107 protein-coding genes and 1 tRNA gene (1 of these 108 only partly in view) are annotated in these 112,967 nt (G+C 66.0%); 40 read left to right on the top strand and 68 right to left on the bottom strand.

Going from position 1 to position 112,967, the window contains the following annotated elements:
* Nucleotides 1-204 precede the first annotated feature (204 nt).
* Nucleotides 205-657 carry a hypothetical protein gene (locus ACQR0W_RS05415; protein WP_315717983.1) on the top strand — a complete coding sequence of 151 codons (453 nt, stop codon included), beginning with the start codon at nt 205-207 and terminating at the stop codon, nt 655-657.
* Nucleotides 658-735: 78 nt separating this feature from the next.
* Complete coding sequence (locus tag ACQR0W_RS05410; RefSeq protein ID WP_316169185.1) at nt 736-1,038, top strand: hypothetical protein; 303 nt, start codon at nt 736-738, stop codon at nt 1,036-1,038.
* Here ACQR0W_RS05410 and ACQR0W_RS05405 read toward each other — a convergent pair.
* From ACQR0W_RS05405 to mobB, 3 genes are all read right to left on the bottom strand, one after another.
* Entirely contained in the window at nt 1,025-2,680 is a 1,656-nt protein-coding gene (locus ACQR0W_RS05405; RefSeq protein ID WP_315828329.1) for an OFA family MFS transporter, read from the bottom strand. The two genes, ACQR0W_RS05410 and ACQR0W_RS05405, sit on opposite strands and share 14 nt — an antisense overlap.
* Nucleotides 2,681-3,390: 710 nt before the next feature.
* Nucleotides 3,391-3,654 (bottom strand): sulfurtransferase TusA family protein, encoded by a 264-nt coding sequence (locus ACQR0W_RS05400; protein WP_410051262.1) that lies wholly within the window; start codon nt 3,652-3,654, stop codon nt 3,391-3,393.
* Between the two features lie 106 nt (nt 3,655-3,760).
* The gene (gene mobB, locus ACQR0W_RS05395; protein WP_316169186.1) at nt 3,761-4,294 is read right to left on the bottom strand and encodes a molybdopterin-guanine dinucleotide biosynthesis protein B; all 534 of its coding nucleotides are present in this window, start codon (nt 4,292-4,294) and stop codon (nt 3,761-3,763) included.
* A 241-nt stretch (nt 4,295-4,535) separates the two neighbouring features.
* Between mobB and mobA the strand changes: the two genes are divergently transcribed.
* From mobA to ACQR0W_RS05370, 5 genes are all read left to right on the top strand, one after another.
* Complete coding sequence (gene mobA, locus ACQR0W_RS05390) at nt 4,536-5,165, top strand: molybdenum cofactor guanylyltransferase MobA (RefSeq protein WP_316169187.1); 630 nt, start codon at nt 4,536-4,538, stop codon at nt 5,163-5,165.
* A 9-nt stretch (nt 5,166-5,174) separates the two neighbouring features.
* Nucleotides 5,175-5,765: a cation transporter gene (locus ACQR0W_RS05385; RefSeq protein ID WP_315717976.1), complete on the top strand. Its 591-nt coding sequence runs from the start codon at nt 5,175-5,177 to the stop codon at nt 5,763-5,765.
* Nucleotides 5,766-5,949: 184 nt separating this feature from the next.
* Nucleotides 5,950-7,161, top strand: coding sequence for an ABC transporter substrate-binding protein (locus ACQR0W_RS05380; RefSeq protein ID WP_315717975.1), 1,212 nt, complete (start codon nt 5,950-5,952; stop codon nt 7,159-7,161).
* 83 nt (nt 7,162-7,244) lie between these two features.
* A complete protein-coding gene (locus tag ACQR0W_RS05375; protein ID WP_315750189.1) occupies nt 7,245-8,216 on the top strand; it encodes a Bug family tripartite tricarboxylate transporter substrate binding protein in 972 nt (323 codons plus the stop codon).
* 175 nt (nt 8,217-8,391) lie between these two features.
* Nucleotides 8,392-8,467 (top strand) — tRNA-Ile (locus ACQR0W_RS05370).
* A 14-nt stretch (nt 8,468-8,481) separates the two neighbouring features.
* Here the strand turns inward: ACQR0W_RS05370 and ACQR0W_RS05365 are convergent.
* From ACQR0W_RS05365 to ACQR0W_RS05355, 3 genes are all read right to left on the bottom strand, one after another.
* Nucleotides 8,482-8,832 (bottom strand): hypothetical protein, encoded by a 351-nt coding sequence (locus ACQR0W_RS05365; protein ID WP_410051252.1) that lies wholly within the window; start codon nt 8,830-8,832, stop codon nt 8,482-8,484.
* Between the two features lie 279 nt (nt 8,833-9,111).
* The gene (locus tag ACQR0W_RS05360) at nt 9,112-10,200 is read right to left on the bottom strand and encodes a hypothetical protein (RefSeq protein ID WP_316169188.1); all 1,089 of its coding nucleotides are present in this window, start codon (nt 10,198-10,200) and stop codon (nt 9,112-9,114) included.
* 224 nt (nt 10,201-10,424) lie between these two features.
* Complete coding sequence (locus ACQR0W_RS05355) at nt 10,425-11,660, bottom strand: hypothetical protein (RefSeq protein WP_316169189.1); 1,236 nt, start codon at nt 11,658-11,660, stop codon at nt 10,425-10,427.
* 229 nt (nt 11,661-11,889) lie between these two features.
* Between ACQR0W_RS05355 and groL the strand changes: the two genes are divergently transcribed.
* From groL to ACQR0W_RS05340, 3 genes are all read left to right on the top strand, one after another.
* Nucleotides 11,890-13,512, top strand: a complete 1,623-nt coding sequence (gene groL / locus ACQR0W_RS05350; protein ID WP_315718645.1) for a chaperonin GroEL — start codon at nt 11,890-11,892, stop codon at nt 13,510-13,512.
* Nucleotides 13,513-13,667: 155 nt separating this feature from the next.
* On the top strand, nt 13,668-14,522 hold the full coding sequence (locus ACQR0W_RS05345) for a universal stress protein (protein ID WP_315827739.1): 855 nt from the start codon (nt 13,668-13,670) through the stop codon (nt 14,520-14,522).
* Between the two features lie 105 nt (nt 14,523-14,627).
* Nucleotides 14,628-15,053 carry a DUF2267 domain-containing protein gene (locus ACQR0W_RS05340; RefSeq protein WP_316169622.1) on the top strand — a complete coding sequence of 142 codons (426 nt, stop codon included), beginning with the start codon at nt 14,628-14,630 and terminating at the stop codon, nt 15,051-15,053.
* Between the two features lie 193 nt (nt 15,054-15,246).
* Here ACQR0W_RS05340 and ACQR0W_RS05335 read toward each other — a convergent pair whose 3' ends face one another.
* The 4 genes from ACQR0W_RS05335 to ACQR0W_RS05320 form a co-directional block, all read right to left on the bottom strand.
* On the bottom strand, nt 15,247-15,594 hold the full coding sequence (locus tag ACQR0W_RS05335) for a c-type cytochrome (protein WP_315718648.1): 348 nt from the start codon (nt 15,592-15,594) through the stop codon (nt 15,247-15,249).
* Between the two features lie 58 nt (nt 15,595-15,652).
* A complete protein-coding gene (locus ACQR0W_RS05330) occupies nt 15,653-15,982 on the bottom strand; it encodes a hypothetical protein (RefSeq protein WP_316169190.1) in 330 nt (109 codons plus the stop codon).
* 76 nt (nt 15,983-16,058) lie between these two features.
* The gene (gene polX / locus ACQR0W_RS05325; protein ID WP_316169191.1) at nt 16,059-17,774 is read right to left on the bottom strand and encodes a DNA polymerase/3'-5' exonuclease PolX; all 1,716 of its coding nucleotides are present in this window, start codon (nt 17,772-17,774) and stop codon (nt 16,059-16,061) included.
* Between the two features lie 67 nt (nt 17,775-17,841).
* Complete coding sequence (locus ACQR0W_RS05320) at nt 17,842-19,185, bottom strand: nicotinate phosphoribosyltransferase (RefSeq protein ID WP_316169192.1); 1,344 nt, start codon at nt 19,183-19,185, stop codon at nt 17,842-17,844.
* A 162-nt stretch (nt 19,186-19,347) separates the two neighbouring features.
* On the opposite strand from ACQR0W_RS05320, the gene ACQR0W_RS05315 reads away from it, so the two are divergent.
* The gene (locus tag ACQR0W_RS05315) at nt 19,348-19,566 is read left to right on the top strand and encodes a ChaB family protein (RefSeq protein WP_315714354.1); all 219 of its coding nucleotides are present in this window, start codon (nt 19,348-19,350) and stop codon (nt 19,564-19,566) included.
* 11 nt (nt 19,567-19,577) lie between these two features.
* Here the strand turns inward: ACQR0W_RS05315 and ACQR0W_RS05310 are convergent, their stop codons facing one another.
* Nucleotides 19,578-20,240 (bottom strand): phosphoribosyltransferase, encoded by a 663-nt coding sequence (locus ACQR0W_RS05310; protein ID WP_316169193.1) that lies wholly within the window; start codon nt 20,238-20,240, stop codon nt 19,578-19,580.
* Between the two features lie 241 nt (nt 20,241-20,481).
* Between ACQR0W_RS05310 and ACQR0W_RS05305 the strand changes: the two genes are divergently transcribed.
* Entirely contained in the window at nt 20,482-21,408 is a 927-nt protein-coding gene (locus tag ACQR0W_RS05305; RefSeq protein WP_316169194.1) for a hypothetical protein, read from the top strand.
* A 22-nt stretch (nt 21,409-21,430) separates the two neighbouring features.
* Here ACQR0W_RS05305 and ACQR0W_RS05300 read toward each other — a convergent pair whose 3' ends face one another.
* The 3 genes from ACQR0W_RS05300 to ACQR0W_RS05290 all read right to left on the bottom strand — a co-directional run bounded on the left by ACQR0W_RS05300 (nt 21,431) and on the right by ACQR0W_RS05290 (nt 23,646).
* On the bottom strand, nt 21,431-22,423 hold the full coding sequence (locus tag ACQR0W_RS05300) for a ribose-phosphate diphosphokinase (protein ID WP_315714351.1): 993 nt from the start codon (nt 22,421-22,423) through the stop codon (nt 21,431-21,433).
* A gap of 51 nt (nt 22,424-22,474) precedes the next feature.
* Nucleotides 22,475-23,041: an HPF/RaiA family ribosome-associated protein gene (locus tag ACQR0W_RS05295; protein WP_316169195.1), complete on the bottom strand. Its 567-nt coding sequence runs from the start codon at nt 23,039-23,041 to the stop codon at nt 22,475-22,477.
* Between the two features lie 182 nt (nt 23,042-23,223).
* Nucleotides 23,224-23,646, bottom strand: a complete 423-nt coding sequence (locus ACQR0W_RS05290) for a hypothetical protein (protein WP_315714349.1) — start codon at nt 23,644-23,646, stop codon at nt 23,224-23,226.
* 183 nt (nt 23,647-23,829) lie between these two features.
* Between ACQR0W_RS05290 and ACQR0W_RS05285 the strand changes: the two genes are divergently transcribed.
* A complete protein-coding gene (locus ACQR0W_RS05285) occupies nt 23,830-24,147 on the top strand; it encodes a hypothetical protein (RefSeq protein ID WP_316169196.1) in 318 nt (105 codons plus the stop codon).
* Nucleotides 24,148-24,187: 40 nt separating this feature from the next.
* On the opposite strand, the gene ACQR0W_RS05280 is transcribed toward ACQR0W_RS05285, so the two are convergent.
* The gene (locus ACQR0W_RS05280) at nt 24,188-25,117 is read right to left on the bottom strand and encodes a hydrogen peroxide-inducible genes activator (RefSeq protein WP_315714347.1); all 930 of its coding nucleotides are present in this window, start codon (nt 25,115-25,117) and stop codon (nt 24,188-24,190) included.
* Between the two features lie 229 nt (nt 25,118-25,346).
* Between ACQR0W_RS05280 and katG the strand changes: the two genes are divergently transcribed.
* A complete protein-coding gene (gene katG / locus ACQR0W_RS05275; RefSeq protein ID WP_434840586.1) occupies nt 25,347-27,527 on the top strand; it encodes a catalase/peroxidase HPI in 2,181 nt (726 codons plus the stop codon).
* 95 nt (nt 27,528-27,622) lie between these two features.
* Here the strand turns inward: katG and ACQR0W_RS05270 are convergent, their stop codons facing one another.
* On the bottom strand, nt 27,623-28,438 hold the full coding sequence (locus ACQR0W_RS05270) for a lytic murein transglycosylase (protein WP_409977953.1): 816 nt from the start codon (nt 28,436-28,438) through the stop codon (nt 27,623-27,625).
* Between the two features lie 614 nt (nt 28,439-29,052).
* On the opposite strand from ACQR0W_RS05270, the gene ACQR0W_RS05265 reads away from it, so the two are divergent.
* Complete coding sequence (locus ACQR0W_RS05265; RefSeq protein WP_315714344.1) at nt 29,053-29,640, top strand: PepSY domain-containing protein; 588 nt, start codon at nt 29,053-29,055, stop codon at nt 29,638-29,640.
* 9 nt (nt 29,641-29,649) lie between these two features.
* Here the strand turns inward: ACQR0W_RS05265 and ACQR0W_RS05260 are convergent, their stop codons facing one another.
* The 9 genes from ACQR0W_RS05260 to ACQR0W_RS05220 form a co-directional block, all read right to left on the bottom strand.
* Nucleotides 29,650-30,342: a TetR/AcrR family transcriptional regulator gene (locus tag ACQR0W_RS05260; protein ID WP_316186775.1), complete on the bottom strand. Its 693-nt coding sequence runs from the start codon at nt 30,340-30,342 to the stop codon at nt 29,650-29,652.
* 148 nt (nt 30,343-30,490) lie between these two features.
* Entirely contained in the window at nt 30,491-31,213 is a 723-nt protein-coding gene (locus tag ACQR0W_RS05255) for an HAD-IA family hydrolase (protein WP_316186774.1), read from the bottom strand.
* Nucleotides 31,210-32,154: a CbbX protein gene (gene cbbX / locus ACQR0W_RS05250; protein ID WP_316186807.1), complete on the bottom strand. Its 945-nt coding sequence runs from the start codon at nt 32,152-32,154 to the stop codon at nt 31,210-31,212. The genes ACQR0W_RS05255 and cbbX overlap by 4 nt, the downstream gene beginning before the upstream one ends.
* A gap of 170 nt (nt 32,155-32,324) precedes the next feature.
* On the bottom strand, nt 32,325-32,741 hold the full coding sequence (locus ACQR0W_RS05245) for a ribulose bisphosphate carboxylase small subunit (RefSeq protein WP_315714341.1): 417 nt from the start codon (nt 32,739-32,741) through the stop codon (nt 32,325-32,327).
* A gap of 75 nt (nt 32,742-32,816) precedes the next feature.
* Nucleotides 32,817-34,277 (bottom strand): form I ribulose bisphosphate carboxylase large subunit, encoded by a 1,461-nt coding sequence (locus tag ACQR0W_RS05240; protein WP_316186773.1) that lies wholly within the window; start codon nt 34,275-34,277, stop codon nt 32,817-32,819.
* A gap of 35 nt (nt 34,278-34,312) precedes the next feature.
* Complete coding sequence (fba, locus tag ACQR0W_RS05235; RefSeq protein ID WP_316186772.1) at nt 34,313-35,395, bottom strand: class II fructose-bisphosphate aldolase; 1,083 nt, start codon at nt 35,393-35,395, stop codon at nt 34,313-34,315.
* 39 nt (nt 35,396-35,434) lie between these two features.
* Complete coding sequence (gene tkt, locus ACQR0W_RS05230; protein ID WP_316186771.1) at nt 35,435-37,462, bottom strand: transketolase; 2,028 nt, start codon at nt 37,460-37,462, stop codon at nt 35,435-35,437.
* Nucleotides 37,459-38,334: a phosphoribulokinase gene (locus tag ACQR0W_RS05225; protein WP_315714337.1), complete on the bottom strand. Its 876-nt coding sequence runs from the start codon at nt 38,332-38,334 to the stop codon at nt 37,459-37,461. The genes tkt and ACQR0W_RS05225 overlap by 4 nt, the downstream gene beginning before the upstream one ends.
* A 35-nt stretch (nt 38,335-38,369) precedes the next feature.
* Nucleotides 38,370-39,425 (bottom strand): class 1 fructose-bisphosphatase, encoded by a 1,056-nt coding sequence (locus tag ACQR0W_RS05220; protein WP_316186770.1) that lies wholly within the window; start codon nt 39,423-39,425, stop codon nt 38,370-38,372.
* 146 nt (nt 39,426-39,571) lie between these two features.
* Here ACQR0W_RS05220 and ACQR0W_RS05215 point away from each other — a divergent pair, with 146 nt between their 5' ends.
* Nucleotides 39,572-40,492, top strand: a complete 921-nt coding sequence (locus tag ACQR0W_RS05215; RefSeq protein WP_316186769.1) for a LysR family transcriptional regulator — start codon at nt 39,572-39,574, stop codon at nt 40,490-40,492.
* A 48-nt stretch (nt 40,493-40,540) separates the two neighbouring features.
* Here ACQR0W_RS05215 and bchJ read toward each other — a convergent pair whose 3' ends face one another.
* From bchJ to bchF, 16 genes are all read right to left on the bottom strand, one after another.
* On the bottom strand, nt 40,541-41,206 hold the full coding sequence (bchJ, locus tag ACQR0W_RS05210; RefSeq protein ID WP_316186768.1) for a bacteriochlorophyll 4-vinyl reductase: 666 nt from the start codon (nt 41,204-41,206) through the stop codon (nt 40,541-40,543).
* A 1-nt stretch (nt 41,207) separates the two neighbouring features.
* Nucleotides 41,208-42,812 carry a magnesium-protoporphyrin IX monomethyl ester anaerobic oxidative cyclase gene (bchE, locus tag ACQR0W_RS05205; protein ID WP_316169202.1) on the bottom strand — a complete coding sequence of 535 codons (1,605 nt, stop codon included), beginning with the start codon at nt 42,810-42,812 and terminating at the stop codon, nt 41,208-41,210.
* A 94-nt stretch (nt 42,813-42,906) separates the two neighbouring features.
* The gene (hemA, locus tag ACQR0W_RS05200) at nt 42,907-44,118 is read right to left on the bottom strand and encodes a 5-aminolevulinate synthase (protein WP_316186766.1); all 1,212 of its coding nucleotides are present in this window, start codon (nt 44,116-44,118) and stop codon (nt 42,907-42,909) included.
* Complete coding sequence (puhE, locus tag ACQR0W_RS05195) at nt 44,115-45,158, bottom strand: putative photosynthetic complex assembly protein PuhE (protein WP_316169204.1); 1,044 nt, start codon at nt 45,156-45,158, stop codon at nt 44,115-44,117. The genes hemA and puhE overlap by 4 nt, the downstream gene beginning before the upstream one ends.
* 13 nt (nt 45,159-45,171) lie before the next feature.
* On the bottom strand, nt 45,172-46,233 hold the full coding sequence (acsF, locus tag ACQR0W_RS05190; RefSeq protein WP_316169205.1) for a magnesium-protoporphyrin IX monomethyl ester (oxidative) cyclase: 1,062 nt from the start codon (nt 46,231-46,233) through the stop codon (nt 45,172-45,174).
* Nucleotides 46,230-46,535 carry a hypothetical protein gene (locus tag ACQR0W_RS05185; RefSeq protein ID WP_315714327.1) on the bottom strand — a complete coding sequence of 102 codons (306 nt, stop codon included), beginning with the start codon at nt 46,533-46,535 and terminating at the stop codon, nt 46,230-46,232. The genes acsF and ACQR0W_RS05185 overlap by 4 nt, the downstream gene beginning before the upstream one ends.
* The gene (gene puhC / locus ACQR0W_RS05180; protein ID WP_316169206.1) at nt 46,532-46,999 is read right to left on the bottom strand and encodes a photosynthetic complex assembly protein PuhC; all 468 of its coding nucleotides are present in this window, start codon (nt 46,997-46,999) and stop codon (nt 46,532-46,534) included. Before puhC ends, ACQR0W_RS05185 begins: the two co-directional genes overlap by 4 nt.
* 16 nt (nt 47,000-47,015) lie before the next feature.
* Nucleotides 47,016-47,666 (bottom strand): photosynthetic complex putative assembly protein PuhB, encoded by a 651-nt coding sequence (gene puhB, locus ACQR0W_RS05175; protein WP_316169207.1) that lies wholly within the window; start codon nt 47,664-47,666, stop codon nt 47,016-47,018.
* Complete coding sequence (puhA, locus tag ACQR0W_RS05170) at nt 47,663-48,445, bottom strand: photosynthetic reaction center subunit H (RefSeq protein ID WP_316169208.1); 783 nt, start codon at nt 48,443-48,445, stop codon at nt 47,663-47,665. The genes puhB and puhA overlap by 4 nt, the downstream gene beginning before the upstream one ends.
* A gap of 19 nt (nt 48,446-48,464) precedes the next feature.
* Nucleotides 48,465-49,895: a BCD family MFS transporter gene (locus ACQR0W_RS05165; RefSeq protein ID WP_316169209.1), complete on the bottom strand. Its 1,431-nt coding sequence runs from the start codon at nt 49,893-49,895 to the stop codon at nt 48,465-48,467.
* Entirely contained in the window at nt 49,892-50,593 is a 702-nt protein-coding gene (bchM, locus tag ACQR0W_RS05160) for a magnesium protoporphyrin IX methyltransferase (protein ID WP_316169210.1), read from the bottom strand. Before bchM ends, ACQR0W_RS05165 begins: the two co-directional genes overlap by 4 nt.
* Before the next feature lie 13 nt (nt 50,594-50,606).
* The gene (gene bchL / locus ACQR0W_RS05155; RefSeq protein ID WP_315714321.1) at nt 50,607-51,512 is read right to left on the bottom strand and encodes a ferredoxin:protochlorophyllide reductase (ATP-dependent) iron-sulfur ATP-binding protein; all 906 of its coding nucleotides are present in this window, start codon (nt 51,510-51,512) and stop codon (nt 50,607-50,609) included.
* Nucleotides 51,509-55,099: a magnesium chelatase subunit H gene (locus ACQR0W_RS05150; protein WP_316169211.1), complete on the bottom strand. Its 3,591-nt coding sequence runs from the start codon at nt 55,097-55,099 to the stop codon at nt 51,509-51,511. Before ACQR0W_RS05150 ends, bchL begins: the two co-directional genes overlap by 4 nt.
* Nucleotides 55,074-56,630 carry a ferredoxin:protochlorophyllide reductase (ATP-dependent) subunit B gene (gene bchB / locus ACQR0W_RS05145; protein WP_316169212.1) on the bottom strand — a complete coding sequence of 519 codons (1,557 nt, stop codon included), beginning with the start codon at nt 56,628-56,630 and terminating at the stop codon, nt 55,074-55,076. The genes ACQR0W_RS05150 and bchB overlap by 26 nt, the downstream gene beginning before the upstream one ends.
* A gap of 1 nt (nt 56,631) precedes the next feature.
* On the bottom strand, nt 56,632-57,912 hold the full coding sequence (locus ACQR0W_RS05140) for a ferredoxin:protochlorophyllide reductase (ATP-dependent) subunit N (RefSeq protein ID WP_410051254.1): 1,281 nt from the start codon (nt 57,910-57,912) through the stop codon (nt 56,632-56,634).
* Between the two features lie 2 nt (nt 57,913-57,914).
* Entirely contained in the window at nt 57,915-58,514 is a 600-nt protein-coding gene (gene bchF, locus ACQR0W_RS05135) for a 2-vinyl bacteriochlorophyllide hydratase (protein ID WP_316169214.1), read from the bottom strand.
* Nucleotides 58,515-58,743: 229 nt separating this feature from the next.
* Between bchF and ACQR0W_RS05130 the strand changes: the two genes are divergently transcribed.
* From ACQR0W_RS05130 to ACQR0W_RS05105, 6 genes are all read left to right on the top strand, one after another.
* Complete coding sequence (locus ACQR0W_RS05130) at nt 58,744-59,640, top strand: cobalamin B12-binding domain-containing protein (RefSeq protein WP_315750179.1); 897 nt, start codon at nt 58,744-58,746, stop codon at nt 59,638-59,640.
* Between the two features lie 138 nt (nt 59,641-59,778).
* On the top strand, nt 59,779-61,146 hold the full coding sequence (gene ppsR / locus ACQR0W_RS05125; RefSeq protein ID WP_315768641.1) for a transcriptional regulator PpsR: 1,368 nt from the start codon (nt 59,779-59,781) through the stop codon (nt 61,144-61,146).
* A gap of 14 nt (nt 61,147-61,160) precedes the next feature.
* A complete protein-coding gene (gene chlG, locus ACQR0W_RS05120) occupies nt 61,161-62,063 on the top strand; it encodes a chlorophyll synthase ChlG (protein ID WP_316169215.1) in 903 nt (300 codons plus the stop codon).
* A complete protein-coding gene (locus tag ACQR0W_RS05115) occupies nt 62,060-63,394 on the top strand; it encodes a BCD family MFS transporter (RefSeq protein WP_316169216.1) in 1,335 nt (444 codons plus the stop codon). Before chlG ends, ACQR0W_RS05115 begins: the two co-directional genes overlap by 4 nt.
* Nucleotides 63,395-63,397: 3 nt before the next feature.
* Nucleotides 63,398-64,609: a geranylgeranyl diphosphate reductase gene (locus ACQR0W_RS05110; RefSeq protein WP_316169217.1), complete on the top strand. Its 1,212-nt coding sequence runs from the start codon at nt 63,398-63,400 to the stop codon at nt 64,607-64,609.
* 11 nt (nt 64,610-64,620) lie between these two features.
* A complete protein-coding gene (locus ACQR0W_RS05105; RefSeq protein ID WP_315714313.1) occupies nt 64,621-64,884 on the top strand; it encodes a hypothetical protein in 264 nt (87 codons plus the stop codon).
* 18 nt (nt 64,885-64,902) lie between these two features.
* On the opposite strand, the gene ACQR0W_RS05100 is transcribed toward ACQR0W_RS05105, so the two are convergent.
* Nucleotides 64,903-65,337, bottom strand: a complete 435-nt coding sequence (locus ACQR0W_RS05100) for a c-type cytochrome (protein ID WP_315714312.1) — start codon at nt 65,335-65,337, stop codon at nt 64,903-64,905.
* Nucleotides 65,338-65,654: 317 nt separating this feature from the next.
* Here ACQR0W_RS05100 and ppsR (ACQR0W_RS05095) point away from each other — a divergent pair, with 317 nt between their 5' ends.
* On the top strand, nt 65,655-67,025 hold the full coding sequence (gene ppsR, locus ACQR0W_RS05095) for a transcriptional regulator PpsR (protein WP_315714311.1): 1,371 nt from the start codon (nt 65,655-65,657) through the stop codon (nt 67,023-67,025).
* Complete coding sequence (locus ACQR0W_RS05090; RefSeq protein ID WP_315714310.1) at nt 67,026-69,200, top strand: GAF domain-containing protein; 2,175 nt, start codon at nt 67,026-67,028, stop codon at nt 69,198-69,200. It abuts the gene before it with no gap.
* A 246-nt stretch (nt 69,201-69,446) separates the two neighbouring features.
* Here ACQR0W_RS05090 and ACQR0W_RS05085 read toward each other — a convergent pair whose 3' ends face one another.
* The 12 genes from ACQR0W_RS05085 to ACQR0W_RS05030 all read right to left on the bottom strand — a co-directional run bounded on the left by ACQR0W_RS05085 (nt 69,447) and on the right by ACQR0W_RS05030 (nt 80,349).
* On the bottom strand, nt 69,447-70,130 hold the full coding sequence (locus ACQR0W_RS05085; protein WP_315714309.1) for a heme oxygenase (biliverdin-producing): 684 nt from the start codon (nt 70,128-70,130) through the stop codon (nt 69,447-69,449).
* A gap of 17 nt (nt 70,131-70,147) precedes the next feature.
* On the bottom strand, nt 70,148-71,074 hold the full coding sequence (pufM, locus tag ACQR0W_RS05080; RefSeq protein WP_315750173.1) for a photosynthetic reaction center subunit M: 927 nt from the start codon (nt 71,072-71,074) through the stop codon (nt 70,148-70,150).
* 18 nt (nt 71,075-71,092) lie between these two features.
* Nucleotides 71,093-71,938, bottom strand: a complete 846-nt coding sequence (pufL, locus tag ACQR0W_RS05075; RefSeq protein WP_315810497.1) for a photosynthetic reaction center subunit L — start codon at nt 71,936-71,938, stop codon at nt 71,093-71,095.
* A gap of 141 nt (nt 71,939-72,079) precedes the next feature.
* The gene (gene pufA, locus ACQR0W_RS05070; protein WP_315714306.1) at nt 72,080-72,268 is read right to left on the bottom strand and encodes a light-harvesting antenna LH1, alpha subunit; all 189 of its coding nucleotides are present in this window, start codon (nt 72,266-72,268) and stop codon (nt 72,080-72,082) included.
* A gap of 16 nt (nt 72,269-72,284) precedes the next feature.
* Entirely contained in the window at nt 72,285-72,518 is a 234-nt protein-coding gene (pufB, locus tag ACQR0W_RS05065; RefSeq protein WP_315714305.1) for a light-harvesting antenna LH1, beta subunit, read from the bottom strand.
* Between the two features lie 151 nt (nt 72,519-72,669).
* Nucleotides 72,670-72,897, bottom strand: coding sequence for a hypothetical protein (locus ACQR0W_RS05060; protein WP_315714304.1), 228 nt, complete (start codon nt 72,895-72,897; stop codon nt 72,670-72,672).
* A 29-nt stretch (nt 72,898-72,926) separates the two neighbouring features.
* Complete coding sequence (gene bchZ / locus ACQR0W_RS05055) at nt 72,927-74,378, bottom strand: chlorophyllide a reductase subunit Z (protein ID WP_316169218.1); 1,452 nt, start codon at nt 74,376-74,378, stop codon at nt 72,927-72,929.
* Nucleotides 74,378-75,928 (bottom strand): chlorophyllide a reductase subunit Y, encoded by a 1,551-nt coding sequence (bchY, locus tag ACQR0W_RS05050; protein WP_316166566.1) that lies wholly within the window; start codon nt 75,926-75,928, stop codon nt 74,378-74,380. The genes bchZ and bchY overlap by 1 nt, the downstream gene beginning before the upstream one ends.
* A 31-nt stretch (nt 75,929-75,959) precedes the next feature.
* Entirely contained in the window at nt 75,960-76,970 is a 1,011-nt protein-coding gene (locus ACQR0W_RS05045) for a chlorophyllide a reductase iron protein subunit X (RefSeq protein ID WP_316186765.1), read from the bottom strand.
* Entirely contained in the window at nt 76,967-77,908 is a 942-nt protein-coding gene (bchC, locus tag ACQR0W_RS05040) for a chlorophyll synthesis pathway protein BchC (protein WP_316186764.1), read from the bottom strand. The genes ACQR0W_RS05045 and bchC overlap by 4 nt, the downstream gene beginning before the upstream one ends.
* Before the next feature lie 89 nt (nt 77,909-77,997).
* A complete protein-coding gene (locus tag ACQR0W_RS05035) occupies nt 77,998-79,143 on the bottom strand; it encodes a methyltransferase (protein WP_316186763.1) in 1,146 nt (381 codons plus the stop codon).
* Between the two features lie 336 nt (nt 79,144-79,479).
* Nucleotides 79,480-80,349, bottom strand: a complete 870-nt coding sequence (locus ACQR0W_RS05030) for a polyprenyl synthetase family protein (protein ID WP_316169223.1) — start codon at nt 80,347-80,349, stop codon at nt 79,480-79,482.
* Between the two features lie 123 nt (nt 80,350-80,472).
* Between ACQR0W_RS05030 and crtD the strand changes: the two genes are divergently transcribed.
* Entirely contained in the window at nt 80,473-82,002 is a 1,530-nt protein-coding gene (crtD, locus tag ACQR0W_RS05025; protein WP_316186762.1) for a 1-hydroxycarotenoid 3,4-desaturase CrtD, read from the top strand.
* A 155-nt stretch (nt 82,003-82,157) separates the two neighbouring features.
* Nucleotides 82,158-82,862: a hydratase gene (locus tag ACQR0W_RS05020; RefSeq protein ID WP_316186761.1), complete on the top strand. Its 705-nt coding sequence runs from the start codon at nt 82,158-82,160 to the stop codon at nt 82,860-82,862.
* Between the two features lie 614 nt (nt 82,863-83,476).
* Here the strand turns inward: ACQR0W_RS05020 and ACQR0W_RS05015 are convergent.
* The 10 genes from ACQR0W_RS05015 to hutI form a co-directional block, all read right to left on the bottom strand.
* Nucleotides 83,477-83,620: a hypothetical protein gene (locus ACQR0W_RS05015; protein WP_315714295.1), complete on the bottom strand. Its 144-nt coding sequence runs from the start codon at nt 83,618-83,620 to the stop codon at nt 83,477-83,479.
* Nucleotides 83,621-83,766: 146 nt separating this feature from the next.
* Nucleotides 83,767-84,807 (bottom strand): phytoene/squalene synthase family protein, encoded by a 1,041-nt coding sequence (locus ACQR0W_RS05010; RefSeq protein ID WP_316186760.1) that lies wholly within the window; start codon nt 84,805-84,807, stop codon nt 83,767-83,769.
* A complete protein-coding gene (locus ACQR0W_RS05005) occupies nt 84,804-86,342 on the bottom strand; it encodes a phytoene desaturase (RefSeq protein ID WP_316186759.1) in 1,539 nt (512 codons plus the stop codon). The genes ACQR0W_RS05010 and ACQR0W_RS05005 overlap by 4 nt, the downstream gene beginning before the upstream one ends.
* 51 nt (nt 86,343-86,393) lie before the next feature.
* Nucleotides 86,394-87,299: an alpha/beta fold hydrolase BchO gene (gene bchO / locus ACQR0W_RS05000; RefSeq protein WP_316169228.1), complete on the bottom strand. Its 906-nt coding sequence runs from the start codon at nt 87,297-87,299 to the stop codon at nt 86,394-86,396.
* Between the two features lie 33 nt (nt 87,300-87,332).
* Nucleotides 87,333-88,301, bottom strand: a complete 969-nt coding sequence (locus ACQR0W_RS04995; RefSeq protein WP_316169229.1) for an alpha/beta hydrolase — start codon at nt 88,299-88,301, stop codon at nt 87,333-87,335.
* Nucleotides 88,302-88,434: 133 nt separating this feature from the next.
* Complete coding sequence (locus ACQR0W_RS04990) at nt 88,435-90,174, bottom strand: magnesium chelatase subunit D (protein ID WP_316169230.1); 1,740 nt, start codon at nt 90,172-90,174, stop codon at nt 88,435-88,437.
* Nucleotides 90,171-91,217, bottom strand: a complete 1,047-nt coding sequence (gene bchI / locus ACQR0W_RS04985) for a magnesium chelatase ATPase subunit I (RefSeq protein ID WP_316169231.1) — start codon at nt 91,215-91,217, stop codon at nt 90,171-90,173. The genes ACQR0W_RS04990 and bchI overlap by 4 nt, the downstream gene beginning before the upstream one ends.
* A gap of 84 nt (nt 91,218-91,301) precedes the next feature.
* Complete coding sequence (hutU, locus tag ACQR0W_RS04980) at nt 91,302-92,972, bottom strand: urocanate hydratase (RefSeq protein ID WP_316169232.1); 1,671 nt, start codon at nt 92,970-92,972, stop codon at nt 91,302-91,304.
* A 9-nt stretch (nt 92,973-92,981) separates the two neighbouring features.
* Nucleotides 92,982-94,529 carry a histidine ammonia-lyase gene (gene hutH, locus ACQR0W_RS04975; protein WP_316169233.1) on the bottom strand — a complete coding sequence of 516 codons (1,548 nt, stop codon included), beginning with the start codon at nt 94,527-94,529 and terminating at the stop codon, nt 92,982-92,984.
* Nucleotides 94,526-95,740 (bottom strand): imidazolonepropionase, encoded by a 1,215-nt coding sequence (gene hutI, locus ACQR0W_RS04970; protein WP_316169234.1) that lies wholly within the window; start codon nt 95,738-95,740, stop codon nt 94,526-94,528. Before hutI ends, hutH begins: the two co-directional genes overlap by 4 nt.
* Nucleotides 95,741-95,827: 87 nt before the next feature.
* On the opposite strand from hutI, the gene ACQR0W_RS04965 reads away from it, so the two are divergent.
* From ACQR0W_RS04965 to ACQR0W_RS04945, 5 genes are all read left to right on the top strand, one after another.
* Nucleotides 95,828-97,186, top strand: coding sequence for a formimidoylglutamate deiminase (locus ACQR0W_RS04965; RefSeq protein ID WP_315714285.1), 1,359 nt, complete (start codon nt 95,828-95,830; stop codon nt 97,184-97,186).
* Entirely contained in the window at nt 97,183-97,920 is a 738-nt protein-coding gene (hutC, locus tag ACQR0W_RS04960; protein ID WP_315714284.1) for a histidine utilization repressor, read from the top strand. The genes ACQR0W_RS04965 and hutC overlap by 4 nt, the downstream gene beginning before the upstream one ends.
* 128 nt (nt 97,921-98,048) lie before the next feature.
* Entirely contained in the window at nt 98,049-98,993 is a 945-nt protein-coding gene (locus ACQR0W_RS04955; protein ID WP_316169235.1) for an ABC transporter substrate-binding protein, read from the top strand.
* Between the two features lie 213 nt (nt 98,994-99,206).
* A complete protein-coding gene (locus ACQR0W_RS04950) occupies nt 99,207-99,980 on the top strand; it encodes an ABC transporter permease (RefSeq protein WP_315827750.1) in 774 nt (257 codons plus the stop codon).
* Nucleotides 99,977-100,762 carry an ABC transporter ATP-binding protein gene (locus tag ACQR0W_RS04945; protein ID WP_315827719.1) on the top strand — a complete coding sequence of 262 codons (786 nt, stop codon included), beginning with the start codon at nt 99,977-99,979 and terminating at the stop codon, nt 100,760-100,762. The genes ACQR0W_RS04950 and ACQR0W_RS04945 overlap by 4 nt, the downstream gene beginning before the upstream one ends.
* Nucleotides 100,763-101,069: 307 nt before the next feature.
* Here ACQR0W_RS04945 and ACQR0W_RS04940 read toward each other — a convergent pair whose 3' ends face one another.
* Nucleotides 101,070-101,357, bottom strand: a complete 288-nt coding sequence (locus tag ACQR0W_RS04940) for a hypothetical protein (protein ID WP_316169236.1) — start codon at nt 101,355-101,357, stop codon at nt 101,070-101,072.
* A 17-nt stretch (nt 101,358-101,374) separates the two neighbouring features.
* Nucleotides 101,375-102,136, bottom strand: a complete 762-nt coding sequence (locus ACQR0W_RS04935; RefSeq protein ID WP_316169237.1) for a DUF899 domain-containing protein — start codon at nt 102,134-102,136, stop codon at nt 101,375-101,377.
* A gap of 86 nt (nt 102,137-102,222) precedes the next feature.
* Here ACQR0W_RS04935 and ACQR0W_RS04930 point away from each other — a divergent pair, with 86 nt between their 5' ends.
* Nucleotides 102,223-103,443, top strand: coding sequence for a helix-turn-helix domain-containing protein (locus tag ACQR0W_RS04930; protein ID WP_316169238.1), 1,221 nt, complete (start codon nt 102,223-102,225; stop codon nt 103,441-103,443).
* 28 nt (nt 103,444-103,471) lie between these two features.
* Nucleotides 103,472-104,116 (top strand): Vgb family protein, encoded by a 645-nt coding sequence (locus ACQR0W_RS04925; protein ID WP_316169239.1) that lies wholly within the window; start codon nt 103,472-103,474, stop codon nt 104,114-104,116.
* Nucleotides 104,117-104,157: 41 nt separating this feature from the next.
* On the opposite strand, the gene ACQR0W_RS04920 is transcribed toward ACQR0W_RS04925, so the two are convergent.
* The gene (locus tag ACQR0W_RS04920) at nt 104,158-105,309 is read right to left on the bottom strand and encodes a hypothetical protein (protein ID WP_434840585.1); all 1,152 of its coding nucleotides are present in this window, start codon (nt 105,307-105,309) and stop codon (nt 104,158-104,160) included.
* Nucleotides 105,310-105,518: 209 nt separating this feature from the next.
* On the opposite strand from ACQR0W_RS04920, the gene ACQR0W_RS04915 reads away from it, so the two are divergent.
* From ACQR0W_RS04915 to ACQR0W_RS04890, 6 genes are read left to right on the top strand one after another with little or no spacing between them, the layout of a single operon-like run.
* The gene (locus tag ACQR0W_RS04915) at nt 105,519-106,340 is read left to right on the top strand and encodes a sugar phosphate isomerase/epimerase family protein (RefSeq protein WP_316169241.1); all 822 of its coding nucleotides are present in this window, start codon (nt 105,519-105,521) and stop codon (nt 106,338-106,340) included.
* Between the two features lie 48 nt (nt 106,341-106,388).
* Entirely contained in the window at nt 106,389-108,026 is a 1,638-nt protein-coding gene (locus ACQR0W_RS04910) for an ABC transporter substrate-binding protein (RefSeq protein ID WP_315714271.1), read from the top strand.
* A gap of 4 nt (nt 108,027-108,030) precedes the next feature.
* Nucleotides 108,031-109,014 carry an ABC transporter ATP-binding protein gene (locus ACQR0W_RS04905; RefSeq protein ID WP_316169624.1) on the top strand — a complete coding sequence of 328 codons (984 nt, stop codon included), beginning with the start codon at nt 108,031-108,033 and terminating at the stop codon, nt 109,012-109,014.
* The gene (locus tag ACQR0W_RS04900; protein ID WP_316169242.1) at nt 109,011-110,003 is read left to right on the top strand and encodes an ABC transporter ATP-binding protein; all 993 of its coding nucleotides are present in this window, start codon (nt 109,011-109,013) and stop codon (nt 110,001-110,003) included. The genes ACQR0W_RS04905 and ACQR0W_RS04900 overlap by 4 nt, the downstream gene beginning before the upstream one ends.
* Complete coding sequence (locus ACQR0W_RS04895) at nt 110,003-110,932, top strand: ABC transporter permease (RefSeq protein ID WP_316169243.1); 930 nt, start codon at nt 110,003-110,005, stop codon at nt 110,930-110,932. The genes ACQR0W_RS04900 and ACQR0W_RS04895 overlap by 1 nt, the downstream gene beginning before the upstream one ends.
* Nucleotides 110,929-111,786 (top strand): ABC transporter permease, encoded by an 858-nt coding sequence (locus ACQR0W_RS04890; RefSeq protein ID WP_316169244.1) that lies wholly within the window; start codon nt 110,929-110,931, stop codon nt 111,784-111,786. The genes ACQR0W_RS04895 and ACQR0W_RS04890 overlap by 4 nt, the downstream gene beginning before the upstream one ends.
* Nucleotides 111,787-112,068: 282 nt before the next feature.
* On the opposite strand, the gene ACQR0W_RS04885 is transcribed toward ACQR0W_RS04890, so the two are convergent.
* Nucleotides 112,069-112,962 carry an NAD(P)/FAD-dependent oxidoreductase gene (locus ACQR0W_RS04885; RefSeq protein WP_315714268.1) on the bottom strand — a complete coding sequence of 298 codons (894 nt, stop codon included), beginning with the start codon at nt 112,960-112,962 and terminating at the stop codon, nt 112,069-112,071.
* Here ACQR0W_RS04885 and ACQR0W_RS04880 point away from each other — a divergent pair.
* On the top strand, nt 112,955-112,967 hold the 5' portion of the coding sequence (locus tag ACQR0W_RS04880) for a hypothetical protein (protein WP_315714267.1). Its footprint extends 230 nt past the window's final position; the window shows 13 of its 243 coding nt (coding positions 1-13); its start codon is at nt 112,955-112,957; its stop codon lies off the right edge, out of view. The genes ACQR0W_RS04885 and ACQR0W_RS04880 overlap by 8 nt on opposite strands.

The raw sequence follows: 112,967 nt of genomic DNA, 5'->3' as shown, positions 1-112,967 counted from the left end.
ATCTCATAAAGACCGCGGCGTTCTCCCGCCCCCCGGCAGAACCGCGCGGCCGCAGCCGCATATGAACCGGCCATGCCGCTGAGGCGTCTTTATGCGCCGGCTATTTCTTCCCGCCTTCGCCCCTCTCGCATTCCTACGCCGCCGTCGACCACATTGCCGATCAAGGCCCATCGGGCCATCGCTCACTGACGACGGGAGGCCGGCATGGCTGCCTTGACGACACGACCGGATGTGCCCGAGCGGGTACAACTCGCGCAGACCACGACGGCGATGCTGACGGCCCTGCTTGGCGAAGACGAGGGCGTCTCACCGTTGTCGGCGCGAGGGCGACGCCGGCTGCGGATCGCACGATTGCTGGAGACCGACGCGCGGATCGATGCCGCGCTGGAGCTGGTCGCGCTGCAATTGCCACGATGGCAGCTCCGGCGCATCGCCTATGATGACGGCGAATGGCACTGCGCATTGTCGCAACAACGCGAATTGCCGGACTGGCTCGATCATTGCGTCGAAGCCCGCCACGCCGATCTCGCCCTCGCCATTCTCCACGCAGCCGCCGAGGCCCGCCGTCTCGAGCCCGGCGTCTCGCAGACTGACGCAAGGCGCGGCGTCCAGGCCGAACCGGGGCTTGCCGACCTGCTCTGCTGCGACAACTTCTGAGCCGGTGTTACCTGCGCGACGCTGATCTCCACCGACAAGCCCGCTGAGCGTCCGGCGGCCAGGGTCCTGCTGCGAGTTGTGCTGCGACTAGCAATCCTCATCCTGTTCGCCACGTTCGGCCGCCTCGGCTTCGGTCGCAGCCTCGCCACCCTGCTCTGGATGACCATGATCCTGTGTGCCATGCTTGCGGTGCTGCGCCGCAAGGGCGTGTTCGCCGTGGGCCTGAACCATTGGGACGAGATGATCGGCTACACCGCGCTCTTTTGCGCGACGATGGCGCTGATCCAGTCGTCCGGAAACCAAGCCTCTGCGCCGCAAAAAAAGGGGCGGCCGATCCGGCCGCCCCGCTTGTCTCATCGCCGATCGGTCAGAAGATCTTGACCGCGCTTTCCAACGTCTTCCAGACACCCCATGCCAGCGGCACGCCGACGAAGGCCCAGAACAGGGCGGCCTTGACGTCGAGACCGCCCTTGCCGATGCCGAACGACCCGTGCTGGATCGCCGACTCGTTCTTGGCGAGCTCTGCCTGGTACTTCGCGACTTCGTCCGCGCTCATGTTCCACTTGTCATCGACAGGCTTGATCAGGAAGTTGCAGATCAGGCCGGCGAGCAGCATGGCGCAGAGAATATACATCGTCGTGTTGTACAGCTGGTCGCGCGGCACGCCGGCGGCGAGCTGGAACTCGCGGATGTAGTTGACGACCACCGGACCGATGATGCCGGCCGTCGCCCAGGCCGTCAGCAGACGGCCGTGGATGGCGCCCACGAACTGGGTGCCGAACAGGTCGGCCAGATAGGCAGGCACCGTCGCGAAGCCGCCGCCATACATCGAGAGGATGATGGCGAAGGCCGCCACGAACAACAGCTTCGAACCCATCGCTGCGAAGGTCGGCGCCAGCGCATAGAGCACGATGCCGATCAGGAAGAAGCAGTAATAGGTGTTCTTGCGGCCGATGTGGTCCGACAGCGACGCCCAGAAGAAGCGGCCGCCGATGTTGAACAACGACAACAGGCCGGCAAAGCCGGCCGCGATGCCCGCGATCGCGGCCTTCTGGCCGGCGTCGAGCTGGTTGAAGCTGACGTCGGGCAGACCGATCAGCTTGCCGGCGAAGATCTCCTGCAGCATCGGCGAGGCCATGCCGATCACGCCGATACCGGCCGACACGTTCAAGCAGAGCACCCACCAGACCAGCCAGAACTGTGGAGTCTTGTGCGCGTTGTCGAGGTGCACATGGTGCTCCGAGATCATCGCCTTCTTGACCGCCGGCGGCGTCCAGCCTTCGGGCTGCCAGCCGACCGGCGCGACGCGATAGGCAAAGGCACCGATCATCATGAAGACGAAATAGATCACGCCCATCGTGACGAAGGTCTCCCAGACACCGACGGAGGTCGGCGTCTTGAAGTAGTTCATCAGCAGGTTGGCGAGCGGAGCACCGATCATCGCGCCGCCGCCGAAGCCCATGATGGCCATGCCGGTCGCCATGCCGCGCCGGTCCGGGAACCATTTCACCAGGGTCGACACCGGCGAGATGTAGCCGAGGCCGAGGCCGATGCCGCCGATGACGCCGGCACCGAGCCACATCATCCAGAGCTGGTGAACATAGATGCCGAGCGCCGCGATCAAGAGGCCACCGCCCCAGCAGCAGGCCGCGACGGCACCCGCCTTGCGCGGTCCGGCCCGCTCGAGCCAGCCGCCCCAGACGGCAGCGGAGCCGCCCAGCAGCACGAAGAACAGGGTGTACATCCAGCCGAGGCTTGCGACCTTCCAGTCGCAGCTCGTCGTGAACAGCTCCTGCACCAGGGTCATGTCCGGGCAGGCCTGGGTCTTGGTCACGCCGATCGCGCGCGACAACGGCAGCCAGAACACCGAGAAGCCATAGGCCATGCCGATGCAGAGATGGATGCACAGCGCAGCCGGAGGAACCAGCCAGCGGTTGAACCCCGCCTTGGCGACCGTGTGCTCACGATCGAAGATCCCCGCCTGCGCGCCCGGGAGCGTGCCCGCGCTTTCAATGGTAGCCATGCATCCCTCCCCTACGGACTCTCGTCCAACGCAACAACGTCATGTTCTGTCCCCTTGATCAGAATCAATACGCCCACTCACCCCGCCCGCTATCGCGTACCAGAGCAGTCTTGCAACGCACAAACGCTCATCACTGCCTCGATGCGCATAACACCCCACCCGAGACGTTATGCCCTCACCATTCTTGTGCCGCTGGTCTGCCTGGCCCGCTCCCCAGCGGGCATGACTCGTCTCCCGCAACCTCCGCGGAAAGCGCCCCAATTGGTGCAGAACCGAGGCAAATTGTCGATAGTAAAATGGTAATAATCGGTCAATCTTGGTGGATTGATCGCACTGCAGCGCGAATGTGTTGCTAACACACACACAAATTCACGTGCAACCAACGCGACCGCCACTCCCGGCTGTAGTCATGTTGCTCTCGATTACTTTCTCGACGCGTCACGACCATCCCTGATGAAATCAACTAATGAGATGTACCGACCGTCAGCGACGGACACGCTCATAGCCGCATGCGCGCGCTCGCGGAAACGTGAAGAAGGAACAACTTGTCCTTGCCTTGCAACAGCGTCGCAAGCCTGGACTGAGAACGCGGCATTGTTGTGAGCTCGGGTTGGCGCCGCTGCGACGATAGGAAGCAGCGCAATCTCTTGACAGTCCGACCAAGACAGCGCGCGAACTACGTAGTTCGAGCAGCCCGCAGCAGAGGATGTTCACCGCCGCACGGATCCGGCCGGTTCCGCGGCCTTCTCGATCCGAAACAGAATGCCGTGCTCGGTGCGATCGACGCTCTCGACCCGATCTCCGGTCTCCCGCACCAGATTCGGGATGTCGATCATGGCAAGCGGGTCGGTACAGCACACTTCGAGCCGCTCTCCCGCCTTGAGCGTCTGCAGCGCCTTCCGGGTCTTCAGCACCGGCAATGGGCACTTCAGGCCCGTCAGATCCAGCCTCGTCATCATCATGCGCGCGACCATGGAGAAGCGGTTCCGGGACGTCAACCGGGGCGGCAGCCTCCTATGGAACTCGGAACTGGGTTCCTGGGATGCCAGAAGATACAGGTGCGAGCTCGCGCGAGCTCCATCACGGAACACCAGGTTTGTCGCACAGCGCGAGAACGTCCGCCCGCGGCGTCGCCAGATGTAGGACGAGCGCCGCGATCGCCGGAATGTCGTCGAGATGAACGCGCGGCAGCGCCGTCTCGACATCGCCGTCGCTGGCGAGCCCGACAATGCCTGGATCGTCGGGAAACAGCAGCGGCTTGCCATTGGCCGCGCGATGCACCTCGATACGGCGATGCGGCCCGGCCTTGTACCCTTCGATGACGACCAGATCGACGGGAGACAATTTCGCCAGAAGCTCCGCGAGTGCGGGCTCCCTTGCTCCGCGCAGCTCGTGCATCAGCGCCCAGCGCGTGCCCGACGCGACGAGGACCTCCTCGGCCCCGGCCTCGCGATGCCGCCACGAATCCTTACCCGGGACGTCGACGTCGAACTTGTGATGGGCGTGCTTGATCACCGAGACGCGCACTCCCTGCCCCCTGAGATGAGGAATCAGCCGCGTCAGCAGCGTGGTCTTGCCGGCGCCGCTCCAGCCGGCGAGGCCGATGACTTTCATCGCGGTCTCCAGAAAGGCCCCGGCGTTTTTCGCACAGCCAGGAGCGCGGGATCGATCGATGGCCCGAAGGCCCCGTGGAACGCCACGTCCACTCTTGGCGATGTCATGCCAGCAGCCCCATGGACCAGGCAAGGGCCCGTGGGGAGGGCCATGCCGGCATGGCCGCCGGGCAGGCGCAAATAGTGGATCGCGCGCGGCGCAACGCTGACGCCCTGGCAGCAGTCGTGGTAACGAACCCGCGATGACAGCCATGACCTCGACTTCGATTCCCGGCGTGCTGCTCGCCGGCGGTCGCGCGCAGCGGATGGGCGGCGGCGACAAGCCGTTGCGCATGGTCGACGGCCGCACCATCCTCGAGCGCGCGATCGCGCGGCTGGCGCCGCAGTGCAGCCGGCTGATCCTCAACGCCAATGGCGACCCCGCGCGGTTCGCAGGCAACGGTCTGCCCGTCGTGCCGGATGGCGTCGCAGGCTTCCCGGGCCCGCTCGCTGGCATTCTCGCCGGCCTCGAGTGGGTTGCGACGCACATGCCGGAGGCCCGGTGGATGCTGAGCGCCGCCGGCGACTGCCCATTCCTACCGCGTGATCTCGTCGCGCGGCTGGCGACAGCACGGGCGGCCGAGCAGGCCAAGCTGGCGTTGGCGGCGTCCGGCGGACAGATCCACCCGGTGATCGGACTGTGGCCGGTCGGGCTGCGCGAGGATCTCCGGCACGCCCTGGTCGCGGAGGACATCCGGAAGGTCACCCGCTTCACGGCGCGCTACAAGGTCGCGACCGTGAGCTGGCCGACGGTGCCGCTGGATCCGTTCTTCAATGCCAATACCGCAGTCGACCTCGCCGAGGCGGAGCGGCTCGCAGCTCTCGAGGATTGAGGACGCCTGATGGACGCGACAACCATCGTTCGCCGCGCCGTGCTTGCCGTTGCCGCGCTGAATCTCGGATATTTCGGCATCGAGTTCGCCGTGGCGCTGGCGATCGGCTCGGTGTCGCTGTTCGCCGACAGCGTCGACTTTCTGGAGGATGCCTCGGTCAACATCCTGATTGCGCTGGCGCTGCGCTGGAGCGCGCCGCGGCGGGCGCTGCTCGGCAAGGTGCTGGCGCTGATCCTGCTGGCGCCGGCGGTCGCCGGACTGTGGACCGCCGGCGAGAAGTTCTTCACGCCGATCGTACCCGCACCGCTGCCGCTCACCGTGACCGGCCTCGGCGCGCTGATCGTCAATCTCGGCTGCGCGTTGATCCTGGCGCGGGTCAGGGACCACCAGGGCAGCCTCACCCGCGCCGCCTTCCTGTCCGCACGCAACGACGCCTTCGCCAACATCGCGATCATCGCGGTCGGTCTCGTGACCGCCTTTGTGTGGCCCTCGATCTGGCCCGACCTGATCGTGGGCGTCGGTATCGCGCTCATGAATGCGGACGCCGCGCGCGAGGTGTGGGAGGCTGCGCACGAAGAGCAAAAGACCGCCAAGGCCTGAACGGCCGAGAATCCTGCGCGCGCGCGACGACCTCACTGCTTGCGGCATTGCAGCGCACGGGATCGCTCCACCGCTCCGCCGTCCGGCATGATTGACGGCCGCCCTGGATTGATTGCAGATAGGCGGACCGGCCGGCAGAGCCGGAGCAAACAACGGCGTCACGCCGCTACCGGTGGAGGACTGATTGCAACTCAGCTGTTTGAAGCGGGCGGCGTGGGCCGCAGCCGCGCTGCTGGTCACGACCGCCGCGCAGGCCGAGATCTCCGACAACGTCGTCAAGATCGGCGTGCTCAGCGACATGAACGGCCCGGCCTCGACGCCGACCGGACAAGGCTCCGTCACCGCGGCGCAGATGGCGGTCGATGATTTCGGCGGCAAGGTGCTGGACAAGCCGATCAGCGTCATCGTCGGCGATCATCAGCTCAAGCCCGACATCGGTGCCGCGATCGCGCGCCGCTGGTACGACACCGAGCAGGTCGATCTCATCGTCGACGTGCCGGTCTCCGCGGTGGGCCTCGCCGTGCAGACCATCGCCACCGAGAAGAAGAAGCTGTTCATCACCCAGTCGACCGGTGCCGCCGATTTTCACGGCAAGTTCTGCTCGCCCTACGCGATGCAATGGGTGTTCGACACCCGCGCACTCGCCACCGGCACGGCGAAGGAGGTCGTCAAGCGCGGCGGCGACAGCTGGTTCTTCATCACCGACGACTACGCCTTCGGCCATTCGCTTGAGCGCGACGCCTCCAGCGTCGTCATCGCCAATGGCGGCAAGGTCGTGGGCGCGGTGCGGCCGCCATTCGCGACGCCCGATCTGTCGTCCTTCATCCTGCAGGCGCAGGCCTCCAAGGCCAAGATCATCGGCATCGCCGCCGGCCCGCCCAACAACATGAACGAGATCAAGACCGCATCCGAGTTCGGCCTGCTCAAGGGAGGCCAGCAGATGGCGGCGCTGCTCGCGCTGGTCACCGACATCCATTCGCTCGGCCTTCCGGCGGCGCAGGGGCTCCTGCTCACCACCTCGTTCTACTGGGACATGGACGACAAGACGCGCGAATGGTCGAAGCGCTATTTCGCCAAGATGAACCGGATGCCGACGATGTGGCAGGCCGGCGTCTATTCCGCCGTCATGCACTATCTCAACGCCATCAAGGCGGCGGGCAGCGACGATCCCCTCGCGGTCGCCGCGAAGATGCGGGACACGCCGGTCGAGGACTTCTTCGCCCGCAACGGCAAGCTGCGAGCCGACAATCTGATGGTGCATGATCTCGTGCTGGCGCAGGTCAAATCGCCGGAGGAGAGCAAATATCCCTGGGACTACTACAAGATCCTCGCGACCATCAAAGGCGATGACGCGTTCGGCCCGCCGGATCCGGCGTGCCCGCTGATCAAGAAGTGACGGCGCACTGAACGATCGGCGGCCGGGGCGACCGGGCCGCCGCATGCGAGCTGAACGACAACAATCAATGGGGGAAGACGAGCATGAAGCTGGCGCGCGCGCTGCTGTTCGGGTTGATCGTCGCGGCGGGACTCGCCGCCAAACCGGGACCGGCGCTCGCCGCCTATCCGGACCGTCCCATCCGCTGGCTGATCGGCTTTGCCCCCGGCGGGCCCGTCGACATCGTCGCCCGCATCATGGCGCAGTGGCTGTCCGACCACCTGGGCCAGCAGGTCGTGGTCGAGAACCGCACCGGCTCGGGCGGCAACATCGCGGCCGCCGCCGCGATCAACTCGCCGCCCGACGGCTATACGCTGCTGTTCGTCGCGCCCAACAACGCGATCAGCACCTCGCTCTACAAGAAGCTGCCCTATGACTTCATCCGTGACACCGTGCCGGTCGCCAGCATCATGCAGCTCACCAACATGCTTGTGGTGAGCAACGACGTGCCGGCCAAGACCGTCAAGGAGTTCATCGACTACTGCAAGGCCAACCCGGGCAAGATCGCCTTCGCCTCCTCCGGCAACGGCACCTCGGTGCACATGGCGGCCGAGCTGTTCAAGGCGATGACCAAATGCGACATGCTGCACGTGCCCTATCGCGGCTCGGCGCTGGCCTTTCCCGATATCATCTCCAACAAGGTGCAGTTGATTTTCGACAACCTCCCGACGGCGCTGGAACAGTCGCGCGGCGGCAGCGTCCGCGCACTCGGCGTCACCTCGCCGCAGCGCTGGCCGACGGTGCCGGACGTGCCCGCGATCGCCGAGACCGTGCCGGGCTACGAATCGGTCGGCTTCTACGGCATCTCGGCGCCCAAGGGCACGCCGCCCGACATCGTCGAGATCCTCAACAAGGCGGTCGGCGAGGCGCTGAAGGACCCCAAGCTGGTGGCGCGACTCACCGAGACCGGCGGCATCCCGCGCGCGATGACACCGGCGGAGTTCGGCAAGCTGGTCGTCGACGAGACCGAGAAGTGGCGCAAGGTGGTGGAATTCGCCGGGGTTTCGGTGGACTAGCGTCGCGGCGCGCCTGGACGGACCGGCGGCGACGGAAGCGCGCCAAAACAATCGGGCAGCGGCATTGCCGGATGGCTGGCCAGGCTGTAAACGGAGCCCGAGCCGTCGTTGGGGTTCCGACGCCGCGCCGGACAGGCCCGCTCCTGCCCGCCGCCGGCAAGACCTCAGCGTCGCGGGGCCTGTAGCTCAATGGTTAGAGCCGACCGCTCATAACGGTCTGGTTGCAGGTTCGAGTCCTGCCGGGCCCACCAATGAGCTCAAGAGTTTACGGCTTACGCGCCAAGTGTTTTTCGAGGTGAACCTCCGTTTCGACCACCGATACGTTCTGCTTGCGATCCCTCGAGGTAATCGCGGCCGCGGCCTTGCGCATGCAGTCCGGATGATGATGGCCGAAGGTGTCGAGCAGCACCTTGACCGACATTCCGAGAAGGCCTGAGACCTGCCACGGATAGCGCGCCGCTGCATGAGCCACGTCGCCGCCGTGTGGCGCAGCGTGTGCGGCGAGATCTTCCCCTCCTTCGGCGACAGCCCTGACAGCCGCACGCGTCTGTATGGCACGGTTGGCTTCACGTGCGGCGAGGACGCAGAGCCGGTCGTTAAGCTGGTTGGCCCGCACGGCAGCTGTACCACGCTGCCGGGCTGGACGCGCACTTCAGGCTCTATCCTGACATGCGCCACGAGATGGAAATGACGCCGGCAATGTGGAACGATGTCTTGGACGTGTTTCGAGGCGCACCTGGTGCCGATTGACGCGTTGAGCCCGCCGCATACGCCGCAACGCCTACGACGCACATGTGGACGCGGCGCACCTAGCCCAAGACAGCCTCGCATGTCCCCGCACCTTGACCTGTGATCCACTGAACGATCAGCGTATCGACTACTGCACACGGTTGCCTCAAGAAGCTGGCCCAGCGGGACTCTTATTGCCGGCAACAGGAACGCCGTGCAGCGGCGCGTAGTTGGCTGCGAAATCCGAGCAGAGCTTGTTCTGGTACTCGATAGGTAACGACGCAAGCACTGATGCGGCTGCCACCGCCCTTGCATCGTCCTTTGACTTCACGGTGATGTAGGCGATCATTCGGTGAAGTGTCAGAAAAATCGAGAAAAAGTTCCGTGTATTGACGTAGAAGCAATGATTGCTTTCGAGCTTTGTGCCCGGCCGGTCCTGCCAATGCCGCTGCACGATTGCGGTCCCCGCATCGAAATCGGTAACGGCAAAATTGCCGTAGCCGAGCCGAGTAAATAGCGGACGATTGCTGAGAAACTTGGCAAGGTCGAGCTCCTGTCCACGCACGGCCCCGATCAACAGCATCTGATCCGCTACAGGAATGTTCTCACGGATCTGAAATCCTTTCGACAGTTCAAGCGCGCAGACTACGTAGCGCGGAAGGCGGGTCGTTTCCATCGCCTTTCCCTGTGCGGCCGGCGTGCACAGATCCTGCCTGACGAGTTGAGAGAGATGAGCAAGCGCGCCTGATACCCCGACCGCCTTCCCCTTCAAGAGCAAAGGCGCCGGGTCTTTCTCACGCAACGCGATTCCAATATCCAGCAGGCCGTCAAAGTCATCGTCTGCAGGCAGGTCGATCTCGAGCGTGGAAGACCAGCCGAACGGCCACAGCCAGATGGTTGACCGCACTCTCCCCGCCTTGTGCCACACGGCCTCGTTCAGCGTTAAGTCGAGATTCTTGGGCCTGCAGCGTAGAGGCCACACGAGATCGCAGGCATCTCCAAACGAGGTTATGGTCCCCGGGATATTGCTAGCGACCGCCTGATAGCGCGGCCAGAAGTGATTCCGGCGCAGGTCGAATTCATCATTCAGTGGAAGAAGGACAAGGTTCGCGAGCTCGATCTTGGCCCCCTGGCTGCGCATCTCGCGATAATCACGAGAGGACCAAAGGAAGTGAACCCGTGGATCAAAATCAGCCGCAACGAACGGCTGCGACCAGAGGTGGACGTCAAAAACACAATAGACAGCGCGCGCCATTGTCGATTTCCTCACAAGATCGATTTCCTCACAAGCGCAGCATCCCCGGCATCTCGCTTCGCCGGTCATCCGCAAACCATTGTCTTCTCGCGCTTTGCGCGCTATTCTCATCGAGCTGTACAGCTGGGCGACTGCCCAAATATGTCGCCAGTGCTTACCGACTAGGCGAGCAAGGCGGCAGCGATCTCCTGGGACCGGCCGCAAGGCCGGTCCCGGCCGGCTCTTCAGGTTAAGGTGAGCGGTTTCATTTGTGCAAGATCCTCGCGCCCGGCCGGCAACCGCGCTGCCTTTTCGTCAAAGTACATCCAGAGAAATTCGGTCGGCTCAAGATTGCCGGCTCTTGATTCCTTGATCGGGTCGAACATGGTCGGTTCGACTCCCCATCGGGCTGCTGCATCAATGGGTTTGATGAACTCGTCTTTATCGAACCATTCTTTCATTTCCGATCGGCACTTCGCATCAGGCGCCTTGAGCTGAAACCAGCCGAGCAAAATCCTGCCGCCATTGCTTGCAGGCACAACAAGCGAGCCGAAATATTGCTTGCCATCCGCGATCATCATAACCGGATCGAGCTTGCCCCCGGCCGCACGCACGGCTTTCTGAATGATCGGGCCGACCCTGTCGGTTTCTTGGACAATGCGCGCGTTGCGCTCCCGAGCGCCGATCATCGAAATACCTTGCAAGACGGCAGCCAAGATTCCGCCAAGCACAATTGCAGCGCCACACAGCGCGAGAAACGCGATCGCGCTCACAGTCGATCCGATCCCCGCAAAACGCAGCTGCAAGGAAGGAATGAGGTACGCCGTCCCAAGGAACAAAAGAGTCGAGATAAAGATGCTGAGTGTAACGGACTCGGTCGCGCCCAGTTCAACTCTTGACTCCTTGGGGGCGAATAGCCGCAAAATCATCAAGAAGAACGTGCCGGGAATGACGTACGACGCGAGGCGGAGCGAAACACCGCCCACGCTCTCAGTCCCGAAAAGACCGATGCTCATCTTCTTTTCCGCAACAGATGCGCCGGCGATCGTCTTGTTGTCCTTCACGTTCTGGAGCGAATAACTGACACTGAACGCCAGGTTCTCGTCCCGCTCTGCGATGCTGGAATCGGCCTTGAGGCACATTCTGCTGCGCACCAAGGTCGAACCGGGCTCAACGGTGCCGAGACCGATGGTGTCTTTTACGTCGCATGTGCCGTCTGGCCCGAGGCTTCCGATCTTCAAAGAAGGAGGACCAAACAAGCTAAGACCCGCGTCCATGATCCTGGCTTCGGTCGCATTCTCGATCCATATGCTGAAGCCCATCGTCTGGCCGGCGAGGATTTCATTGCGCGCGAGAATAACCGTCAACGCCGGCTTGCTGGGAGCATCGGCCCAGGTGAGGCCGGGAAGCAAGCAGGCCATCAGTTGAAGGACGATGGTCCAAAAAGCCCCATTGAGCCGAGGAATTGGAATAGAGCGCACGTCCCGCTCCCAATGAATTTCGCAGCGCAAGCTGCGCGGCGCGTTACCGCAGCAAAGCGGTTTCTACTAACGCTTGCAACAGCGTAGGCTTGCTCGGGGGGCAATGCAAGGCCGCGCGGCATCCGACCGGCGAGTTGCTCCCAGGCCTAGGCTTGATCAGGATCAAGCGTCCAAAACGGCGTCACTTCTATCTTGATCTGATGAAAGCCGTCCTTCTGAGGAGCGATTGATGCCTCACAAGCAGGTGCTGTTTCATTCCGCGGCCCGTGAAAAGATCCTGCGCGGAGCCTCGCTGCTTGCGGACGCCGTGCGCGTGACGCTCGGCCCCAAATCAAAATCAGTGTTGATCCAGAAGAGCTGGGGCACCCCGATCGTATGCAACGACGGCGTCACGATCGCCAAGGAATTTGACCTCAAGGATCCGGAGGAGAATCTCGGAGCGCAGGTGCTGCGTCAGGCCGCCGAGAAGACCGGCGATCTCGTTGGCGACGGAACAAGCACCTCGACGATCCTGGCACATGCGATTCTTGCCGACGGCGTCAGGAACGTGGTCGCCGGCGCCAGTGCCATCGATCTGAAACGGGGCCTCGACCGCGCTGCCCACGCGACGATAGCGGCCCTCCATGCCATGGCGCGCCCCGTCAAGACAAAGGCGGAAAGAGCTCAGGTCGCCACCATCTCGGCTCACAATGATCCATCGATTGGCGCGCTGGTCGCCGATGCGCTCGAGAAAGTCGGCAGCGATGGAGTGATCTCGGTGGAGGAGTCCAAGACCACCGAAACGTCGCTCGACGTGGTGGAAGGGATGAAATTCGACCGCGGCTTCCTGTCGCCCTACTTCGTGACCGATGCCGATCGCATGGAAGCGGTTCTTGAAGAGCCATTCATCCTGTTGTGCGACCACAAGATCAGCGCCCTGCGCGACCTCATTCCGCTGCTCGAACAGATCGCAAAGTCGGCACAACCGCTCCTGATCATCGCCGAAGACATTGAAGGCGAGGCGTTGGCCACGCTCATCGTCAATCAGCTTCGCGGCGTGCTCAAAGGCTGCGCCGTCAAGGCGCCCGGTTTTGGTGAGCGACGCAAGGCGATGTTGCAGGATATTGCAATCCTCACTGGCGCCCAGGTCATCTCCGACGATCTCGGTTCGAAGCTCGAAAACACCACTTTGCAGCAGTTGGGACATGTCGCCCGTGTGGTTGCCGACAAGGAAAACACCACGCTGATCGGCAGCAAAGGCGAACGCAGCCAGATCGATGCGCGGCTGCAACAACTCCGCCGCGAGATCGAGAAAACGACCAGCGAGTACGACAAGGAGAAGCTTGAGGAGCGGCTCGCCAAGCTGTCGGGCGGGGTTGCCGTTATCCGTGTCGGAGCGCCGACTGAAGCTGAGATGAAATCACGAAAAGAGGCTCTTGACGACGCCATCAGTTCGACGAAGGCGGCCGTTGCAGAAGGTATCGTGCCGGGCGGCGGGCTTGCCTTGCTTCGATGCATCGAAGCCGTCGGCAAGGAGGAAGCACTCTGCGAAGGCGACGAAAAGACCGGTGTACAGATCTTGAAGCGCGCGCTCGAGGCCCCCGCTCGCCAGATCGCGGAGAACTCGGCAACGGATGGCGGCGTGGTCGTGGCGCGCATGCTGAGTGGCGTCGGCAGTTTCGGGTTTGACGCCGCGCGCAAGCAATATGTCGATCTCGTCGAGGCCGGCATTGTCGATCCCGCGAAGGTCGTTCGGACAGCCCTCGAGAACGCGGTGTCGGTTGCCGGCATCCTCCTGCTCACCGAGGCGACGATGACCGAAATCGCGGAGCCAAAGCGCGAACGGCTAGCGGAACCCGAAATTCCGGTGTGACGCTAGACCACGAAACGGGGCCGTGCCCCCTCCCCGAGCGTAGCAACAATTTTGCGCGGACCGGTTAGTGACCGCCGGTCATTGACTGTTGATTCAAGTCAACATGCCGCTTCATCCGACGGAGAGTATGGATTGGGTCCCGGAGGGAGGTCGTCGTGATCGATATCAACGACATTCTCGTGTATATTCCGACCGAGCAGCCACCGCAGCCTGTCGTTGATGCCGCCGTCTCGTTGGCTGCCCGGTTCGACGCCCATCTCGATGCGATTGCAGTCGGATACATCCCGCCCGGTAGCGCGTATGTGGTCGATGGAGGCGCGGGCGCAGCAGTCGCCGCTTCAGAGATCTTCGAAATGGAGCGGCAACGCGCCGCCCAACGCAGCGCGGCTGCACTCGCCATTTTCGAGACGGAAGCCCGGAATGCGAACATCTCTCACGCAAGCCGCTCGGTCGAGGACCTGCCCGGTGAAGCCGCGTCCGCGCTCGGCGCTGCGGCCAGGCTCTATGGACTGACGGTGGTCCTGCAGACGGACGCAACACAGGACAGCTACGACACTCGAACTGCGACGGAGATCCTGCTCCAGGCGGGCGGACCCGTCCTGTTCGTGCCGCATATCTTCCGCGGCCCCTTCAGGGCCAACCGTATCGGCATCTGCTGGGATGGAAGCCGCCTTGCCGCCCGCGCTTTAAAGGACGCAAGACCGTTTCTTTCTCAAGCAGAAGCGCTGGTCACGATTTCGATCAATGAGGCGCAGGTTGCTCCCACCGAGGCCTCAGCGCGGAAATTGACTGAACACATGGCTCGCGCCGGACTTACGACAACGCTGCTCGAGCTGACGGCAGAGCATTCCGAAATTCAGCCGTCCATCCTGTCGCTGGCCGCCGACGAAAGTCTCGACATGCTGGTGATGGGGGCATATGGGCATTCCCGCCTGCGGGAAGGCATTTTCGGCGGCGTCACCCATGAAATGCTGAGGACGATGACGATCCCGACCCTGCTGTCGCATTGAATCGAGGCCGGCATCCGTGCTCGCCGGATCATGACAACGGACGTGATTGCGGTGACGCCGTCGATCCGGGATGCCGCTATTGTGGCCAATCTAGGAGAACGCATCATGAGCGTAACAGGCGTCACCGCGCTGGATCACACCATTCAGGAGACCAATCTCTGGCTCAAGGCGATCGAGGAGAAGCTGGAGCTCGGTAGTCGTCAACAGGCCTACAACGCGCTCCGGGCTGTTCTGCATGCGTTGCGCGATCGCGTACCTCCGGAGGTGGCGATCAAGCTTGGCGCCCAGCTGCCGATCCTTCTGCGCGGGATCTACTACGAGAACTGGCACGCGGCGGGAACGCCGACCAAGGAGCGACATGCCAGCGACTTCGCGGATCACGTCGCCATGGAGCTGCCCCAGCAGTTTCCCATCGCGCCGCTGACCGTCATTCGCGGGGTGTTCGAGATCGCGTGGGAGAAGCTCGATCCCGGTGAATTTGAGAAACTGATGCACCATCTGCCGGTGCAGCTCCGCGAATTGAAATCCTAATCCGGTCATCTGGCCCCGCCCGGCACGTCCGCCGCGCACTCAGCGACGGGACGCCTTCGTACCGGCCCAATCGCGTGTCGCCAGACCAGCGGCGATGCCGTCAGACCGTCGAATGGACCGCGCAGCCGGCCAAGTGAGCTTCCCAAGTGAGCTTCGATGTGCAGGGATCAGCGCTTTCCTGAGCAGCGAGCATTCATTTCCTGACTGCAAGAATGTAGAGGTAGCTCATGATCGCGTACACGTCCTCGTCGGAAAATTCGATTTGCGGCATGTCCCTGTGCTTCGACACCATGCCTTCCGACAGCTCCGCCTGCAACTCGCGCCGATTGAACCGGGCGTAGATATCGCGCATCGGCGGAGCATTCTCGAGCGGGCTTTCGCCAACCGATTTGATCGCATGACAGCGCCCGCATCTTTCCTGCAGGATGGTCCTGCCTCGTTGCGCGGCCTTGCTGAGGTTCGCGGCGTCCACGTTTGTCGGCCAACACGAGAGCAGTCCGACGAAGAGGCCCAGAGCCCGAAACTTGAAACGCCCCGACATGCGTCTGGCTCTCCGCGGCAATATAACAGCCCCGCCCGTTGCTCGAGTGCAAGCGAACTTAATAGCAGACCCGCACGTAATGCACATGCCGCCTGTGCCGGACAGCTCGGACATAGCAGCCGCCGTATCCGTACGGTCCCCAGAACGGACCTGGCCCCCAATACGGTGCCGGTGGGTAGTAATAGACTGGCCCCGGATAGCCGTAATAGGGATACGGCCCCCAATAGCCGCCGCCGAGGGCCGCGCCGAACAGCGCGCCGGCAGCCAGGCCGCCGACGATTCCCGCGGCAATGCGCCCGTTGCGAGCGTCGGCACCCGTGGGGGCAAGCAGCGCGAGGGTCAGGACGGCCGCGGTCGCAACCGTGCCAATCTTCTTCCCGAAGCTCATTTCACCCCTCCTGTGCTGTCATCTAAGATGAGCGCAACATCGCGTGCGCCACGTTGCGAAGGATCAAGCAATCCGGCTAGCGCTTCAGCATTTTCTTCGCCCGCGACAACGGTTGAGTGTTGATGACGTCTGCGGCTTCGAGCCAGCCTCGGCGCGCCTGATCGACGCCGAAACGCATGTTGGCGAATCCAGCCGTCGAATGTGCGTCCGTCGAGATCGCCAGCTTGACGCCCGCGGACTTGGCGGCATGAACATGGATATCGTTGAGATCGAGCCGGTCCGGGTCGGCGTTGAGCTCGAGATGACAGCCGCGCTCGCCCGCCGCCGCAATGACGGCTTCCATGTCGATCTCGTAAGGCTCGCGGTCCCCGATCAACCGTCCGGTCGGATGGCCGATAATCGAGACATGGCGATTGTCCATCGCCCGGATGATGCGCTCGGTCTGCATCTTGCGCGAGAGGTCGAACTTGTAGTGAACGGAAGCAACGATCAGATCGAGCCGCGACAGGATCTTGTCGGGCAGATCAAGCCGCCCGTCCGCCAGAATATCGACTTCGGCGCCTTTCAGCACCGTAAAGCCATCCAGCCGGTCGTTCAAACGATCGATCTCGTCGATCTGACGCGACAGACGTCCGGCATCGAGACCATGGGCGACAGTGACGTGTTGGCTATGGTCGGTCAGAGCCATATAGGCATAGCCTCTTGCCTTGGCGGCAGTCGCCATCTCGGCGATCGCGGCGGTGCCGTCGGTCCATTTGGAATGGACGTGCAGGTCGCCTCGAATATCGGACAGCGTAATCAGTTTCGGGAGCTTCTTTGCCTTTGCGAGCGCGATCTCGCCGCGATCCTCGCGCATCTCGGGCGGAATCAGGGGCAGCCCGAGCTTGCCATAGATCTCCTCCTCGGTCGCTCCGGCGATGCGCCGTTTTCCGGCGAACAGGCCATATTCGTTCAGCTTCCAGCCGTGGTCGGTAGCGAGTCCGCGCAAGGAGATGTTGTGCGCCTTGGATCCGGTGAAATACATCAGCGCGGCGCCGTAGCTGGCCTCAGGAACAACGCGCAGGTCGACGTGCAGCCCGGAGCGCAGCACCACTGCCGTCCGCGTATCGCCATGAGCGAGCACATTGGCGACATTGTCGTATCGAGAGAGTCTCCCGCCGGCGGCGTGGCCGTCACGTGCCACCATCAAGATATCAAGATCACCGACGGTATCGCGCCTGCGACGGTAGCTTCCGGCGACGATCACCTGTCCATCGGTCGCGTCTGGCCTCAGATAAGCGAGGAGTGCTTCCGCTTCGGCTTCGGCCTCGGATAGTCTGAAGCGCCTCTCGGCTCGAGGCTTGGCCAACGCCGCGGTGAGCTTTTCCTCGCTCTTGGCACCGAAGCCCCGAAGCTCTCTCAGCCGACCCGATCTCACCGCGCGCCTGAGGTCCGCGAGTGACCGCACGCCCAGCTTGTCGTAGAGCAGTTTGACGCGTTTCGGACCCAAGCCCGGGAGTGCCGCGATCTCTCCGAGATCGCCGGGCAGTTCACGCTTGAGCTTGTCCAGCACATCGAAATGATGGGTTGCGACGATCGTTTCGATCTTTCCTGCCAGATCCTTGCCGATACCTGGCAGCTCGGAAAGATCCTCACCCGCCTTCAAGAGGTTGGTGATGCTCCTGGGCAGACGTTCAATCACCCGCGCAGCATTGCGATAGGCCCGCGAACGAAACGGATTGTCGCCTTTGATCTCGAGAAGTTCGGCGGTCTGGTCGAACATCTCTGCAATTTCGGCATTCTGTACCGGCATCGACGCACCTCCGTCGCTTGACAGGCTAGAGAGGGATCGAGCCGCTTCCCTTGATGCAGATCAGAATTCAGGGACGCGAGCCTATCCGGTCGGCGACAGCTGCCAGCTGTTCAAGATGGCTTGAAATCTGCACCGGATAGGGCGCGACCGCTTTGGAGGTTCTCAGCTCCGGAGGCAGTAGATCGAGCTGCCGGCGCGCGTGAGCCCGGATGTCGTGAAGTGAAGGTTGAGAGGCGATAGGGCGTCCGCCGAGCATCACCGCCTGGATCAGCGTTTCCCCCTCTTGTTGGTCCTCCTCGGTCGAAAGAATGTCTGCGAGCATGCGGCCCTTCCTGTCATACCGGCGCCAAACCTGCTTGCGGCCGGGCCAGGTGGCCTTTCCCGTCGAGCGCTTGCGACGGGGCAAGCCCGCATACTCCTGCAGCTTATAGGCACAGTCGAGTGCTGGCGCATCGGACGACGTGACGAGGCCCGTGCCGATGCCGATACCGTCGATCGGCGCCGCATCCCGAGCGAAGGCAATCAGGGTACCCTCCTCTATCCCGCCACTGACGAAGATGCCGGTGTCCTTGAGTCCGCCGGAATCCAGAATGCAGCGCACCTTCTTGGCGAGCGCAGACAGATCCCCGCTGTCAAGCCGCACGGCGCTGACCGCAATTCCAAGCTCCTTCAATCGGGGCGCCAGCATGACGACCTTCCTCGCGGCCGCCTCGGTGTCATAAGTGTCGATCAGCAGGACGAGATTCTCTGGCCTGGCGCGCGCAAACGCCTCGAATGCTGCAGCTTCGTCATCAAAGGATTGAACAAACGAATGCGCCATGGTGCCATAGGTCGGAATGCCGAATGACTTCTCGGCCAGGAGGGTTGCCGTACCGGAGAACCCAGCGACATAGCTCGCGCGGGCGGCCAGCAGCCCTGCCTCGGCACCATGGGAGCGACGCAAGCCAAAATCGACCAGGAGCTTGTCTGGCGCGAGTAAGACCATGCGCGCGGCCTTGGACGCAATCAGCGTCTGAAAATGCAGGATGTTGATCAGGCGCGTCTCGACAAGCTGCGCCTCCGGTAAAGGAGCCGTAACCCTAAGGATCGGCTCGTTGCCAAAGAACACGGTGCCTTCCGGCATCGCATGAACCTCGCCGGTGAAGCGGAAATTGGCGAGATAGTCGATCAACGACTTGCTGAACTTTTCCGTTCGCTCAAGCCAGCCGAGTTCGTCTTGCGAGAACCGTATGTTTTGCAGGAAGTCGAGCGCCTGCTCCAGTCCGGCCGCCATCAGGAAGCTGCGCTGAGGCGGCAGCTTGCGCACAAAGAACTCAAATACGGCTGTATCAGTCTGGCCCGATTCAAGGTACGCTTCGATCATGGTCATCTGATACAGATCGGTTAGCAGCGCGCTCGGTAACGGGTCCATCGATGTCCTCGGCGCTCACATGACGTCAGCCATCCCTTCGATGTCTGCGCATCCCTATTTGACGCCGGTCAAGAGGCGGAAGCAAGTTGCCTCTATCCTCTTTGGTGGAAACGCCGCGGCGTCGCGAGCAAGGCGCGGCAGTGAGCGTCCGAGGCAAGAGCCATGCCCTATCGCACAAACATCGATCTTCCCCCTGCTGTTCGCGCTCACCTCCCATCGCACGCGCAGGACATCTATCGGGAAGCATTCAACCACGCCTTTGCCTCCCATGCGGAAGACGAACGGCAGGAAGAGATTGCTCACCGCACAGCCTGGGCAGCGGTGAAGCGATCCTACGTGAAGGTCGGCGACCGCTGGGAGCCGCTGCCCCACGACCACTAGATGCCGGCTCGTCAGGAGGCGTGCATGGATCTGCTTGATGGAAACTGCCTCAAAGTGGCAATCACCTCGTCGTCGCTGACCTGATGAAAGTCGCGATAGAAATAGCCGATCGCGCCAAACTCCTGAGGCTCATGCAGGCAGACGACGGCATCGACTTCCGCATGCAATTTCCTGATGGCGTCCGGCGGCGCGACCGGGACCGCAAGCACGAGCTCTCTCGGTTCCTGCTTCCGAACAGCCTTGATGGCGGCAAGCGTGGTTGCGCCTGTCGCAACGCCGTCATCGACGATGATCGCAACCTGCCCCTTGACTTCGGCGCGAGCCCGATCGCCCAGATAGCGCTTGCGGCGCCGTTCGATCTCAGCACGTTCCTCCCTGCAGACGACCTCAAATTCTTCGGAGGTGACGCCGGATAGCTCGATCACGTCCTGGTTACGTATGGTGGTCATGCCCTCACCATCCGCGATGGCGCCCATTGCGAGCTCCGGCTGCCCCGGCAGCCCGATCTTGCGGACCAGCAGCAGATCGAGTGGCGCATTGAGGGCTGCTGCGACTTCCGCCGCAACCGGCACGCCGCCGCGTGGCAGCGCAAGAACGACCGGGTGCCGCCCCTTGTATTCGAGCAGCGCCTCGGCGAGTTGCCGGCCGGCATCGGTTCGGTTCTGGAACAGCATGGCAGACCTCATGCGGAAGAGAGGCAGGATATGAGCCGGACAACCACTGCTATTGATCCGTATCAAGCTGCCGGCGGCCTCGATTGGCGATAGGCATCATATGCCCGGATGGCAGAATGAACCCTGGGGCGAGGACGCTGAGAATGGCAGCGCGACCGCTCTTGCTCGCAAGGTGGCGTTTCTCAGCCGGCCGGACAGTTATGTCCCGGCGCCCGACGCTGTGATCACGCGGGAGACCCACATGTCCTGGGTCTTCATGGTTGACGAGCGCGTCTACAAGCTCAAGAAGCCGGTTCATTTTCCATATCTCGATTTCTCCAGCCTTGAGCGCCGCGCAGAGGCCTGCCGCGCTGAGGTTTCGCTGAACCGAAGGCTGGCGCCCGACGTCTATCACGGCGTGGTGCCGCTGACGGCTGCGCCGGGTGGTTACGCCATCGGAGGAGGCGGACACATCGTTGATTGGCTCGTCGTCATGCGCCGGCTCGACGAAGGCCAAACGCTCGAAGTCGGGCTTCGCAATCGCAAGGTCTCCCAGGCCCAGATCGATGGTTTGGCCAGTCGCTTGAGCCGCTTCTATTCGCATGCGCGCCGGATCATGATCAATCCGGAGAGCTACATGGTGACCCTGCAAAAGGCAGTTCTGGCGGATCGGCGAGGTTTGCTCGAGTCGGCCTTCGACCTGCCCCGCGGCACCATCGAGCGCATCGCCAACCTGCAATGCCGTTTCCTGCGGCAGCGGACCGATCTACTGGCGCAGCGGGTGCATCACCGGCTCGTCCTCGACGGCCATGGCGATCTGCGGCCGGAACATATCTGGTTGAGCCCTCCCTTCCCCATCATCGACTGCCTGGAGTTCAATGCCCGCTTGCGGACGTCGGATGCACTGGACGAAATTGCCTTCCTGCACTTGGAATGCGCTCGACTGGGAGGACCGTGGGTCGGTGAGAGGCTTCGGCGATATCTGGCCGTCCAGCTCAATGATGACCCGGCCAGCGGACTGTTCTTGTTCTATCGGATTGGCCGCGCCATGCTGCGCGCCAGGCTATCCATCGCTCATCTCGCCGACGCCCATCCACGGACGCCGGAAAAATGGCCGCGGCTGGCGCGCACCTATCTCAAACTTGCCAAGGCGGACGCAGCGCAGCTTGAGCGGCAGCTCACGGCGTGAGCCAGAATTTGAATTGCGGGGATCAATCCTGATACGGAAGCAGCTCCGTCAGCGGCTCGTTGTGGTGCAGCCGACGAATGGTCTCTCCGAGAAGGGGCGCCGCCGAGACAATCTCGAGCTTATCGCGAACCGCGCCCGGCGGAAGCCTGAACGGTGGCACGCTGTCGGTCGCGATGATGCGGCCGATCGCAGGGTCGGCGAGCGTCGTTGCCGCGCCCGGCATGAACAAGCCGTGCGCCACGCAAGCTATCACCTCTTCGGCCCCATGGGCACGGGCCGCCTTCGCCGCCCGCACCAGGGTTCCACCGCTGCTGATGAGATCATCCACGATCACGCACAGCGCGTTCGCCACCTCTCCGGCGAACAAGTCGCCCGAAACGACGCCGGAGCTGCGATGCTTCTCCACGAATGCCTTGCCGATCGGACGGCCGAGCGCTTTCCCCAGAACCTCGCGGAGCAGGTCCGCGCGCTTGCCGCCTCCGAGATCCGGCGAAACCACGGCAATCGGCCGATCAGCCGCGATCGCCTTGATCCTGCCGATCAAGAGCGGCGCCGTGCTCAGCGCTACCGATGGGCAACGGAACGCGTTCTCGAACGCGGCCTCGTTGTGAACTTCGAGGGTCACCACTGCGTCAACACCGATCGCCTCGAACATGGTCGCAAGATAACGGATCGTGACGGGGTCATTGGCCTTAGTGCGACGATCCTTTCGCGCATAGCACAGATACGGTGCGACCGCCGTCACCCGCGCAGCACCGGCATCCTTCAACGCTCCGACCAGGAACAGCAACCGGCACAGCTTGTCGTTCGGACTCTCGTCAGGACCGCCATGGAGGCTGTGCAGAACGTAGACGTCGCAGCCGGCGACAACCTCCAGCGGCCGCACCTTGTGTTCGCCGTCCTCGAAGCTGCGTTCTTCGACAGCGGCGAGACGGCATCCAAGCGCGTGAGCGATTTTTTCGCCAAGCCCTTCCGTGCCATGAAGACAGAACAAACGCAGGCGATCACCAATCATCGGTCACCTCCAACGTCAAACCTGCTCGCCGCTCGCATCTCAGCCGCCGATCTAAGCCCGCAGCCCATGTTTTCCGAGCATTCTGACCGTGCTCGCCTGCGGTCCCTTCTCTCCGATCTCCTCGACGTAGCTTACGCGGGTGCCGGGCACGATGCTTGGTCCACCATCAACGACACTATTGCAGTTGAAATAGACTTCGTGGCCGTCGGCGGCTTCCAGAAAGCCGAACTGGCCGCTTGGATCGATACGCGCAACGGTTCCGATCGGTTGAGGCTCGTGCGTCTTGACATCGCCACGCATCAGTCGCGCCCGGTCCTGCAGTTGTCGACGCGCGCGTTTGAATGCGTTGTCCACGGCGAATGTCAAGTCGACGTACCGTTCATCCAGCTTCGGGGTACGTCCAACGTGGACTTCCCGACCGTCGGGCAGCGCCAGCCGAACGCTCACCAGATATTGACCGCCGGTTTGGTGATGACCACCCGGACCTTTGACCATGACGCGCGCCGCAGTGATCCGGCCAAAGCGGCTCTCCAGTTCCGCGACATGTTGCTCAACGGCAGCCCGGATTTCAGCGGAGACGCGAATCCCTTCAAATTCGATTTGAACTGGTGTTTGCATTTCCGGCTCCTCTCCCGTGTCGAACTTATTGGAGCACGGGAGCGAGGAGCAGCTTTGAGCAAGATCAACTTGCCTTTAGCGTTCTGGCTGCCACGCGATCACGATCAGCTCGCAGCAAACACGAAATCGTCTGCGCGATCGCTCGCGCAGACGACAGGGCATCCGGAACCAATCAGCCGATCTCACCAGGGGCCGCCCCACGGACCACCCCAGCCATAATAGCGATGCCGCCAATACGGACGGGCATAGTAGGGACGGCCGTAATACGGCCCGTAGCCGACGCCGACATAGCCGTAGGGCGGGCCATAATAATAGGGATCGTCGTAGTAATAAGGCGATGCCGTCGCCGCGATCCCGGCGCCGAGAAGCGCGCCGGCCGCGAGCGCGCCTGCTCCCCAGCCCCAGCCGCCGCCACGCCAACCGCCACCACGCCAGCCGCCGCCATGCCAGCCGCCATAGCGGACCTGAACCGTGCTGAGCGGCGCAACGTCGGCCTTCGCCGCGGCCGACAGCGCAGCGACGGGTGCAGACAACGCCGGAGCGCTCGCTCCGGCCAGCATTGCGCCGGACAGGGCCAGCGCTCCCACATAGTTCAAGCTTCGCATCGCAAGGACTCCTCGACCAAGGTCATCACGCATGACTGCCGCGAAGGTCATCCGGCGCAGTCCTCCGCCGCGATCGCGGCGACGAGCAAATGAGCTGCTCGTCGCTACGAACCACCTGTCGGCGCGACCGTTCCATTGCAAAAGCGCGATCGCCGGCGAACATCCCTTCAATGCCGGCCGAGATTGCTCGAGCTGCCGGAATTGTCGGCGCCGGTGCTCGGGCTGTTGTTGTCGAGCAAGCCGGTGGCGTCATTCGGCGCCGGTGGCGTGCGCCCCGATCCGTTCCCCGCCGCAGCGGTGGCTCCCGCCGCGCCCGATCCCATTCCGGTCGTCCCCGTCGCGTTTCCGGGTCCGCCCGGCGTTGAGGTTGTCGCGTCGCGGGAGGCGCCGGCGCTGCTGCCACCCGTGCCGCTGCTATCAGCCAAGGCGAGCTGGCTCGACAACACGAGCACAGCAGCGGATGCGATCAAGGCCAATTTCGTGGAGGATGTCCTTCCTTAAGGAAGGACAAGGCCGCCTCGGACGGGATGGTCCCGAAGGATCAGCTTCGCCGCTTGCGGCCCTGCGCTGCCGCGGCCTGCTTGCGCAGACCCTCGGCCGCGCTGCCGACGATCTCGGAAATCTGCATCAGTTGCTTGGCGAGCGGGCTGGTCTTGCGCCAGACCATGCCGACCGTGCGCTGCGGCTGCGGATCGGCGAAGCGCGCCAGCGACACCGACGCCGACCGCGTCTCGACGCCGACCGCCATCTCCGGAATCAACGTCACGCCCATGCCGGCGCCGACCATCTGCACCAGGGTCGACAGCGAGGAGGCATCGAGCATCTCGCGCGGCGCCTGCATGTTGCAGAACGACAGCGCCTGGTCGCGGAAGCAGTGCCCCTCCTCCAGCAACAGCAGCCGCATCTCGCGCAGCATCTCGCTGCTCGGCACCGCCGCGCCTTCATATTCCGGCGGCCGCACCAGCAGGAAGCTCTCCGCGAACAGCGCGACCTCGGTCAGCGACGGCTCCGACACCGGCAGCGCGACGATCGCGGCATCGAGGCGGCCCTCGACCAGTTCCTCGATCAGCTTCGGCGTCTTGGACTCGCGGACGTGGATGTCGATCTCGGGATGTCTGCGCGTCAGGTTCCCGATCACCTTGGGCAGCAGATAGGGCGCGATCGTCGGGATCATGCCGAGCCGCAGCCGGCCCGTGAGCTTGTCGCGCGAGGCGCGGGCGAAATCGCCGAGCTCATCGACCGAGCGCAGGATCTCGCGCACGCGCTCGGCGAGCTGCTCGCCGAATCGCGTCAGCACCACCTGGCGCGCATTGCGCTCCAGCAGCACGCCGCCAAGCGCGTCCTCCATCTCCTTGATCTGCATCGACAGCGCCGGCTGCGAGATCGCGCAGGCCTCCGCGGCGCGGCCGAAATGGCCGAGACGCGCCAGCGCATCGAAATAGCGAAGCTGCCGCATCGTCAAATGTATCATCAGTTTATCTTATCGTTCACCGCCGCGGAGTCAATTTTCCCTGACCACAATCTTGAGATGCAGCGGTCATGCACCGTGTCCATATGCGTTTGAATGGTGTCAGACCAGGTTCATCAGATAATCTTATCGTTGCGATCACCAATCTCAATTTCCCCTGATCGAAGCAGCCGCGTAGGGTCCCGGCTCCCACCCCAGGGGGGAACCATGACGATCACGTCAGGAGAGAAACATGGATGACGTCAGCAAGTGCCCGTTCTCGGGCGGCTTGAAGGGATTTTCGAACAAGGATTGGTGGCCGAACCAGCTCAATCTGTCGGTGCTGCATCAGCACTCGAACCTCTCCGATCCGCTCGGTGAGGCGTTCGATTATTCCAAGGAATTCAAGAGCCTCGATCTCGACGCGCTGGTCAAGGACCTGCACGCGCTGATGACCGATTCGCAGGACTGGTGGCCGGCCGATTTCGGCCATTACGGTCCGCTGTTCATCCGCATGGCCTGGCACGCCGCCGGCACCTATCGCATTGGCGACGGCCGTGGCGGCGCCGGCACCGGCCAGCAGCGCTTCGCGCCGCTGAACAGCTGGCCAGACAACGCCAACCTCGACAAGGCCCGCCGCCTGCTGTGGCCGATCAAGCAGAAGTACGGCCAGAAGATCTCTTGGGCCGACCTGTTCGTGCTGACCGGCAACGTCGCGCTGGAATCGATGGGTTTCAAGACCTTCGGCTTCGGCGGCGGCCGCGCCGATACCTGGGAGCCCGAGCAGGACATCTATTGGGGCCCCGAGGGCAAGTGGCTCGCCGACGAGCGCTACAGCGGCGACCGCGAGCTCGCGGGCTCGCTCGCTGCGGTGCAGATGGGCCTCATCTACGTCAACCCGGAAGGCCCGAACGGCAATCCCGATCCGCTGGCTGCCGCGCGCGACATCCGCGAGACCTTCGCCCGCATGGCGATGAACGACGAAGAGACGGTGGCGCTGATCGCCGGCGGTCACACCTTCGGCAAGACCCACGGCGCGGGTGATGCGTCGCTGGTCGGGGCCGAGCCGGAAGGCGCCGACATCGCGCAGCAGGGTCTCGGCTGGGCCAGCAAGTACGGCTCGGGCAAGGGCGGCGATACCATCACCTCCGGCCTCGAAGTGATCTGGACGACGACGCCGACCAAGTGGAGCAACAACTTCTTCTGGAATCTGTTCGGCTACGAGTGGGAGCTGACCAAGAGCCCGGCCGGCGCGCATCAGTGGAAGCCGAAGCACGGCGCCGGCGCCAACACGGTGCCGGACGCGCATGACAAGTCGAAGCGGCATGCGCCGTCGATGCTCACCACCGACCTCGCGCTGCGCTTCGATCCGGCCTACGAGAAGATCTCGCGCCGCTTCCTGGAGAACCCGGATCAGTTCGCCGACGCCTTCGCCCGCGCCTGGTTCAAGCTGACCCATCGCGACATGGGTCCGAAGGTGCGTTACCTTGGCCCGCTGGTGCCGAAGGAGGACCTGATCTGGCAGGATCCGGTGCCGGCGCTCGATCATCCCGTTGTCGACGACAAGGACGTCGCGGCGCTCAAGGCGAAGATCCTCGCCTCGGGTCTGTCGGTGTCGCAACTGGTGTCGACGGCCTGGGCCTCAGCCTCGACCTTCCGCGGCTCGGACAAGCGCGGCGGCGCCAATGGCGCGCGCATTCGCCTGGCTCCGCAGAAGGACTGGGCGGTCAACAACCCGGCCGAGCTCGCCAAGGTGCTCTCGACGCTCGAGGCCATCCAGAAGGAGTTCAACGCGCAGGCCTCCGGCGGCAAGAAGATCTCGCTCGCCGACCTGATCGTGCTGGCCGGCAATGCCGGCGTCGAGGCGGCCGCCAAGAAGGCCGGCGTCGAGGTGACCGTGCCGTTCGCGCCCGGCCGCACCGATGCCTCGCAGGAGCAGACCGACGTCGAGTCGTTCGCGGTGCTCGAACCGACCCATGACGGCTTCCGCAACTATCTCAGCGGCAAGCAGTGGCTGTCGGGCGAGGAGCTCTTGGTCGACAAGGCGCAACTGCTCACCTTGACCGCGCCGGAGATGACCGTGCTGGTCGGCGGCCTGCGCGTGCTCGGCGCCAACGCCAACGGCTCCAAGCATGGCGTGTTCACCGAGCAGACCGAGACGCTCTCCAACGACTTCTTCGCCAACCTGCTCGACATGGGCGTGGCCTGGCGTCCGGTCGATCAGGGCGAGCACACCTTCGAGGGCCGCGACCGCAAGTCCGGCGCGATCAAGTGGACGGCGACCCGCGCCGACCTGATCTTCGGCTCGCACTCGCAGTTGCGCGCGCTGGCCGAGGTCTATGCAAGCTCGGATGCCAAGCAGAAGTTCGTCAAGGACTTCGTCGCCGCCTGGACCAAGGTGATGAACCTCGACCGGTTCGATCTGAAGGTCTAAGGCGACAAGCCGACTGACCGACACCAAAGAGAAGCGGCGCTTCAGTGATGAAGCGCCGCTTTTTTCATTGGACATGTCTATCAGTCGCGGGCCCGTCAGCGCGCCGCGGCCGAGCCGCCGCCGTCGATCTGGCGGCCCATCAGCGCGATCGCCTTCTGATAGACGCCGGCGGCGTTCCAGGCCTCGATGGCGGCGAAGTTCGGCTCGCCCGGCTGATAGCCGGCGCCTGCCTTCCAGCCGTTGGCGCGCAGGAAGTTCGCGGTCGAGGCCAGCGCGTTGGCGGCGACGTCGAGATTGCCGACGCCGTAAGCGAGGATGTTCTTCGGCATGAATTGCGTCTGCCCGACCTCGCCATGCATCGAGCCGCGGGTGTTGCCCGAGAGCACGCCGCGGTCGATCAGCTTGAGCGCGGCATAGAGCTGGTCGGTGAAGAACTCCGGACGGCGGCAGTCATAGGCGAGCGTCGCGATCGACGACAGCATGTGCTGATTGCCGCGCTGGCTGCCGAACGCGCTCTCCATGCCCCAGATCGCGATCAGCGGTCCGGGCGGCACGCCGTAACGCTGCTCGATCGAGGCGAACATCGCCGCCTGCGACTGCTTGAGCTGGCGGCCGCGCGCGACGATCGCAGCAGCCCCGCGCTTGGCGAGGAACTGATCGAGCGACAGCGAGAAGCTGCGCTGGCCGCGATCGGCGGCGATCGTCGCGGAGGCGTAGTTGGTCTGCATCAGCGCGGCGATCGCGGCGCCGCCGACGCCCTTCGCCCGCGCCTCCTCGCTGAATTCGCGCTTCCACGCCTCGAACCCCGCCGGCGACGAACCGCACTGCGCCGCTTGCGCAACGCCGCCGCAGGCTGCGAGCAGCGTCGCGACGGTGAACGTGAAGGTGATCATGGCCCGGCGCTTAATCATTCAGACTCCTCTGGTCGCGTCCGCCGATGCGGCCTGCATCGTGACCCCTATCGGGACATCGGACGCCGCTGCGCGGCAATATCGGCCGCTCCCGGTTGAAACGGCGACAACCTATCGGAAATGGAAGAAAATCATAGCCGGCGGCGCATTAGCCGCAGATGAACGCGCCGAGCACCCGTGATTGCGCAGCCGCCCATCGACATGCGTGGCCGTGCGGGTTCCAAGGACGCAGCTCCCGCAATCGTGATCAGCGCCATCTACATCATCATGACCTGCCGGACGTCCACCGGTTTCCAGCCGGTCGAAAGCAGCGCCAAGGCGATCGCGATCCGCTCGCTGGCCATGACGAGCAAACGCGAGATCCAGAGCTATCTCCCGCCACCTATCAGTTCGCCAGGCACAATGGATTGGCCTTCAACACGACGGCGATCGCCCCTCCATCCCCGAGGGCCACGGCGTCGGCGTCGACACCGACTACATGACGCCGCCGGTACCCGTAACCTTGACATATGCGCCGCCCTTAATTATAAAACGATACAGTTTCGTTTTACCACAACCGTTTTCCGAGGGAATGCTCTACAAGCACCGACCGAGATCGGAGACAGCAGGCCGTCATGAAACGAATCATTCTGTTGACCTTGATCCTGCTGTCATGGGCGCCCCTGGCGCACGCGGTCGCCGGGACCGGCTCCGGCATGCAGACCGAGAGGGATCCGTCAGCCTCCACCGATCCGGCACTGAGCCAGGAGACGATCGATCGCGAGCTCGACAAGTTCCGGCGGACGGAGGTGTCACTGCACCAGGCGCTGCGGATCGCCGAAAGGATTCATCCGGGCTCCAAGACCGCGGACATCAGCTTCGAGGGTGGGCTCGACGCCCCCGTCTACAAGGTCCGAACCCTGCAGAGCGGACGGATCTGGGAATCCGACATCGACGGCACCACGGCAAAGGTGCGCAACAGCGTGCTGTTCTCCACCGTGGATGGACTGAGCGAAAGCGACCGTAACAGCCTGGCTGCCCTCACCACGGTCCGGCTCAAGATGTCGGACGCGATTCGGATCGCCGAGCGCTCGGCGGCCGGCCGGGCGATCAGTGGCGGCCTGATGAACAAGGACGGCAAGCTCGCCTTCGTCGTGGTCGTCGTCAGCGGCAACGATCTCAAGCAGGTGACGCTCGAGCCGTCATCGCTCCGGCGACGCTGATCGCGCTGCTCAGACCTTCGGCTGCAGCGCCAGGAACGTCTTGACCCGGTCACGGACGAAGCCGGGCAGCTCCCTGCGGATCGTCCTTTCGCTCTCGCCCATGAGCGAGCGCATGATCACCGGCATGACGATCAGATCGATGAAGATCTCGGCAGAAGCGGCCGACGCCTTCGACGGCGTCCGGCGGGCGGTCGTGGCCGAGGCGCCGATCGTCTCGCCGAGCAGCACCGCCACGGCATGGGCGGCCCGCCTGCGCGAGACGTCATGAAACTGACAACTGAGATCGGGAAACCGGTAAGCCTCCCCGATCGTGACCCGTAACAATCCCAGCGAGTCCTTCAGCGCCCGATCGACGATGGCGATGGCCAGTCCAACCAGCTTTTCCTGTGCGGTGCCGGCCACCGGCGCGTAGGACCCGAGATTCATCACGTCGTTGATGGAGCGCGCGACGACGGCGGCAAACAAGGCGGCCTTGCCGGTGTATCGGGCATAAATCGTCGGCTTGCTGGCGGGGGCGCGCTCGGCGATCTCGTCGATGCTGGCGCCGTCAAAGCCGCGCTCGAGAAACACCGCGCGCGCAGCGTCCAGAATACGTTCCTCGATATTTCCAGCCAGCGCCTTCGGCGGCCGTCCCACCCGCCCGCGAAACGCTTCCGTGCGTGCAACGTCCGTACGTTTCAATTTGGCCTGCGTGCGGGCCATACTCAACGACCTCGACTCGACATGAAGAGATGTCGTCAAGGGATTACACGTTCTTGTCGAGACGGCAATAGAACGACCACGCCACGCGGCTATGCGCATGGTGGCGTACATAATCGGCAACGCATCAGCACAAGCACCTCAAAATACCTCAGGTAACAAGCTCCCCGAGATCGTCGAACACGGCGAGCGCACCGTCGAACGCGTCGTCATGAAAGTAGAGGCTGCGCGTGATCAGCACGGGAACGCCGGCGCGGGTCGCAGCCATCAACCCGTTACCGGAGTCCTCGATCGCGATGCAACTGGCCGCGGGGAGATCGAGCTGCGACAAGACCTCCAGGTAGACATCGGGCGCAGGCTTCTTGCGCACGACATCGTCGGCCGCCACGACGGCGGCAAATCCTGCCTCCCAGTTCGCGCCCAGCACGGGCGCCAACAGGGCATCGATATTGGCGCGCGTGGTCGTCGTCGCGATCGCGAGCCGCTGCCCGCGGGCCGAGGCAGCCTCCAGCAATGCTTGAACGCCCGGGCGCAACGGGCAGCCCTTGTCGGCCATCAGCGCGGCAAACCGCTCCGTCTTGATGCGATGAAGCCGGGCAACGACGGCGTCGCTGAGCGGAGGACCCGTGCGCCGCATCTGGTCGAACACACGGACGCGCTCCTTCCCACCGGTGACACGCAGCAGCTCCTTGTAGATGCGGCGGCCCCAGTGCCAGTCGATGCCCACCGCGACGAACGCCTCGTTGAAGGCCTCGCGATGGATCTCCTCGGTCTCGGCCATCGTGCCGTCGACGTCGAAGATCAGTGCGCCGGCGTCGGCGATGCGGCGCCGGAGGTCGTCGAGCGGCGCGTTCCTCACCAGAGCCAGACTCATGATTGCACCTCCACCCTGCCGCCTCCCGCGTCGGCCCCCTTGGCGAACACGCGGCTTGCCAGCACGTCGCTGGCTTCGATCGACATCACGTCATCGGACGTCAGCACGCGGTCGAGCCGCGACACCAGCCGGTTGGCCTGGCGCAGGCGGATCCGATCCAGCGCGTTGCGGATCGAGCGCGCGTTCGAGAACAAGGGTTGAGTGCGCCGGACGGCGATGTATCTTTCGAAAGCGGCGCGGGCCTCCGGCGTGAAGCGATAATTCTGCCCTTCCAGCATCATCTCGGAGATCGTCAGCAGCTCGGCCTCCGAATAGTCGGGGAAGTCGATGTGGTGGGCGATGCGCGAGCGGAAGCCGGGATTGCTCTGGAAGAACTTCTCCATCCGGTCGGCATAGCCGGCAAGAATGACCACGAGATCCTCGCGCTGCGACTCCATGATCTGTAGCAGGATCTCGATCGACTCCTGGCCGTAGTCGCGCTCATTCTCGGGACGGTAGAGATAATACGCCTCGTCGATGAACAGGACGCCCCCCATCGCCTTCTTCAGCACCTCCTTGGTCTTCGGCGCGGTGTGGCCGATATACTGGCCGACGAGGTCGTCGCGGGTGACGCTGATGACGTGGCCGCGGCGCACGAAGCCGAGCCGGTGCAGGATGCCGGCCATGCGCAGCGCGACAGTGGTCTTGCCGGTGCCGGGATTGCCGGTGAACGACATGTGCAGGGTCGGAAACGTCGTCGCCAGCCCCATCTTGCGGCGGATCCGCTCCATCATCAGCAGCGACGCGATCTCGCGGATTCGCGTCTTGACCGGGGTGAGCCCGACCAGCTCGCGGTCGAGCTGCTCCAGCACCGGCGCAATATCGACGCTCTCGAACTCGCGGCGCAGGTCGACGGTGTCGACCGGCGTCGCCTCGGTGGTGTCCGTCTGCGTGGCCTGCATCATCGACTGGTGCTCCGTTCTGGACGTTCGCATCAGATCGCCGTGCGTTCGATTGCGAACCTGGCAACAACGAAGCAACGGCAAATACAAGGTGATATGGCCGCTCCGGGCGGAGATCCCTGCCACGCCGCAGACCCGCAGACGCAGCAGCGACCTCCGCCCGCCAGGGATCAGTAACGCTGGCCTTCCGGGCGCTCGGCCGCGTAGGACCGCGTCGAATAACGCTGATTGCGCCCGACGGTTTCCTGCCGGTCGAGCCGGAAGCCCGGCTCGTTCTGCGGCCGGTTGACGATGAAGGACAACCGGGTCGATTCCCAGCCATGGCTGGAATCGAAGGCCGAGATGCGGATGTAGCGGTCGCCGTAGATCTTCCGGCACTCGGTCAGCTCGCGCATGATGCCGGCAGCGTCACGCAGGTCGAACATCGGCAGGCCCCACATCTCCCAATAGGTGTTGCGGGGATGCGGATCGTCGGTGAACTCGATGTTCACGGCCCAATTCTTCTCGAGGCAATACTGGATCTGAGCGGAGATCTGCTCGTCGGTCAGATCGGGCAGGAAAGAAAAGCAACCCTGGGTCACGCGCATGTTGATGTCTCCTGATATCGCTGAAACGGGCGAGCCGGTGTCCGGCTCGCATCGCGGCGTCGTATCGAACGATTGTTAGGCGGCAGGCGTCACTGTCGGGACGAAGTCCGGCGAATCGGTCGATTCGTAGTTGAAGGTGACGTCCTTCCAGATCTCCAGCGCCTCGCGCAGCGGCGTGCAGGTCTGTGCCGCCTTGGCCAGGATCTCCGGACCTTCATGCACGTAGTCGCGGCCCTCATTGCGGGCGAGGATCATCGCTTCCAGCGCGACGCGGTTGGCGGTCGCACCGGCGGCGATGCCGCGCGGATGGCCGATCGTGCCGCCGCCGAACTGCAGCACGACGTCCTCGCCGAGCAGGTCGAGCAACTGGTGCATCTGGCCGGCATGGATGCCGCCGGAGGCCACCGGCATCAGCTTGTTCAGGCTCGCCCAGTTCTGGTCGAAGAACACGCCATGCTCCAGTCGCATCGGATTGAAGTCCTCGCGGCAGATGTCGTAATAGCCGCGCGTGGTGTTCGGATCGCCTTCGAGCTTGCCGACCACGGTGCCGGCATGGATGTGGTCGACCCCGGCGAGCCTCATCCATTTGGCGATGACGCGGAACGACACGCCGTGCGCGCGCTGCCGCGTGTAGGTCGAGTGACCGGCGCGATGCAGATGCAGGATCATGTCGTTCCGGCGCGCCCACTTCGCCATCGACTGGATCGCGGTGTAGCCGATCACGAGGTCGATCATGACAACGCATGACCCGAGCTCCTTGGCGAACTCGGCGCGCTCATACATGTCCTCCATCGTCGCCGCGGTGACGTTGAGGTAGGTGCCCTTGATCTCGCCGGTCGCCGCCTGCGCCTTGTTGACCGCCTCCATGCAGTACAGAAAGCGCTCGCGCCAATGCATGAACGGCTGCGAGTTGATGTTCTCGTCGTCCTTGGTGAAGTCGAGCCCGCCCTTCAGCGCCTCGTAGACGACGCGTCCGTAGTTGCGGCCGGACAGGCCGAGCTTCGGCTTGACGGTGGCGCCCAGCAGCGGCCGGCCGAACTTGTCGAGCCGCTCGCGCTCGACGACGATGCCGGTCGCCGGCCCCTGGAACGTCTTAACATAGGCAACCGGCAGCCGCATGTCCTCCAGCCGCAGCGCCTTCAGCGGCTTGAAGCCGAACACGTTGCCGATGATCGAGGCCGTCAGGTTGGAGATCGAGCCCGGCTCGAACAGGTCGAGGTCATAGGCGATATAGGCGAAATAGCTGCCCGGCGAGCCCGGCACCGGCTCGACCCGGTAGCACTTGGCGCGATACTTCTCGGCCGCCGTCAGCCGGTCGGTCCACACCACGGTCCAGGTCGCCGTCGAGGATTCGCCGGCGACCGCAGCGCAGGCCTCGGTCGGATCGACACCGTCCTGCGGCGTGACACGGAACAGCGCGATGACGTCGGTGTCCTTGGGCTGATAGGACGGCTCCCAATAGCCCATCTTCTTGTATTCCATCACGCCGGACTTGTAGCGATCCTTGCCGCGCACCGTGATCGATTGGTCGTTCATGTGTTCCTCCTGAATGTTCGTTATGGCCGTGGATGTCAGGCAGCTTCAGTCATTCCCCCAACTCGCGGATCGAGTGCGCCGGAGCGGTAGCGCTTGGCCATTTCGGCGAGCGGAATGACCTTGATCCTGGATGCATTGCCGGCAGCGCCGAACTGCTCGAACCGCTCGCGGCACAACTCGCGCATCGAGTCCATCGCCGGCTTCAAGAACTTGCGCGGATCGAACTCGACCTTCGACGACGCGCCGACCTTGCGGAAGATCGCGGTCATTGCCAGCCGGCAGTCGGTGTCGATATTGACCTTGCGGACGCCGTGGCGGATGCCGCGCACGATCTCCTCGACCGGCACGCCCCAGGTCTGCGGCATCTCGCCGCCGAACTGGTTGAACATGTCCTGCAGGCTCTGCGGCACCGAGGACGAGCCGTGCATGACGAGATGCGTATTCGGCAGCCGGCGATGGATCTCCTCGATCACGTTCATGGCGAGAATCTCGCCGTCCGGCTTGCGCGAGAACTTGTAGGCGCCGTGCGAGGTGCCCATCGCGATCGCCAGCGCATCGACCTTGGTCGCGCGGACGAAGTCGACCGCCTGCTCCGGATCGGTCAGCAGCTGCTCGCGGCTGACCTTGCCTTCGAGGCCATGGCCATCCTCCTGCTCGCCGCCACCATGCTCGAGCGAGCCGAGCACGCCGAGCTCGCCTTCGACCGAGGCGCCGACCCAGTGCGCCATGTCGGTAACGCGGCGGGTGATGTCGACGTTGTAGTCGTAGTCGGCCGCGGTCTTAGCATCGGCCCTGAGCGAGCCGTCCATCATCACGGACGTAAAGCCGTACTTGATCGCGGTCGCGCAGGTCGCCTCGTCGTTGCCGTGGTCCTGGTGCAGGCAGAGCGGGATCTGCGGATACATCTCCTCCAGCGCGTCGATCATCTTGGACAGCATTATGTCGCCGGCATAGGAGCGCGCGCCGCGCGAGGCCTGGATGATCACGGGGGCATCGACGGCCGCGGCCGCCTCCATGATCGCCAGCCCCTGCTCCATGTTGTTGATGTTGAACGCCGGCACGCCATAGCTGCGCTCGGCAGCATGGTCCAGCAATTGTCTGAGCGTGATCCGCGCCATGTTGGTCTCCCTGTTCGATGTTCTGTTTGGTGACGCGGCTCAGGAAGCCCGCGCCCGGATGATGTTGCGCATGGCCGCATCGGCGACCGCCGCAGGCGTGATGCCGAATTCGCGGTACAGCACCTCGGCCGGCGCCGAGGCGCCGAAGCCGTGCATGCCGACGAACTCGCCGGCATCGCCGAGCCAGCGCGCCCAGTCGCCCTCGATCGCGGCCTCCACGCCGATGCGCGGCACGTGGCCGAGCACCGCGGCGCGATACTCTGCCGACTGCTTGCGAAACAACTCGAAGCACGGCGCCGACACCACCGCCGCCTGGACGCCCTCGGCCGCCAGCAGCTTGGCCGCCTCCAGCGCGATCGCCACCTCCGAGCCGGTCGCAATCAAAGTTACGTCACGACCGGCCTCGGGCTCGATGACCAAGTAAGCGCCGAGCGCGACCTTGTTGTGATCCGATGCCTCGGTGCGGAAGGCCGGCAGGGCTTGCCGAGACAGGCACAGCACCGACGGCGAGGTCTCCGCGCGCAGCGCGCAGTCCCAGGCTTCCGCCGTCTCGACCGCGTCGGCCGGGCGGAAGACCAGGAGGTTCGGAATGGCGCGCAGGCTCGCGACATGCTCGACCGGCTGATGCGTCGGGCCGTCCTCGCCGAGGCCGATGGAATCGTGGGTCATCACGTGGATGACGCGGATGCCCATCAGCGCGGCCAGCCGAATCGCCGGCCGGCTGTAGTCGGCGAACGCGAGGAAGGTGCCGCCATAGGGAATGAAGCCGCCATGCAGCGCGATGCCGTTCATGGCAGCAGCCATCGCGTGCTCGCGCACACCATAGTGGACGTAGTTGCCATCCATTGCGGCCGGCGCGACGGATTTGTGCGTCTTTGCCTTGGTCAGGTTGGAATGCGTCAGGTCCGCCGAGCCGCCGAGCAGATTTGGCAGCACTGTCGCAATGACATCGATGACGTTCTGCGAGGCCTGGCGGGTAGCGATCTTCGGCCGCTCGGCCGTGAGCTGCGCGATGAACTGCGCCATGCGCTCGGTATAGGCGGCCGGCAGCTTCTTGTTCAGCGCGTCATGGCACGGCGATCGGTCCGCGGTGCACAGCTTGCGCGCACGCTCCTTCCAGGCCTGGCGCACGCTGCGGCCGCGCGCGCCGATCTCGCGCCAGCTCACCAACACATCGGCTGGCACCTCGAACGGACGGTGCGGCCAGTGCAGTGCCGCGCGGGTCTTCTCGACCTCCTCCGGCCCGAGCGGCGCGCCATGCGCCTTCTCCGAGCCCTGCCGTCCGGGTGAGCCGAAGCCGATCGTCGTCCGGCACGCAATCATGCTCGGGCGGTTGCTCTGCCGCGCCGCCGCGATAGCAGCCTCGATGGCTTCGGGATCATGGCCGTCAATGCGGGACGTCGCCCAGCCCGACGCCGCGAAGCGTGCGAGCTGATCGTCGGAGCAGGCAAGACCCGTCGAGCCGTCGATCGAGATGCCGTTGTCGTCGAACAGCACGATCAAGCGATTCAGCTTGAGATGGCCCGCGAGCGAGATCGCCTCGTGGCTGATGCCCTCCATCAGGCAGCCGTCGCCGGCGATCACATAGGTGTAGTGGTCGACCAGATCGTCGCCATAGCGCGCGTTCATCAGGCGCTCGGCGAGCGCCATGCCGACCGCCGTCGCGATGCCCTGCCCGAGCGGACCGGTGGTGGTCTCCACACCAGGCGTGTGGCCATACTCAGGATGCCCCGGCGTCTTGGCGCCCCATTGCCGAAACCGCTTCAGCTCATCGATCGTGACGGCCTCGTAGCCAGTCAGATGCAGCAGCGCATAGAGCAGCATCGAGCCGTGTCCGGCCGACAGCACGAAACGGTCGCGATCGGGCCAGGCCGGATCGGCGGGATCGAATTTCATGAAGCGTGAGAAAAGGACGGTTGCCACGTCGGCCATGCCCATCGGCATGCCCGGATGACCCGATTTCGCCTTTTCGACGGCGTCGATGGCCAGGAAGCGGATGGCATTCGCCATCTCGGCATGGCTGGGATCGGCTTTCGGAGCCAGCGTTTGCACGGCGGTGGCGGTCATAGCGTGCGCCTCTTTCGGTCCATCAGTTGCATGATCATGGGGGTGAGAATGAGCTGCATCGCGAGATCGAGCTTGGCGCCGTGGATCACGATCGAATTGGCGCGCGACATGAAGCTCTGCGGAATCATCGAGAGCAGATAGGGGAAGTCGATGCCGCGCGGGTTCTTCAGCCGGATCACGACCATCGATTCATCGGGCGTCGGGATCCAGCGGGCGACGAACGGGTTCGAGGTGTCGACCGTCGGCACGCGCTGGAAGTTGATGTCGGTCTCGGAGAACTGCGGGATGATGTAGTTCACGTAGTCCGGCATGCGGCGCAGGATCGTGTCGGTGACCGCTTCGGTGGTGTAGCCGCGCGACGCGCGGTCGCGGTGCAGCTTCTGGATCCACTCCAGGTTCATCACCGGAACAACGCCGATCTTCAGATCGGCGTGCTGCGCGATGTTGACCTTGTCCGTGACAACGGCGCCGTGCAGGCCTTCGTAGAACAGCAGATCGGAGTCCTCCGGCAACCGGCTCCACTCGGTGAAGTTGCCGGGCCTTGTGTCGTAAAGCCGCGCCTCCTCCTCATCGTGGACGTAGTGGCGCGTCATGCCGGTGCCAGTCTCGGAATAATCGCGAAAGGTCTTCTCGAGCTCCTCGAACAGATTGGTGTCGGGGCTGAAATGGCTGAAGTGCTTGTTGCCGATCTCGGCCTCCTCGACCATCTTGCGGCGCATCTCCTCGCGATTGTAGCGATGGAAGGCGTCGCCCTCGATATAGGCCGCCTTGACGTTCTCGCGGCGGAAGATGTTCTCGAAGGTCTTCTTGACGGACGTGGTGCCGGCGCCCGACGAGCCGGTGATCGAGATGATGGGATGACGACGTGACATGAACTTTCTCCGGAAGGCGCGTTCGACAGGCGGGCTCAGCGGAACAGGCCGCGCCGCGCGAACAGGGGCGCATCGCTGGTTTCGAACAGCGGCTCGATGCCCTCATGCAGCTGGTCGACGTCGCGGACAAGGCGGACGTCGCCCATGATCAGCGGCGCACGCTGATGCGGCGAGCGCGCCGACAGTTCGAGGATGCGCGAACGGCCGCTCGAGGCCGAGCCGCCAGCCCATTCCATGATCAGCGCCATCGGATGCGCTTCGTAGACCAGCCGCAGCCGGCCCTCGCGATAGCCGGGGCGGGAGTCGGCCGGATAGAGGAACACGCCGCCGCGCATCAGGATACGATAGGCCTCGGCGACCAGAGAGGCGATCCAGCGCATGTTGAAGTCGCGGCCGCGCGGGCCGGCCGCGCCCGACAGGCATTCGTCGACATAGTTGCGCACGGTCCCGCTCCAGTGCCGGCGGTTCGACGCGTTGATGGCGAACTCCGGCGTATCCTGCGGGATGCGGATGCCGGACTTGGCGAGCATGAACTCGTGCAAGGTCGGATGCAGGACGTAGAGATCGACGCGATGGTCGATCGCGAGCACCAGGCAGGTCTGCGGTCCATAGACAAAGAAGCCGGCGGCAAGCTGTGCCGTGCCGGGCTCGAAGAAGCTGGAGAGCACGTCGCGGCCCCGCGGGCGGATCGAGAAGATGGTGCCGACGGAGATGTTGTTCTGCAGGTTCGACGAGCCGTCGAGCGGGTCGATCGCCACGCAAAGTGGGGCAGCAGCATTGACCGTTTCCGGCCGGTCGACCTCCTCGGACAGGATGCCAGCGACCGGTGCCCGGCGCAGCGCATCCCGCATCAGATTGTCGGCGACGATGTCGAGCGCCTTCTGGACGTCGCCGTCGGCGTTCACGGTGGCGGCACCTTCGTCGACGCCGGACAGCGGCGCGACCGCGATCTGCCGCGCGAGTTCGCGCGCCGCCCCGGCCAGAGCCTCGATGACCGCGGCGCAATCGGCGTCGGCACCCTGCGCCGCCAGATGTGCCTGCAATGTCTGATGTTGATCGATTTGGTGATTCATGGGCCACTCCCTCGCCATCAGATCCTCTGCCGGGAACTTGATGAAGCCGCACGAATGCGTCGTGCCGCGCTGCTATCAACACTCGATTTGCCTAATTAGGGAAATTTCATTATCTTTGGATAGACCAAAGTTTTCCTTATACTGGCGATCTCATCGAGGGTTCCATGAGCCGGCACTTCTCTCGCGATCTCACCATCCGCCAGCTTCGGGCGCTGGCTGCCGTGCAAAACTCGGGTTCGGTGACGTCTGCGGCCGGCCGTTTGAACCTCACTCAGCCTGCCGTGACCCTGCAGATTCGCAATCTTCAGGAACTCGCCGGGCTGCCGCTGATCCAGCGCACCACCGACGGCATGATCCTGACCGAGGCCGGCCGCAGCGTCCTGGCACTCGCCGAGCGCGTCGAAGCCGCGCTGCAGGACTGCGAGCAGGCGCTCGACATTCTGGCGGGACGCAGCGGCGGCCGCGTGGCGATCGGCGCGGTCAGCACCGCGAAATATTTCGTGCCGTTTGCGATCGCGGAATTTTCGCGGCGCTTCCCCAAGATCGACGTCACCTTGCGGATCGGCAACCGCGACAGCCTGCGCGAGGCGCTGCGCGGCTATGATCTCGACATCGCCATCATGGGCCGGCCACCGGCCGACGTTCCCGTGGATATGCGGCCGTTTGGCAAGCACCCGCACATCATCATCGCCCCAGCCAACCACCGGCTGGCGCGCCGCAAGCGGATCGCGGCCGAGGATCTCGCCGGCGAGGTGTTCATCACCCGGGAGCCGGGATCGGGCACCCGGCTGCTGATGGAGACATTCTTCGAGAAGCATGGTCTGAAGCCGAAGACCAGCATGGAGATGGACAGCAACGAGACCATCAAGCAGGCCGTGATCGCCGGCCTCGGCATCGCCTTCATCTCGCAGCACACCGTCGCCCATGAGCTCGGCGAGGGGCGGCTGGTGACGTTGAAGGTCGCGGGATTGCCGATCATCCGCCAGTGGCACGCGGTGCGGCGCGCCGACAAGCTGCTGCTGCCGCCGGCGCAGGCGATGCTGGACTTCCTCGGCAAGGAAGGAGCGCGGTTTCTGCCGAGCTGAGCGCGACAACCGATGCCATTGCGGTGTCGCGTCTCGCATGGCGCCGTCTCACCAGCCGATCTCGAACCGGCAGGCCTCGTCACCCCGGGCTTCGCAGGCGATCTCGCGCGCATGGGCGTCGGAATGCACGAGCGTTGCGAACAGCGTCTCGAACGTCCCAGCGTAGAAGTCGCAGATGGCGTGATCGCCGTGATGGCCGCGGCACAGCGGACAGTGGCTGATCTGGTAGATGGTGGGCCGACCTGGGCGTGCGGCGAAGGTGCCGGTCCCGGCAAACGTCCAGGCATGCGCGGATATCGCCCGCGTCAGCGCGCGGCTCGCGAGCCGGGCCGGCAGCAGCCGGAGCACGCGCTGCGCCGCGGAGGGGATGCGATGCGCGAGCAGATAGGCCGCCGTCAGCCGCCCTGCCCTGGTGCTGACGGCGCGCGCAGCATCGTCGTCGAGCTCGGTCCGAAGCGCACGATGGAGCCGCGTGACCTCGGCTTCGTCGACCATCGCCGCCGGAGGCGTCGCGAGATAGGTGTCGAGCCGCGCGGCCGCGAATACGCGGCGCGCCGCCTCCTCGCCGTGCAGCAGACGCAAGGCTTCCGCGGTCTGGATGATCGCGTTGGGACCGATGCGGCCGGCGATGTGGCCTTCAGCAACGCCGTCCTGATGGTCAGGCGCGGCGTCAGCGCGCGGCAGCGGAACGTGCCGGGCGCACGTGCCGTGCATCTCAATGCACCCGCGTCTCGGTCTCGTCGCTCATCTGCTCGGCACCGCCGCCACAGGCCATCACCTGGGCCTGCTGCGGTCCGCTCAGCTTGCGATTATGGCTCGTCTTCCATTCGACCTTGCCGGGATCGGCGCGCCTGCGCGACGTATCGAAGCCGAAATCGACCTTGCCCTTGGACTGCGGCCCCCAGTAATTGACGCGGCCAAGATCGTAGAATTTCCGCTCGAAGCCCGACTTCAGGAACGCCTTGAGGCAGCCGAGCAGATAGCGCCGCCGCGCGCCGGAACCGGCCCACGGATAGGAGAACAGCGCCTTGTGCATGTAGAAGCGCCGGTAGTTGTTCATGACGCCGTCGAGCAGCTCGCCGCGCTCCATCGCGTCCGGCTTCATGATCGGGGTGACGAAATTGTACTTCTCGTAGTCGAAGATCTCGACCTTGTCGCCGAGGTCGCGGAACAGATCGGAGAACGGCCAGGGCGTGTACATCGCCCAATTGGCGAGGTCCGGCTTCCAGTCGCGCGCCATCTGGTAGGTCTCTTCCAGCGTCTCGCGGGTCTCGTTCTCGAGGCCAACGATGAACTGGGCCTCGACGACGATGACGGCGCCGCGCAAGAGCTGGATCGCCTTCTTGTTCTGCGCGACCGTGGTCTCCTTGTTGAAGCGGTCGAGCTTCATCTGCGCCGCGGCTTCCGTCCCCAGCGAGACGTGGATCAGGCCGGCCTTGCGGTACAGCGGCAGCAGCGCCTCGTCGCGCAGGATGTCGGTGACGCGGGTGTTGATGCCCCAGAGGATCTTGAGGTCGCGGCGGATCAGCTCCTGGCAGAAGGCTATGAACTTCTTCTTGTTGATGGTCGGCTCCTCGTCGGCGAGGATGAAGAAGCCGACATCGTGCTCGCGCATCAATGTCTCGATCTCATCGACCACCTTCTTCGGGTCGCGGATGCGATAGTCGCGCCAGAATTTCCATTGCGAGCAGAAGCTGCAGGTGAACGGGCAGCCGCGCGCCATGTTGGGGATGGCGACGCGCTTGTTCATCGGGATGTAGATGTACTTGCTCCATTCGAGCACGCTCCAATCCGGCGTGATCGCATCGAGGTTCTTCACCGTCGGCGCCGCCACCGTCGCCACGACCTCGCTGCCGTCGCGATAGGCGATGCCCTTGATGCTGCGGCGGTCCGTCGCCCAGCGGCCGTCCTCGCGGGCGCGCATCAGGTCGACGATGATCTCCTCGCCCTCGCCGCGCACGATGGCGTCGATCCACGGCGCCTCGGTCAGCACCTGCTGATACATGAAGGTGGCGTGGATGCCGCCGAGCACGGTCAGTGCGTCCGGGTGCTCCTCCCGAGCGATCTCCAGAAGACGCTCGGCCTTGTAGATGGAGGGCGTGATCGCGGTGCACCCGATCACGTCAGGCTTTTCGCTGCGCAGGATGGCGCGGACCTGATCCTCGGAGAGATCGTTGGTCATCGCGTCGATGAAGCGGAGGTCGGTGAAGCCGGCCGCCTTCAGCGCGCCGGAGATATAGGCCGCCCAGGCGGGTGGCCAGTTGCCGGCGATCTCGGCGCCGCCGGAGTGATAATTCGGATGCAGCAACAAGATCCGCACAGCGTCCTCCCCGACTATCAATTTGTCCATATATCTTAACGTTAAGACATATTGACAATTTGATCTGGCTCAAACGCCGCGCGAAAGCGTCACCTCATGCCGCTTGTGCGAGACCCATCTCGGCCCAGATCTCCGAGAGTGCCGCAACGAGATACTCGATATCCGCATCGGAATGATAGGGCGACGGCGTGATGCGCAGCCGTTCGGTGCCGCGCGGCACCGTCGGATAGTTGATCGGCTGCACATAGATGCCATAGCGCTCGAGCAGGATGTCGCTGATCCGCTTGCACAGCACAGGATCCCGCACCATCACCGGCACGATGTGACTGGGATTGTCGAGATGGCTGACGCCGGCCTCGTCGAGCCGGCGGCGCAGCCGAGCGACGCGGTCCTGGTGCCGGGCGCGCTCGGCATTGCTGGCCTTCAGATGCCGGATGCTGGTCAGCGCCCCCGCCGCCACCGCCGGCGGCAGCGAGCTGGAGAAGATGAAGCCGGAGGCAAAGCTGCGAACGAAGTCGCAGACCGTGTTGGAGGCCGTGATATAGCCGCCGATCACGCCGAACGCCTTGGCCAGGGTACCCTCGATCACGGTCAGGCGATCGGCCACGCCGTCGCGCTCCGAGATGCCGCCGCCGCGCGGACCGTACAGGCCGACGGCGTGGACCTCGTCGAGATAGGTCATGGCGTTGAACTCGTCGGCGACGTCGCAGACGTCCGAGATCGGCGAGATGTCGCCGTCCATCGAATAGACGCTCTCGAACGCGATCAGCTTCGGCGCCTTGGGATCGAGACCCGACAGCTTGTCGCGGAGATCGGCGACGTCGTTGTGGCGCCAGATCCGGGTGTCGCAGCGGCTGTGGCGGATGCCCTCGATCATCGAGGCGTGGTTGAGCTCGTCGGACAGGATCACGCAGCCGGGCATGCGCGAAGCCAAGGTCGACAGCGACGTCCAGTTCGAGACATAGCCGGAGTTGAACAAGAGCGCAGCCTGCTTGCCGTGGAGATCGGCGAGTTCCTCCTCCAGCAGGACATGATAGTGGTTGGTGCCGCTGATGTTGCGGGTGCCGCCGGCGCCGGCACCGCAGCGGTCGAGCGCCTCGTGCATCACCTCCAGAACCTTGGGGTGCTGGCCCATGCCGAGATAGTCGTTGGAACACCACACCGCGACATCGCGCTCGCCATGGGGGCCACGATAGGTCGCACGCGGGAAGGCGCCGGCCTTGCGCTCGAGGTCGGCGAACACGCGATAGCGTCCTTCGCGCCTGAGACCGTCGAGCTGGCGGCGGAAATAGTCTTCGTAGTTCATGGTACTCCCCCCTGTGCTGTCGTGTTCGGATCGACCGGCGGCGTGACCGGCACCGCGGCCAGTCCGGTGATGGTTTGCGCCTGCGCGTCAGCGCGGGCCTGGCGATAGGCTTGGCGGAATTGCTCTTCGAGCCGCTGCCGTGCTGCGGCTGCTGCATTCTTCTGAACAGAGACGGGACGCTCGGCCTGCGGCGCAGGAGAGACTACCGCGAGCACCGGCCGGACCAAAGGCGTCGCGGGCACTGGTGCGGGAGCGGCAGCCACGACCGCCATCGCAGGCACGGCAGGCTCGACTGGCGCGCTCCAGCGCCACAGATTGATCACCGGCATCGGCAGCGCCATGAAGCCATGCTCGAGCAGGCCGAGCGCGATCAACGATGCGAGCAGTGACAGCGCGACGCCGTCGAACGATGACGTTGCGCCGATCGCGGCAGCGGCGACCATCACGGTCGCGGTGGTCGCCGCGGCAATCGAGAACGGGAACAACGGGTTGGTGGACTTCTTTGCAAAATAGCTGCGCATGAAGCGGACCTGCTGCGGCAGCAGCTCGTCGTTCAGGGTGCGCACGCCAAGGAACAAATTGATCTTCGCGCTCTGCCTGAGCACCAGCAGCGCGGCGAAGGTCCACCAGCTGAGACGGTTGGGCGCGCCCGATGTCACCGCGAAGACGAGGCCCGCGGTCGCGATCAGCGCCAACTCGTGATAGGCGATCGCCTGCAGCGCGAAACCGACGCGCGAGGCCGGTGTGCAGTCCCGCGGGCACGACTCGGGCCGCGGGCCGGTGATCCAGCCGGCGAGCAGCGACATCTCGACCGTGCCCCACAGGAGAATGGCGCAGGTGAAGGCGCAATAGGCGTTGGCATCCTCCGCCGCCTGGCTCGACACCGCGACGCCCGACAGGGCCGCGACGAACGCCGCGGCCGTGCCCCATTTGAACGCGGCCGGATGGCGGGCGGCGAGCCCGACCAGCGCCAGCACGGCGCCGGTCGAGAACCACCAGACGAACACGACGTAGGGAATGGCAATCGCGGTCGCGCCCATGGCCGGCTCCTTGTCACCAGGCGGGTTGCAGCCTGATCTCCCGTGGCAGCTCGTTGCTCTTGGCCGGCAGCATGTACAGCCGGCCGAAGGTCAGCGCCGCCTTGAGCGGCAGCACGGCGCGCTTCAGCGTGCCCATGATGCCCCCCTGTGCCTTGGCATCGGCAATCGCCTCCGACACCTGGCGCAGCTGCTTCAAGCCGGCCCAGAAGCGCGGATTATCGATGTCCAGCATGACCGGGAAGACCTGACGCGAGATCTCCGAGGTGATCCGGAACACGCGCATGTCGTACTCGTCCACCGGCATGCCGAGCGCCTCGTAGAAGGCGGGGCGCATGTGGTCGCGGACATGCATCGTCGCGAACACCGCGAGCAGGAAGAACTTGATCCACAGCTTGTTGAGGCCGCTGAGCAGCTTCGGATCGGCGCGCATGAGAAGCGCGAACGCCTCGCCGTGCCGGAACTCGTCGTTGCACCACCGCTCGAACCACTTGAAGATCGGGTGGAACTGGCGCTCCGGATGCCGCTCCATCTGGCGATAGATGGTGATGTAGCGGGCGTAGCCGATCTTCTCGGACAGATAGGTCGCGTAGAAGATGAACTTCGGCTTGAAGTAGGTGTACTTCTTCGTCTTGGTGAGGAAGCTGAGGTCGACGCCGATGCCGTGATCCTTGAGGATCTCGTTGATGAAGCCGGCATGGCGCGCCTCGTCGCGGCTCATGAACTGGAACAGCTCGCGGATATCGGGATTGGTGATCCGCTTCTTGATCTCGGCATAGAGCACGCAGCCGGAGAACTCGGCGGTCAAGGACGACACCAGGAAGTCCTTGAACTCCATGCGAAGCGCCTCGGGCAGCTCGTTCAGATCCTTCTCGAATTCCGGCGTGCGCACGAAGTGCTTGCGGTTGTGGTCGGCGCGCAGCTCGGCCATGACCGCATCCCATTCGCGGCGCACCAGGTCGACGTTGAGCCGGTCCATCGCCGCAAAGTCGGTGGTGTAGAAGCGCGGCGTGAGGATCGTGTCCTCCAATGCCATCTTGGTGGAGATGTTGCCGCTTCCGCCTTCCATCGCGATCATCTGACCCTCCCGTCCGAAAAGCTGACGTCGTACAATTCCGTGAGCTCGAGATAGCCCGCGACATGCATCATCAGGCGCTTCAAGGGACCTGCCCGCACCACCGTGGCGGTGCGGCGCAGGTTGAGCTGCTCGCCGAACTTCACCACGATCGGCGCGCCCTGGATCAGCACTTCGTCGCCCGGACGAATGTTGACGTCGCGGTCGAGCGTGACATGGGCATGCAAGGTCTCGGAGGTCTGCTCGATCTCGATGCTGCAGCCGATGTCGAAGCGGCGCGGCCCGGCGGCCCATAATCCTCTCATCGCGGCTCTCCCATCGCCATCAATCCCGTGAACCGGCGCATGTTGTCGGCGCCGAACGGCGCGAGATCGATCCGCCGGCCGGTGGCGGGATCGTCCAGTGTCAGATGGCCGTCGGACCAGCGGTTGATCGTGAACGCCGGGCCCGATCCGATCGCGTGACGCTGGCGGTCGAAGGCCATGCTGCGCAGCACGGTGCGCAGGAAGCCATCGCCGCCGGCCTCGACCACGGTCACGAGCTTGCCGCTGTCGGGCGACACCACCGCAATGCCGCCATCGGCACGGTCCTCGAACCGCAGCGCCGTCGACTGCACCGCCGTGACGTGGTCGTTGCGCACCGTGCCGATACCCGTGACCCGGCCGACGCCGGCCGCGAGCAGGGCAAAGGCGACCAGGGCGAAGGCCGCGCGGAGCGCGCCCCTCGGAATGATGATCTCGGCTTCGGCATGGCTATCGGCGTTGCTCATCGCGCCCTCCTCCCGATCACGCCGCGCTGGCGACCGCCGCCGGCGGTGCGCCTTGCGACTGACCATTGGCTGCCGGCAGCGGCTGCGCGGCGACGGCGCCATCCGAAGCCGCAACCAGCGCCTTGGCGAGAATCTCGGCGACGTTGCGGGCGTCCGAAACGCCGCGCAGCATCGGCTCGACCTCGTTCAGCCGCCACGGCCGCGCATGCGGCCACAGCAGCAGATACGACAGCCGCTGCTGCGCGGTGACGCCGAGCGGCAGATCGCCGGAGCCATCGGAGAACAGCTTCGCATCCGCCCGTGCCACCTGCTTGAACGGCACGTTCAGGGTCATCGGCAACACGGCGCCGAACTGCAGCAGCACGCGACGGCTGGTAATGGTGTAGCGCGTGGTGCGGCTGTAGAGCACCGCGAGCCCGGTGAGCAGCAGCGTCGCCAGTGCCACCGGCGTCACCAGCGACGAGGCGCTGGCGACCGAGGCCGCGAGCGGCTGATGATCGAGCACGCCCGCCACAACGCGCGCGCCGAACAGCGCCGCGAAATAAGCCAGCACCAGGCGCAGGTGGAACACCCGCAGCAGCAGCGCCTTCACCGTGGGCTGTCCCTGCCAAAGCAGCCGCTCGCCCTCCGGCAGCATCAGCGTATCCATCTCCCTGCGCGTACTCACAGCAGCGGCTCCTGCCGTGCAGCAGTCGCGTAGAGATGACCGCCGCCATAGTAGCCGACGATCTTGTCTTCCTCGAGCTTGGTGACCCGGTCGGGGTTGGCAAGGCCCGGCACGCTGGCGAACTGCGAGCCGAGGATGGCATCGACCAGCACCGCCTTGCGCGACCTGTCGACGATGGCCATGGTCATCGGTAGCAGCACGTGACGTCCGACGATGCCGTCGACCTCGACCTCGAGGTATCGGATCAGCATCTCGGCGCGGTCGACCCAGACCTCCCGAACCTTGCCGCCGAGCCTGCCGTCGCAACCCAGCACTGGCATGCCGCGCGGATCCGGATCTTCGGAGGCGATGAAGATGCTGCCGTCGACGCGCAGCGGCACGATCGCAGGGATGTTGTCGATGGTCAGCTCCGGCTCGTCCTTGCGCGCGGCAAAGGAGCCCGGACCGACACCGTCGAGCATCGGATTGCCGGTCGGCAGGTAGGGCGTGCCCGGCCAGGGATACATCGGCGTCACCGGCGCATCGGCGCGGTCGTTGTCCCAGTTCGGCAGGGTCGCGTTGCGGCCGCCATGCATGTGGTAGGTCTTCGGGCTCGGCGGGGTCGGGAAGCCGTGACCGCTCGAGGCGGTCCGGCGGCCGACGCGGCCCTCGAACTGCAGCGGATAGCCTTCGCGCTTGTCCTCGGTGCGCAGGTAGAAGATCAGGGCTGCGAAGAACACCCAGAACCCGTAAAGCACCACCTGGGCGACATCGATGTAGCTCGTGAAAGACGTCTGCATGGTTTCCTCCCCGACCGGGCTAACCTGGAAATTCAGCGATTCCGAATTGTAGTTGCTGCGGCTCCGCCGCTCGCCGCCGCACCAGCGGTCCGATGACCGCAAGCGTGACGAACAGCAGCGCGATTTCGACGTGGTAGACGATGCTGTAGCCGGTCGCGGGACCGGCAAGGGCGACGCCGAGGCGGCCATCCAGCGCGAGCTGCGACATCACATCGCGAATGGCGCCGCCGCCGGCGATCGCGAGCCCCGCCGCCGTCGCCTGCACCGCGCCCCAGGCACCGAGCGCAAGCCCGCTCTCGCCGTTCTGCACCAGTGCCATCGCCGCCGTCAGCGTGCCCACGGCGAACAGCCCGCCGCCGAAACCGATCAGCGTGGTGCCGATCCGGAACAACAAGGGTGAGGCCAGCGGCGCCGAGAAGATGAGGGCGGAGAACGCGAACAGCCCGACAAGGCCGCCCAGCGCCGCGATGCGATACGGATCGGAGCCCTTGCCGAGCCGGCGCGCGGAAAGGCCGAAGCCCGCCAGCGTGCCGGCGGCGAACAGCGCGGTCAGCGCCGTGGTCTCGCCAACCGTGAGATGCAGGATCTCCGCACCATAGGGCTCGAGCAGGATGTCCTGCATCGTGAAGCCGGCGGTGCCGAGCCCGACCGCGACCAGCACGCGCATCGAGCCGCCGGCCTCGCGGAAGCGTCGCCAGGAGTCGCCGAAGCGCGGCGGCTCGCGGGCCGCCGACGTGCGCGACGGATCACGCGCCTCCTGCTTCCACAGCGCGATGACGTTGAGCACCATCTCGGTCAGCGCCGCGCCCTGGATCACCTGGATCAGCCGCATCTCGCTGAACTCGGCGAGCAGCCCACCGAAGGTCAGCGCGCTCGCCATCATGCCGAACATCAGCATCACGTAGAGAAAGGCAACGACGCGCGGACGCGAATGCTCCGGCGCGATGTCGGTCGCGAGTGACAGGCCTGCCGTCTGCGTGGTGTGCAACCCGGCGCCGACCAGCAGGAAGGCGAGCGCCGCACCGAGACGGCCGGCAATCACCTGGCCCGGCGCATCGGCCGACGACAGCAGCAGCAGCGCGAACGGCATGATCGCGAGGCCGCCGAACTGCAGCAGCGTGCCCATCCAGATGTACGGCACGCGGCGCCAGCCCAGCACCGAGCGGTGATGGTCGGACTTGAAGCCGATCAGCACACGCAGCGGCGCGAACACCAGCGGCAGCGCCACCATGGTGGCGACCAGCCAGGAGGGCACACCGAGCTCGACGATCATGACGCGGTTGAGCGTGCCGTTGAGCAGCACCACCGAGATGCCGATCGAGACCTGGAACAGCGACAGCCGCATCAGGCGCGACAGCGGCAGCTCGGTCGAGGCGGCATCCGCAAACGGCAGATAGCGCGACGACAGCCGCATCCACGCCTGCATGATCGATGGTGCGCGTGCGCTCATGACGGGCGGAGCTCCAGCGCCTGCGAGATATAGAAGCCGTTGGCGATGCGGCGGCTGCGGGCGCAGCGCCAGTCGGCGAGATCGTGATGGTCGGCGATCAGGCGATACAGCTTCTGCTCGGCGACCGGCTCGATCGACGGCGCGCGGTTGCCGCGCGGGAACACGCCACCGACGGCATGCATGACGGCGAGCATCGGCGTGCGCGGCGCATAGGTCATCAGGATCGCGTCGGAGGTGCGAGCGGCCAGACCGGCGACAATCCGCACGGCATCCTCGGCGCGGTAGTGGATGAACGAGTCCATCGCGACGACGAAGTTGAAGCCGCCGTGCCTGGGATCGAGCATGTCGCCGGCGACGAACTGAATGGCGTTGCGGCTGATGTCGTCGGGCAGCCGGCGCTGGGCGATCTCGATCAGGGTCGGCGAGATGTCGACGGCGACGACGTCGGCGCCGCGGCGCGCCGCTTCGATCGAGAAGCTGCCGGTGCCGCAGCCGGCATCCAGGATTCGCGCGCCGCGCAGATCGAGCGGCAGCCATGACAGCAGCGTCCGCCGCATCTCGTCACGGCCGGCCCGCACCGTGGCGCGAATGCGGCCCACCGGTGCGTCCGAAGTCAGCCGCGTCCAGGCGGCGACCGCGGTGCGGTCGAAATACGTCTCCACTTCACTGCGGCGGGCGAGATATTCCGCTGTCGTCATCGGCTGGCTCCACTCAATCAAAGCCAAGGAGATCGAAGATGTCGCGGTCCTTGAGCGGCACCGCCTGCATCGGCTCGCTGCCGGCGAGCAGCGAGGCCGCGAGGCGCAGATACTCGTTCTGGGCGCGCTCGACGTCGGGCGAGGCCTCCATCTCGAACAGCGTGCACTTCTTCAGCCGGCTCTTTCTGATGACGTCGAGATCGGGGAAGTGCGCCACCGTCCTCAATCCGGCCCGCTCGTTGAACTTGTCGATCTGGTCCGTCGCGGCGCTACGGTTGGCGATCACGCCGCCGAGCCGCACCGGATAGTTGCGCGACTTGGCCTGGATCGCGGCGACGATGCGGTTCATCGCGAAGATCGAGTCGAAATCATTGGCGGCGACGATCAACGCGCGGTCGGCATGCTGCAGGGGGGCAGCGAAGCCGCCGCAGACGACGTCGCCGAGCACATCGAAGATCACGACGTCGGTGTCTTCGAGCAGATGGTGTTCCTTGAGCAGCTTGACGGTCTGGCCGACGACGTAGCCGCCGCAGCCGGTGCCGGCCGGCGGCCCGCCCGCCTCGACGCACATCACGCCGTTATAACCCTGGTAGACGAAGTCCTCCGGGCGCAGCTCCTCGGCGTGGAAATTGACCTGCTCGAGAATGTCGATGACCGTCGGTACCAGCCGCTTGGTCAAAGTGAAGGTGGAGTCGTGCTTGGGATCGCAGCCGATCTGCAGCACGCGCTTGCCGAGCTTGGACAGCGCGACCGAGAGGTTCGACGACGTCGTGCTCTTGCCGATGCCGCCCTTGCCATACACCGAGAACACCTTCGCGGTGTCGATGACGACGTTCGGATCGAGCTGCACCTGCACGCTGCCGGCCCCGTCAGGGCGTCGCGGCGCGGTCGTCAGCGGCGGTCGTAATGTCACGTTCATGCGGCAACTCCCACGCCTTCGAGGCGATCTTCGAGCTCTTCCCCCGCCTTGCGCAGCACGTCGAGCATGTCAGGGTCCGGGGTCCAGTAATTGCGCTCATGCGCCTCGATCAGACGGTTGGCGATCTTCGCCGACGCGGCCGGATTGAGCGAGGCAAGCCGCTCGCGCATCGCGGGGTCGAGCACGAAGGTCGTCGTGATCTGCTGATAGACCCAGGGCGCGACCTGGCCCGTGGTGGCCGACCAGCCGACGGTGTTGGTCACATGCGACTCGATCTGGCGCACGCCCTCATAGCCGTGGGCGAGCAGCGCCTCGTACCATTTCGGATTGAGCGTGCGGGTACGGGTCTCCAGCGCCACCTGCTCCGACAGCGTGCGCACCGTGCCTTCGCCGCGGGTCTGATCGCCGATATAGACCGGCGCCGCCTCGCCCTTGGCGCGCTTCACCGCGCGGCTGATGCCGCCGAGCGTATCGAAATAATGGTCGATCGTGGTGACGCCGAGCTCGACCGAGTCGACGTTCTGATAGGCCGCATCGACGCCGGCCAGCACATGGCCGAGCAACGCGTCGCGCCGGACAGGGCGTCCGTCGGTGCCGTAGGCAAAGCCCTTGCGCCGTGTGTAGACGTCGGCGAGTTCGTCCTCATCGGTCCAGGCGCCGCAATCGATCAGGTGGTTGACGTTGGCGCCATAGGCGCCCTCGGCATTGCCGAACACACGCAGCGACGCATCCGCCAGCTCGCCGCCATGCGCGGCCTGGAACGCGACCGCGTGCTTGCGCACGTAATTCATGTCGGACGGCTCGTCGGCGGACGCCGCAAGCAGCGCTGCTTCGGCGAGCAACTTGGTCTGCAACGGCATCAGGTCGCGGAAGATGCCCGAGAGAGTGATGACGACATCGATGCGCGGGCGGCCCAACTGCTCCAGCGGGATCAGCTTCGCGCCGCAGAGGCGGCCATAGCTGTCATGGCGTGGCTCGGCGCCCATCAGCCACAGCGCCTGCGCGATCGGCCCGCCCTCGGTCTTGAGATTGTCGGTGCCCCACAGCACCAGCGCGATTGTCTCAGGCAGCTTGTGGCCTTCACCTGCATGGCGGGCGAGCAGCCGCGCGACCTGGCGCTCGGCATCCTTGAGCGCGAAGGCGCTGGGGATGCGGAAGGGATCGAAACCATGCAGGTTGCGCCCGGTGGGCAGCACGTCGGTGTTGCGCAGCAGATCGCCGCCGGGCACCGGACGGATATAGCCGCCGTCGAGCGCGTGCAGGATCGCGGGCGTCTCGCTGTCGGTGGCGAGCATCCTGTCGAGCTCGGCACGCTTGGCCGGATCGGCGATGCCGGCGAGGTCGAGCAGCTCGGTCCGCTGCCCCTCGGGCGGCGGCGCGCCGACGATGTGCAGGCCGTGTGGGATCAGCGAGTATTCCAGCTCCAGCACGCTCGCGGACAGCGCGCCGATGCTGGCATCGCGCTCGTCGCCCCACAGCGGCTCGGCCGCGGCAAGATCGACCGCCGCCGCCTGCGCCTGGATCAGCGCCGCGCTGCCGCCCCTCACCTGCTCGGTCGCGTCCGGCGACAGATTGCGCCAGGCGTCGAGCGAGGATTTCAGATCGGCGAGCCCCTTGTAGAGGCCGGCGCTGGTGATCGAGGGCGTGAGATAGCTGATCAGGGTGGCACCGCCACGCCGCTTCGCCAGAGCGCCCTCGGACGGGTTGTTGGACGCGTAGATGTAGAAGTTCGGCAGGTCGCCGATCAGGCGCTCCGGCCAGCATTCCGCGGACAGCCCGGCCTGCTTGCCCGGCATGAATTCGAGCGCGCCATGGGTGCCGAAATGCAGCACGGCGTGGGCAAGGAAATCCTCGCGCAGCCAGCGATAGAACGCCGCAAACGCATGCGTCGGCGCAAAGCTGCGCTCGAACAGCAGCCGCATCGGATCGCCTTCGTAGCCGAACGCCGGCTGCAGGCCGACGAACAGATTGCCGAACTGCTCGCCCAGCACGAGGAGGCTGGCGCCATCGGTCTGGTGACGGCCGGGCGCCGGCCCCCACTGCTTCTCGATCTCGGCGAGGTGGCGCTCGCGCCGGACATGCTGATCCACCGGGATGCGCGCCGCGACGTTGGCGGCGGTGCCGAAGCGCTCGGCATTGCCCTTGAGCACACGTGCGCGCAGCGCGTCCACGGTGTCGGGGACGTCGATCGTGTAACCTGCCGCGCGCAGCGATGTCATCACATTGTGCAGCGACTCGAACACCGAGAGATAGGCCGCGGTGCCGGCGCTGCCGCCGTTCGGCGGGAAGTTGAACAACACCACGCCGAGCTTGCGCGCGGCGCGCGCGGAGCGGCGCAGCTCCACGAGCCTGGCGACGCGTGCGGCGAGTTGCGTCGCGCGCTCCGGCAGTGAGGCCATGTCACGGCCGGCATCGGCCATCGCCGAGCGCCCGCCGAACACGGTCGGGCCGACGGCGCCGTCGAGCTCGGGGATCGCGACCATCATGGTGGCTTCGACGGGCGTCAGCCCGCGCGCGTCATCGCGCCACTGCTCGACGGTCTGGAATTCGAGCGGATGCGCCGCGATCAGCGGCACGTCGAGGCCGGCCATCACCTCTTCCGCGGCGCGCGCGTCATTGTAGGCGGGGCCGCCGACCAGCGAGAAACCGGTGAGCGAGATCACGGCATCGACGGTGGCGACGCCGTTCTTCTGGAAATAGCGCTCGATCGCAGGGCGCGAGTCCAGCCCGCAGGCGAACACCGGAATGACCGCAAGCCCGCGCGCCTCCAGCGCTGCGATCACGCCGTCATAATGCGCGGTGTTGGCGGCGAGCAGATAGGAGCGCATCAAGATCACGCCGACGCGGCCGGCCGGCTTCGCCAGGGCCGGCAACTGGTCGGCGCGCTCGATGATCCGCGGCGACAGCCGCGGATGATAGAGGCCGACATCCGGATAGGTCACCGGCTCGGCCGCGTTGGTCTTGCCACGCAGCGCGGCGCGCGGGCCGTCGGCGTAGCGGCCGACCAGGAAGCGCACCATGTTCGCAAAATTCTGCTCGGAGCCGGCGAGCCAATATTGCAGCGTGAGGAAGTAGGCGCGCAGGTCCTGTGCGGTGCCGGGGATGTAGCGCAGCAGGCGCGGCATCCGCTGCAGCATCTTCATCTGGCCCTGGCCGCTGGAATTGCCGGAGCGGTTGCTGCCGCGCAGCCGCTTCAAGAGGCCGAGCACGCCGGTGGCGGAGCCCGACATCGTCAGCTTGCCGAGCCGGGTCAGGCGCACCACCTCGCCGGCCGAGAGGCAGCCGATCATGGCGTCGCATTGGTCGCGGCGCGCCTGCAACGCCGGCAGCACCGGCTGGATGTGATCCTCCATGAACAGCATCGTGGCGACGACGATGTCGCCGGTGGCGATATCGGCAAGGCAATGTTCGAGCGCGGTCGGATTGCAGCCCCACTCGTCGGCCGCATGCACCTTCAGATCGAGCCCGGGCAGCTCCGCCTGCAACGCCGTGCGCGCGCGCACGGCAGCCGAGGCGAGATGGCTGTCCATCGTCACGATCACCACCCGGATGGGTGTGACGTCAGCGACCGAAATGCGCTTTGGCATCGTACAAGGTCTCGAGCGTGATCAGGTTGACGTTGCGCTCGCGCGCGAATCGTTCGGTGTTGCGGCGGGCCTTGCCGCGCACGAAGAAGGGGATCTTGGTCAGTTCGCGCTCGGCGTCGGACGCCCAGGCAAGCTCGGTGGTGACGTTGGTTTCGACGACGCGCAGCTGCGGCTGCTGCGGCGGCGCGGCCGGTGCTGCGCCGAGATGCGACGGCGCGTGATCGGCGAATTCATGGTCGTCGCGGAACATGCCGAGCAGATGCTCCTCCAGGCCCATCATCAAAGGATGCACCCAGGTGTCGAACAGCACGTTGGCGCCTTCGAAGCCCATCTGCGGCGAATAGCGCGCGGGAAAATCCTGCACGTGGCACGGCGAGGAGATCACGGCGCAGGGAATGCCGAGCCGCTTGGCGATGTGACGCTCCATCTGCGTGCCAAGCACGAGCTCGGGCCGCAGCTCACCGACGCGGGCCTCGACCTCCAGGTAATCATCCGTGATCAGCGGCTCCACGCCGTAGATCGCGGCGGCTTCGCGGATCTCGCGGGCGAACTCGCGGGCATAGGTGCCGAGGCCGACGACCTCGAAGCCGAGCTCCTGCGTCGCGACGCGCGCCGCGGCGACCGCATGGGTCGCGTCGCCGAAGATGAAGACGCGCTTGCCGGTGAGATAGGTCGAATCGACCGAGCGCGAGTACCACGGCAGCCGGCTCTCGCTGCGCGCCAGCACCGGCGCGGCATCGACGCCGGCGAGGCCTGCGACCTCCGCAATGAAGTCGCGCGTCGCGCCGACGCCGATCGGGATCGTGCGCGTGAAAGGCTGGCCGAACCGGCGATTGAGCCATTGCGCCGTCGTCAGCGCGATCTCGGGATACAGCACGATGTTGAAATCGGCGTCGGGAAGGCGGGCGAGATCGGCCGGCGTCGCGTTCCACGGCGCGACGACGTTGATCTCGATGCCGAGCTCCACAACCTGCCTGGTCACTTCCGCGAGGTCGTCGCGGTGACGGAAGCCGAGCGCCGTCGGACCAAGCAGGTTGCAGACTGGACGGGCGCCTGTCTTCCTTTCACGGCGGGGGGAGCCATCAGCGGAAGACGCAGCCAACGCCCGTACAATCCGGTAGAGCGTTTTCGAGGCGCCCCAATTCTCCTTGCGCTGATAGGCCGGCAGCTCGAGCGGGATCACCGGAATGGGAAGCTTCAAGGCCTGCGCGAGCCCGCCGGGATCATCCTGGATCAGCTCGGCCGTGCAGGACGCGCCGACCAGCATCGCCTGCGGCTGGAAGCGCTCGTAAGCGGCGCGCACCGCGCTCTGAAGCAGATCCGCAGTGTCGCCGCCGAGATCGCGCGCCTGGAACGTGGTGTAGGTGACCGGCGGGCGGCGGTCGCGGCGCTCGATCATCGTGAACAGGAGATCGGCGTAGGTGTCGCCCTGCGGCGCGTGCAGCACGTAGTGCACGTCGCGCATCGCGGTCGCGATGCGCATCGCGCCAATGTGCGGAGGTCCTTCATAGGTCCAGACCGACAGCTGCATCTCACACCGCCAGTCGGGTTTGCCGCAGCAAGGGCCGCGCGAACAGCTCGGCGAGATCGCCGGCCTGCTCAAACCCCTGAATCGGCGTGAAGATCAGCTCGATCGACCATTTGGTCGTGAGACCCTCGGCTTCCAGCGGATTGGCAAGGCCGAGCCCACAGACGACGAGATCGGGCCGCGCGGCGCGGCAACGGTCGAGCTGGCGCTCGACGTCCTGGCCTTCGCTGAGCTGCGTGCCAACGGGCAGCAGCGCCAGCTCGGAGGCGAGATGATCGCGGTGCAGATAGGGCGTGCCGATCTCGACCAGCTCCATGCCGATCTCGCGCGCCAGGAAACGCGCCAGCGGGATCTCGATCTGGGAGTCCGGAAACAGGAAGACGCGCTTGCCGGCGAGCTGCGCGCGGTAGCGCGCCAGCGCGCGCTCGGCCCGCGCCTTCAGCGGCGCGAGGGTCCGCTCGACATGGGGGCGAGAGACACCAAAGGCGTCGGCGGCGGCTGCGAGCCACAGCGCGGTGCCTTCGCCGCCGAGCGGAAATGGCGCAGCGATACGGCGGCAACCGCGCTCCTCGAGCGCACGCGCGGTGTCGCCGAGGAAGGGCTGCGCCAGCAGCACGCGCGTCTCGGGGCCGATCGCGGGCAGCTCCGAGGAGCGGCGCGGCGGCAGGAAGGAGACCTGGTCGATGCCGAGCGCCGCAAAGGTCCGCCTGAACTGATCCTCGACGACATCGGCGAGCGCGCCGACCACCAGCAGCGATGGCCGCGCAGCCCGATCGGCTGCGGGGAGCACCGGCACCAGCGACGCGAGGCAGGCATCCTCGCCTTGCGTGAACGTCGTCTCGATGCCGCTGCCGGAGTAGTTGAGCACGCGCACATCAGGTGAGAAGCGCTGCGACAGCCGCAGCGCCGCGCGTGACAGGTCGAGCTTGATCACTTCCGACGGGCAGGAGCCGACCAGAAACAGCAGCTTGATCTCGGGCCGACGCGCCAGCAGCTGCGCGACGATGCGGTCGAGCTCGTCATTGGCGTCGACGAGGCCGGCGAGATCGCGCTCCTCCATGATGGCGGTGGCGAAGCGCGGCTCGGCGAAGATCATGACGCCGGCGGCCGACTGGATCAGATGCGCGCAGGTGCGCGAGCCGACGACGAGGAAGAACGCGTCCTGGATCTTCCTATGCAGCCAGACGATGCCGGTGAGGCCGCAGAACACCTCGCGCTGTCCGCGCTCGCGCAGCACGCCGTCCGGCGAAGCAGGTGGTTTCACGGCACAGGCTTGCGCGGACATGCTCATGACGCGCGCTCCACGCTGGTGACGGCGGCCGGCGCCATCGCCTCGCCCTGCAGCCGCGCCGCGCGCAGCTTGAGCAGGAATTGCGCGGCGTTGATCGCGTAGGCGGCGTAGGCGGCTAGCACGAGCAGCATCTGCTGCTGGGCGCTGCCGATATGACCGATAATCGCGGCCAGATAGGCCGTATGCAGCGCGATCACCAGCATCGAGAATACGTCCTCCCAGAAGAAGGCCGGTGCGAACAGATAACGCCCGAACACGACCCGCTCCCAGATCGAGCCGGTGATCATGATGGTGTAGAGCAGTGCTGTCTTCAGAACGACCGAGGCGGTCGCGAGCCAGAGTCCCTCGCCGGTCGCGAGATAGCGCGCCACGAGTCCGAGGCTGATCAGGAAGACGAGAAATTGCAGCGGCGCCAGAATGGCCTGCACCAGGGTCCATGGCGTGGCGTCGCGCCGGCGCCTTTCCTCAGGCGTGTAAAGCGCTTGCCGCTTTGCACGCGGCGCCGGTTCAGGCGTGAAGCAGAGCTGGCTCCAGAGCGACGGATCGGTGGCGGATGTGAACTGGGCGTCACACCATGTGTAAAGATGATTTGACAACATCGGTGCCCAGTGATGCGATGACGACAACCACAGGGGGATTTGTGGTGCACCGCACTCGGTCTGATCAGCGCTACGTTGTGCAGTTCGCAGGTGGCGCATCGCAAATCCCCGAGTGCGAGCCCGATGGGGAAACGCTAGACCTGGGCGGGAAGAGTGTCAATCAAAATTGACGTCAAATAATATTGACGCAACGAGTGACGTGCGCTCATATGGAGGGGAGGCGCTTATGACCGAGCTCAATGAGACAGCCCGATTTCCGCGAGCCCGCTTTCGGACGAAGCGTGGGCAGCCCGGCTTTCATGCGCCTGCATCGCCGCGCATCATCGCGCCGCTGCGCAACACACGTCACCCTCAACTCAACGACGCGATCGAAGCCGAGATCATTCCGCGGCTCGTGATGGCCCATGCCTCCGCGCTCGAACGCGTCCCGGCAATCATCACGGCCTCGGCGCAGGAGGCGGCTGATTTCGCCGAACTCGTGCTGGATGCGGACGACGTTGGCGCAGTGGCCTGCATCCAGGCGCATCGCGATCACGGCGAGACCCTGGAGCGCATCTATCTCGACCTCCTGGTCCCCACCGCGAACCATCTGCGCCATCTTTGGGCGGACGACGAGCGCGATTTCGCCGACGTCACGCTCGCGCTGTGGCGGCTGCAGCAGCTGCTGCGGCATTTCAGCTCGGCCTTCTGCGCCGAGCTCTCGGTCGCGCCCGCGGGGCTGCGCGTGCTGCTAACCACGGCGCCGGGCGACAGGCGCGAGCTGGGCCACATGATGTTCGGTCTCGTGCTGGCGGGCGAGTTCTTCCGTCGCGACGGCTTCGAGACCTGGATCGAGCCGGACACGGCCGATCGCGGCTTCGTCGAGACGCTTCGCTCGCAGTGGTTCAACGTCGTCGAGTTCTTCGCCAACAGCGACAAGAAGCTTGACGATCTTGCCTCGAACATAAGGATGGTCCGGCGCGAGTCCTCCAACCAGGATGTCGGCGTGCTGGTCTGCGGTCCTGCTTTTATTGAACGGCCTGAACTCGTTCTCCTGGTCGGCGGCGACGGTGTCGTCTCCGATCCGAGCAGAGAGGCTTCGCAAGCCCGGCACGTCGTGAGTCTTCTGACCGAACGGCGATAGCTGAGGGTGCAGTGAAGATGAATGCTGGAACGAGACTTGCCGCGCGAAGGCTCCTTGACTGGGAGGACAACGGCGTTGGTGAGGGCGTTCAGAGCTCCGAAAGAGTCGCTTGGCGACCTCAATGCGGATGTTGCGGGCATGCTGGTGGCCGCAGCGTCCGACATTGCGCTCGCGCTCGACGCCGACGGCAACATTCAGGACCTGGCTTTTCAACAAGCCGGCCTGCCGCTTGAATTGAGAAACACAGACGCGTGGATCGGCCGATCCTGGCAAGCAACAGTGTCCGAGGAAAGCCAGACCAAGCCAGAGCTGCTGCTCGCCGAAGCCTCCCAGCGCAAGGTGTCGCGCTGGCGCGAGGTGCGTTATCCGGCCGCGCGCGGACCGGACATCCCGATCCTGTTCGCGGTGGTGGCGATCAAGGGCGCGGCGCGCTTCATCGCGGTCGGCCGCGACGTGCGCGCCACCGCCGCGCTCCAGCAGAAGCTGATCGAGGCGCAAGTTGCCATCGAGCGCGACTACTCGCGCATGCGCAACGCCGAATCGCGCTACCGGATCCTGTTTCAGATCACGGCCGAGCCGGTGCTGATCGTCGATGCGGTGAGCCATCGCATCGTCGAGGCCAATCCGGCCGCGGCCGCCCTGCTCGACCATGGCGCCGCCAATCTGATCGGCAAGCTGTTTCCCGACGTGCTGCTGCTCGACGACATGGCGATGTCGCAATCCCTGTCGCTGGCGATCCGCTCGCAGGGCAAGATCGAACGCGCCAAGATCCGGCTCGACGGTGGCCGCGACTATCTGCTCGACGGCACCTTCTTCCGGCAGGACAACTCGTCGCTGTTCCTGCTGCGGTTCTCTCCGCAGACGTCGCAGCCTGCGCTCCCCAGGACGTCCGACGTCAACACCCAGCTCGTGCAGTTCGTCGAATCGGCGCCCGACGGCTTCGTCATCACCGACATGGACGGCCGCCTGCTGCACGCCAACGCCACCTTCCTCCAGCTTGCCCAGATCGAGAACATGCACCAGATCATGGGCGAGACGATCGACCGCTGGATCGGCAAGTCGGCGATCGATTTCTCGGTTATGCTGACCAATCTGCGCCAGCATGGCAGCGTGAAGCTGTTCTCCAGCGTCGTCCGCGGCGAGCACGGCTCGCCGGTCGACGTCGAGATCTCCGCCAGCACGGTCGGGGCGCCCGGCCAGGCCCGGCTCGGCTTCACCATCCGCAACGTCGGCCCGCGCATCTCCGGCGACGGCGGCGACCACGGCTATATTCCGCGCTCCCGCGAGCAGCTCGCCGAGCTCATCGGCCGCGTGCCGCTCAAGGAGCTGGTGCGCGAGACCACCGACGTGATCGAGCGGATGTGCATCGAGACCGCGCTCAAGCTGACCGGCGACAACCGCGCCACCGCCGCCGAGATGCTCGGCCTCAGCCGACAGAGCCTCTACGTCAAGCTGCGGCGCTATGGCCTGGCCGAGCCGAGCGAAGAAGACAGCCAGTTGGAATAGGGGGAACAGTTGCAATGACCGAGATCGCGCCCGTCCCCCTCGCTCCCCGGCTTCATCCCTCGGCCGTTCTCGAGCTGTTGAAGCCGATCACCTGGTTTCCACCGATCTGGGCGTTCGGCTGCGGCGTGGTCTCGTCCGGCGCGCCGCTGGCGCCGCGCTGGCCGGTCGTGATCGCGGGTCTCGTGCTCGCCGGGCCGATGGTGTGCGCCACCAGCCAGGCCGTCAACGACTGGTTCGACCGCCATGTCGATGCGCTCAACGAACCGGACCGGCCGATCCCGTCGGGCCGCATTCCCGGACGCTGGGGTCTCTATATTGCGCTGATCTGGACGGTGCTGTCGCTCGGCGTCGCCACCCTGCTCGGCACCTGGGGCTTTGCCGCTGCGGCGCTTGGCCTCGCGCTGGCCTGGGCCTACAGCGCGCCGCCGATCCGGCTCAAGCAGAACGGCTGGTGGGGCAACAGCGCCGTCGGCCTCTGCTACGAAGGCCTGCCCTGGATCACCGCGGCAGCGATCATGAGCGCGCAGGCGCCGTCCTGGCCCGTGCTCGCGGTCGCCCTGCTGTATAGCGCCGGCGCGCACGGCATCATGACCCTGAACGACTTCAAGTCGATCGGCGGCGACCGCGTCAGCGGCGTCAACTCGCTGCCGGTGCTGCTCGGCGCCGAGCGCGCCGCGCGCCTCGCCTGCATCACGATGGCGCTGGCGCAGGTTGCGGTGTTGACGCTGCTCATTGTCTGGAGCCGCCCGGCCCACGCCATCATCGTGGTTGCGCTGATCGCGGCCCAGCTGGTGCTGATGCGGCGGCTGATGACGAACCCGCGCGAGCTCGCGCCCTGGTACAACGGCACGGGCGTGCTGCTCTACGTGCTGGGCATGCTGGTCACGGCCCTCGCGCTGGCGGGGTTGTCGGCATGAGCAACGCTGCGCCCGCTCCTCTGTCCTGGTTCGGCATCGTCAGGCTCGGCCTGGTGCAGACCGCGCTCGGCGCGGTCGTGGTGCTGACGACCTCGACGCTCAACCGCGTCATGGTCATCGAACTGGCGCTGCCGGCGATGATCCCCGGCCTGCTGGTCGCGATCCACTATGCGATGCAGGTGCTGCGGCCCTGGCTCGGCCACGGCTCCGATGTCGGCGGGCGTCGTTTCGCCTGGATCGTCGGCGGCATGGCGGTGCTCGCGGCTGGCGGCCTGCTGGCCGCAGCCGCCACCGCGCTGATGGCAGCCCACCTCGCCCTCGGCCTGGCGCTCGCAGTGATCGCGTTCATCATGATCGGCATTGGGGTCGGCGCCGCCGGCACGTCGCTCTTGGTGCTGCTCGCCAAGCGGACCGCGCCAGAGCGGCGCAGCGCCGCCGCCTCGATCGCCTGGATCATGATGATCACAGGCTTCATCGTCACCACGGCGGTGGCCGGCAAGGCGCTCGATCCGTTCTCCGGCGAGCGGCTGATGCTGGTGTCGGGCACGGTCTCGGCGATCGCCATGGTGCTGACGCTGCTCGGCGTCTGGGGCATCGAGCAGCCCGACACCTCTGCCGAGACGACCTCCGCCATCGCGGAGCGGTCGGGCTTCATGCAGGACTTCCGCGAGATCTGCCGGGAGCCGCAGGCGCGGCGCTTCGCGATCTTCATCTTCGTCTCGATGCTCGCCTACAGCGCACAGGACCTGATCCTGGAGCCGTTCGCCGGCAGCGTGTTCGGCATGACGCCGGGCCAGACCACGCAGCTCTCATCGGTGCAACACATGGGTGCACTGATCGGCATGATCCTGATGCCGGCGATGGCGAGCCTGCATGCCGATTGGCGGATGCGGCCGCAGCCGTGGATCATCGGCGGCTGCCTCGCCTCGGCGCTGGCGCTGCTCAGCCTGGTCGCGGCCGCAAGCGTCGGTCCCACATGGCCGCTGCGCGGCTCGGTCCTGCTGCTCGGCATCACCAACGGCGTCTACGCCATCGCCGCGATCGGCGCGATGATGAACATGGTCAGCGAAGGTCGCGACAATCGCGAAGGCACGCGGATGGGCCTGTGGGGCGCCTCGCAGGCGATCTCGTTCGGCATCGGCGGCTTCGTCGGTACCGCGGCGGCGGACGCTGCGCGTGCCTTCATGCCGTCGACCGCCTCGGCCTACGCGGCGGTGTTCGCCGCCGAGGCCGCACTGTTCGTCCTCTCCGCCTGGCTCGCGATCTGGATCAAGCGCCCGCGCGAGCCATCACCGACGCTGGCGGCGCAGCCGGCCAATCTGGGAGCCTGACCGATGAGCCCCTCCTCCAGCCCGGAATGCTTTGATGTCGTGGTCGTCGGCGGCGGTCCCGCCGGCGCCACCGCCGCCAATGATCTCGCCCGCAAGGGTCATCATGTGCTGCTGCTCGACAAGGCCGGTCGCATCAAGCCGTGCGGTGGCGCCATTCCGCCGCGGCTGATCGCCGAGTTCGAGATTCCCGACCATCTGCTGGTGGCCCGGATCTCGTCCGCCCGCATGGTGTCGCCGAGCAACCGGGACGTCGACATGCCGATCGACGGCGGCTTCGTCGGCATGGTCGATCGCGAGCACTACGACGAATGGCTGCGCGCGCGCGCCGCCGCAAACGGCGCGATCCGCCGCACCGGGACCTTCAGCCATATCGCGCGCGACGACGACGGCAAGTCGGTGGTGCACTATGTCAGGCGCATGGACGACGGCAGCGTGCCCGAGGACCGTGTGCGGGCCCGAGCCGTGATCGGCGCCGACGGGGCGGTCTCGGCCGTGGCGCGCCAGTGCATCCCCGAAGCCAGCGAGATGCGCTACGTGTTCGCGTATCACGAGATCATCCGCTCGCCGGACCGCAGCCATCCGGTGTTCGATGCCGCGCGGTGCGATGTCGTCTATCGCGGCCGGCTGTCGCCGGACTTCTACAGCTGGGTGTTTCCGCACGGACCGACCACCAGCATCGGCACCGGCAGCGCGCATAAGGGCTTTTCGCTGCGGGGCTCAGTCGCCGAATTCCGCAAGGCCGCCGCGCTCGACGATCTCGAAACCGTCCGCCGCGAAGGCGCGCCGATCCCGCTGAAGCCGCTGTCGCGGTGGGACAATGGCCGCGACGTCGTGCTGGCCGGCGATGCGTCCGGCGTGGTGGCCCCGGCCTCCGGTGAGGGCATCTACTACGCAATGGCCGGCGGCCGCGCGGCTGCCGTCGCCGTTGCCTTGTTCCTCAAGACCGGCGATGCAGCCGCCCTGGCCACCGCCCGCAAATCCTTCATGCGCAAGCATGGCGCCGTGTTCTTCATCCTCGGCATGATGCAGCGCTACTGGTACACGAACGACGCCCGCCGCGAGCGCTTCGTCGCGATCTGCCGTGACAAGGACGTCCAGCAGCTGACCTGGGACGCCTACATGAACAAGGAACTGGTGAAGGCGAAACCGCTGTCGCATGTGCGGATCTTCTTCAAGAACATCGCGCACCTCACCGGACTCGCGAGGGCCGCCTAGCGGCTCGCGCAATGGGTGAGCTGTTTCGCAGCCCGCATCTGGTCGACCTGATCCTCGCGGTGGTCGCCGTGGAGTTCGCCGCCGTGGCGTGGATCTGGCAGCGGCACCGCCGCGGCATCAGCCCGCTTGGACTGCTGCCCAACCTGCTCGCCGGCGTGTTCCTGCTGCTGGCGCTGCGCTGCGCGCTGATCGGGGCGCCTTGGTTCTGGCTCGCAGGCTGTCTGGCGGCCTCGGGTCTCGCCAACGCCGCCGATCTGCGGCAGCGCTGGCGATGAGGGGGCGGCCGATACCGATCACTTCTTCTCGGAGAACGTCTTCAGATACGCGATGACGTCCTTGCGCTGCTGCTCGTTGGCGAGCTTGAACACCATCTTGGTCGATCCAGTGGCCTGATCCGCTTTGCCCTTGTCGGTGAGGAACTTCTTCAGGAAGGCGTTGGGATCTGGGAGGTATGCGAAGATGTTGTCCTCGGTCCAGACCAGCCCGGCCTCGCCGGCATGCTTGTTCAGCTCAGAATAGGCGAAGCCCGGATAGGTCCCGGTAGGCCGGCCGACCACGCCGGTGAGCACGGGACCGACCGCGTTCTTCGCCTCCGGTCCGATCCGATGGCAGGTCATGCACTGCTTGAAGACCTGTTCGCCCTTCGCAGCGTCGCCGCCGTCCAGCGCCAATGCGGCGCCTCCCGACGTTGCAACCACGACTGCCGCAACCAAACCCGCCTTGAGCATGTGCATCCTCCCAATTTGTCGTTCCGTTAGCCCATGTGACCTCATCGTTACATTTATCAGTGTCATGATATCTTGTCATTCTCACCCGAGTGATTAAGTCGCAGCTCGAACATGCAATAAGCGCAGGGATACCAACGAAAGCTGGATGCTCTGAAATAAGCCTTGACAGCGAGCGCCCTGCATGGGCTAACGACATTCTCAAGACTCTCAATACGTTAGCGGGATGGGGCGCAACACCTTCAAAATGCGCGCCAAATGAACTGGCCGCGATCCCCCGAGCGTCTCAAGAGGGTGCCAAGATAACGGGTGCCAAGACCATGGCCGAGTTTCACGGTCCACGACCCGACGTGACATTGCTGCTGGACATGGACGGCGTGATCCGTGAGGCGACGCTGTCGCCGAACATGTCAGCCGAGAATGTCGACATCTGGCTCGGCCGTCCCTGGTCCGAGATCGTCGATGATGCGAGCGAGAAGATCGAGCGCATCATGCAGGACACCAGGCGGACCGGCATTTCCGCGTTCCGACAGATCACGCAGCGATTCCCGAGCGGTCTCGAGCTGCCGATGGAATTCACCACCGTGCTACTCGGTGGCCGGGCCGGCATGCTGGCGATCGGCAAGAATCTGCAGGCGGTCGCGGAGCTCCAGGCCCGGCTGATCTCGGCCCAGCAGACCATCGAGCGCGACTACTGGAAGCTGCGCGAGATCGAGACGCGCTACCGCCTGGTCATCGAGGATTCCAACGAGGCTGTGCTGCTGACGAAGGTGTCAGATCTGCGCATCGTCGAAGCGAATCGGACGGCGGCAGCCGCGCTCGGCGTTTCAAGCCGGCGCCGGGACAATCTGGTGGGCCGCGAGTTCCTGCAGGAGATCCCGCAAAAGGATCGCGAGCCGGTGGAGCTGATGCTGAGGCGCGTCCGCGACCAGGGCAAGGCGCCGGGCATCGTGATTCACCTCGGCCAGGACACCGCCCCCTGGATGCTCCGGGGATCGCTGATGAGCAGCGACACCGCCCCGATGTTCCTGCTGCAGATGGCGCCGATCGGCAAGGCCGCGCAGCCCGGTCCGCTGCCCGACGATCCCGAGGCGCTGATCGACAATCTTCCCGATGCCGTCATCAGCATCGATGGCACCGGTGCCGTCAAGCGCGCCAATCGGGCCTTCCTGGAGCTGGTCGAGGTCGGATCGAAAGAGGCGCTGATCGGCGAGAAGCTCAGCCGGTGGCTGACGCGCCCCGGCGCCGACCTTTCGGTGCTGATCTCCAACGTCGAGCGCCATGGAGCCGTCCGACTGCTGTCGACCACGATCCAGGGCGAGCTCGGAACCGAGACCGAGGTCGAGATCTCGGCCGCCGCCCATGGCCTCGACGGCCAGCGCCGGATCGGCCTGGTGTTGCGCAACATCGCCAGGCGGTTGTCGCCCACGGCGGAGCATGACAATCTGCGGGTCGCCCTCGCGGGCATCAACGAATCGGTCGGCAAAACACCATTGCGCGACCTGGTGAGGAGCACGGTCGAAGTCGTCGAGCAGCATTACGTCCGCGCTGCGCTCGAGCTCGCCAACGGGAACCGGACGTCGGCTGCCGAAATTCTCGGCCTCAGCCGCCAGAGTCTTTACGCCAAGCTCGATCGGTATAATCTGAGCCAGCTCGAAGAAAGCGACGAGGAAACCGAAAAGGGGAGATAGTTGCCCGTTCCGCTGACAACGCCGGCCTTCGGCCACGCTACTCTTGCGGATTGCGAGCGTGAACAGATTCATCTCGCAGGCTCGATCCAGCCGCACGGCATTCTCCTGGCGGTCAAGGAGCCCGACAACATCGTCATCCAGGCCAGCACCAATGCGGCCGCCTTCCTCAACACTGGCTCCGTGGTCGGACGTCCGTTACGCGATCTTGGCGGCGATCTCGCGCTGCAGATCCTGCCGCATCTCAACAGCCCGCTCCATCTGGCTCCGATGACCCTGCGATGCACCGCCGGGGCGCCGCCGCGCCGGGTCGACTGCACGCTTCACCGGCCCTCGAATGGCGGGCTGATCGTCGAGCTGGAGCCGGCGACGAAGACGACCAACATCGCGCCTGCGCTCGACGGCGCCTTCCACCGCATCACCTCAGCCTCATCGCTGCTCGGCCTGTGCGACGAGACGGCGACCATCTTCAGGGAGATCGCCGGCTACGACCGCGTCATGGTCTATCGCTTCGACGAAGATGGCCATGGCGAGGTGTTGTCGGAGCGGCGGCGGCCGGATCTGGAGGCCTTTCTCGGCAACCGCTATCCGGCGTCCGACATTCCGCAGATCGCGCGCCGGCTCTACGAGCGCAACCGGGTGCGCCTCCTGGTCGACGTCAACTACAGGCCTGTGCCGCTGCAGCCGCGCATCTCGCCGCTCAACGGCCGCGATCTCGACATGTCCCTGAGCTGCCTGCGCAGCATGTCGCCGATCCACCAGAAATATCTGCAGAACATGGGTGTCGGCGCGACACTGGTGTGCTCGCTGATGGTCAGCGGAAGGCTGTGGGGACTGATCGCCTGCCATCACTATGAGCCGCGCTTCGTGCCGTTCGACATTCGCGCGGCAGGCGAGGCGCTGGCCGAGACCTGCGCGATCCGGATCGCGGCGCTGGAGAGCTTTGCCCAAAGCCAGTCCGAGCTGGTCGTGCGCCGGCTGGAGCAGCGGCTGGTCGAAGCGGTGTCGCGCGACGGCGAATGGCAGGCCGCGCTGTTCGACGGCTCGCAGTCGCTGCTGCAGCCGCTCGGTGCCAGCGGCGCGGCGCTGCTGTTCGAGGGCCAGGTCACGACCGCCGGCGACGTCCCGTCGACGCAACGCATCCGCGACCTCGCCGCCTGGCTCGATCGCCGGCGCAACACTCCGGGAGCAGCCCCCGAGGGCTTGACGGCGACCAGCTCGCTGACGCTCGATGAGCCGTCCTTTGCCGACATCCGCTCGATCGCCAGCGGCTTGATCGCCGCTCCGCTGTCGGCGAGCGAGGGCGAGTATCTGTTGTGGTTCCGGCCGGAGCAGGTCCGGACGGTGACCTGGGGCGGCGATCCGCTCAAGGCCGTCATCATCGGCGACGATCCGTCGGATCTGTCGCCGCGGCGCTCGTTTGCGAAATGGCATCAGCTGGTCGAAGGCAAGTCCGAGCCGTGGTCGAGCGCCGAGCTCGCCTCCGCCCGCGCGGTGAGCGAAACGGTCGCCGACGTGGCGCTGCAGCTGCGTTCGGTCCGCATGGTGATCGCGCAGGACCAGCTCGCCACGATCAGCGCTCAGGTGCTGCGCTCGGAGCAGCCGGTCATCATCGCCGATGTCGAGGGCCGCATCCTGCTGATGAACGAAGCGTTCGAGCAGCAGCTGCGCGCCCCGCATCCGCACATCCCGCATCTGCGCGATCTCGGCAGCTACTGCACGGCGCCGGCGGAATTCCGCGCCAATCTCGACGACCTCATGCGCAACAAGCGGAGCTGGCGCGGCGAGCTGACACTGACGGGCGGCGCCTCGCCGCAACGGCCGTTGATGGTGCGCGCCGACCCGGTGATCGCACCGTATGATCGCGTGCTCGGCTTCGTGCTGATCTTCTCGGACTTGACCGAGCGCAAGACCGCCGAGGCGGCCCGCGCGCGCTTCCAGGAAGAGATCGACGGCGCCCGCCGGCCGACGCTGCGGCTCGATCAGAGCGCAAGCCTGATCTACAAGGAGCTCGCTGCCTCCACCGTGGAGAACGCGCAGCTCGCGGCGCTCGAGGTGACGCACGGAGCACAGGCCGGCAGCATGCCGGAGATGCTGGAGAGCATCCGCAATTCGACCACGCGGACACTGGAGATCCTCGAGCACCTGGTGTGGTACCGCTCGCAGAGCGAAGAGTGACGGCGGGCCGCAGCTCTCGTCCGGGCGACCTCGACTGCCTTGTCCGTCCTGTCTCCGGAGAGCCAATCTGGATTCGAAAATCGGCCTCTGCGATTCCAAGTTGCGGCTGGGCCGAATTGGAAGGGCATATGCGATTGCCCTGCCGGAAAGGAGGACCGGAGCCCACCGCCCCCGGGGGAGGACGCGGGGTCTCACGCGATCGTATTCGACCAAACCGATGCGAAGGATCAAACAGACCTCCGCACATCACGTTCTCAGCCCGGCCGCCTCCTGCAGCGCTTGCGACAGCGTGATGTTCATCTCGAACGCCAACGCCGCCTCCTCGACGACGGTCTCATGCTCCGCCATCGCCGCGCCGGCCTGCTCCAGCACGTCGCGGTAGTCGTCCTTGAACCGCGGGATATCAGCGATCTCGGGGAATTCGTAGAACGACGTCGCCTCGGGCCGTAGCTCGAGCGAACGCGCGAGAATCTTCTTGATGATCTGGCCGCCGCTGAGATCACCGAGATAGCGCGTATAGGCATGGGCCAGCAGCCGATGGCCGGAGCCGGCTCCCGCTTCCTGGATGACCCGGACATAGGCGATGGCCTCGGGCAGCAGCGGCAGAGGGCTCGCGTCGAACCACGCAAGATCAAGCTTGATCGCAGCACTGCGATGCAGCTCCGGCCGCACGATGCGGCCCATCACCGGCGTTCCCTGATGGCGGAGCAGCTCCGCTTCGAGCGTCTCGTAGACCGGCAGCAGATTGCGCAACAACAACGCGTAGGCCTGCCGCGTGCCGCGCCCCCGCAGCAGCTCGGCGACGATCCCGGTCCGCTCCGCGGTGACGTGCAGCGTCTTGGTACGCTCGCGCATCGCCTGCAAGAGACTGGCCGGGCGCGCACTGCGTCCGGCCGTCTCGATCCGATCCAATTCGACTCTGTCCAACATGCCTCGACCTGCAGGAGTCAGCGCGGCGGCGCCAGCCCGTGTTTCACGCCCCAGTCGAACCAGCTGTCGACGACGGTGCCCGACAGTAGGATACCGATGCCGCCGGTCAAGGGACAAAGCACGGCGAACCACCAGGCCCAGCGATGGATCGATTCGGCCGTGGCATTGAAGCCCATCGTCCAGCGCCAGAACAGCGCACCGCGTTCGAAGGCCGTGCCGCGGTCGACGATCTGCTCCAGCTCACGCTCGCCGCCGTATCGGCTGATCGCGAGCACCGTCGCGCCATGCATCGCGAACAGCAGCGCCGATCCGTACAGGAAGGCGATCGAGAGCATGTGGAATGGGTTGTAGAACAAATTGCCGTGGGTGATGGAGAAGTTGTTGGTCCAGTCGAGATGCGGGAAGATGCCGAACGGCACCGCCTCGCTCCAGCTCCCCATGAAGATCGGCCGGATGAAGCCGAGCACCAGATAGAGCCAGATCGCCGCCGCGAACGCCCACGACACATGCGTGCCGAGGCCGAGCGCCCGGGCGCGGCGATAGGTGCGCGCCCACCACAGCAGGATCGACGTCGTCAGGAAGAAGCCGGCCATCAGCCACCAGCCGCCCTCCTGCAGCGGCGGGAATATCTGCAGGCCGTATTCCGGCGCCGGCGGCTGCAGCGCCAGCCACGGGAACTGTCGAATGAACTCGAGCGGGCTCCAGTTCACCGACGCCAGCATGTTGAGACCGATGATCTCGATCGCGACGAAGCCGGACATCAGCGAGGCGAGGCCGAGGAAGCCGAGATAGACCGGCCCCACCTGGGCGTCGCCGACCTTGCCGAACCAGTAGTTGAAGCTGCCCTTGCCGAGCCGCTCCCAGATTCCGGGCTCGATCGGGATGCCCGGGTAGATCGCACTGCGAACTTGGATCTGCGTGAAGATGTTCTGGTATTGGGCCATGGTGACCTCTCCTTGAACTCATTGCGGCGGCGACCAGATCGGGACCCTGCGCCACCACTCCCACCAGTCCGACCAGGCATTGCCTTCCGGCAGCAGCCAGGCGGGACCGGAGATGACGATGCACACCGCGCTGAAGAACACGGCCGACAGCGCCAGGAACAGGCCGACCCGGTGGATGCCGAGCGTGCCGACCGAATAGCCGATCAGATCTCGGAACATCGTGTTCTCGTGCTCCGGCGACTTCATCTCCTCACCCCGGCCCGGATTGCTCGCCGAGAGGATCAGTCCGCCGTGCAGCGCGAGCGCGAGACAGGTCGTGAAGAAGAACGTGATCGCGATCATGTGCGCGGGATTGTAGTGGAAGTTGCCGAACTGATAGCCGGTGTTCGACACCCAATCGAGATGGGTGATGATGCCGTAGGGGAAGGCGTAGCTCCACGAGCCCATCAGCACCGGACGGATCACCTCCAGCGTGAAATAGGCGAAGATCGCAAAGCCGAAGGCGAACGGCACGTGATAGCCGATCGCGAGCTTGCGGCAGATCTCGACCTCCCGCAGCGCCCAGGAGACGAACGCGCCATGCGCGCACACCGTGATGAGCTGCCAGAAGCCGCCCTCGGTGAGGGGCGCGAACGACAGCCCGTATTTGGCATCGGGCGGGTTGATGCTGATCTGCCAGAGATTCCACGTCGGTCCGAGCGCCGTGGCGTAGAGGATCAGCGCCACGCCGACGAAGGTGAAGAAGATCGTCGTCACGCCGAAGAAGCCGACATAAAACGGTCCGACCCAGAAATCGAAGAGGTCACCGCCGATCAACGTGCCGCCGCGGACGCGGTATTTTCGTTCAAAGCTGAGCATTGCCATCGGTCCTGCCTCCGCTGCCCGTCGCTCGATATGCTGCGTGTCGTATCGTCGTGTCGTGAATTCGTGGACAAGAGGATTTGGGAAGCGGGCGAACGGGGTCTGCCGCCGTCGCCCGTCCGCTTCCCTCTGGTCGTCGAGCTGTTAGCTGAGCTTCAGCGGGGTCGCCGGCTCGGAGATCGACGACGTCTTCGCTGCACGCGGTCCCTCCAGCCAGTTGAACCGGTTGGTGCTGAGCAGGATGAAGTGAATCACCAATGCCAGCCCGAACAGGAACACGCCGAGAGCCACGAGAACCCTGCGGGGATCGAACAACAACCACAAGCGCCACATAGTTTTCTCCTTTCGATCAGGTCAGGTAGGAGAGCACGATATTGGCGTAGTGGGTCGCCCCATCCAGCGCCGCCGCCTTGTAGCCAGTCGGCCCGGGCAGCCAGGGACGCCACATCCAGGCGAGAATGTGGGCGACGATCGCAACCGCCGTGAAGACCACAAAGCTCGTCATGAAGATGCTATGGAATTCCCTCGCCTCCGCTTCGGTCAGCCCCGACAGAGAGCCTCCCTTGTTTGGTACGTCCACCATAGTGGTACCTCCTGGTGTTGGCCTTTCGGCCGGATGCCACTCACCGAGATGAGCGGCGTCGAAGCGCCATCCCGTCGCCGGGATGGCATCCATGCGGCGAGCCGCACGAATTCCTTGCAATACTTGGAGAGCGAACTCACAGCTCTCGAACTCAAAGTCCCATGAAGGACGAGGTCGCGCAGTTCGCGGCCTTGATCCTTGCTTCACCGACGATCGCGCCGAGCGGCGCGGGCCGGTGGCCGGTGATGATGGAGCCGATCCGGCGCAGCACGCCCTCGACCATCAGCACGGCGAAGCACACCGCGTAGACCAGGAGATAGTCGATGCGCTCGCGCGATCTCGGCGCGACGTCACGATCCATGCGCTCGTATAACGACATCGTCCTCTCCCTCTCCGCTATCCCCGTGCCTACGCGGCCTGGCCCGTTGCGAGCTGCGACCGCGCATGCGCGAGAACATCCTCCGTCACCTTGTCCAACCCGGCCTGGCGCGCGCCGCGCTCGGCCGCGTCGCGCAGCCGCTTGGCCGCCGAAATCCGCACCAGCACCGGCTGCGTCTCGATGATCTGATCGAGCGCGAGCTTGGCCCCGTCATCCCATGGCAGCTCGCGCTCAAGCCGCGCCGGCGTCGCCGCGATCTGATCGAGCTGGGTGGCGAGCGGCAGGATGTTGAACAGCGCATCGAACAGCGCGTTGCAGACCTCCTGCACGACATAGGTCGCGCCGGAGTAGCCCATGAACGGCGTGCCGGTGTGGCGGCGGATCACCGTCCCCGGGAACGAGGCCGGGATGTAGATCGACCGGCTGCCGGCTTCCGCCGCATACATGCGCTCGTTATAGCTGCCGAACAGCACCAGCGGCGGCCGCTCATGGACGAGCTTGCGGATGGCGTCGTTGTCGGTCTTGGCGCCGGCGCATCGCGAGATCGCGAAGCTGCAGGGCAGCCCGAGCTCGGTCTCCAGGAAATTGCGCAGGCCCCGCGCGTAGGTCTCGGACGCGACGATGCCGAAGCTCGCGGTGCCGAAGAAGTCCTGCGTCACCGAGCGCCACAGGTCCCACAGCGGCTTGATCGTCGTATGCTTCTCCCGGGTGATGAACGGCTCGGGATCGAGGCCGAGCATCTCGCCCAGGGAGCGCAGGAATTTCGTCGTCGAATGCAGCCCGATCGGCGCCTGCAGATAAGGCCGCTCCAAGGTCTCGCACAACAGCCGCCCGAACTCGCGATACATGCAGACGTTGACGTCGGCATCGACCAGCTTTCCGACATCGGCGAGATGGCTGCCGAGCGGAAACACCATGTTGATCTCGGCGCCGATGCCTTCGAGCAGGCGACGGATCTCGGCGACATCCGACGGCGTGTTGAAGGTGCCGTAGATCGGGCCGATGATGTTGACGCGCGGCTTCTCGCCGTCCTTGCGCGGCCTGCGCTCCGGGATCTTGCGCAGGCCGTATTCGCTCCACAGCCAGCTCAACGCGCGGTTGGCGCTCTGCCACTGGTCCTCGTCGATCGTGCGGGGCAGGAAGCGCTTGATGTTGGAGCCTTCCGGCGTGACGCCGCCGCCGATCATCTCGGCGATCGAGCCGGTGACGACCACCGCCGGCAGATCCGGATCGAGCGCCGCGCGGGCGCGCTTCATCGCCTGCTCGGTGCCCTTCTGGCCGAGCTCGTTCTCGCCAAGCCCTGTCACGACGATCGGCAGCTCGTGCGGCGGCAGGCCGTCGGTGTAGTGCAGCACCGAGGTCACCGGCAAATTCTCGCAGCCCACGGGGCCGTCGATGACGACCTGCAGGCCCTTGATCGCGGTGAACGCGTAGACCGCTCCCCAATAGCCGCCGGCGCGATCGTGGTCGAGGATCAGCATCACACCATCTCCCCGGACGTGCGCTTCCTGGCCTGCGCCGCGACCGCTTTGCGGAACTTGTCGCGGAATTCGGGACGTTCGACCGGTGTGCCCTGCCACACGCCCGCATTGTCGCCCTCACCGACACCTTCGAAGAAGTCGCGCATCTCGTCGAAGCGCGCCTTGCCTGCGATCGCCGCGTTGACGACCTGCGCCAGCGAGCCGGCTCCGGACACGCCGAACAGCGGCCGCGCCGAGATCAGATTGGTGAAGTAGAGCGACGGGATCGCGCGCGCCTTGGCCTTCTGCACGACCGGCGTGGTGCCGATGGCGAGATCCGGCGCGAACTCATCGACCGCCGCGAGATCCTGCTCCAGCGAGGCGCGGTACTGCACGCGCACACCGCGGCTCTCGAGCCAGGCGCAATCGGCCTCCGACCAGCGCGTGCGCGGACAGGCGGTGCCGACATAGCGCAGATCGGCGCCGCTCTCGGCCAGCAGACGCCCGACCAGCAGCTCCGATCCCTCATATCCCGACAGCGTGATGCGGCCGCGGATCGGCGTGGCCGCAAGCGCCGCGCGAATTGCCGGCAGCACCGCGGTCTTGGCCGCATCGATCTGCGCGCGCCCGACGCCGCAGGTCTTGCCGACAGCTTCCAGCCAATCCGCGGTGCCATCGCAGCCGACCGGCGCCGAGCCGATGATCGGACGGCCCGCCGTCTCGAACTCGCGGATCGAAGCCGTATAGAACGGGTGGATCGCCGCCACCGCCGCACAATCCAGCGCGCCATAGAGCTCGCGCCATTCGCGCGTCGGCACGGTGGGGCCTGCGGCGAGGCCAAGCGGCGCCAGCATCATGCCGATGCCGACGGGATCGGCGGGGAATATCTCTCCCAGCAGGGTGATGGTCGGCTTGTCGCCGCGTGGCGCCCGCGGCGCCTGCACCGGGCCCTGCTCCGCCTCGCGGCGCGCGTAGTTCAGCATCGCGCCGGCGAGCACATCCTTGGCCTCGGCATGGGTCGGCACACCAAAACCTGGAACGTCGATGCCGATGATGCGGACGCCGTTGATCTCCTTCGGCAGGATCTGCAGCGGCACGCCCGAGGCGGTGGGGACGCAGAGATTGATGATGACGACGCAGTCGTAGTTGGCGGGATCGGCCAGCTTGAAGACCGCCTCACGGATGTCCTCGAACAGTTTTCCGGTGACCAGCGTCTCCGAGTTGAACGGGACGTAGCCGACGCTGCGCCGCGCGCCGTAGAAGTGCGAGGTGAAGGTCAGGCCGTAGACGCAGCAGGCCGAGCCCGACAGCACGGTCGCGGTGCGCCGCATCCGCAGGCCGACGCGCAGCGAGCCGAACGCCGGACACATGCTCTGCGGCTGGTCGTGCGGTCCCGCCGGATAATCCGCGGCATAGCGCGCCAGCACCTCGCTCTTGCCGGCGGCATCCGCCGCCTTCTTGAGCTCGGCTTTGCCGGCATGACAGCCGAGCGCCTCGGGCTGCACCGGCAGGAGGCCTGCCTCTGCGCCGCTCTGCGCGCTCATTGCCTGATGGACCACAGGATCGCTCATTGCATTACATTCCGCTCGCCGGCCGATCCCATCACAAATTGTCGTAGATCACTTCGAGCGACGGCCTGGTCACCGCGGCGCTGCCACACATGTCTTCGAGCGTCGCCTGCTCCAGCACGACGCCGCGTCCCACATCCGAGCCCTTGAACAAACCGAGCAGGCCGTCATGCGTCAGTGGGTGCGGATGCTGCGGCGGCGCCTCGGCGACGTTCTTGGCGAGATGCTCGAACAGCGGCGCCCAGGGCGTTCCAGGCCGGCCGATGATCTGATAGCTCGCGCTCTTGCGGCGGATGTCGTCGTCCGCCGGGATCGAGGCCAGCACCGGAATGCCGGTCGCCTCGGCAAATGCGGCGGCCTCGCCGGTGCCGTCGTCCTTGTTGATGACGATGCCGGCGACGCCGACATTGCCGCCGAGCTTGCGGAAATACTCCACCGCCGAGCAGACATTGTTGGCGACGTAGAGCGATTGCAGATCGTTGGAGCCGACGATGATCACCTTCTGGCACATGTCGCGCGCGATCGGCAGGCCGAAGCCGCCGCAGACGACGTCGCCGAGGAAGTCCAGCAGCACGTAGTCGAAGCCCCAATCGTGGAAGCCGAGCTTCTCGATCAGCTCGAAGCCATGGATGATGCCGCGTCCGCCGCAGCCGCGGCCGACCTCGGGCCCGCCGAGCTCCATCGCGAACACGCCGTCGCGCTTGAAGCAGACGTCCCCGATCTTGACCTCCTCGCCGGCAAGCTTCTTCTTCGAGGAGGTCTCGAGGATGGTCGGGCAGGCCCTGCCGCCGAACAGCAGCGAGGTGGTGTCGCTCTTCGGATCGCAGCCGATGAGGAGCACCTTCTTGCCCTGCTGGGCCATCATGTAGGACAGGTTGGCGAGCGTGAAACTCTTGCCGATGCCGCCCTTGCCGTAGATCGCGATGATCTGCGTGGCCTTCTTCGGTGCAGCCGTCGACGGCGCATCCGGCTCGATCGCCGCTTCGGCGCGCAGGGCATCGGTCATCTCACTAATTTCGGCACTGATCTTGGTCGGGGCATTCATGCTGCAGCTCTCCAGTCCAAGACCATTTTGAGACATGACGGATCGTCGAACGCGGTCCGGTAGGCGCTCTCCGCGGACAGAGCGTCGGCATGGTGCGTGATCAGCCCGTCCAGAGACAGCCTGCCGGTGTCGATGAGATTGCGCACCGCGAGCAGATCCTCGTGCTTCCATTCGGCGGCGACGCGGATCGCCGCCTCGCGCATGAAGGCCGGAGGGTAGGAGAAGGAGAGCGGCGCGCTGTAGAAGCCGGCGAGGATGATCTCGCCACGTGGCGCCAGGCGAGCAATGAGGCTGTCGAGCAGGCCGGCATCGCCGCTGGCATCGAAGATCAGGCGATAGTCGCGTCTGCTGTCCTCTGCGGGATCGATGACGCGATAGCCCGTCGCGCCAACGGCGCGCTCCGGATTGCTCTCCCACACCACGGGCGGATCGCCGCCCATCGCCACGATCAGCCGCGCCAGCAGACGGCCGAGCACGCCATGGCCAACCACGCATTCGGCCTGGCCGTCACCACCGATTGACAATGCATGATAGGCGGTGGCCGCCAGCGCCAGCAGCACGCCGCGCTCGCCGGTCGTTTCATCGATCGCAACAATGCGCTGCGCGGGAACGTTGAGGCGCGAGGCGGCGGCGCCAAACAGGCTCCTGATCTCGCCGAAGCAGCGCGCCGCGCCCGGCACGAACACGCGCTCGCCTTTGCGAAAACCGGAATGCGGGGCGGCGTGCGCGACGCGGCCCACCGCCTCGTAGCCCGGCACGAGCGGATAGCCCATGCCGGGAAACTGCGGCATGCGGCCTTCATACAGCAGCCGTTCGGTGCCGGTGCTGATCGCGCTCCATTCGATGTCGACGGTCAGGCAGTCCGGGACGTCTGCGAGCAGCAGGTGCTGCAGCGACAATTGCCTCGGCCTCCCCAGTACGACGGCGATCGCGTCCATAGCCCAACTCCCCGGCGACGCCCGCTTAGTTACGGGTGTCAGGTTAGCCTGACTGAAAGAAGTGTCAATATTTATTTACAGTCCGGGTGTCAGCTTTTCGCGACAATCACGCTTGCGATCAGCGGAATTCGCGTACGAAGTACTCGCACCTGCGAAAAACCCGCCGCCTGGAGCAGGTCGCGCAAGCGGGCGGCGCTGCGCGGCCGCCCCTGTCCCATCGCGCGGAGATAGATCTCGAAATAGGCGCTGACGCCGTCGGCCCCGCCGGCCGCCTCGCGCATCGGCTCGCCCAGCAGCAGCACGCCATCGTCAGGCAAGGCGGCGCGCACCTTCGCGAGCAACCGCGCCACGGCGTCGTCGTCGTGATCGTGCACGACACGAATCAGCGAGATCACGTCCGCGCCGGTCGGGAGCGCATCATCGTAGAAGCTGCCGGCCGTGGTCGTGACGCGATCGGCCAGGCCGGCCTTGGCGAGACGCTCCTGCGCGATCGCGGCGACCTCCGGCAGATCGAACAGCTTGAGCTGCAGCTGCGGCGCAGCCCGCGCGGCGGCGGCGAGGAAGCTGCCGTCACCACCGCCGACATCGAGCAGGCAACGGTGGCCGCTCAGGGGATAGGCTGCGAGGACGATGTCCGCGATCATCGGCTGCGACGCCGCCATCAGCGCCGTGTAGGGCGCGACGCTGTCGGGTGTCAGCGCATCGCCGGTCTTGTCCAGCGCATACGGCCAGTACTGTGCGAGCCGGCGCTGGCGGTCATGTCCGCGCAGCAGCGCCACGGGATCGGTGAGATCGGCATACAGCGCGGCGTGATGTCGAACCATGGCGGCGATGCCGGGATTGCCGAGCAGCGCCGCGCCGAGCGGCCCGAGCCCGTAGCGCGCCGCACCGCGGCGCTCGAGCAGCTGAAGCGCGGACGCCGCCTCGCACAGGCTGAGCATCGCGTCGGGGGCCATCGCCGCGCGCGACGCCAATGTCGCGACATCGCGGGGGCCGGAACGCAAGCCTTCGAACAGATCGAGCTGCACGCAGGCCGCCAAGGTCTGCGAGTAGACGAAGCCGGCGCAGAGATCGAACAGCTCCGCGGCACGCTTGCGCGCGATCGGCCGCGTCAACGGAAACGCCGCCGCCCAGCGCTGGAACGCCGCACTCGCCAGCAGCCCGTCCCGCCAGCCGCGCCAGCGATCGCCGAAGCTGACCGGCGCCGGCGCGTTGTGGCGGATGGCCCCGGGCATGGCGCTAGGGCTCCAACCACGAAGGTTGCGCTGGCTGACGCAGTTGATTGGTCCGAATGGCTCGACACACGCAGGTGCCCACCCTCCCCTGGAGGGGGAGGGTCGCCGCGCGCGAAGCGCGCGGCGGGGTGGGGTGGGCTCGGAAATTGGTGCTTATGAGTCCCGATGCTCTTCGCTGCGCCTGCCTAAGCCTGCGGGGTATCACCGGCACTGCGCGCGCGGATGGGCTGTCACCCCACCCCGCCGCGCGCTTCGCGCGCGTCGACCCTCCCCCTCCAGGGGAGGGTGAGCAACGCTCGTGTGGTGAGACCGTCGCCATCCCATGCGGCCGAACAATCACGCCGCCGACGCCGCCAGGCGGCGCGGCACGAGGCGCTTGGCTTCCTGCTCCATCAGGACGCGCAGCTCGTGCGCGTGGGCGCAGGGCGGCATGGTGCGGATGCCGTCGGCGACGAGATCGTGCAGATAGCTGACGGCGCCGGTGAGCCCATAGATCAGCACGGCGTTGGGCCGGCCATGCGCGGCGTCCTGGCCAACGGGCTTGCCCGCCTCCTCTTCGTCACTGGCGGCATCGCGAATGTCGTCGGCGACCTGATAGGCCTCGCCAATGGTCTCGCCGAGCGTGCGCCACGCTTCCGGATTCTCATGCCCTGCCGCAGCGGCACCCGACACGGTGGCCGCCGCAAACAGCGCGCCGGTCTTCGAGCGGTGATAGCGCGACAGATCGATCTGCGGCTCGCATTCCCAGGCTTGTCCAGCCGAGATGCCATGCGGTACGCCGACGGCATCGCCGATGGTCGCGATCAGCTGCGCCAGCCGCAGCGGCGAGCAGCGCGACTTGGCCAGCGTCTGGAAGGCGAGCACGATCAGCGCGTCGCCCGCGAGCACCGCGAGCGGCTCGCCGAACGCGGCATGCACCGAGGGCCGCCCGCGTCGCAGCGCCGCGTTGTCGAAACACGGCAGATCGTCATGCACCAGCGAGGCGCAGTGCAGCAGCTCGATCGCCGACCCGGCCGCGTCGGTCGCCGCGGGCTCGTCGTCGCCACAGGCCGCGGCCACGGCATGACAGAGCCGGGGCCGGACCCGCGCGCCCTTGGGAAACACTGCGGCCTGCATTGCCGCCGACAGCCGCGGCGGACATCCGGGCCGGTCGGCCAAAGCGACCGCTGCGACGAGGGATTTCTCGATCCGGGCCACCACATCCATGTCCGCCTCCCCTGCCGCGAGGTCCACCCGGTCCTCGCTTATGTAAATTACAACTTACACCCATAATGTAAATCATGCTAGACATTTCCCGTGTCAGGTCCTGCGGACGGGAGGTGCGAGGAAATGGCCGATCCCCGCCTGATCGTGGTCGGCGCCGGCATCGCCGGGCTGGCCGCTGCGCTCACGCTCGCCGCGCACGGCGCCGAGGTGACGGTGCTGGAGCGCGCGCCCGCGCCCGGCGGCAAGATGCGCCAGATCGCGATCGGACCTGTCAGCATCGACTCCGGTCCTACGGTGTTCACGATGCGCTGGGTGTTCGACGAGCTATTTGCCGAGATCGGCACCGCACTCGACGATCATCTCACCCTGACGCCGCTCGACGTTCTCGCTCGCCACGCCTGGACCGATCGCCGCACGCTCGATCTGTTCGCCGATGAGGAGCAATCGGCCGACGCCATCGGCCATTTCGCCGGACGCAGCGAGGCCGAGGGCTTTCGCGCGTTCTGCCGCGACGCCCGCCGCATCTTCGAGGTCCTGCGCGATCCGTTCATCCGCACGCCGGCGCCGAGCATGACGCATCTGCTGCGCACCGCCGGCTTTCGCGACCTCACCGCGATCCGCCCATTCCAGACGCTGTGGAAGGCGCTCGGCGGCTATTTCCGCGATGCCCGACTGCAGCAATTGTTCGGCCGCTACGCGACCTATTGCGGCTCGTCGCCGTTCCATGCGCCGGCGACGCTGATGCTGGTCGCCCATGTCGAGCAGTCCGGCGTCTGGCTGATCGACGGCGGCATGCACGAGCTCGCCGCGTGCCTCGCGGCGCTGGCGCGGCGCCACGGCGTCACCATCCGCTATGACGCCGAGGTCGCGGGCATCGCGACGAACGCCGGCCGCGCTGCGGGCGTGCGGCTCGCCAATGGCGAGCAGATCGCCGCCGACGCCGTCATCGCCACCGCCGACGTCGCGGCATTGGCGCAGGGCCTGTTCGGACCCGAGGCGGCGCGAGCCCTCCCCGCCATCCCGGAATCGGCGCGCTCGCTCTCGGCGATGACCTGGAGCTGCATGGCGCGCGCCGACGGCTTTCCGCTGTTGCGTCACAACGTGTTCTTCTCGCGCGACTCCCGCGCCGAGTTCGAGCAGTTGATCGACCGTCGCACGATGCCGCAGGAGCCGACCGTCTATGTCTGCGCGCAGGCGCGCGACGACCAGCCGCGCGAGGCTGCGACGAGCGAGCCGCTGTTCGTGCTGATCAACGCCGCCGCCACCGGTGACCATCACAGCTTTGCTTCCTCGGAGATCAGCCAATGTGCCCGCCAGACCTTCGACCTGTTGCAGCGCTGCGGCCTCAGCATCGCGACGACGCCGGAATTGACCCGCGTGACGACGCCGACGGACTTCAACCGGATGTTTCCGGGCACGGGGGGCGCGCTGTACGGCCGCAGCTCGCACGGCTGGATGGCATCGTTCCAGCGGCCGGGCGCGCCGACGAAGCTGCCGGGGCTCTACGTGGCGGGGGGCAGCGCGCATCCGGGACCGGGCGTGCCGATGGCGGCGCTGTCGGGCCGGATGGCCGCTGCACGGGCGATCGCGGACCTCGCTTCGACCGCATTGTCCCGGAAGACGGCTATGCATGGTGGTACGTCGACGCGCTGAGCGATGACGGGCGATTCGGCATCACGCTCATCGCCTTCGTCGGCAGCGTGTTCTCGCCGTACTACGCGTGGGCGCGGCGGCGGCGAGCGGCCGATCCCGAAAATCACTGTGCGCTCAACGTTGCGCTCTACGGCGCGCGTGCGCGGCGCTGGGCCATGACCGAGCGCGGCCGCGGCGCGATCACGCGCGAATCTGCCAGCCTCGGGCTCGGTCCGAGCAGCCTCGCCTGGAACGGCCGCGAGCTCACCATCGAGATCAGCGAGGTCAGCGTGCCCTGGCCGCTGCCACTGCGCGGTCGCGTCCGCGTCGTGCCGACGGCGCTGAACGAGATCGCGTTCACGCTCGATGCGGAGGGACGCCACCGCTGGCAGCCGATCGCGCCCTGCTGCCGCGTGTCGGTCGATTTCGATCATCCGGATCTGCGCTGGCGCGGCGACGGCTATTTCGACATCAACCATGGCGACGCGCCGCTGGAGCGCGACTTCCAGAGCTGGCAATGGTCGCGCGCGGCGACGCGCACCGGCACCGTGATCTCGTATGACACGGTCGCACGCGACGGCGCCAATGCGTCGCTCGCGCTGCACGTCGACCCCGCGGGCCGTCTGGAATCGATCACGCCGCTCACGGAGGCGCCTTTGCCCAAGACGCTGTGGCGCGTCGACCGCAGCGCCCGCGCCGACGCCGACGCACCGGTGCGCGTCGTGAACACACTGGAGGACGCCCCGTTTTACGCGCGCTCCCATCTCGCCGCCCGTCTGCACGGCGAGGATGTCGAGGTGATGCATGAGAGCCTGTCGCTCGACCGCTTCCAGATGCCGATCGTGCAGGCCATGCTGCCGTTCCGGATGCCACGGTGGTGAGGATGGGACAGGGGCGACGTTGGCTGCAGTCGCTGGCGAGCGCAGCGGACCTGCAATGGTCGCGGAACGACGGCGGAATGCAGCGAGACAGATTCCGATAATAATAAATCTCTTGCTATTTATCTGAAATTATGATTGTCTACGCGCATCCCGCCTCACCGCAGAGGGGCGTAGCGCGCGATCGTCACGACACGCGAGGTGGGGATGCGATGGCCGCGAGAGATCGCAGCATTCTCTTCGACGAGGGTGCCGACGAACGATGTCTTGCGGACGTGAAGTCGCAGCGTCCTGATACCCCGACGCTGGTATCAAGCCGCGATGGCGCTCATGTGCCGCGTGGTGATGGTGGCCAACAAGCCCGGCGCACCAGGGAGACTGCGTATAAGCGTGAAGACCGTCGCGCAGGGAATGCCGGTTGAATCGGCTTTGCCTGTGGTACCTGCCGCCTGCATTTTTTCTGCAGGCGGGCCATGGGTGAGGCCTTCACCCGGCATTCCCTGCGCCCTCTGCACTGTTTGCGAGGGACAAGATCATCGCAGACTCGGGCAACCTCTGCCGCGAGAACGCGAAGCCATGTCGATCGCTGTTTGAGACGTGAATCCGCCTCCCCCACCCTACCGCTTCTCCGCCTCGCGCTCCCTGGCCTCGCGCTCGGCGCGCTGGCGGTCGAGGCGGCGGCCTTGCCATTCGAGCACGAGCCAGCCGAGCACACACATGGTGACTACGACGAATTCGAGCAGGCCGCCCATCTCGCTCATGGCGCGTCACTCATCGCGTCTCACCTGGTGTCCAGCTCATGACTTCGCGTGTCATGACATCGCAGCCGAGCCACACTGGTCGCGCCAATGCGATCGTACCGTCGTACGCGAGTCGTCTGATGCCTGATGGCGACGACCTCGCGTCCCTAGGACGACCGCCCCGAGCGCAACAACTGATCGCGTCGCTCCAGGCGCTCGAACAGGTCGAGCACCCACAGCGCGCGATCGTGAACAGTCCGGCGCGGCGGCGCGATGGCGTGCGGGCGCTGCGCATCCGCCGCGACGACCGCCTCGATCAAAATGCGCGCCTCCGGCCGCGCCGGCGCCAGCGACGGCTGCTCCTGCAGCAGCGACATCACCGCCGCCTTGCCGAGAAGCTGCAGCTTGCGCGGCATCGAGACGAATGCGCGCCGCGACAGCGAATCGAATTCGGCACGTGCGACCTCGCGGCCGATCTCGGCATAGATCAGCCGCGCCGCATGGATGCCGGGCCGGGAACTCCACGGCAGATCGGCGATGCCCGCCGAAGCGCGCGCATAGAACACGTCGGCGACCGCGAGCAGTCGCGCGGTGACACGCCCGATGCGGTCGTCGAAGAACGGCGCGGCACGCCAGGTCTCGATATCGAGACCCGCCTCGCGCAGCCATTGCCGCGGCAGATAGAGCCGGCCGGCGCGCGCGTCCTCGCCGACGTCGCGGGCAATGTTGGTGAGCTGCATGGCGATGCCGAGGTCGCAGGCGCGTCCGATCGTCTCGGCCTCGCGCCGATTCATCAGCAGCGACATCATCACGCCGACCGTGCCGGCGACGCGCACGGCATAGGCGAGCACGTCGCTCAGGGTCTCATAGCGGCGGCCCTGCGCATCCCAGGCGAGACCTTCGAGCAGCGCCTCCGGCAGCGCGCGCGGAATCGTGAACTGCGCCACGACGCCGGCCAGCGCGCGATCGACGGGACTGTCGTCCGGCGTGCCATGATAGATCCGGTCGAGCCGTTCGTGCAGCAGCTCGACGGCGTCGACGCGTCGGTCGGGCCCGTCGATCGCATCATCGGCCTCGCGGCAGAACGCGTAGAGCGCGACGGCGGGATCGCCGACCGCGCGAGGCAACACTTTCGAGGCGGCAAAGAACGTCTTCGATCCGCCCCGCAACATCCGCCGACAGATCGCAATGTCCGTTTGCCAGCTCATCGGCGCTCCAGCTCATGCGGCGCGGGCACGAGATCATCGAGCACACGCGCCGAGGACAGCACGCCCGGCAGGCCGGCGCCGGGATGGGTGCCCGCGCCGACCAGATAGAGCCGCTCGACCTCTTCGCTCTTGTTGTGCGGCCGGAACCAGGCGCTCTGCATCAGCACCGGCTCGAGCCCGAACGCCGCGCCGCGATAGGACGACAGGCGATGCTCGAAATCATCCGGCGTCAGCAGCCGCGACGTAACGAGCTGGCCGGCAAGGTCCGGCAGCAGCGTGTCGCTCAGCGCGGCCTCGATCCGCTTGCGGAACGGCTCCGCGGCGGAAGCCCAGTCGATGCCGCTCTGCTGATGCGGCACCGGCGACAGCACGTAGAAAGCATCGCAGCCATCGGGCGCCAGTGACGGATCGGTCGCGGTGGGGCGATGCAGATAAAGGCTGAAATCATCCGCCAGCACCTTGCGGCGGAAGATGTCGTCGAGCAGGCCGCGATAGCGCGGGCCGAGCAGGATGGTGTGATGCTGAACGTCATCATAGCGGCGCTTCGTGCCGAAATACCAGACGAACAGGCTCATCGAGTAGCGCGCACGGTCGATGCGCGCATCGGTCCAGCGCCGGCGCGGCACGCTCGGCAGCAGATGCTTGTAGGTCCAGGCCGCGCAGCCGTTGGAGACGACTGCATCGGCGGCGATCGTCTCACCGGATGCGAGCCGCACGCCGGTCGCAACACCGTTCTTCGTGGTGATCTCGGCCACGGGCGCCGAGCAGCGCACCTGGCCGCCCTGCCCCTCGATCAGGCTGACGAGCCCTGTCACCAGCGCGCCGGTGCCGCCGATCGCAAAGTGCACGCCCCAGCGCCGTTCGAGATAGGCGATCAGGCAATAGATCGACGTGGTCGTGAACGGGTTGCCGCCGATCAGCAGCGGATGGAAGCTGAGGATGACGCGCAGCCGCTCGTCGCGGACGTAGTGCGAGACGAGGCCATAGACCGAGCGAAAGCTCCGCAGCTTGATCATCGCCGGCGCGATCTTTGCCATGTCCATGAACGACAGGAACGGCACGTCGCCAAGCTCCTCAAAACCCTTTCTGAAGATCGCCTCGCTCGCCTTCATGAAGCGCTCGTAGCCATCGACGTCGCCGGGTGCCAGCCGCGCCACCTCGGCGCGCATCTCGGCCGGGTCGCCCGAGCAGTCGAACACGGTGCCGTCGTCGAAGCGGATGCGATAGAATGGGGAGATAGGCTTGAGCGTGACGTCGTCGGACATCTTCCGACCGCACAGCTGCCACAGCTCCTCGAACAGGAACGGCGCGGTGACGATGGTCGGGCCGGCATCGAAGGTGAAGCCATCCTGGCGATGCACATAGGCGCGGCCGCCGGGCGCATCGAGCTGCTCGTAGACCGTGACGCGAAAACCGCGCGCACCGAGCCGGACCGCTGCGGCGAGGCCGCCGAAGCCGGAGCCGATCACGACCGCATGCGGCCGGTCTCCGAGCACAGCCGGGACAGCGGCCTTGATGGTGGAGACGTCGAGCATCGACGAAAGCGTAAATCGAAATTGACGTTTTCGCCAGCCAAAAATGTCAACTTAACTGGACGTTTCCTGTTGCGCTGCAAGGACGCCCGCGCGCTCGGCGGCGTTGACGATCAGGCCCGCGATCCTGGCCGGCTGCTCCTCATGGGCCAAATGACCAAGGCCCTCAATGAGTTCGAGCTGCGCCTGGGGCACCAATCGCTGGACGCGACGCGCGACGTCTGGCGGGATGGCGCGATCATTCGCGGCCGCGACCAGAAGCAGCGCGGTCTTCAACCGCGGCAGCTCGCGGCCAAGCGGATGCAGGTCCCAGTTCGCCATCATCTCGAGCGCGGCGCCGACATGGCCGGGGCTGCCGACCAGCCGCCGATACAGCCGCTCGCCTGTCGCGTCGATCGTCGAGCCAGTGCCCTTCAGCAGCCGATGCACCGCCGCCGGATCGCGGCCCCGCCAGGCGAACAGCCGCGGCACCAGCGGATTGAGCGCCATCATCTTGGCGAGCGGCGACAGGAACTGCGCGGCCGCGCCGCCGAACGGCAGATAGGCGCCATTGAGGCTGACGATCAGCTTCGGCCTGATGAGATTGTCGAGCGTCATGCGCGTCAGGATCGCCGCGCCCGCGGAATGGCCGATCGCGATTTCAGGCGCGATCGCAAGCTTCTCGCAGAGGCCAGCGAGATCGCGCGACATGCCGTCGAGCGACAGCCGCCGCCCATGCGGCGTGGAGGTGAAGCCGTGGCCGGAGAGATCCGGCGCGACGACGGTGAAGTGCCTGGCGAGCAGCGGCGCGAGATCGCGCCAGGAATGGGTCGCGGCTCCCGTGCCATGGGCGAGCAGCGCAACGGGCCCCTCGCCCATGATCTGAACATGCCAGCGCAGGCCCGCGGCCTCGACGAAGCGGCTGGCTGCGCGGTTGGGCCAGTCGCTGCCGTCGACGCTCCAGTTCGGCTTGTCGCTCATGCCGGCCCACGCGGTTGGACGCCGCCGGCATCGTCAACGATCGGCCGCGCGCGTCAGGAAATCATCGTAGCTGGCGACGACTTTATCAAGCTGTTCGAAATGCGGCATCGCGCCGGTCTGCATCACCTCGATCTGCCAGTTGAGCAGAGCCGCGACGGCGTGCTTGCCGTGATAGTCGACGAAATCGCCGCGCACGCCATGCACCATCCAGACCGGCATCGCCAGTGCCTGGTAGAGCTTCAGGGCATTGGTGCTGAACAGATAGCCGGAGACGAACGAATACGGCGCGTTCTCGGCGCCGGGCTGATGGGTCGTGATGTAGTCATACTCCAGCAGCCCCTCGTCGATGTCCTTGCGGCCGAAGGTCTTCTGCAGGAAGAAACGAATGCTGGCGCGCGAGGTCAGCAGGGTGAAGAAGCCGTGCTTCCACAGCGGGACGTTGAGGATGTTGCGGACCCACGGCATGGCGCGGGTCGTGTCCTTGGTGCCCGCCGACTCGGCCGCGGCCTCGGCGCGGCGATCGAAGCCGGTCGGGCTGAGCAGCGCCAAAGTGCGAAACAGGTTCGGCGCCTCGGTGCCGGCGCGCGCGGCGAACTCGCAGCCGAGCGACAACGCGATCGCGTCGATCGCGACGTCGCCATGACGGCGGCGAATTTCGTTCGTGGCGAGCAGAATCGCATCGGTCATGATGCGCGGCGTATAGATGCGGTCGGCGCGGTCCGACAGGCCGAAGCCCGGCAGGTCGAGCGCATAGACCGGACGCGTCTGGCGGTAGTGCTCGAACAGCGGCTTCATCTCGTAGGCCGTCGCCGCGGCGTTGACGCTGTGAATCAAGAGCAGCGGCCGCTGCTCCGCCGGGGCGGCGGGGCCGTCGCCATAGCAGGTGATGCGGCCCGTACGCAGATCGGCGAGTTCGAAGCTTGGCGCTGCAAGCGGCGGCGGCATCGTCACAGCGCGCGTGTCAGCCGCATGATCACTCTGTGTGGTCGAGGCGACCTGCATGGCGTGCTCCTGTGTGACGATATCGGGCGACGGCAGGCAAGCGCTGCCATACGAGTGGGTGAGCATAGCGATGACCGATCCTCTTGTCAGTCGCCGTTGGGAACGCAGCTTGACGCCGGGGGTTCCACCGCCATCAGCCGCGGCCGGCTTGCGCCATGACGGCCTGCGACAACCGTACGGCATCCGCATGAGGCAGCGCGACGTAACGCGCCTGCATCGCACCGGCGAGCTGCGCGGCCTTGTCCTGCGGGCGCGGCGAGGAATCGACCAGCACGACCGGAATGCCGGTCAACGCGAGCTGCCGTGCGGCCACCAGCGCCTCCGCCTCGGCCTCGCTGCGGCCGCCGCCATCGCGCGCGACATTCGCCCGGCCGTCGGTCATCAAAACGATCGTCGGCGTCTGGCCCTTGGCCTTCACGGCGAGCGCGAGCTCGGTTGCGCCCCAGATCGCCGCCGACAGCGGTGTGCCGCCGCCGCCGGGCAGCGCCGCGAGGCTGCGCTTGGCGCGCGTCAGCGAGCGCGTCGGCGGCAGCAGCAGCTCGGCGCCCCTGCCGCGGAACGCGATCAGCGCGACCTCGTCGCGGCGAATGTAGCATTCGGCCAGCAGCAGCTCGACGGCGCCCTTCACTTCCGCAAGCCGCTGCAAGGCCGAGGAGCCGGAAGCATCGACGACGAAGATGGTCGTGGTGCCCGAGCGCTGCTTGAAGCGGGTGATCCGAATGTCGTCCTTGTGCACGATCAGCCGGCCACTCTTGCCGGAATGTTGCGTCCGCCGCCGCAGCGGCTGCCACGGCGCTGCCGCGCGCAAGGTCTCGAGCACGTTGAGCCGCGCGCCGGCGCGCCATTCGCCGCGACGCGCGCCAATCGGACGGCCGCGCTTCGGCACCTTCTGAGCGGTGCCCTGCTTGCTGACGCTGCTGCTGCGGACGCGGGTCGCGCGTTCCTCTTGCAGCCGCTTCAGCAGGTCGACTGGAATGGCCGCCTGCGCCGCTTCGACCACGCGATCCTCGAGCGAACCGTCCTCGCTGCGGTCGTCGTCCTCACTCTCGGCCCACTCATTCTCGGGCTCCGGCGCCTCGCTGTTCTCAGTCTCGTCATCCGCTGCGGGCAGCCGGGTGGCGCGCGGCGCCAGCACCAGCCGCGCGGCGCAGGCGATGTGCGCTTCGGCGACTTCGACCTCACCATCAAGGGCCGCTGCGATGCGCGCGACGCGACAGGCGAGCAGCGGCGCGCGCAGCGAGTCGATGCCGAGCGCGCAGGCCGTCATCGTCAGCGCCGCGATCGCGTCGTCCGACGAACGGACCTGCGGCAGCCGCGCACGCGCTGCTGCGATGTCCGACGATTTGAACAGGCTCTCGCCGAGATCGACGCGCGCAACTTTGCTGAGATCGAGATGGCAGGCCAGGCGGTCGGCCAAGGCAGGCGACACGCGCTCATCACCGATGCCCTCGTCGAGCGCAATCAGTCCGAGCCGAGCCGGTGCGCGCAGCGACATGCCATCGCGCTCGATGCTGATAGCCCCGGTGTCGACGGCAACACAGAGATGTGCGACCGTCGACCGCGACATGCGCTCGGCCATCACGGCGATCAGCCCGCCGCCATCGGCATCGGCGAGCAGCCCACGTTGCAGCACCGGCCGCCCCGCCTGCAACGTCGCGGCGAGATCGAGGCCGCCAAGCAGGCGATCGTCCGAGATCGACGGCGGCAGCTTGCGCAAGGGTGTCGACGGCGGCATCAGCTCGTGCAACAGCTCCAGCCACTGCTCGCGCACCGGACCTGCGCCCGCACGCAGCAGCACCGACGCGGACGGGTCGATCGCGGCCAGAGCGGCCGCGATCATCGCATCGGCCCAGATCGCGGCGCCATCGCTCACGGCGCGAACAGCTCGTCGAGCGCGCGCTCGACCCGCACCGACGAGCCGGAATCGTCGAGCGGATTGCGCCTGAGACGGTGTCGCAACGCCATCGGCGCGACCGTCTTCAGATGGCGGTCATCGACCGCCTTTGCGCCCTCCAGCGCCGCTACCGCGCGCGCCGCCCGCATCAAGGTGAGTTCGCCACGCAGGCCATCGGTGCCGAGCGCCATGCAGAGGCGTGCGGCCTGCTCGAGCTCACGATCGGCGACCTTGACCGCTCCGATGTGCTCACGGCCCGCGAGGATACGCTTGCGCTGCTTCGCCTCCTCCTTCTCCCAATGCGCAACGAAGGCGCTGGGATCGGTCTCGAAGGCATCGCGCCGCTTGACCACCTCGATGCGCGTCGGCAGATCATTGGGCGTCTTGACCTCGACCGAGAGGCCAAAGCGATCGAGCAATTGCGGCCGCAACTCGCCCTCCTCCGGATTGCCGGTGCCGACCAGCACGATGCGGGCGGGATGGCGGATACTGAGACCGTCGCGCTCGACCACGTTCTCGCCTGACGCGGCGACGTCGAGCAGGAGATCGACGAGATGATCCTCCAGCAGATTGACCTCGTCTATATAGAGAAAGCCGCGATTGGCGCGCGCGAGCAGCCCCGGCTCGAACGATTTCTCGCCATGAGCCAGCGCACGCTCGAGATCGAGCGCGCCGACGACGCGGTCCTCGGTGGCGCCGAGCGGCAGGTCGATGACCGGAACCGGCACCTGGTGCGCCTTCAACGCCGCCGGCTTCTTTGTCTTGCCGCTCGGCTTGGAGCGCGCGCGACACGCGGCACATTGCGCAGCGACGTCGGCCGGATCGCATTGATAGGGACAGCCGATCACGGCGCTCATCGGCGGCAAGAGCGCGGCGAGCGCCCGCACCGCGGTGGATTTTCCGGCGCCGCGATCGCCAAAGGCCAGCACGCCACCGACCTTGGGATCGACAGCAGCGATCATCAGCGCCAGCTTCATCTCGTCCTGGCCGACGATGGCCGAGAACGGAAAGGCGATTCCCATGAGCGTCCCCTGCGCCGCGACGCGTTCCCGCCGCGTTGCCAGCATGAGACCACAATCAGGGGTCGCTCTTCAACCCATCAGCGCTTAACGGACGAGGCTCGGCAGATCGAGACCATTGGCCTCGGCGCAGGCGATGGCGTCCTCATAGCCGGCATCGGCGTGGCGCATCACGCCGGTCGCCGGGTCGTTCCACAGCACGCGTTCCAGCCGCCGCGCAGCGTCCGCCGTGCCGTCGGCGACGATCACCATGCCGGCATGCTGCGAATAGCCGATGCCGACGCCGCCGCCATGATGCAACGACACCCATGTGGCGCCGCTCGCACAATTGAGCAGTGCGTTGAGCAGCGGCCAGTCCGACACCGCATCCGAGCCGTCCTTCATCGCCTCGGTCTCGCGGTTCGGGCTCGCCACCGAGCCCGAATCGAGATGGTCGCGGCCGATCACGATCGGCGCCTTGACTTCGCCGCGCGCCACCATCTCGTTGAAGGCGAGGCCGAGGCGATGGCGATCGCCGAGCCCGACCCAGCAGATCCGTGCGGGGAGGCCCTGGAACTTGATGCGCTGCCGCGCCATGTCGAGCCAGTTGTGCAGGTGCTTGTTGTCGGGCAGCAGCTCCTTCACCTTGGCGTCAGTCTTGTAGATATCCTCGGGATCGCCGGACAGCGCCGCCCAGCGGAACGGGCCGACGCCGCGGCAGAACAACGGGCGAATATAGGCCGGCACGAAACCCGGGAAGTCGAAGGCATTGGCGAGGCCCATGTCCTTCGCCATCTGGCGGATGTTGTTGCCGTAGTCGAGCGTCGGGATGCCCATGGCGTGGAAATCGAGCATGGCCTGGACGTGGCCGACCATCGACGTCTTCGACGCCTGCTCGACCGCCTTCGGCTCCGAAGCACGCTTGGCTTCCCACTCTGCGAGAGTCCAGCCCTTCGGCAGATAGCCGTTGATCGGATCATGCGCGCTGGTCTGGTCGGTGACGATATCCGGCCGCACGCCACGACGCACGAGCTCGGGGAAGATCTCGGCGGCATTGCCGAGCAGGCCGACCGACACCGCCTTCTTGGTCGTCGCGGCGTCGGCCATCAACGCCAGCGCCTCGTCGAGCGTCGTGGCCTGGCGATCGAGATAGCCGGTGCGCAGCCGCATCTCGATGCGGCTCGGCTGGCATTCGACGGCGAGCATCGAGGCGCCGGCCATGGTCGCCGCAAGCGGCTGTGCGCCGCCCATGCCGCCGAGGCCCGCGGTCAGAATCCACTTGCCGGAGAGATCACCGTTGTAGTGACGGCGGCCGACTTCGACGAATGTCTCATAGGTGCCCTGGACGATGCCCTGGCTGCCGATATAGATCCAGGAGCCGGCCGTCATCTGGCCGTACATCATCAGGCCCATTCTATCGAGCGCATTGAAGTGATCGAGCGTCGCCCAATGCGGCACGATGTTGGAGTTGGCGATCAAGACGCGCGGCGCATCCGGATGGGTGCGGAAGATGCCGACCGGCTTGCCCGACTGCACGACCAGGGTCTGATCCGCCTCGAGCTTGCGCAAGGAAGCGACGATGCGATCAAAGCTGTCCCAGTCGCGCGCGGCGCGGCCGATGCCGCCATAGACGATCAGTTCGCTCGGCTTCTCCGCCACATCAGGATCGAGATTGTTCATCAGCATGCGCAAGGGCGCTTCGGTGAGCCAGCTCTTGGCGCTGATGTCGCTGCCAATGGGGGCGCGGATCACCCGTTCGTTGTCCAGGCGTCGGTTCATGGGTCCCTCTCATCCAAGCTTGGGAAACGGATCGCGTCCGAGTGCATGCGTTGCAACCGTGGCCAACACACCGCCACCGACGAGCGCGGCCGCCTTGGCGAGATCGTCGGCCATGTAGCGGTCGTGCACCAGCGCCGGCACATGCGCGCGAAGCGCGGCAATGACGGCAGACAGCGCCGCGCTGGTGCCGTGCGGCGCTCGCAGCTCGATGCCTTGGGCGGCGACGAGCAGCTCGATGCCGATGATAGCAGCGAGATTGTCGGCCATGTCGTACAGTCGGCGCGCCGCATGTGCAGCCATCGAGACGTGGTCTTCCTGGTTGGCGCTGGTCGGCGTCGAGTCGATCGAGCACGGCAGCGCGCGCTGCTTGTTCTCGGCGAACAGCGCCGCGGCCGTCACCTCGGCGATCATGAAGCCGGAGTTCAGGCCCGGCTCCGGCGTCAGGAACGGCGGCAGGCCGAAGTTCAGCGCGGGATCGACCAGCGTCGCGATGCGCCGCTCGCTGATCGCGCCGAGCTCGGACAATGCCAGCGCGATCTGGTCGGCGGCAAACGCCACCGGCTCGGCGTGGAAATTGCCACCAGAGATGATCTCGCCGGTGTCGGCCAGCACCAGCGGATTGTCGGTAACGGCATTAGCCTCGGTGACGAGCGTACGCGCGGCCTGCGTCAGCAGATCGAGCGCGGCGCCGGCGACCTGCGGCTGGCAGCGCAGACAATAGGGATCCTGCACGCGCTCGTCGCCTTCGAGATGCGACAGCCGTATGGCGCTGCCGTCGAGCAGTTCGGTGAGCACGCGGCCGGCTGCGATCTGGCCGGGATGACCGCGCAGCGCCTGAATTTCGGGCCGGAACGGCGCCGTCGAAGCCATCGCCGCATCGACCGACAGTGCGCCCATCACCAGGGCAGCGTTGAGCAGATCATGCGCGCGGAACAGGCCGGCGAGCGCATAGGCCGTCGAGAACTGCGTGCCGTTGATCAGCGCCAGCCCTTCCTTCGGCCCGAGCGTAACCGGCGTGAGGCCGGCGCGCGCCAGCGCCTCGCGGCCCGGCACGAGCCGGCCGTCGACGAAGGCCTGGCCTTCGCCGATCATGACGGCGGTCATATGCGCGAGCGGCGCGAGATCGCCGGAGGCGCCGACCGAGCCCTGCTGCGGCACAAAGGGCGATACGCCGCGCGCCAGCATCGCCTGCAACTGTTCGATGATCTCACAGCGCACGCCGGAGGCGCCGCGACCGAGCGAGATGATCTTCAACGCCATCATCAGCCGCACCACCGGCTCAGGCGTCGCGGGGCCGACGCCGCAGCAATGCGAGAGAATGAGATTGCGCTGGAGCTGGGCCGTCTGGTCAGGCGGGATGCGCTTGGAAGCCAGCTTTCCGAAGCCGGTGTTGATGCCATAGACCGGCTCGGCGCCCTGCGCCGCCTTCGCCACGATCCCTGCTGCCGCTTCGACACGCGGCCAATACGCCGAATCCAGCATGAGCGACGCGCCGGTGTAGACGCGCACAAGATCATCGAGGCTGACGTGGCCGGGCTCTGCGATGATCGCGCTCATTGGCCCCTCCACACGCGCCGGTGCAGCGGGTTGAAGCCCATGCGGTAGACCAACTCCGCGGGACGGCCGATGTCCCAGATCGCAAGATCGCACCACTTGCCGGCCTCCAGCGTGCCGGTCTCGGCCAGCAAGCCCAAGGCCCGGGCGCCTTCGCGCGTGACGCCGGCGATGCATTCATCGACCGTCATCCGGAACAAGGTCGCCGCCATGTTCATGGTCAGCAGCAACGAGGTCAGCGGCGACGAGCCCGGATTGCAGTCGGTCGCCAGCGCGAGCTTTACGCCGTGCTTGCGAAACAGCTCGACCGGCGGCTTCTGCGTCTCGCGGATGAAGTAGAACGCTCCGGGAAGCAGCACGGCGACCGTCCCGGCCCGAGCCATCGCCGCGGCACCAGCCTCGTCGGTATGCTCGAGATGATCGGCGGACAGCGCGCCGAACTCGGCCGCGAGCGCGGCGCCGCCGAGGTTCGACAACTGATCGGCATGCAGCTTGACCCGCAGGCCGAGCGCCTTGGCCGCCGCGAACACGCGCGATGTCTGCGCAGCGGAGAAAGCGATATTTTCCATGAATGCGTCGACCGCATCGGCGAGGCCTGACCTGGCAACCGCCGGCAGCATCTCGTTGCAGACGAGGTCGATGTAGCGGTCCTTGTCGCCACCGGCTTCGACCGGCAACGCATGCGCGCCGAGAAAGCTGGTGCGCACGCTGACCGGCCGCTGGCTGCCGAGCGCGCGGGCTGCGGACAATTGTCGCAGCTCTGTCGCGGCCTCCAGGCCATAGCCGGATTTGATCTCGATCGTCGTGACGCCTTCGGCGAGTAGCGCATCGAGCCGCGGCAGCGCGCGGGCGATCAATTCCTGTTCGCTGGCGGCGCGCGTCGCCGCGACGGTGGACACGATGCCACCGCCGGCACGCGCGATCTCCTCATAGCTCGCGCCGGCGAGCCGCAGCTCGAACTCGTGCGCACGGTCGCCTCCAAAGACAAGATGGGTGTGGCAGTCGACGAGACCCGGCGTGATCCAGCGTCCCTCGCAATCGATGCGCTCGAGCGCATCTCCATCTGCCGGAAACTCCGATTGCGGACCGGCAAAGGCGATGCGGCCATCGCGTGCAGCGATCACGCCCTGCTCGATCACGCCGAGGCCCGGCTGCCCCTCGCACAAGGTCGCGATCCGCGCATTCTGCCAGATCCGGTCGAAACGCTGGGCCATGCTGCCTCCCCCTTCACGAAAGCTTGACGGGCGATATGTCTATACATAAACTTAGCTCCGCCGTCCTGTCCAGCGGGCTTATCGATCATGGCGTCACTGCACTTCGCATCCGCGCTTCTGCCCAGGGGGTGGGCCGAGGACGTGCAGGTCGTCATCAGCAATGGCGCAATCGAGTCGGTATCCGCCGGCGTGCCTCCGACCTCCGACGACGAGCAACATGAGGTCGCGATCCCCGGCATCGCCAGCCTGCACAGCCACGCGTTCCAGCGCGGCATGGCCGGGCTTGCCGAGATCAGCGGCCACTCGACGGATACGTTCTGGACCTGGCGCGAGACGATGTACCGTTTCGCCCTGTCGATGCGCCCCGAGGATGTCGAGGCGGTCGCGGTCCTGCTCTATGTCGAGATGCTGGAGCGCGGCTTCACGCGGGTCGGTGAATTCCATTATCTGCACCACGATCGCGACGGTACGCCTTACGCCGATGTCTCCGAGATGGCGGGGCGCATCGCCGCGGCGGCCCAGACATCCGGCATCGGCCTGACCCTGCTACCGAGCTTCTACGCGCATGGCGGCTTTGGCGGCGCGGCGCCGCATGACGGCCAGCGGCGCTTCATCTGCGATATCGATCAGTTCGCCAAACTGCTGACGGCCTCCCGCAAGGCGATCAGCTCGCTTCATGGCGCCAATCTCGGCATCGCGCCACACAGCCTGCGGGCGGTCGCGCCGGATGAACTGGCCGCGCTGCTGCCGCTCGCCGAGGGTGGCCCGATCCACATTCACGCCGCCGAACAGGTGAAGGAGGTCGAGGACTGCCTCGCCTGGTCCGGCCAGCGCCCGGTGCAATGGCTGCTGGATCATCACGACGTCGATGACCGCTGGTGCCTGATCCACGCGACGCATATGACGGCGGACGAAACCGCGGCGCTTGCGAGGAGCGGCGCGACGGCGGGCCTTTGCCCGGTCACCGAAGCCAGCCTCGGCGACGGCATCTTCCCGGCACGCGACTATCTGCGCGCGCGTGGGCGCATCGGCGTCGGGACCGACTCGAACGTGCTGGTCGGCGTGAGCGACGAGTTGCGCCAGCTCGAATACGGCCAGCGGCTGACGCATCGTGAGCGCAACGTGCTGACGTCAGGTCCGGATGCGTCGACAGGCCGCACGCTCTTGGATGCCGCTCTCGCTGGCGGTGCACAGGCGCTGGCGCAACCGCTCGCCGGCCTGCAGGTCGGCGGCCGCGCCGACATCCTCACGCTCGATCTGTCGCATCCGTCGCTCGCAGGGCGAACGCGCGATGCGCTGCTCGACGGCTGGATCTTCGCGACGTCGCACGGCGCCATCGATTGTGTCTGGGCCGGCGGCGCCAAGGTCGTGCAGGGAGGCCATCATCGGTCGCGCGAGGCGGCAAGGCGCGGCTTTAACACGGCGGTGCGGAGGCTGCTCGCATGAGCCTCGCCGATGACAGCGCCAAGCCGGGAGCCGGCACGCTCTACAAGACGATCCGGCAGGACATCGAGCGCCGCATCCTCACCGGCGAATGGCCGCCCGGCCACCGCATCCCGTTCGAGCACGAGATCATGGAGCATTACGGCTGCTCACGCATGACCGTGAACAAGGCACTATCGGAGCTCGCCCAGGCCGACCTGATCGAGCGGCGTCGCCGTGCCGGAACGTTCGTGCGGCGTCCGCAGTTCCTGTCGGCGGTGCTGAAGATCCCCGACATCCGCGCCGAGATCAGCGCGCTCGGCCGCGCCTATGGCTATGAACTGATCTCATCGACGCGCCGCACCGCCAACGCCGCCGATCGTGAGCGCCTCGGCGTCAAGACACCGTGCAAGGTCATCGCGATCCGCTGCCGGCACAGCGCCGACAACGTCCCGTTCGCGATCGAGGACCGGCTGATCGATCTCGACGCCGTACCCGATGCCGCGAAGGCCAATTTCAAGATCGATCCACCGGGCTCCTGGCTGCTGCATCACGTGCCCTGGACCGAGGCGGAGCACGCGATCAGCGCCATCGTCGCCGACGACGCAATCGCCGAAGGCCTCGACATCGCGGTCGGCGCACCCTGCCTCGTGATCGAGCGCCACACCTGGCGCAAGGGGCAGCCGCTCACGGCTGTCAGGCTGATCTATCCCGGCGAGCAGCATCGCCTCGTGGCGCGGTTCAGGGGCAGCGAATGAGACAGCTCACCCGCGCCCGAACTGAGCATGGGATTTGCAAGCACGCTTGCAGAGATGAGCGGAGATCGCAGCCATCACGGCTGCGAGCCGCACGAAGGGCTTTCTTCTCACAGCAAAGGACGATGACGATGCGCAGATTTGGGCTACTCGCAGTAACTGCCGCGCTCCTGGCCTCGACGACCGCCTATGCCGACGACGTCAAGGTCGGTATCGGCATTTCCGGCTGGACCGGTTTTGCGCCGCTGACCTTGGCGAAGGAAGCCGGCATCTTCAAGAAGAACGGCCTCGACGTCACCATCAAGAAGATCCCGCAGAAGGATCGCCACCTCGCCATCGCCGCTGGAGACGTGCAGTGCGCGGCGACCACGGTCGAGACCTGGATCTCCTGGAACGCCAACGGCGTCGCCACCAAGCAGATCTTCCAGCTCGACAAGAGCTACGGCGCCGACGGCATGGCCGTGCGCAACGACATCGCCTCCATCAAGGACCTCAAGGGCAAGACCGTCGCAGCATCCGCGCCCGGCACCTCGCCCTATTTCGGGCTGGCCTGGATGCTCAAGAAGAACGGCCTCACGGTGAAGGACGTCACCATCGTGAACCTGGAGCCGGCCGCCGCTGCGCAGGCCTTCGTCTCCGGCCAGAACGATGCGGCGATGACCTACGAGCCGTATCTGTCGACCGTCCGAGCTGCCCCTGACAAGGGCAAGATCATCGCCACCACCCTGGATTATCCGATGGTGATGGACACCTTCGGCTGCACGCCGAAATTCCTCGCCGAGAACCCCAAGGCCGCCAAGGCGCTCGCCGACAGCTACTACGAGGCGCTCGACATGATCGCCAAGGACCAAGCCAAGGCCTATGAGATCATGGGTGCCGACGTGAAGCAGACGGCTGAGCAGTTCGGCAACTCCGCGAAGTATCTGCGCTGGCAGGACAAGGCCGCGAGCCAGAAGTTCTTTGAGACGGAGTTCAAGACCTTCAACAAGGAGGCGGCCGAGCTCCTGCTCGAGGTCGGCATCATCAAGCAGATCCCGAAGATCGAGGATCTGTATGATGCGAGCTTCATCAAGTAGGCGCTGAAGCGTGCCCCGCACGATCCGTCATTGCGAGCGAAGCGAAGCAATCCAGGGCCCAGCGTGAGACTCTGGATTGCTTCGTCGCTTCGCTCCTCGCAATGACGGTGTTGAGGCATCCTGCCCGATATTGAGCAGCGTATTCCGAAGCCAACTCAACATGAGCGGCCCACCCCCTCGCGAGCCGCACCCAACACGAAAGCCCGATCCGTGATCCGACCTCTCGAACCCGTCAGCGCCAGATCGAGAACCGCGCTCGGCCTTGCCTTCTTCGTCGTGTTCGTCGCGGCGTGGTCGCTGGCGACGGTTGGCGGCTATGTGCCGAAGACGTTCCTGGCAGATCCCTTGACCATGCTGCGCGAGGGCTGGGACCTGCTGGTCAAGTTCGGCTTCCTCACCGACATCGGCATGACCGTCTGGCGCGTCGTCGGCGGTTTCGTGCTCGCGGCCATCATCGCCGTTCCGCTCGGCCTCCTGATGGGTGCCTACAAGCCGATCGAGGCGTTCCTCGAGCCGTTCGTCTCGTTCGCGCGTTATCTGCCCGCCTCCGCTTTCATCCCGCTCCTGATCCTGTGGGCCGGCATCGGCGAGTTGCAGAAGCTGCTGATCATCTTCATCGGCTCGGTGTTCCAGATCATCCTGATGATCACGGTCACCGTCGGCAACACGCGGCGCGATCTCGTCGAGGCCGCCTATACGCTCGGCGCCAGCGATCGCGGCATCATCGGCCGCGTGCTGCTACCCTCGGCGGCGCCCGACATAGCCGAGATCCTGCGGCTGGTGCTCGGCTGGGCCTGGACCTACGTCATCGTCGCCGAGCTGATCGGCTCGTCCTCCGGCATCGGCCACATGATCACCGACAGCCAGGCGCTACTCAACACCGGGCAAATCATCTTCGGCATCATCATCATCGGCCTGATCGGGCTGATCTCGGATTTCCTGTTCAAGGCATTCAACGCCTGGCTGTTCCCGTGGAAGCTCGCATGACCACGCTCGTCATCGACAAGGTCTCACGCACGTTCCCGGCCCGCCAGGGCCGCGCGCCGACGCGCGCGCTGGAGCCGGTCGAGCTCACCATCGGCAACAACGATTTCGTCACCATCCTCGGCCCCTCCGGCTGCGGCAAGTCGACCCTGCTGCGCATCGTCGCCGGGCTCGATCATCCGACCAGCGGCAAGGTGCTGCTCGATGGCCGCGAGGTGACCGGACCCGGCGCCGATCGCGGCATGGTGTTCCAGTCCTACACGCTGTTTCCCTGGCTCACCGTGCGTGAGAACATCGCCTTCGGCCTGCGCGAGCGCGGCGTGCCTGAGGACAAGCGCAACGCCGTCGCCGACCGCTTCATCCAACAGATCGGCCTCAAGGGTTTCGAGAACCATTGGCCCAAGCAGCTCTCCGGCGGCATGCAGCAGCGCTGCGCGATCGCGCGGGCGCTCGCCAATGATCCCAAAATCCTGCTGCTCGACGAGCCGTTCGGCGCGCTCGACAACCAGACCCGCGTGCTGATGCAGGAGATGCTGCTCGGCATCTGGGAGCGCGACCAAAAGACGGTGCTGTTCGTCACCCACGACATCGAGGAGGCGATCTTCCTCGGCAGCCGCGTGCTGGTCATGAGCGCCCGCCCCGGCCGCGTCAAGGCCGACATCAAGATCGAGCTGCCGCATCCCCGCTCCTACAAGATCAAGACGTCGCCGGAGTTCGTCGCGCTGAAGGAGCGGCTGGTGGAGGAGATCCGGGCCGAGGCGCTGAAGGTGGCCGCGGAGGCGTGACGCCGCGCTGTCGCGGTGCGCGGTGTTTAACTGTGCGCTCAAACTGGCGGTGATGCTTGCGGAAACATACCCCTCACCCAAGTGAGTGTGCCGCGCTGTCTTACATGCCCTCTCCCACAAGGGGAGAGGGCGCAGTAACTGGCCCTGCGCTGGCTCGAATGGCGAGCAGTACTTTCCCAACGATCGCCGCGACAAGACTGCCCGATACAGCGCCCTCGCCCCTTGTAGGAGAGGGCATCGCCGGCCCACCCGCGGGCTCGCTCAGGTGAGGGGTCTCTCTCGGCAACCAACGCTGGTCGACGCCGAACTAACTCAAAGGCTGCTGCGATCGAGCCCCGGCGGACCTCGCCCTCGGCCGGCTCCGCCGCATCCGCTTCAGCCACGGCACCAAGTGAAACGCGCTCATCAGCAGATACATGACCGTCATGTCGCCGAGCGGCGCGCCCGCCGGCATCGCCGAGCAGATCATATCTGCCCGGCCGTCGCGGGCCATGGCGTTCAGCACCGCCATCAACGCGAAGGTCGGCGCCGCAGCAAAGCGGAGTGCCTCAGCGAGGTCCGGCATCACGCGCCGCTTGGACGGGACGAACGCCATGGCTTCACTCCCTGCTCTCAGCGCGCCGCGTATTCGTCGCGGCGGCGCCACCACACGCCCTGCTCGTTGCGGCCCTTCGGCGCGCGGTCGAGCCACTGATAGGCGCCCCACAGCCCATCGAGGCCACGGGCGTAGCTCGAATAGGTGTGGTAGACGACGCCGCCTTCGACAATGAAGGCACTCATGCCCGGGCGGTCGCGCATGAAGGTGGCGCCGTCCGTGCCGGTGCCGGCGGCGACTTCCGCCACCATGGCCGGGACGTCGGACGGCTTCATCGGCGGGCTGGTGCGGTAGTTGTACTCGGTGCCCCCCTGGCGCTGCTGCTCCTCGGTGATCGCGACATTGAAGTCGAAGTTGAAATCGCTGCTCGCCGACGACGCCCAGGGGAAGCTCCAGCCCATGCGGCTCTTGTAGGCCCTGAGCTTCGCCAGCGGCGCGCGCGACACCGCCCACAGCATCACGTCGTGATTGGCGAGATGGACCTGGAAGCCGTTGAAGCCGTCGGCGATCATCGAGCAGGACGGGCAGCCGGCCTGGAAGTCGGGGCCGAACATGAAGTGATAGACGAGGAGCTGCGAGCGGCCCTGGAACAGATCGGGCAAGCTGGCAGGCCCCTCCTCGGTATCGAAGCGATAGGCCTTATCGACGCGCACCCAGGGCAAGGCCTGGCGACGCTGCGCCAGTTCATCGCCGCGGCGGGTGAACTCCTTCTCGGCCTGCAGCAAATCGAGGCGTGCCTTGAGCCAGTCTTCGCGAGTTCCGGTGAGATGCATGGTCATGTCGGTGTTCCTTTTGCGTGTTGACCGCATCTGAGACTAGGATCGCCGCGGGAGGAATGCGGAGTGACAAGTGTGGCGGGATTTGCATGGACTCGCTGATCTCGGCGGCGGCACAGGCGCTGGCCGCGGGTGATCCGCTCGGCGCGCTCAATCGCGTCGCGCTGCGCGACGATCCGCCGGCGCTGGCGCTGCGCGGCATCGCGATGGCCAGGCTCGGCGATGTCATCAGGGCGAAGGCGCTGCTGCGCCAGGCCGCGCGCAGCTTCGGCCCGAAGGCGGCCATGGCGCGCGCCCGCTGCGCCGTGGCGGAGGCCGAGATCGCGCTGGCGGCGCGCGATCTGTCATGGCCGACGAAAGCGCTGGCCGAGGCGCGCGCAACGCTGGAGCAGCACGGCGACCGCACCAATGCCGCCTATGCGCGGAGCCTCGAAATCCGGCGCATGGTCCTCATCGGCCACCTCGATGACGCCGAGCGGGGACTCGCCGATCTCGATCCCTCGCCGCTGCAGCCGGCGGCGCGCACCATCTATGAACTGATCGTCGCCGGCCTGGCGCTGCGCCGCCTGCAGACCAAGGCGGCGCAGGCGGCGCTCGAGCGGGCCGGAGCCATGGCCTGGCGGACGCGGAGTTCGGAGCTGCAAGCCGAGGTCGAGCGGCTCGCGGCCACGCTGTCCGCGCCGGCCGCTCGCTTGATCCGAGGAGGCGAGCAACGGCTGCTGCAGCTCGATGAGGTCGAAGCGCTCTTCCGATCCGACGGCCTGATCGTCGATGCCTGCCGGCTCGTGGTGCGCCAGGGCAGCCTCGTCGTGCCGTTGGTGCGGCGTCCGGTGTTGTTTGCTCTCGCCCGCAGGCTGGCGGAGGCGACGCCCGATGATGTCTCGCGATCGGAGCTGATCGCCGCGGCTTTCCGCGGCAAGGAAGCCGATGAGTCGCATCGCGCCCGCTTGCGTGTCGAGATCGGACGCTTGCGCCGGCTCTTGAAAGACATGGCCGACGTCAATGCGACGCGCGACGGCTTTGCCCTGCTGCCGCGCGATGGCCGCCGCGTCGTCGAGCTGGCACAGCCGATCGAGGACGAGAATGCGCCCGTGCTCGCCTGCCTCGCCGACGGCGAGGCGTGGTCGAGCTCCGGCCTTGCGCTGGCGCTCGGCGCCAGCCAGCGCACGATGCAGCGCGCGCTCGACGCGCTCGCTCTGTCCGGCAAGGTCCAGTCGTTCGGCCGCGGCCGCGCGCAGCGCTGGACCTGTCCGGTGGTGCCGGCATTCGCGACCAGCTTGTTACTCCCGGCGTGGTCGTCGCTCGATTAGCGTGCTGCCGTCAGCAATGGAGAAGGTCATGACACGCGCACCTGCAGAGATCATCCGCGAATACGGCCCGTTCGACGGCACCGACCGAGTCAACGGCGTCAGCTATGACGGCAAGCAGGTGTGGATTGCGACCGGCGCCAGCATCAAGGCGTTCGATCCTGCCGACGGCGCGGTCCGCAAGTCGCTCGACGTGCCCTCGCATGCCGGGACCGCCTTCGATGGCAAGCATCTCTATCAGATCGCCGAAGATCGCATCCACAAGGTCGATCCCGACAGTGGCCGCGTGCTCGCGACGATCCCGGCGCCCTCGGGCGGTGGCGATTCCGGGCTGGCCTGGGCTGAAGGGTCGCTCTGGGTCGGCGCCTATCGCGACCGCAAGATCCACCAGATCGACCCGGCAACTGGGCAGATCCTGCGCAGCATTTCCTGCACGCGCTTCGTCACCGGCGTCACCTGGGTGGATGGCGAGCTCTGGCACGGCACCTGGGAGGACGATGTCAGCGACATCAGGCGCATCGATCCCGCGACCGGCGAGGTCCTCGATCAGCTCGACATGCCGGTCGGCACCGGCGTCTCCGGCATGGAGTCCGACGGGAGCGAGACGCTGTATTGCGGCGGCGGCGGCAGCGGCAAGGTGCGTGCGGTCAGGCGACCGAAGCAGGCACGGGGGTAACACGCAAATGAGCCACGGCAGGCTCAGCGAGCGGAGGCAGCCTACTTCGCGATGGACGTGAACGCCGCCTTGCGAAAGTTGGCGTTGGCTTCCTCGCGCGTCTGCAACTGCTGGCCGCCGCCGCCGACCGGCTTGGTCGGCGTGATCACGGAGAACAGGACGAAGCCGCCCGCCTTGCGCGGGAAGATGAAGTACTCGGCGATGTCCGACTTCTCGCTGTCCTCGCAGGACGACATGCCGCGGAACACCACCGCGCTGTCGACCAGCTCGCTGTTGCGGGCGGAGATGAACTTGCCTTTGCAGTCGCGCGCGTCGTTGCCGATGATCGTGGCAGCGACTTCCAGGCCGTCCAGGTTGCGCTGCGGCGGCACGATCCGGACGAAGCCGGTGGCATTGTCCGCCTTCCAGGCGACGCCGCCTGCGGTCAGCCACACTGGCCGTTCGCCGCCGCCGAGGATTGCCGGATGCGACAGCGCCGCCTTCAGAATGAAGTTGGAGGCGATCTGCATCGCCTCGAGCTGCAGCTCGGGCGAATCCTCGGACGCGCGTGCCGGCTGCACGCTCGCCGTCGCGGCCGGCGTGGTCGCGACGGGGGGCGCGGCCTGACGCTGCGCCGAAGCGGCGCCGGGCTGCACCGTGAAGTTCGTCGCCGCGGCCATCCCACCGGCATTGATCATGCGCACACAGTTCGCCAGCGAGGGCAACAGCACGGAGGTGCCGTTGAGATCGAACTGGAACAGGTTGCCCTGTGCGAAGGCGGACATCGTCCGCGCCGCCCGGAACGCCTTGATCAGGCTGGAATCGTTCGGCATCGGAACCACGACCATGTTGGCCGACCAGACCGAGCCCTCGACGTTGTACGAATTGCGGCCGTCGAAGCTGAGCACGATGGGAAACTTCTGCCCCTGCGACAGCGACCAGCTCGGATGAATGAAGGCGAGCGCCCAATTGTAGGTCGGCAGCGCGAGCACGCCGAAATTGATGCCGCTCTTGTAGCTCGCCGAGGCAATGCAGCTGGAGAACTTGCCGGTGTTGTCGTCAGTATAGGCGCCGCCCGACCATCCGGCGACCGAGATCGTGCCATACGGTCCCTTCGCGTAAGCAGCCGCTATCAAGGACGCCTCGATCAGCGCCACTGAGGTCAGTATCAGGACCGACAGCATCGCGCCAAGGATTGCCCGCCGCACCGTCATCGCACATCCCCGTTTTTGCCGCATTGTTGCAATTCCCGCGGCTACGTCAAGTAGATCCCGAGCGCGTTCGTCTACCCCAGGAATAGAACGACTGCGGCCTGCCGCGGGCTCAACCACACAAGATGTCGCGGTCGCCATCCACAGCCCTTCATGGGGGCGTCATCGAACTCCGCTAGCGCTCACGAGGTCTCAAGAAGGGATCTCGCCAAATGTCCGCCACGCTGCCTGTCCTGGGCGCCGCCCTCTCCGTCAAATCGATTCCGGCCCACACCGACTGGCTGCTCGAGCGCCAGCGGGATCTCGAGATCCAGGACTTCTTCCGCGCCGACCTGCTCGACAGCGACTGGCGCGGCACCGCGCGCGAGATCAAGTCGATGCTGTCGGGCCATACCGGCCGCCTCGGCATCCACGGCCCGTTCTGGGGCTTCACCATCGCCAGCCACGACCCGATGATCCGCCGCGCGGTGACCAAGCGGCTGCTGCAGGGCCTGGAAGTCGCACAGTTCCTCGGCGCCACCCAGATGGTGATCCACTCGCCCTACACGACCTGGGACTACAACAACATCGACATGCTGCCGGACAATCGCGAGCAGCTGATCGAGCGTGTCCGTGCGACGCTGTCCGACGTCATCGCCTCGGCCGAGCAGGCCAATTGCGAGCTGGTGATCGAGAACATCGAGGACAAGGATCCGCTGGATCGCGTCACGCTTGCCAAGGCGCTGGACAGCAGAAAAGTGCGCGTGTCGCTCGACACCGGCCATGCCAACTACGCGCATCATTCCACCGGCGCGCCGCCGGTCGACTACTATGTCGATGCCGCCGGCGACATGCTGACCCATGTGCATCTGCAGGACACCGACGGCTATGCCGACCGACACTGGGCGCCCGGCGAAGGCAACATTCGCTGGATCGCCGTGTTCCGCGCTTTGGCGAAGCTCAGCTCCAATCCGCGCCTGATCCTCGAATTGCGCAACCACGATCACGTCAAGGCCGGCGCAGCGCACCTCGCCGCGCTCGGCCTCGCTCAGTAAGCCAACGACCGTCATTTCCTGACAACCTCGCACCCTAGAGAGATTGCCATGACCAAGCTCACCCGCCGCGGCCTGCTCGGCGCCGGCGCCGCGATCGGCGGCAGCTTCATCCTGCCGCGCGTGTCGATCGCGCAGGGAGACAACCGTCCCTCGGTCACCATCGCCGTGCAGAAGGTGACCAATTCGAACGTGCTCGACGTGCTGCGCGAGCAGTCCAATGTCGGCGAGCGCGTGTTCTACTCGTCGCTGTGGGAAAGCCTGATCTCGAAGAACTTCCGCGGCAATCTCGAAGCCGTCCCCGGCCTCGCCACCGAGTGGAAGCGCATCGACGACCAGACCGTCGAATTGAAGCTGCGCCAGGGCGTCAAGTTCCACAATGGTGACGAGATGACGTCCGAGGACGTCGTGTTCTCGTTCAGCCGCGAGCGCATGTTCGGCGACAGCGAGGCCAAGAGCCGCACCACCATCAAGGCGTTCGAGAAGATCCCGACGCCGCGCCCGGGCAAGGAGCTGCCGCCGGACGTGATTGGCGTCGCGCGCCGGATGTGGCCGGACCTGGTTCGCGTCGACGCCGTCGACAAATACACCGTGCGCTTCGTCAACGCGACGCCCGACGTCACCATCGAAGGCCGCCTGATGCGCTATGGCTCCGACATCATGAGCCGGCGCGGCTGGGAGGAAGCGGCGAGCTATCTCGACTGGGCGCGCAAGCCGATCACGACGGGTCCCTACAAGATCGTCGAGTTCAAGCCGGACGTGTCGCTGACGCTCGAAGCCCATGACGAATATTGGGGCGGCCGTCCGCCGCTGAAGCGCATCCGATTCCTGGAAGTGCCGGAGGTCGCGAGCCGCATCAACGGGCTCCTGTCTGGCGAATATCAGTTCGCCTGCGACATCCCGCCGGACCAGATCGCCGGCATCGAGAAGAACGCGGCGTTCGAGGTCCAGGGCGGCACCATCCTCAATCACCGTCTCACCGTGTTCGACAAGAACCACCCGCAGCTCGCCAATCCGCTGGTGCGCCGCGCCTTCACCCATGCGATCGACCGCCAGGCCATCGTCGACAGCCTGTGGGCCGGCCGCACCCGGGTGCCGAAGGGCCTGCAGTGGGAATTCTACGGCGACATGTTCATCGCCGACTGGAGCGTGCCGGCATTCGATCCGAAGCTGGCACAGGACCTGCTCAAGCAGGCCGGCTACAAGGGTGACCCGATCCCGTATCGACTGCTCAACAACTACTACACCAACCAGGTCGCGACCGCGCAGGTGCTGGTCGAGATGTGGCAGGCGGTCGGCCTCAACGTTCAGATCGAGACCAAGGAGAACTGGTCCCAGATTCTCGAGCGCGCTCCGACCCGCGCGGTGCGCGACTGGTCCAACTCGGCCGCGTTCAACGATCCCGTCTCCTCGCTCGTCGCCCAGCATGGCCCCAACGGCCAGCAGCAGCAGGTCGGCGAATGGAGCAATGACGAGCTCAATCGTCTTTCCGAATTCCTGGAGACCTCGACCGATCGCGAGGCGCGCAAGAAGGCGTTCCGCCGCATGCTGGAGATCGCCGAGCGCGAGGACCCCGCCTACACGGTGCTGCACCAGAACGCGACCTTCACCGCCAAGCCGAAGTCGATCAAGTGGAAGGCCTCGCCGGCCTTCGCGATGGACTTCCGCACCGGCAACTACGGTGCGTGACGCCGTGGCGCCGCTGGTCAGCATCTCCGAACTGAAGGTCGCCTTCGACGGCACGCCCGTGCTGCACGGCATCGATCTTGACATCGGTAGGGGCGAGGCCATCGGCCTCGTCGGCGAGTCCGGATCCGGCAAGTCGGTGACGTGGCTCGCGGCGCTGGGTCTCCTGCCCGGCAAGGCGAAAGTATCAGGCTCGGCCAGGCTCGAAGGCCGCGAGCTGCTCGGCGCTGACGGCAAGGTGCTCGACCAGGTGCGCGGCCGCCGCATCGCGATGATCTTCCAGGATCCCGCCAGCGCGCTCAATCCGGTGCTCACGATCCGGCGCCAGTTGTGCGAAAGCCTCGCGCTGCATCGCGGGCTGCGCGGCGAGGCTGCGCGGGCCGAGGCGCTCAGGCTGCTCGATCTCGTCGGCATCCCCGATGCGGCACGCCGGCTGTCCGCCTATCCGCACGAGTTCTCCGGCGGCCAAGTCCAGCGCATCATGATCGCAATGGCACTGGCCGGACAGCCCGAGCTGCTGATCGCCGACGAGCCCACCACCGCGCTCGACGCCACCATCCAGGCGCAGATCCTCGATCTGCTGTCGGCCATCCGGCGCGAGTTCAACATGGCGATGGTCCTGATCAGCCATGACCTCGGCGTCGTCGCGGAGAATTGCGACCGCGTCTGCGTGATGTATGCCGGCCGCATCGTCGAGCGCGCGCCCGCGGCGCGGCTGTTCGATGATCCCTGGCACCCTTATGCGCAGGGCCTGATCGGCGCGCTGCCGCCGCTCGATGGCATCAGGCGGCGGCTGCAGGCCATTCCCGGAACAGTGCCTGATCCGCGCGCACTGCCCAGCGGCTGCGCCTTCGCGCCGCGCTGCACGTTTGCCGGCGACGGCTGCCATGCCGGCGTGCCGCCACTGGCGGCGGTCGAGCCGGTGGAGCCGGACCGCGCGGTGGCCTGCCTGCGGCCGCAGCGCCTGCCGATGGAGCTCGCCGCCGAATGACAGCGCCGCTGGTCGAGGTCCAGGCGATCTCGCGCACCTATCGGATGAGGACCGGCCTGTTCGGGCGCGCCGCATCCGTCCACGCCGTCGACGGCCTGAGCTTCTCGATCCAAAAGGGCGAGACGCTCGGCATCGTCGGCGAGTCCGGCTCCGGCAAGTCCACCACCGGCCGCATGGTGCTCGGTCTCGAGCCGCCCGACCGCGGCAGTGTGCGCTTCGACGGCGCCCCGATCGCAGCGCCAGGCTCGGCGGCGTGGCGCGCCCAGCGCGCGCGCATGCAGATGATCTTCCAGGATCCGCTCGGCGCGCTCGATCGACGACTTCCCGTTGCCGCGCAGATCCGCGAGCCGCTCGACATCCACGACATCGGCACGGCCGCCGAGCGCGACGCGCGCGTGCATGAGCTGCTCCAGGCTGTCGATCTCAACGACGGCCATGGCGCCCGCTATCCCGGCGCGCTGTCGGGCGGTCAGCGCCAGCGCATCGTGCTCGCCCGTGCGCTCGCGACCAAGCCCGACTTCCTCGTCTGCGACGAACCGGTCAGCGCGCTCGACGTCTCGATCCAGGCGCAGGTGGTGAACCTGCTGGTCGATCTCCAGGCCCGGCTCGGTCTGACGATGCTGTTCATCAGCCATGATCTGCGCGTCGTCCGGCAGATCAGCAGCAAGGTGGCCGTGATGTATCTCGGCCGCATCGTCGAATATGGCGATGCCGACGACCTGTTCGCGCGGCCGCAACATCCCTACACGCAGGCGCTGGTGTCCGCTTCCCCTGCTCCGGGACGCCGCAGCACCAGCCGCATCGTACTGACGGGCGACCCACCGAATCCGGCGGCGCGCCCCGCCGGCTGTGCCTTCCACCCGCGCTGCAGCCACGCGACCGCCCGCTGCGCCAACGAGGTGCCCGCGCTCACCGCGCTGGATCGGCAGCGCCAGGTGGCCTGTCATCTCGCTTCGGGGCCGCAGTCGCAGACCGAGGTCGCCGCGTGATGCTGCGCTATCTCGCCATCCGCCTGGCGCGCGCGCTGCTGACCATCGCGCTCGTCGTCACCTTTGCCTTCATCGTGCTGCGGCTGTCGGGCGATCCCGCGCTGATGATCATGGGGCCCGAGGCGCCGCCCGAGGTCATCGCCGCCTTCCGCAAGGCGTGGGGTCTCGATCATCCGATCTGGATGCAGTATCTCGACTACTTCAAGGCGATCGGCCAGGGCGAGCTCGGACGCTCGATGCGCGACGGCCGGCCCGCGATCCAGCTCGTCATTGAGCGCATCCCCGCGACCTTGGCGCTGACCATTCCGGCGTTCCTGCTGAAAGTGCTGCTCGGCATTCCCGCCGGCATCTACGCCGCGCTGCACCGCGGATCGGCGATCGACCGCGCCGTGATGATCACGGCGGTGGCGGGCTTCACGGTGCCGAGCTTCGTGCTGGCCCTGATCCTGGTGCTGATCTTCGCCGTGCAGCTCGGCTGGCTGCCGTCGGGCGGACAGGACTCGTGGCGGCACGCCATCCTGCCGATCGTGACGCTCGGCTTCGGCGGCGCCGCGGTGCTGGCGCGGTTCACGCGCAGCGCCATGCTGGAAATTCTCGGCCAGCCCTACATCAGAACGGCGTCGGCCAAGGGCGTGCCGTGGCGCCGGGTGATCACGGATCACGCGCTGCCCAACGCGGCGATCCCCACCGTCACCATTCTCGGCTTCATGGTCGGCAGCCTGATCGCCGGCGCGGTCGTCGTCGAGAGCGTGTTCTCCTGGCCCGGCGTCGGCCGTCTCCTGGTCGTCGCCGTCGCCAACCGCGACCTCGCGGTCGTGCAATGCATCCTGCTGCTGGTGGCGATGACCATGGTCACGTCGAACCTGATGGTGGATTTCCTCTACGGCCTGCTGGATCCGCGGCTGCGTAGCAAGGGAGCCGAGGCATGACCGACCTTGCATTGAAATCGCCTGCCGCGCGGCGGCTGTGCTGGCCGAACATTCCCGTCTCCGTGACCATCGCAGTCGGCTGGATCGTCGCGATGCTGCTGCTGGCGATCTTCGCCGATCAGCTCGCGCCGCATGGCTTCACCAAATTCGATCTGCGCAATCGCCTGTCGCTGCCGGGCAACCCGGCGCATTGGCTCGGCACCGACGAGCTCGGTCGCGACGTGCTGTCGCGTCTGATCGTGTCGATCCGGATTTCGCTCTTGATCGCGTTCGGCGCGACCGCGATCTCCGCCATCGCCGGCACCACGCTCGGCTTTCTCGCCGCGCATTTCCGCGGCCTGGTCGAGCAGGCCGTGCTGATGCTGGCGGACTTCCAGGCCAGCATGCCGTTCCTGATTCTGGCGCTCGCCGTGCTCGCCTTCTTCGGCAACTCGCTGCCGCTCTTGATCGGGTTGATGGGCCTGTTCGGCTGGGAGCGCTATGCGCGCATCGCGCGCGGCCTCGCCATCTCCGCCAATGCACAAGGCTATGCCGCCGCCGTCCGACAGCTCGGCGCAACGCCGCAGCGCGTCTATCTCAGGCACATCTTGCCGAACATCGCCTCGACCCTCATCGTGTCGATGACGCTGGTGTTTCCCGAAGTCATCCTGCTGGAGTCCGGTCTCTCCTTCCTCGGCCTCGGCGTGCAGCCGCCGATGACGAGCCTTGGCAACATGGTCGGCTATGGCCGCGAATATCTGACGCGCGCACCATGGATCATGCTGGCACCGGCGATCACCATCGTGGTGACGACGCTCGCCGTCTCGGTGATCGGCGACTGGCTGCGCGACCGGCTCGATCCGACGCTGCAATAGCCTCGATCAGCGGCGAGCCTCGTGACTCGCCGCGGCACTATGCTCGCAGATGATCTGGGCATTCCCCGCTTGCTCGCCCGCCAGCGCCATCCATCTCGACGCCTGCTGCAACCACTGATCGCGGCGAGCCGGATCGCGTTCGGCCTCCTCGCGACAGCTCAATGCCGCAGTCATGCACGCCGATCTTCTGTCCATGAATCATGGTCCGACACATCAACGTAAACGGCACTTACATATGATATCGCGACTTCAGATTGCGATCAATTCGATGCTGCCTTGCCGCTACGCTTCCGCATGACGCATCGGCAATGAATGATGCGCGTGACAGGCGGCGACCGCGGCATGGCCAAATGCCACCGCGATCTGATGCAGGTCGGTGACGACGTCGCCGATGCCATAGAGTCCCGCGACGCCGCAGCGCTGCTTGGCATCGACCTCGAGAAAGCCATCGGATGTATGCCGCGCGCCGAGCTTGATGGCGAGCTCGGAGCGAACATCGGCGCCCATCGCAGGATACACGATCTCGAACCGTTCGCTGCTGCCGTCGACGAATGACGCCTCGATCGCACCGTCTTGGCGCTGCAACGCATGAAGTTGTGGCGTCACCCGAACGCCGGCGGCGGCGAGCTCCTGCCGCTTCGCCGCATCCTGCTCATCATCGATCGGGATCAAGGTGACGTCCGAACTGTAGACGCGCATGAACAGCGCCTTGCCAGCGGCGTGACCGAGCGCGCCCACGATGGCGATCTTGTGGTCGATGGTTTCAAAGCCGTCGCAGACCGGACAATAGCGCAGCTCGCCGTCACGGACCGCCGCTCTCCAATCGGCGAGCGACGTCTGCTTGTCGACGATACCCGTCGCGAGGATGACGCGCTGTGCCGCGACCGCACCGCGCTCGTGAGTCGCGACCAGATCTCCGTCATGCGTCTCGAGAGCGCTCACCGTCCTCCGGACGATAGGAACGTGAAGTTCCTCGACCTGCCGCTGCATTCGTGCGAGCAGCTCGCTTCCGGGCATGCCGTTCGGGAACCCCGGCAGGTTGTGGCTCCGCGGAATCAGCGCTGCCCGCGATGCGCCGCCATCGACGACCACGACCCCACGCCGGAACCGGGCCAGGTAAATCGCGGCCATCAGTCCAGCTGGCCCGCCGCCTATGACGAGGACTTCGGTGCGCATTGCCG

Origin of the sequence: Bradyrhizobium sp. HKCCYLRH1034 (assembly GCF_051168375.1) — a bacterium.
GTDB lineage: Bacteria > Pseudomonadota > Alphaproteobacteria > Rhizobiales > Xanthobacteraceae > Bradyrhizobium.
This window is presented reverse-complemented; position numbering and strand designations above follow the sequence as displayed.

Coding starts and splice junctions, on each gene's coding strand:
- ACQR0W_RS05415 (WP_315717983.1), top strand. CDS start 205: ATGGCTGCCTTGACGACACGACCGGATGTGCCCGAGCGGGTACAACTC.
- ACQR0W_RS05405 (WP_315828329.1), bottom strand. CDS start 2,680: ATGGCTACCATTGAAAGCGCGGGCACGCTCCCGGGCGCGCAGGCGGGG.
- ACQR0W_RS05400 (WP_410051262.1), bottom strand. CDS start 3,654: ATGGTCGCGCGCATGATGATGACGAGGCTGGATCTGACGGGCCTGAAG.
- mobB (WP_316169186.1), bottom strand. CDS start 4,294: ATGAAAGTCATCGGCCTCGCCGGCTGGAGCGGCGCCGGCAAGACCACG.
- mobA (WP_316169187.1), top strand. CDS start 4,536: ATGACAGCCATGACCTCGACTTCGATTCCCGGCGTGCTGCTCGCCGGC.
- ACQR0W_RS05385 (WP_315717976.1), top strand. CDS start 5,175: ATGGACGCGACAACCATCGTTCGCCGCGCCGTGCTTGCCGTTGCCGCG.
- ACQR0W_RS05375 (WP_315750189.1), top strand. CDS start 7,245: ATGAAGCTGGCGCGCGCGCTGCTGTTCGGGTTGATCGTCGCGGCGGGA.
- ACQR0W_RS05360 (WP_316169188.1), bottom strand. CDS start 10,200: ATGGCGCGCGCTGTCTATTGTGTTTTTGACGTCCACCTCTGGTCGCAG.
- groL (WP_315718645.1), top strand. CDS start 11,890: ATGCCTCACAAGCAGGTGCTGTTTCATTCCGCGGCCCGTGAAAAGATC.
- ACQR0W_RS05340 (WP_316169622.1), top strand. CDS start 14,628: ATGAGCGTAACAGGCGTCACCGCGCTGGATCACACCATTCAGGAGACC.
- ACQR0W_RS05335 (WP_315718648.1), bottom strand. CDS start 15,594: ATGTCGGGGCGTTTCAAGTTTCGGGCTCTGGGCCTCTTCGTCGGACTG.
- ACQR0W_RS05330 (WP_316169190.1), bottom strand. CDS start 15,982: ATGAGCTTCGGGAAGAAGATTGGCACGGTTGCGACCGCGGCCGTCCTG.
- polX (WP_316169191.1), bottom strand. CDS start 17,774: ATGCCGGTACAGAATGCCGAAATTGCAGAGATGTTCGACCAGACCGCC.
- ACQR0W_RS05320 (WP_316169192.1), bottom strand. CDS start 19,185: ATGGACCCGTTACCGAGCGCGCTGCTAACCGATCTGTATCAGATGACC.
- ACQR0W_RS05315 (WP_315714354.1), top strand. CDS start 19,348: ATGCCCTATCGCACAAACATCGATCTTCCCCCTGCTGTTCGCGCTCAC.
- ACQR0W_RS05310 (WP_316169193.1), bottom strand. CDS start 20,240: ATGCTGTTCCAGAACCGAACCGATGCCGGCCGGCAACTCGCCGAGGCG.
- ACQR0W_RS05305 (WP_316169194.1), top strand. CDS start 20,482: ATGTCCTGGGTCTTCATGGTTGACGAGCGCGTCTACAAGCTCAAGAAG.
- ACQR0W_RS05300 (WP_315714351.1), bottom strand. CDS start 22,423: ATGATTGGTGATCGCCTGCGTTTGTTCTGTCTTCATGGCACGGAAGGG.
- ACQR0W_RS05295 (WP_316169195.1), bottom strand. CDS start 23,041: ATGCAAACACCAGTTCAAATCGAATTTGAAGGGATTCGCGTCTCCGCT.
- ACQR0W_RS05290 (WP_315714349.1), bottom strand. CDS start 23,646: ATGCGAAGCTTGAACTATGTGGGAGCGCTGGCCCTGTCCGGCGCAATG.
- ACQR0W_RS05280 (WP_315714347.1), bottom strand. CDS start 25,117: ATGATACATTTGACGATGCGGCAGCTTCGCTATTTCGATGCGCTGGCG.
- katG (WP_434840586.1), top strand. CDS start 25,347: ATGGATGACGTCAGCAAGTGCCCGTTCTCGGGCGGCTTGAAGGGATTT.
- ACQR0W_RS05270 (WP_409977953.1), bottom strand. CDS start 28,438: ATGATTAAGCGCCGGGCCATGATCACCTTCACGTTCACCGTCGCGACG.
- ACQR0W_RS05265 (WP_315714344.1), top strand. CDS start 29,053: ATGAAACGAATCATTCTGTTGACCTTGATCCTGCTGTCATGGGCGCCC.
- ACQR0W_RS05260 (WP_316186775.1), bottom strand. CDS start 30,342: ATGGCCCGCACGCAGGCCAAATTGAAACGTACGGACGTTGCACGCACG.
- ACQR0W_RS05255 (WP_316186774.1), bottom strand. CDS start 31,213: ATGAGTCTGGCTCTGGTGAGGAACGCGCCGCTCGACGACCTCCGGCGC.
- cbbX (WP_316186807.1), bottom strand. CDS start 32,154: ATGCAGGCCACGCAGACGGACACCACCGAGGCGACGCCGGTCGACACC.
- ACQR0W_RS05245 (WP_315714341.1), bottom strand. CDS start 32,741: ATGCGCGTGACCCAGGGTTGCTTTTCTTTCCTGCCCGATCTGACCGAC.
- ACQR0W_RS05240 (WP_316186773.1), bottom strand. CDS start 34,277: ATGAACGACCAATCGATCACGGTGCGCGGCAAGGATCGCTACAAGTCC.
- fba (WP_316186772.1), bottom strand. CDS start 35,395: ATGGCGCGGATCACGCTCAGACAATTGCTGGACCATGCTGCCGAGCGC.
- tkt (WP_316186771.1), bottom strand. CDS start 37,462: ATGACCGCCACCGCCGTGCAAACGCTGGCTCCGAAAGCCGATCCCAGC.
- ACQR0W_RS05225 (WP_315714337.1), bottom strand. CDS start 38,334: ATGTCACGTCGTCATCCCATCATCTCGATCACCGGCTCGTCGGGCGCC.
- ACQR0W_RS05220 (WP_316186770.1), bottom strand. CDS start 39,425: ATGGCGAGGGAGTGGCCCATGAATCACCAAATCGATCAACATCAGACA.
- ACQR0W_RS05215 (WP_316186769.1), top strand. CDS start 39,572: ATGAGCCGGCACTTCTCTCGCGATCTCACCATCCGCCAGCTTCGGGCG.
- bchJ (WP_316186768.1), bottom strand. CDS start 41,206: ATGCACGGCACGTGCGCCCGGCACGTTCCGCTGCCGCGCGCTGACGCC.
- hemA (WP_316186766.1), bottom strand. CDS start 44,118: ATGAACTACGAAGACTATTTCCGCCGCCAGCTCGACGGTCTCAGGCGC.
- puhE (WP_316169204.1), bottom strand. CDS start 45,158: ATGGGCGCGACCGCGATTGCCATTCCCTACGTCGTGTTCGTCTGGTGG.
- acsF (WP_316169205.1), bottom strand. CDS start 46,233: ATGATCGCGATGGAAGGCGGAAGCGGCAACATCTCCACCAAGATGGCA.
- ACQR0W_RS05185 (WP_315714327.1), bottom strand. CDS start 46,535: ATGAGAGGATTATGGGCCGCCGGGCCGCGCCGCTTCGACATCGGCTGC.
- puhC (WP_316169206.1), bottom strand. CDS start 46,999: ATGAGCAACGCCGATAGCCATGCCGAAGCCGAGATCATCATTCCGAGG.
- puhA (WP_316169208.1), bottom strand. CDS start 48,445: ATGCAGACGTCTTTCACGAGCTACATCGATGTCGCCCAGGTGGTGCTT.
- ACQR0W_RS05165 (WP_316169209.1), bottom strand. CDS start 49,895: ATGAGCGCACGCGCACCATCGATCATGCAGGCGTGGATGCGGCTGTCG.
- bchM (WP_316169210.1), bottom strand. CDS start 50,593: ATGACGACAGCGGAATATCTCGCCCGCCGCAGTGAAGTGGAGACGTAT.
- bchL (WP_315714321.1), bottom strand. CDS start 51,512: ATGAACGTGACATTACGACCGCCGCTGACGACCGCGCCGCGACGCCCT.
- ACQR0W_RS05150 (WP_316169211.1), bottom strand. CDS start 55,099: ATGCCAAAGCGCATTTCGGTCGCTGACGTCACACCCATCCGGGTGGTG.
- bchB (WP_316169212.1), bottom strand. CDS start 56,630: ATGCAGCTGTCGGTCTGGACCTATGAAGGACCTCCGCACATTGGCGCG.
- ACQR0W_RS05140 (WP_410051254.1), bottom strand. CDS start 57,912: ATGTCCGCGCAAGCCTGTGCCGTGAAACCACCTGCTTCGCCGGACGGC.
- ACQR0W_RS05130 (WP_315750179.1), top strand. CDS start 58,744: ATGACCGAGCTCAATGAGACAGCCCGATTTCCGCGAGCCCGCTTTCGG.
- ppsR (WP_315768641.1), top strand. CDS start 59,779: ATGCTGGTGGCCGCAGCGTCCGACATTGCGCTCGCGCTCGACGCCGAC.
- chlG (WP_316169215.1), top strand. CDS start 61,161: ATGACCGAGATCGCGCCCGTCCCCCTCGCTCCCCGGCTTCATCCCTCG.
- ACQR0W_RS05115 (WP_316169216.1), top strand. CDS start 62,060: ATGAGCAACGCTGCGCCCGCTCCTCTGTCCTGGTTCGGCATCGTCAGG.
- ACQR0W_RS05110 (WP_316169217.1), top strand. CDS start 63,398: ATGAGCCCCTCCTCCAGCCCGGAATGCTTTGATGTCGTGGTCGTCGGC.
- ACQR0W_RS05105 (WP_315714313.1), top strand. CDS start 64,621: ATGGGTGAGCTGTTTCGCAGCCCGCATCTGGTCGACCTGATCCTCGCG.
- ACQR0W_RS05100 (WP_315714312.1), bottom strand. CDS start 65,337: ATGCTCAAGGCGGGTTTGGTTGCGGCAGTCGTGGTTGCAACGTCGGGA.
- ppsR (WP_315714311.1), top strand. CDS start 65,655: ATGGCCGAGTTTCACGGTCCACGACCCGACGTGACATTGCTGCTGGAC.
- ACQR0W_RS05085 (WP_315714309.1), bottom strand. CDS start 70,130: ATGTTGGACAGAGTCGAATTGGATCGGATCGAGACGGCCGGACGCAGT.
- pufM (WP_315750173.1), bottom strand. CDS start 71,074: ATGGCCCAATACCAGAACATCTTCACGCAGATCCAAGTTCGCAGTGCG.
- pufL (WP_315810497.1), bottom strand. CDS start 71,938: ATGGCAATGCTCAGCTTTGAACGAAAATACCGCGTCCGCGGCGGCACG.
- pufA (WP_315714306.1), bottom strand. CDS start 72,268: ATGTGGCGCTTGTGGTTGTTGTTCGATCCCCGCAGGGTTCTCGTGGCT.
- pufB (WP_315714305.1), bottom strand. CDS start 72,518: ATGGTGGACGTACCAAACAAGGGAGGCTCTCTGTCGGGGCTGACCGAA.
- ACQR0W_RS05060 (WP_315714304.1), bottom strand. CDS start 72,897: ATGTCGTTATACGAGCGCATGGATCGTGACGTCGCGCCGAGATCGCGC.
- bchZ (WP_316169218.1), bottom strand. CDS start 74,378: ATGCTGATCCTCGACCACGATCGCGCCGGCGGCTATTGGGGAGCGGTC.
- bchY (WP_316166566.1), bottom strand. CDS start 75,928: ATGAGCGATCCTGTGGTCCATCAGGCAATGAGCGCGCAGAGCGGCGCA.
- ACQR0W_RS05045 (WP_316186765.1), bottom strand. CDS start 76,970: ATGAATGCCCCGACCAAGATCAGTGCCGAAATTAGTGAGATGACCGAT.
- bchC (WP_316186764.1), bottom strand. CDS start 77,908: ATGGACGCGATCGCCGTCGTACTGGGGAGGCCGAGGCAATTGTCGCTG.
- ACQR0W_RS05035 (WP_316186763.1), bottom strand. CDS start 79,143: ATGCCCGGGGCCATCCGCCACAACGCGCCGGCGCCGGTCAGCTTCGGC.
- ACQR0W_RS05030 (WP_316169223.1), bottom strand. CDS start 80,349: ATGGATGTGGTGGCCCGGATCGAGAAATCCCTCGTCGCAGCGGTCGCT.
- crtD (WP_316186762.1), top strand. CDS start 80,473: ATGGCCGATCCCCGCCTGATCGTGGTCGGCGCCGGCATCGCCGGGCTG.
- ACQR0W_RS05020 (WP_316186761.1), top strand. CDS start 82,158: ATGACCGAGCGCGGCCGCGGCGCGATCACGCGCGAATCTGCCAGCCTC.
- ACQR0W_RS05015 (WP_315714295.1), bottom strand. CDS start 83,620: ATGAGCGAGATGGGCGGCCTGCTCGAATTCGTCGTAGTCACCATGTGT.
- ACQR0W_RS05010 (WP_316186760.1), bottom strand. CDS start 84,807: ATGAGCTGGCAAACGGACATTGCGATCTGTCGGCGGATGTTGCGGGGC.
- ACQR0W_RS05005 (WP_316186759.1), bottom strand. CDS start 86,342: ATGCTCGACGTCTCCACCATCAAGGCCGCTGTCCCGGCTGTGCTCGGA.
- bchO (WP_316169228.1), bottom strand. CDS start 87,299: ATGAGCGACAAGCCGAACTGGAGCGTCGACGGCAGCGACTGGCCCAAC.
- ACQR0W_RS04995 (WP_316169229.1), bottom strand. CDS start 88,301: ATGCAGGTCGCCTCGACCACACAGAGTGATCATGCGGCTGACACGCGC.
- bchI (WP_316169231.1), bottom strand. CDS start 91,217: ATGGGAATCGCCTTTCCGTTCTCGGCCATCGTCGGCCAGGACGAGATG.
- hutU (WP_316169232.1), bottom strand. CDS start 92,972: ATGAACCGACGCCTGGACAACGAACGGGTGATCCGCGCCCCCATTGGC.
- hutH (WP_316169233.1), bottom strand. CDS start 94,529: ATGAGCGCGATCATCGCAGAGCCCGGCCACGTCAGCCTCGATGATCTT.
- hutI (WP_316169234.1), bottom strand. CDS start 95,740: ATGGCCCAGCGTTTCGACCGGATCTGGCAGAATGCGCGGATCGCGACC.
- ACQR0W_RS04965 (WP_315714285.1), top strand. CDS start 95,828: ATGGCGTCACTGCACTTCGCATCCGCGCTTCTGCCCAGGGGGTGGGCC.
- hutC (WP_315714284.1), top strand. CDS start 97,183: ATGAGCCTCGCCGATGACAGCGCCAAGCCGGGAGCCGGCACGCTCTAC.
- ACQR0W_RS04955 (WP_316169235.1), top strand. CDS start 98,049: ATGCGCAGATTTGGGCTACTCGCAGTAACTGCCGCGCTCCTGGCCTCG.
- ACQR0W_RS04945 (WP_315827719.1), top strand. CDS start 99,977: ATGACCACGCTCGTCATCGACAAGGTCTCACGCACGTTCCCGGCCCGC.
- ACQR0W_RS04940 (WP_316169236.1), bottom strand. CDS start 101,357: ATGGCGTTCGTCCCGTCCAAGCGGCGCGTGATGCCGGACCTCGCTGAG.
- ACQR0W_RS04935 (WP_316169237.1), bottom strand. CDS start 102,136: ATGACCATGCATCTCACCGGAACTCGCGAAGACTGGCTCAAGGCACGC.
- ACQR0W_RS04930 (WP_316169238.1), top strand. CDS start 102,223: ATGGACTCGCTGATCTCGGCGGCGGCACAGGCGCTGGCCGCGGGTGAT.
- ACQR0W_RS04925 (WP_316169239.1), top strand. CDS start 103,472: ATGACACGCGCACCTGCAGAGATCATCCGCGAATACGGCCCGTTCGAC.
- ACQR0W_RS04920 (WP_434840585.1), bottom strand. CDS start 105,309: ATGACGGTGCGGCGGGCAATCCTTGGCGCGATGCTGTCGGTCCTGATA.
- ACQR0W_RS04915 (WP_316169241.1), top strand. CDS start 105,519: ATGTCCGCCACGCTGCCTGTCCTGGGCGCCGCCCTCTCCGTCAAATCG.
- ACQR0W_RS04910 (WP_315714271.1), top strand. CDS start 106,389: ATGACCAAGCTCACCCGCCGCGGCCTGCTCGGCGCCGGCGCCGCGATC.
- ACQR0W_RS04900 (WP_316169242.1), top strand. CDS start 109,011: ATGACAGCGCCGCTGGTCGAGGTCCAGGCGATCTCGCGCACCTATCGG.
- ACQR0W_RS04895 (WP_316169243.1), top strand. CDS start 110,003: ATGCTGCGCTATCTCGCCATCCGCCTGGCGCGCGCGCTGCTGACCATC.
- ACQR0W_RS04890 (WP_316169244.1), top strand. CDS start 110,929: ATGACCGACCTTGCATTGAAATCGCCTGCCGCGCGGCGGCTGTGCTGG.
- ACQR0W_RS04885 (WP_315714268.1), bottom strand. CDS start 112,962: ATGCGCACCGAAGTCCTCGTCATAGGCGGCGGGCCAGCTGGACTGATG.